The sequence below is a fragment of the Halogeometricum rufum genome (genome assembly GCF_900112175.1).
GTDB classification, from domain to species: Archaea; Halobacteriota; Halobacteria; order Halobacteriales; family Haloferacaceae; genus Halogeometricum; species Halogeometricum rufum.
Genome location: NZ_FOYT01000002.1, coordinates 877,406 through 990,393, shown reverse-complemented (window position 1 = coordinate 990,393; position 112,988 = coordinate 877,406). Strand labels below are relative to the sequence as shown.

The following is a 112,988-nucleotide window of genomic DNA, read 5'->3' as shown; positions in this document are numbered from 1 at the left end:
GACGCTCCCGACGTCTTCGTCCATCCGTCCTTCAAGTTTGTCCTGCAGGAGTCGCTTGACCCGTTGCGGGGTCACGTCAGCGAGATGCTCCGGCGGAACCTCCACTGTGTCTTTGAGTCGTACCCGTTTGTACATCGTAGTGCTAAGGCTCTGTTATGTCCAGTTTGTGGTGCCCCCTTATACCGATTACCCGTACGCCGCGTTCGAGCAGTCGGTCGCGAAGGGGTTTGTCGTTCGTAACGACGCAGTCGAAGCCGCGTTCGGCGAGTTCGACCACGGCGTCGTCCGCGTACGTCGCGTCGGTGTCGACGACACGGCACCGGTCGGCCGCGAGGTCCGACCCGACGCTCGCAGCGACGCCCTCGGTCCCGGCACCCGCGGAGAGTTTCTCTAACTCCCCGACGACGGGCGCCGGCACCACGAGGTCTACGTTCGCGGCGAGCAGTCGGTCGAGTTCGTCGAACAGGCGAACGTCGAGTTCGACGGGCATCATCAGCGCGTTGGTGTCGAGGACGACCGTCGTCGTCGCTGCGTCACCGCCCGCGTCAGCCTCGCTGTCCGTCCGGTGTCGTGTCTCTGTCGTCACTTCAGCGTCCCGATACCGATGAGTCGCCACCGCGCGCCGACGCGGCGGTTGATGGCTATCTTCGCACCGGCGGCGGCGCAGACGGGGCGCTTCAGCGAGACTTCGGCCTCGCCCGTGCGCGCACTCGTCACCGCGCCGACGGTGGTCGCCGTGCCCACGGTGAGCATCAGCGGTTCGCCCGTCGAAATCTCCTCGACGGTCTCCTCGTCCTCGCCGACCACGCGGTTGAGCAGTTCCACGTCCATCGTGAACTCCTCGCGCGTCGGCGGCAGCGACCCGGGTTCGCCCGCGACCTGACCGGCGAGGGCGTCACCCTTCGTCAGACTGGGGTCGAGACCGGTCCCGACGCCGCAGAGGCCGCCGGGGCGGACCTCGTCGCTCATCTGTCCGCCCGCCTGCAGCGACCGGATGTCGGTGGTGATGGGCTTCCACTCGGTCTGCCCGCCCTCTTCGACCTCTCGGCCGGGGCGGAGTTCGAGTTCCTCGCCCTTCGTCAGTTTCCCCTCGACGACGGACCCGCCGATGACGCCGCCGGAGAGGTCCTCCCACGTCGTCCCGGGGCGGTTGATGTCGAACGAGCGAGCGGTGAACATCCGCGCGGCCTTCGTCTCGTCGCGTTCGGGCGTCGGAATCTCGCGCTCGATGGCGTCGATGAGGAGGTCGATGTTCACCTCCTGCTGGGCGCTGATGGGGACGATGGGTGCGTCCTCGGCCACCGTGCCCTTCACGAACTCCTGAATCTGCTCGTAGTTCTCGACCGCGCGGTCGCGGTCCACGAGGTCGACCTTGTTCTGCGCGACCACGATGTTGTCGATGCCGATGATGTCCAGCGCCATCAGGTGCTCTTCGGTCTGCGCCTGCGGCACCTCCTCGGTCGCACTCACGACGAGGACGGCGCCGTCCATGATGGCCGCCCCGGACAACATCGTCGCCATCAGCGTCTCGTGACCGGGCGCGTCGACGAACGAGACGGTGCGCAGGACCTCCGTCTCGTTGCCGTCCTCGTCCGTCTCCTCGACGGTGTAGCACTCCGGCGGGTCGGCGCCGGGAATCTGTCGGAACGTCGCGTCGGCGTAGCCGAGGCGGATGGAGATGCCGCGTTTCATCTCCTCGGAGTGCTGGTCCGTCCACGAGCCCGATAACGCCTGCACGAGCGTCGTCTTGCCGTGGTCTACGTGACCGACCAGTCCGATGTTCACCTCCGGTTGTTGTGGGTTTTGTGTCACCATTGACCTCCTGAGAGTAATCTTGGGGAAGTTTCGCCCCGAACGACTGATAAAGTTGCTGTTCTCGCGACGCGGAGCGTGCGCTGTGTGGTCCCGCGACACGTCCGACCGCGCGAGACGGCGGAGTTCGACCCCGTCGCGCGGCGCTACTCGACGCGGCGCATCAGACCGAACAGTTCCTCGCGGTACGCCGCCGGCGTCAGGCCGAGGTCGATGTCGACGCTGAGTTCGATTGCCTCCGAGGGCGACTTCGTCACCGCGCGGGCGAAGTTCTCGGCGGGGAAAGCTCCGCCGGCGACGAGGACGGAGTCGTTCGCGATCCACGCCGCGAGGTGCCCCGAGACGGCTATCTCGCCGCCCTCGATGGTTATCTCCTCCTCGCCGACGCCGACGGAGAACCCCTCGAACGCGAACGTCGCCTCGTACTCGGTCAGGCGCGCCGACGCGCCGCCGGCCACGTCGAACGTCCCCGTGTCAACCCGTTCGACGGGTGCGAGTCCGGCCTCCTGCAGTCGGTTCCGGAACTGCGTCCGCGACTGCGACTCCACCTGGTCGAGCAGTTGCTGCCGCCCCGCGCCGGCGGGGAGACTCGTCAGGTCGGGGTCGAACGTCACGCGCGAGGCGAAGAACGTCGAGAACTGCGTGGCCGCCTGTCCGAGCGTCTTCTCCGCTATCGCCGCGCGGAGGGCGGCGTCCTCGTACAGGAGCGTCCGCGTGGCCGCCGTCACCGTCACCGGCCCGAACGACTCCTCGAACGCCGGGTCCCGTGTCACGTCGTCTACCTGTTCCCATCCCCCCTCGGCCAGCCGACTCTCCGGCACGCTCGGCGGCCGTCGCGCCGCGCTCACCGTCCCCGACGTGGTGCTACACCCGGCGAGCGTGGAGACGCCCGCGGCGGCCGTGAGGCCGAGGAACGCGCGTCTGCCGCGTCTGCGCCCGTCGCTGTCGGTTCGGTCGTTCCGGTCGGGTCTCTGCCCTTGCTCCCCATCCATGCGGGACGTTCTCGCCCACTCGTTCAAGTAGTTTTCCGTGAACTGACGGATAATTGAGTGTATTCGTGTCCCTTTTGTCCGCGCCACGCGCAGGTGGCGGTACGTGGCCGCAGGGACCGACCGTCCGCGCGAGTTCGCCTTCGAGGTAGCGCTCTGTTCGCACCTCGAACAGACCACGGAGTGGGTGCTCGGTCGGCAACTCGGCGCCGCCGTCGCCGCCCCGGGCCGCCGCATCGTCGACGTCTGCGGCGTCGTCCCCGGGCCGGCCTTCGAGGCTCGCGCGGCCGTCACCGAAGCGTCGATTCCCCATCGCGCCATCACCAGCGACGTGGGCGTCGGCGAGGCGGTGTTCTGGCGCGACGCGTTCGACTGCCACCGCGACGCCGCCAGAGACGCCGTCGACGGGGCCGTCGACGTCGGCTTCTTCGAGTCGGAGTGGCGCGGCGGGCGCGAGTACGTCCGCCGGACGACGCGCTACCCCGACGACTGGTTCGGCCGACTGGTCGGCGTCGAGAACAAACCGGACCTCGGCGACCCGGGCGATTTGGAGCGCCAACTCCGCACGGACGTCTCACTGGGCCTGTTCGACGAGGTGATTCTCGCCACGGAGAGCTACGTCACTCGCGCGCACCTGAACCGCATCCCTGCGGCCGTCGGCGTCTGGCGATTCGACCCCGCGACGGGCGACCGAACGGTCGTCCGGGAGCCGACGCCGCTCGATTCCGACGCCGCCGGCGTCGAACTCGCGGCCGAACGCCCCCTCCGGACCGACGTGTCCGTCGTCTCGGCGGCGGAGAAGCGACGGGCGCGACTGCGGGTCGCAGAGCGGACGTACGGCAAGGGCTGGCGGACGTACGACCTGCCGCCGTGCGCGAACGCGCGTGCGACCGACGACGGGCGTCCCTACTGCGCGGCGTTCGACTGCGTCGTCGAACCCGGCCGCGACTGCGGCGCGGACTGCCGGGCGTTCGAGTCGGGCGACCCGTCGGCGCTCGACGCCGCCGCACTCCGCGACGACCGGACGCCGTGGGTGCGCGACCCCGCGGGCGTCGCGCGGCGGCAGAGCGGCCTCGACCGGTTCCTGTGACACGCGTCGCTCGGTTCCGTCTCACTCCTCGCTCCGGTCGGCGTACACCAGTCCGACGGTGACGACGAACCCGAACACGAGCATGAACACCGCGCCGCCGACGAAGTCGACGCGGCCGTCCACCGCGTACGAGACGCCGGTGTAGACGACGCCCCCGACGAGGGCCATCGGAATCGCGGTCTGGAGGCGGCTGAGAACGTCGCTCATGACTGCCGGTGCGCGCGCGGCGGTCAAAACGTTCCGGTTCGCGCCGCCGCTACAGGTCGTACTGCTCGCCGTCCACGGCCAGCGGTTCCTCGAACGCCTCCTCGACGGGGTAGTAGTGCGCGGTGTGGACGAGGCGGGTTCGCGCGGCGTTCAGTTCCTCGGCGAGAGAGAGCGCCCCCTCCCGCGTCATGTGCTTCGTGCCGAACGTCCGCGGGACGCCGGCCTCGTCGTGGTGTTTCCCGCCGAGCGGGTGGTGTTTGCAGAGCGACGCCGGGACGATGCCGTCGGCGAGGAACAGGTCGGGGTCCGACAGCACGGCCTTCGAGTCCTCGGGGACGCCGTAACTCGTGTCGCCCGACAGCGACAGTTTCGCGCCGGTCTCTGGGTCCTCGACCGCGAGTCCGTAGCAGAGGAGGGGCGGGTGGTCAACCGGCACGAGCGTCACGTCCAGCCCGCAGGTTCGGAACGCCTCGAACGGCGCGTGCGCCTCGACGGAGATGCGGTCGAGGTAGTCGAACTTCGAGGCGACCGTCTCGGCGACGCTCTGGCCCGTCTTCGGGTCCGTCTCGTCGGCGGCGTGGACGGGCAGGTCCTCGAACACGCGGTAGGCGTTGCCGAGGCCGTCGATGTGGTCGAAGTGGATGTGCGTGACGAGGCCCGCGTCCGGGAGGGGCACGTCGTGCGTCAGAAACTGCTGGCGGAAGTCGGGGCTGAAGTCGACGAGCAACGACTCGCCCGTCCGGTCGTTCTCGACGTGGACGGAGAAGCGGGTGCGCTCCACGCCCCGGGCTTTCGCCTCCCGGCAGGTGTCGCAGTCGCACCCGACGGTCGGCGTCCCCGTCGTGTCGCCGGTGCCGAGGAGAGTGACGCGCATCGTCGGGTGTAGGGGACGGGTGAGTGATAAGCGTAGTCGAAGGGGAACGGCGGTGCCGGCGACCGCGCTCAGTCGTCGTGGTCGTGGTCGTGGTCGTGGTCGTGCGAGTGATCGTCGTCGCCCGCGCCGTCGCCCGCCATCAACTGCTCGCCGTCGGACATCATGTCCATGTTCTTCAGGTTGTCCCGCTCCTCGAAGTCCTCGACGGCGTCGACGATGTCCTCCTGCGTCAGCGCCATCCGCTCCTCGGTGAGGGCTTCGAGGACCGCCTCGCGGAGGACCATGCGCAGGTCCGACCCGGTGAGTCCCTCGGTCCGGTCGGCGATGTCGTCGGGGTCGAACTCCGTGACGTCCATCTGCTTCGTGATGATGCGGAGGATGTCCGAGCGCATCTGCCGGTCCGGCTTGGGGAAGTTGACGATCTCGTCGAAGCGCCGCCACGCCGCCGCGTCGAGTTGGTCGGGGTGGTTGGTCGCCCCGATGAGGATGACCTCGTCGCGGATGAGCGAGATGTCGTCGATGCTCTTCAGCAGGGTGTTCACCGCGCGCTTGAGGGCGGCGTGCTCGTCCGACCGGCGGGTCTTCGCCACCGAGTCGAACTCGTCGATGAAGAGGATGCACGGCGACAGTCGCTTGGCCACCTCGAACGTCTTCTCGACGTTCTTGGCCGTCTCGCCGAGGTACTGACTCGTTATCATCGAGAGTTTCACCTCGACGAACGGCAGGCCGAGTTCGTGCGCCAGCGCGCGGGAGACGGTGGTCTTCCCGGTCCCGGGCGGCCCGACGAACAGTATCTTGCCGATCTCTCTGAGGCCGATGTCCGCGAGGTACTCGCGGTGTTCGATGGCCTTCATCAGCTTGTGAATCTCGCCCTCCTGGTCGCTCGTCAGCACGAGGTCTTCGAGGGTCATCTCTATCTCCTCGGGCGCGCGGACCTGCACGAGGTCCAGCATCTCCGCGTCCTCCTCCTCGTCGAAGTACTGGTCGAGGAGGCTGTCTATCCAGACGCGGTCGGCCTGAATCGACCGGGTCTGCTCGCGCGCCTCGGCGTGGGTCACGTCCACGTCGTCGCGGTCCTCGACGGCGGCCGCGATAGTCGGGTTGGTCTCCAACTGCTCACGGTCGGCCCGTTCGAGGTACCAGTCGACGGCCATGTCGGGTTGCGTGAGGGAGATGCGTCCCGAGAAGTCCTCGCGCTGGGTGAACATGAGGTCGGAGATAGCTTCCCACGGCCGTTCGACGCCCGTGGCCTTCCGCGCGACGCTGTCGGTCACGACTAGGGGGCGTTCGATGCCGATGGGGGCCGTTTCGTCGTCTTCGTTCTCGTCGTCCGGCGGGTCCGTCCAGAAGACTCGGCGGTACCGCGGCGGGAGGTCGTTCTCGTCTAACTCACGGTTCTCGGAGTAGAGATTGGCCGTGAGGAGGAACTCGACCACCTCGAGAGCCGGGTCACTCATCCCCGCAACGTTGCCCGCCAGACGGCATAAGACCGTCGAAGGCCGCTCAGGCGGGCGAGTGTCGCCGCCGCCGTCCGCCGGGGACCCACCACGGAAGACGCTATCGGGTGTCCGATGTCCTCCGCGGACGTGCAACTCACCGCGTTCCGACTAGTTATCGGGAGAACGAGTGTAGATGTTCAACAACGGCCCCCGACTCGGCACCCGGACGGTCGGCGTCCGCGTCGTCACCGAACTTCGACGGCGTTCGAATCGACCGCCGCGTCCGTCGCGGCCCGGTTCGTCCGGGCGTCGCGGAAACCGCGAGTGCGTGAAACTCCGTGCCCGTCTCCGAGAGTTCTACCCCATTTATCACCACGGAAACCGGATGGGGGAACATGCCTCAACCAGTCATCGCGGCCGCGTACCGCACTCCGTTCGGGAAGGCCGGCGGCGTCTTCGAAGACGTGCGAAGCGAAGACCTCTCGGTCGCCCTCATCGACCACATCCTCGACGAATCAGACCTCGACGCCGAGGACGTGGACGACCTGATGTGGGGCGTCGCCCAGCAACGCGGCGAACAGGACAACAACGTCGCCCGCGTCATCGCCCTCCTCTCGGAACTCGGCGAGGGGACGCCCGCGACGAGCATCAACCGCTGGTGTGCCTCCTCGATGCAGGCCATCATCTCCGCCTCCGACGCCATCGCGGCGGGCAACCGCGACTGCATCGTCGCCGGCGGCGTCGAGAGCATGTCCCGCGTCCCGATGGACGGCGACTCCTACCAGCACCTCCACCCCGAACTCTCCGAGCAGTACAACGTGTTCCAACTCCAGATGGGGATGACCGCCGAGAAGGTGGCCGAGGAGTACGGCGTCTCCCGCGAGCAACAGGACGAGTACGCCGCGAAGAGTCACGAACGCGCCGCGGAGGCGACGGACTCCGGCCGCTTCGACGACGAAATCGTCCCCATCGAGACCGACGACGGCGTCGTCACCGAGGACGAGGGTATCCGCCGGGACACCTCCGTCGAGACGCTCGCCGGACTCGACCCGGCGTTCACGGGCGACGGGACGGTCACCGCCGGCAACTCCTCGCAGGTAACCGACGGCGCGGCGGCCGTCCTCGTCACCTCCCGCGAGTTCGCCGAGGCGAACGACCTCGACGTCCTCGCAGAGGTCGGCACGAACGCCGTCGCCGGCGTGGACCCGACGGTGATGGGCATCGGCCCCGTCCCGGCGACGCGCAATCTGCTGGAACGCAACGGCCGCGACGTCGAGGACTACGACCTCGTGGAACTCAACGAGGCGTTCGCCAGCCAGTGCGTCTACGCGCGCGACGAACTCGGCGTCGACCCCGAGCAGTACAACGTCAACGGCGGCGCAATCGCCATCGGCCACCCCCTCGGCGCGTCCGGGGCGCGCCTGCCCGTGACGCTCATCCACGAGATGACGAAGCGCGACGCCGAACGCGGACTGGCGACGCTCTGCGTCGGGTTCGGACAGGGAGCGGCCATCGAGTTCAACCGGTAGACGCGGTCGACCCCGCCCGCGGTGCGGTCGGAGCACGCCGACGCCCGACCGTTCTCGCCCCGTAAGAAGCGGCGGCGAAGTTCTTGACTCCATGACACGTATCGTCCACCATGAACCGACAGACTCGTCTCTCCGTCGCGGTGGGACTCCTCACGCTCGCCCTCGGCGCGCTGTTCGCCGTCACGCTCGAAGCCCAGCAGGCGGCGGGAACCGGCGCGTCGACGTGGCTCCCGTACGTCGCCGAGTCGCCGGCGGTGACGGTGATGGTGTACGACAACGCCGTCGCCGTCGTCGGCTTCGTCCTGTCGCCGGTGCTCCTGTTCGCCGTCGGGTTCGTCTTCGGCCGACGTCTCGACCTCCCCCGGGCGTACGGCGGCGTTCTCCGGGCGTTGCTCGTCGGCTGTGTCGCGGGGTACGGCGTCGGACGGGTGGCCGCCGTCCTCTGGACGTACGGCCTCGACCTGCCGGTCGCGGCGGTGTTCGGCATGGTCGTCCCGGCGGTGGTGTTCGTCGCCGCCCGCACCGTCCTCGTGGGCTTCGCCGGCGTCTCCGTCGGGTATCTCACCGCGGCCGGGACGGGGCGCGACGTTCGGGCCCCCGAGGAGGGGCAGTCGGCTCAGTGACGCGGCGCGGACGCGGCGGTTCGCCGGCGGTGGCTCGGTGGCGCGGCGTTTCACCGGCGTCGGCTCGGACGACGCGTCGCGGCGGCCACGACGCTTTTTGAACGCCCGTCCGACCATCTTGACGAACGATGACTGTCGAGCCTTCGAGCGACGCCGACGGCGAGGAGACGCTCAACCGACGTCGGTTTCTCGCGGGGGCCGCGTCTCTCGGTGCCGCGGCGGCGACGCCCGCGTTCGTGGGGACGGCCGCCGGCCAGTCCGAGTCTCAGCAGAACAAGACGACGCCCGTGGCGGTACAGAACACGGCGCCGACGTTCGAGAACGACGACTACGTCGGCCTGTTCGTGCAGGTGTCGGGGTACGACCGCGAGGCCTCTCAGCAGGGCGTCGGAAGCTGCGAGTTCGCCGGGAGTCAGGAGGACCTGACCGGCTACGACGTGGAGATGATAGACACCGCGAGCGAGGCGAACCGGTCGGAGCCCGCCACGATGTTCGCCGTCACGGAGGGGACGAACGTCCAGGTGGGGAAACTGTTCGTCGTCAACGAGCAGTCGGCCTGTTCCGGCGGGTACGTGACGCTCCAACTCGAAGAAGTGGGGAGCAGTAGCATCCAGACGCCGGGCGCCGCCGGCGGTTCGGAGACGGGGTCGTCGATTCCGGGGTTCGGCGTCCTCGCCGGCGCACTCGGCCTCGGCGCGGCGGGCGCGGCGGCCGCCGCGCGCTCCGACGACGACTGAGACCGGTCGGCGACGACGGAGACGGCCGTCGGACAGAAGGGAACTACCGCCGGCGGCCCGGACGGCCGATGGACCGCGTCACTCGTCGGGGTGGACGAACTGCATCGCCTGTCGGACGGCGTCGTGGCTGCCGATGACGGTGATTCGGTCGCCGTGCTGGACGGTGTAGTCCGCGCTCGGAACGGCCGTCTCGCCGTCTCGGGAGACGAGCGCGATGAGACAGCCGTCGGGCAGTTCCGGTCCGATGTCGCGGACCGTCTTGCCGACGATCTCCTGCGAGGTGACCTCTATCTCCTGCACGTCGCCCGAGCGACCGATTTCGCTCATCCAGTTCATCATCGCCGGCCGTTCGATGTAGTTGTCGATGGCCTGCGCCGTCGCCAGCACCGACGAGATGGTGCGGACGCCGAGTTCCTCGAACGCCTCCACGTTGTTCGGGTTGTTCGCCCGGGCGATGATGGTCTCTGGGTCGAACTTCGAGGACGCCAGTTGGGAGACGAGCAGGTTCACGTCGTCGTCGCCGGTGGCGGCGACCACGATTTTGGCGTTGGCCGCGCCCGCAGAGCGCAACACGTCCGTGTCGGTGCCGTCACCTTGGTGGACGGTGTGACCCTCGTTGCGGGCCGTCTCGATTATCTCCGCGTTCTGTTCGATGAGCACTACGTTCTCTCCGCGGTCTTCGAGGCGGTCGGCGAGCGAACGGCCCACCTTCCCGCCTCCGATGACGAGTACACGCATTGGTATGACGTCGAGGTATTCGGCTATCTGTCTCGCGAGGCCGCCCTCGAAGACGACGGTCACGAGGATGACGAGGAAGACGGTGCCGACGAGGGTGTCGGCGGCCTGCGTCAGGCCCTCCGCCCGCAGTTGGATGGCGAACAGCGTCGCGACGGACGCGGGGATGATGCCCCGCGGGCCGACGAGGCTCATGAACCACTTCTCGCCCGTGGTGAAGCGGTCGCCGCGGGCCGACAGGAACACGAGCGCCGGTCGGAGGACGAGGGCGACGACGGCGACGACACCCAGTCCGCCGAGGCCGAGTCGGAGCAGGGTGCCGAAGTCCAACAGCGCCGCCAGCGCGATGAAGACGAACGAGAGGACGATGAGCGTCACGTCGCCCTTGAACGACTCGATGTCGTGCTCGTACGGGACGTCGGCGTTGCCGAGCAGGATGCCGGCGGTGGCGACGGCGGCGATGCCCGCCTCGGTGGCGATGAAGTCGGCCGCGCCGTAGGCGACGAGCGCGCCCGCGAGGACGAGCAGTCGCGCGTTCTGCGGCGCGTTACCGGGCGAGAGGTCCACGTATCGGAGCGCGTAGAACAGCGTCGCGGCGACGAGGCTGCCGACGACGACGCCGACGCCGAGGCGTTCGGCGAACAGCGTCAGGAGCACGCTGGGCTCGGTGGCACCCACGATGATGGCCTCGAAGATGACGACGGCGAGGATGGCCGCCGTCACGTCGTTGACGATGCCCTCCGTCTCCAGCACCGCCTCGACGCGGTCACGCGCCGGGACGACCTCCAGAATCGGGGTGATGACCGTCGGCCCGGTGGCGACGAGAAGCGCGCCGATGAGAAACGACAGGGGCCACGACGCGCCGAGCAGGAAGTAGACGGCCGCGGCCGTTCCGACGAGCGCTATCGCCGCGCCGACGGTGACGAGCCTGATGGTCGCCGCGGGCGCCTCCCGCAGTTTCTCGATGCGGAGGTGGAACGCCCCCTCGAAGACGATGATTGCGACCGAGAGGCCGACGATGGCGGACAGGCCGCCGCCGAACGACTCCGGACTGACGACGCCGAGAACCTCCGGGCCGAGCAGTATGCCCGAGGCGATGAGAAACAGCACGCTCGGAACCTGAAACCGGTCCGAAAGCACCTGCGAGACGACGCCGATACCGATGATGGCGGCGACGATGTAGATGAGATTCGAGCCAGCCGCCACTATGACACCTCCATGTATTCCCGCCGATGTGACGAATGGACATAAAAGCACACATTCACGACGCTCTTTTCCGGGTGAAAATTGAACAATCGTGCGGAAATACCAAGCCGCTCCGAATATGCTCGAACGCGGCGACCGACAGCGGCCGCCGGTCGCCGGCGTGGGCCGCAGGCACCGTCTACGGCGGTGTGAGCCGTCAGTCTTCGTCGGTGTAGAGCATCTCTATCTGGTCGGCGTACCGGTCGAGGATGTTCCGACGCTTCTTCTTCATCGTCGGCGTCATCAGGTCGTTGTGCTCGGTGAACTCCTCGGGGACGAGGCGGAACTGCTTGATCTGCTCGTAGGACTCGAAGCCTTCGTTGGCGGCGTCGACCTCGGCCTGAATCCGCTCTCTCACCCGGTCGTCGCGGCAGACCGCCCGCACGCCGTCCGGCAGGTCGTACCCCTCGCGGGCGGCCCAGTCGCGGACGCCATCGAAGTTCGGGACGATGAGCGCCGAGACGAACTTCCGGCCGTCCCCCAGCACCATGCACTGCTCGACCACGTCGCTGGAGGCGAACGCGTCCTCGATGGGGCCCGGGGCGACGTTCTTCCCCGTCGAGAGGACGAGAATCTGCTTGGCGCGTTCGCGGAACGAGATGTAGCCGTCCGGTCGGAGTTCGACCACGTCGCCGGTCCGGAACCACCGCCCGGACGCTCCCGCCGCCTCGGACGCCCCGTCGGCGTCGCTCTCGGGGTCGTCGACGAACGCCTCCGCCGTCTCCTCCGGCCGGTTCCAGTACCCCTCGCTGACGTTCGGCCCCTTCACGAGGAGTTCGCCCACCTCGCCGCCGGCGTCGCCCGTCACGTCGCCGACGACGGTGTCGTCGAGTTTCACCTCGACGTCCACGACGGGCGCGCCGATGGTGCCTATCTTCGGTTCCTCGGGCGGGTTGACGGCGACGACGGGCGACGTCTCCGTCAGCCCGTAGCCCTCCAGAATCGGGAGCCCCATCCCGTGGTATAGCGCGCAGAGTTCCGCGGAGAGGCTGCCGCCGCCGCTGATGAAGAACTCGATGCGGCCGCCGAGGGCGTCGCGCACCTGCTCGAAGACGAGTCTGTCGGCGAGGGCGTGCTTCGCCGAGAGGACGGCCCCCGGCGCCGCGGACTCGTAGTACTCGCGGCCGACGTCGACGGCCCACTCGAAGATGCGCTTTTTCACCGGCGACTCCGAGGCCTGCGTCCGAATCGCGTCGTACAGTTTCTCGTACACGCGGGGGACGCTCGTCCCCGTCGTCGGCCGGACGAGTTGGAAGTCCTCGCGCAGGGTGTCGGGGTCCTCCGCGTAGGCGACGGTGGCGCCCGCCGCGAACATCATGAAGTGGCCGGCGAGTCGCTCGAACACGTGCGCGAGGGGGAGGAACGACAGCGTCACCGACCCGCGCGAGACGACCGGCACGTCGTCGGCCTTGTCGGGACGCGGGCCGAACCGCTTGTAACACTGGTTCACGTTCGACCGGAAGTTCCGGTGGCTGAGTTTGACGCCCTTCGGTTGGCCCGTCGTCCCGGAGGTGTAGATGAGCGACGCGAGGTCCGCGGGGTCCCGTTCGGCCAGCCACGACTCGTAGGCGTCCTCGTCGAACGCCTCCGCGCCCATCTCGTGGACGTCGCCGAGCGTGTAGATGTCGTCTCTGTCGCGGACGGCGCCACCCATCCCGCTCCCGTCCGCCGGGTCGTCGACGAGGACGACGAACTCGAGGTCCAACTCGTCCTCGACGGCGAGCACTCGCCCGAGGAGTTCGGCGTTCTCGACGACGACGCCCGACGCGTCGGGGTCCGAGAGCAGATACTGGACCTGCCGCTCCGAGGAGGAGGTGTAGACGGTGGTGACGGCGCCGCCCGCGGCGAGGATACCGAAGTCGCACTGCGCCCACTCCATCCGGGTGTGCGCGAGGATGCCGACGCGGGACCCCGCCTCGACCCCGAGTTCCCGGAACCCCGCCGCGAGGTTCCGGACGACGCCGCGCATCTCGTCGTACGTCAACTCGGCGTAGTCGCCGTCCGGCGCTTCGGGGACGACGCCGGCGCTGACGAGCGACCGGTCGTAGATGCCGCCTTTGTACCGCTGGGCGGGTTCGCCGGCGTTGCGCGCCGCGCTGTCTTCGAACATCCGTGCCAGCGTCGTGTCGCCGACGACGTCGTCCTCGAACGTCGCTTCGGAGTCCCGCCAGTCCATGCAACAGACATATTCGTTCACAATTTAAAAGAATATACCTTCCGAACCGGGCCGTTGTTCGCCGTTCAACGCGCCGCGTCGGACCGCGAGTTTCTCCGGCCCGACGCCCGCACAGGTGTGTCTGGTAGTGGCAACGTTTTCACGAACCGGTGGGGTTCCGCGGAGCGCCCGTTCGGGATAGCGGACGCGAAATATCCGAAACGCCGACAGTTCGCCGTCGAGACGGTTAGCCGGTGGGTTGAAAACAGTATGGTGCGTACTACCCATGACCGAGGTGGGCATTCACATGACCGAAGACGGGGACCCGACGGTGCCGCTATCCGAGTACGAGGGGTACGACTGGAACTGTCTCGACGGCGTCCCGTCGGCGGACGACCTGTTCTCCGTCCTCTCCCACGAGGAACGCCGGCGTCTGCTGTGGTTCCTCCTCGAACGCCCGGAGACGACAGTCGAGGAACTGGCCGACGTACTCGTCGGGTGGCGCCTCCGCGACGACGACTTCGTCGGCGAGGGCGAACGACGGAGCGTCCTCGTCTCGCTTCACCACCACCATCTCCCGATGCTCGCGAAGAGCGGTCTCGTCACGTACGACGCCGACTCCGGGTCGGTCGAGTTCTCGCCGCCGCCCGCCCCGATTCAGGTACTGATAAAGTTTAGTTACCAGTACGACAATGCCGTAGACGTTCCGGAGGCGTGACGCGCGCCGGCCATCGGGCGTCGTCACGACACGACCTCACCATGGGTATGGGAGCGATACTCGACGAGGCAGAACGGCACCGCAAGTCACTCGTCTACTACGCGCCGGACCCGGGCGACTTCCGGGAGCAGTTCGACACGCGCAACGTGGAGATAGCGTACCGAGAGCTACCGCAGTCCGCCCCCGAACCGTTCGTCGCGATTCGCGAGGACGGCCGCGTCCGCGGCGTGATAGCGGTCGAGACGATTCGGGAGTATCTCCGACGGCCGCGCCTAGACCGCCGCGACGCGGACGCGTACCGGGCGATAGTCGACCTGTTGGACGACACCGTGTTCGCGTCGCTGGACCGCCGCCAGTTGCTGTTGACCGCTCGCGAGTTCGAGGACAGGGCGTGGCGCGTCGGCACCGGAACGCTCCACGTCGGGTTCCAGTCCGCGGCCCGGTTCGCCGACCAGCGGTCGCTGTACCGCCGTCTGGCCGGCGAGACCGACCTCGACGTGCACGCCTACTTCGTCGTCGACGGCGACCCGCCGACGGTGCCGGGACTGACGGTACACACCGAACCCGCGTCCGAAATCGGCCGCCACTGGTTCATGGTGTTCGACGGCGGCGACCAACCCGACCAGCAGTTCGCCCTCGTGGCCGAGCAACGGGCCGAAGACGACTTCTACGGCGTGTGGACCTACGACCGGTCGCTCGTCCGCCGAGCGCTCGCCGAGGTGCCGTCGGCCGCGGCCGACCGCACCCGCGAGGGCGCGGGACCGGAAGACGGCGCGGAGGACAGAGCGTAGGGGGCGTCCGGCGCGCCCGCGCCCTCACTCCTGCTTGGCCTTCCAGTCCAGATAGCCGAGGACGCCGCGCGCGTTCAGTTTCTCCTCCTCGTGGGCCTTCTTGTCGCTCCACAGGTCGGTCATCTCCGTGTGCTCGGCGAAGTGCTGTTCGACGGCTTCGTCGTCGCCGAGTTCCTCCCGTTTCGCGCGGACGGCCTCGACCCACTCCACGAGCGTCCGCTTGTACGACTCCATCAGTTCCTCCTCGTAGTCGACCGGTCCGAAGTGACCGTAACAGAGCGTCTCGGGGGCAATCTCCTCGATGGTGCGCACGTCGTCCAGGGACTTCTCCAGGTCGAACTGCGACGGCGGCGTCGTCTGTCGGACCTCGTCCTTCTTCGGGACGTAGATGCCCGCCGCGTCGCCGGTGAACAGGATGTCGTCCTTCGAGTCGTGGAACATCGTCTGGTGGGGGGCGTGCCCCGGCGCGTGTATCACCGACAGCGTCCGGTCGCCGAGGTCGATTTCGTCGCCGTCGGTCAGCGGTTCGATGCGGTCCTCGGGCACCGGTTCGGGTTCGACGTAGTACTCCCACTGCTCGCCGACGGCCGCCTTCGTCCCCTCGACGAGTCGTTCGGGGTCGACGAGGTGCGGCACGCCTATCTCGTGGGTCAGCACCGTCGCGTTCGGGCACGCCTCGGCGAGGAAGCCCGCGCCGCCGGCGTGGTCGAGGTGGATGTGCGTCGGCAGGAGGTACTGCACGTCCTCGCGGGCGATGTCCAGTTCGTCCAGCGCGTCGAAGAGGTACTCGCGGTTCGTCCCGATGCCCGTGTCGACGAACGTCGGTCGCTCGGCGTCGATGATGTACACCGACCCGTACTGTTCTGAGTCGTACATCCCGGTGTCGACGTAGTGCACGTCGTCGGTTCCGGGGACCGTCGTCACGTCGCCGATAGCCATGCCGGATGCGCGACGCGCGGGAGGAAAAGCGTTCGGACGGCGGCGATGCGTCGGGAACTCCGACGACCGCCGAAGGTCCAGAAACTGCTGACTGTCAGGCCCGAACGTAGGAGTGCTCACCATTAATACCTGTTCCAGCGTTCGAACGTAAGCCCCTCGGGGCAGAGGTACACATGAGAGAGACACGACGCTCGATACTCAAGAAGAGCGTAATCGGTGGGGCGGTACTGCTGACCGGAACTGGAGTGGCGGCCGCCAAGCCGGGGAAAGGGAACAACGAGAAGTTCGACCCGCAGAAGGTCTCCGCCGTCAACGTGGCCGACGCAGACACGCCCACGCTCAGACTCGACAACGAGAACGGCGTGGCCGTGGAGGTCAAGATCTACTCGACCGGAGCCAGCGACGGCACCGTCTACACGGTCGGTGCCAACCAAGCCGGCTTCAAAGGCAAAGAAGACGGGAAGCCGAACGCGACCGGAAAGCTCGTCGACGCCGAGTGCGGAGAGGTCATCACCGACGTGAAGACGAAGCGTCCGAGCGGCGATACGTGGCTGGACAGCGGGTTCACGGGCACGGCGACTGTCGGCGGCGCCGGCTGTCCCTGACCCACGGCACCCCTCGAAATCCGGTTTTTTGACCCCGCCGGTCCCGCCGGTGTGGCCCGCGTCCCCCCCCGGCGAAGACGCGTCCGTCCTCGCACGACCCGAAGACTTTGGCGGACGCGTCCGTCTCCCCGCACGTGCCCGCTTTCGAGACCCGGCTCACCGACCGACTCGGTATCGACGCGCCGGTCGTACAGGCTCCCATCGGGAGCGCGACCTGTCCCGAACTCGCCGCCGCCGTCTCCGAGGCGGGCGGACTCGGGACGCTCGCCGTGACGTGGCGCGACCCGGCCGACGCCGCGAACGCGGTGCGCCGGACCCGCGACCTGACCGACTGCCCGTTCGGCGTCAACCTCGTCGTGGACCCGGCGGCGACGGAGTATCCCACCGAGGACCACGTCGAGGCCTGTCTGGACGCCGGCGCGCCCGTGTTCTCCTTCTCCTTCGGCGACGCCGCACGGCACGTCGAACGCGTCGACGACGCGGGCGCGACGACGCTGTGGACGGTCGGAAGCGCGGCTGAGGCGCGGGACGCGGTCGACGCGGGCGCAGACGCCGTCGTCGCGCAGGGGTGGGAGGCCGGCGGCCACGTGCAGAGCGAGGTGGCGACGATGCCTCTCGTCCCGCGCGTCGCGGACGCCGTCCCGGACACGCCCGTCGTCGCCGCGGGCGGTATCGCCGACGGTCGGGGCCTCGCCGCCGCCGCGACGCTCGGTGCCGACGGCGTCTGGGTCGGGACGCGGTTTCTCGCGACCGAAGAGGCGAACGTCCACCGAGCCTACCGGCGGCGGGTGGTCGAGGCCGCAGAGACGGAGACGCGGTACGGGACGCCGTTCTCGAAGGGGTGGCCCGACGCGCCCCACCGCGTCCTGCGAAACGAGACGACGGACCGCTGGGAGGCGGCCGGCCGCCCCGACTCGGACCGGCCCGGCGACGGCGAGACGGTGGCGCGCGGTCCGGACGGGCCGGTCGGCCGATACGAGGACTCGCTGGCGACGCCGGAGATGGACGGCGACGTGACCGAACTCCCCCTCTACGCGGGCCAGAGCGCGGGACTGACGGACGACGTCGTCCCCGCGGGCGACGTCGTCGACGCGTTCGTCTCGGAGGCGGCGACGGCCCTCCGCGCCGCGGACGGACGCGCGCGGACGGACCGCTGAGGCGGCCACGCCCTCGTACCGAGTGGCACGGATGCGACACGGTTTTGCCGCGCCCTGTCGAACCGTCGGACAATGATTAGCAGGCAGTTCCTCCGCGAGAACCCGGAGACGGTTCGGGAGGCGCTTCGCAACAAAGGGATGGACGACGTGGACCTCGACCACGTCCTCGAGGTGGACGACGAGTGGCGGTCGCTGAAGCAACGCGGCGACGAACTCCGCCACGAGCGCAACGAGACGTCGTCGAAGATAGGCGACCTGAAGGCCGAGGGAAAGGACGAGGAAGCCCAGGAGGCCATCGAACGGTCGCAGGAACTGAAGGCCGAGTTGGCCGACGTCGAGGACCGCGCGGACGAACTCGAGGCCGAGTTGGAGGAGCGACTGCTCGAACTCCCGCAGATTCCCCACGAGGACGTCCCCGTCGGCGAGGACGAGTCGGACAACGTCGAACGCCGCCGCGAGGGGTTCGAGGACCTGCGCGAGTTGCCCGACGAGGTGGTCCCGCACTACGACCTCGGCGAGGAACTGGACGTCCTCGACTTCGAACGCGGCGCGAAGGTCGCCGGCGGCGGCTTCTACTTCGCCAAGGGCGACGGGGCGCGCCTCGAACACGCCCTCGTCCAGTTCATGATGGACGTCCACCGCGAACAGGGCTACACCGACCTGTTCCCGCCCATCCCGGTGAACTCGCGGTCGATGGAGGGGACGGGCCAGTTCCCCAAGTTCACCGACGACGCCTACCGCCTCGGCGGGTCGAACGAGGAGGCGTACGACGACGACGACCTGTGGCTCTGCCCCACCGCCGAAGTGCCCGTCACGAACATGTACCGCGACGAGATTCTGCTCGACGACGACCTGCCTGTGAAGCACCAGGCGTACACGCCGAACTTCCGGCGCGAGGCGGGCGAACACGGCACCGAGACGCGGGGCATCGTCCGCGTCCACCAGTTCAACAAGGTGGAGATGGTCAACTTCGTCCGCCCCGAGGAGTCGTACGACCGCTTCGACGAACTTCTGGACGACGCCGAGGAGGTGCTTCGCCGCCTCGAACTCCCGTACCGCATCCTCGAGATGTGTACCGGTGACCTCGGCTTCACGCAGGCGAAGAAGTACGACATCGAGGTGTGGGCGCCGGGCGACGACATGGAGGACGGCCCCGAGGAGGGCGGCCGGTGGCTGGAGGTGTCGTCGGTGTCGAACTTCGAGGACTTCCAGGCCCGCCGCGCCGGCCTCCGCTACCGACCCGAACGCCACGAGTCGGCCGAGTACCTCCACACGCTGAACGGGTCGGGCCTCGCCGTCCCGCGCGTCGTCGTCGCCATCCTCGAGTACTACCAGAACGACGACGGCACCGTGACCGTCCCCGAAGCGCTCCGCCCGTACATGGGCGGCCTCGAGGTCATCGAGGGCCACGAACACGTCGGCGAGTCGGCCGTCGGCGCGGGTCGGAAGGACTGACCGCCGCGAACGGCGGACGCGCTCCCCCCGTTTAATCGGCCATTTAGCCCGAAATCGGACGAAATTCGGCTGGACTCGCGGTCACGGCCGACCCCCTACATTACCCCACAGTCCGACGGACGAGTATGAGCAACTCGACCCGACTCCCGGAATCGGGAGGTGTCGCAGCGTGATTCGTTCCATCGACGACACGCCGTGGCGGGCGGTCGGCAGGCACCGATTCGACTCGGCGGCCGAACTCGACGCGACGCTCACGACCACCCTCGGTTCGGAGGGCGGAACCGTGCCCCGTCTCCGCGGCGTCGACCCCGAGGAGGCGGAACGACTGCTCTCCTCGGCGCGCGAGGCGGACGTGGAACTCGAGGTCCACTTCTGCATCGAGGACCGACTGGTCAAGATAGACACCGAGGGCGTCGTCGCGGTCAGAGACGACCGCTGACGCTCGCTCCTGTCCCCGCTATCCGCGCCGCAGGTCGTCGCGCACGAACGTCTCGATGCGCCGGATGCCGTCGTCGCCGACGTCGAACACGTCCACGAAGTCGAAGCGTCCGCCCCCGTCCGCCCCGACCAGTCGGCCGCGGGCGACCCGGCCGCCGTCGTCGGCGCGGTACGTCGCCGTCACCTCGTGGCGCGTCTCCGTCTCGGGGCGACCGTCGCGCATGAACGAGACGAACGTCTCGCGTCCCGACAGCGTCCGGTCGGGCCTGTCGTGGACGACGTCGGGCGCAAGCACCGACGCGAGGCGGTCGTAGTCGCCGGCGTCGACGGCGTCGTAGTACGTCTCGACGAGTCCCCGTCCCGACGCGGCGGCGTCCGAGTCCATGCGTGCCAGTCGCGCTGCCGGCGACAAGACGCTGACGGGTCGTCCGCCGCGGGACCGCCGGCGACGGCGACGAGTGGTCCCTCGCCGTCCGCCGACGAACCGCTTTTATCCGTCCGTCGCCGACTGCCACCACCGTGTCCGACGCCTCGTCTCCGAGCCTGCACGTCCGCTACGAGGGCGACGACGACCCCGCGAAGTGTACGGCGCGGAAACTCTCGCGGTTCGACCTCGCCGAACTCCACCGGTCCGACCGCGCGACGCCGTACGGCGTCGTCCTCAATCCGCACGCCGAACGCGCCCTCTCGCCGGCGGACGCGGGCGCGACGACCCTCGTCGCCCTCGACTGCTCGTGGGAGTCGGCCGGCGAGGCGATGTTCTCGCTGCCGGGCGACCACCGCGCGCTCCCGTACCTCGTCGCGGCCAACCCGGTCAACTTCGGGCGGCCGATGCAACTCACCACGGTGGAGGCACTCGCCGCCGCCCTCTCCATCTTCGGTCACGCCGACCACGCCGAGCGAATCCTCTCGAAGTTCACGTGGGGGCACACGTTCCTCGAACTGAACGAGGAACCGCTCAGACGCTACGCCGACTGCGAGGACTCCTCGGCGGTGGTCGAGATTCAGCAGGAGTATCTGGAGCGCGGCGACTGACCGCTCCGACGGCGTCACCGAGCCTTCGCCCACGACCCGATAGCGCCCGCGATGGCGCTGTCGACGGCGAAGAGGACCGTCACCACCAGTCCCACGAGGAAGACGCCCGCGCCGCCGAGGAACGCCCCCAGCGGTCCACCGGCGAGTCCGAGGACGCTCCCCAACAGGGCGAGGACGAGGGTGAGGACGACGCCGGAGATGGACCCCGCGAGGAGCCCGTTCCACGCGCCGTCGCCGAGCGTTCCGCCCGCGAGGTAGCCCGCGGCGAACCCGCCGACGAGGCCGGCGCCTATCTGTCCGAGGAGGGGGAGCGAGAGTCCGACCGCCCCGACGACGAGTATCACGACGAAGCCGACGGCGACGGCACGCCAGTCCGTGTTCATGCGTCCGGGTACGCTCGTCCCGGAGAAAAGTCTCGTGCCCGTCGGCGCGTCGTCGCCGCACCGCCGCCGCGCCGTCCCGTGGAGTGTCACGTCCTGCCGCGCGACGGCCGAACGGACGCGCTTTTACCCCTCGGCCGAGTAGAGAGGGTATCATGATTTTCGAGTCCCTCCCGACGACGCCGCGGTCGGAGGAACTTCTCGACAAAGCCTTCTCGCGTGCCGCGCGGTCCGGTCGGGCGAAGTCGGGACTGGAGGCCCAGGAGTCGATGCTCCAGACGGCTTCGTCCATCCTCTCGGACAACCTGGAGAACGTCGTCACCGAGTGGCCCGACTTCGGGACGGTCGACCCGTTCTACTACGAACTCGCCGACGCCATCGTGGACGTCTCGGACCCGGGGTCGGACGACGACCCGGACCATCGCCCCGGCGGCGTCGACGAACTCAGACAGAGTCTCTCGGAGGTGACGTGGGCGAGTCGGCAGATAGCCGAGATTCGTCGCGAGTACCAGTCGAAGATGCGGAAGTCCGACCCGGAGACGGCCCGCAAACACCGCAAACAGGCGTTCGCCCGGATGGCCGACATCGTCGAGGAAGTCTCCGAGGACCTCCTGCGAATCGGCGAGGCCCGCGACGCCCTGAAGAACCTCCCCGACATCCGCCCCGACGAACCGGCCATCGTCGTCGCCGGCTACCCGAACGTCGGCAAGTCGTCGTTCGTCAACCACGTCACCCGCGCGTCCAACGAGATAGCGCGCTACCCGTTCACGACGAAGGGCGTCCAGATAGGCCACTTCGAGCGCGACCGGATTCGATACCAGATCATCGACACGCCCGGCCTCCTCGACAGGCCCGAGGCGGACCGCAACGACATCGAGAAGCAGGCCGTCAGCGCCCTCGAACACCTCGCGGACGCCGTCCTGTTCGTCGTCGACGCCAGCGGCGCGTGCGGCTACCCGCTCGACGCGCAGTTGGAACTGCGCGACGCCGTCGAACGCCGGTTCGCCGAACGCGACGTGCCGGTACTCACCGTCTGCAACAAGAGCGACCGCTCGACCGACGTGGCGGCGGACTACTACATGAGCGTCGAGACGGAGGAGGGCGTCGACGACGTGCTCGCCGCCGCCGTCGACGCCGTCGACTGGAGCCCCGACATCCCGCCGTCGCGGCAGGAGTAGGTCGGGACTCGACCTCACGACGCACGCGACGACCGGCTCTGGAACGGGTACGTATCGGTCTCGGACCGCCCTCGGGAGCTATTCTCGTTCTCCAGACGACCGAGACCCGGAATCGTTCATATCGTCCCTGGCGTGAATCTTGGCCTGTTCGCGAGCGCTGGGATTGACCGACTCCTTGAACGGAACCTTCGCGACCGTCGCATAGACGGGTTCGCCGGGCTCCTCGGCGTACTCGTCCGGGAGGTGGACTTCGAACTCCGCGTCGACGTCCGCGTCGTATATCGAGTCGTCGAGCGGAACGTCGGTCGCGGCCTGCAGTTTCGCCGCCGGCACGAATCCGAGGCCGATGTTGGTCTCCAGTTCCGGATTCCACCACGCCGACGTCAGATAGCCGCACTCGTCGCCGGTCTCGGGGTCCGAGACGAGCCAGAAGTCGGGAGCGTAGTCCCGGATCGGTTCGCCGGCCATCTTCAGGCCGACCAGTTTGTGCGTGAACGGGAAGTCGCCGTTCTCGATGGCGTCTCGCTGGCGTTCCAGTTCGGCTTTGCCGACGTAGTCCGCGTCCTTGTCGTCGGGCACCTGATAGCCGAGGTTGACCTGGAACGGCGACGTCTCGTCGTCCATGTCCTGCCCCAGCGACATGATTCCGGCTGCGATACGTCGTTGATGGGATATCCCCGTCGCGGTACCGCCGTGGGCCTCGACCGTTTCGAGTACCGGGTTCCACACCGCTTCGGCGTTCTTCGTCGCCTCACGGACGTATATCTCGAATCCCGCCTCTCCGGAGAAGCCGGTCTGACTCACCAGCACCGGGACGTCGTTGACCGTGGCTTCCATCAGTCCGTAGTACGGGATGTCTTCGACCACGTCTCCGACGAGCGACTCCATCACCGCAGGCGATTTCGGGCCTTGGACTTGCATCGGCGAGACGTCGATCTCGTCGATGTCGACCTCGAACTCGGAGTTGACCGTGACGCCTTGGAGCCACTGTTTCAGGTCGGCGTCCGCGATGGAGAACCAGAACTCGTCGTCGGCGAGTCGTAACAGGACGAAGTCGTTGAGGATGCCGCCGTCCTGATTGCAGCAGATGGCGTACTTCCCGCGCATCGGCTCGATGTCGGTCGCGTCTCGCGTGATGACGTAGTTGACGAACGCCTCGGCATCGGGCCCCTCGACGCGGATCTGGCGCTCGACGGCGACGTCCATCAGCGTCACCTCGTCGACCAGCAGGTCGTACTCGGCGTCCAACCCGCCCTCGTCGGGGTCGATGTACGCCCGCGGGTGGTACATGTGATTGTAGACCGTCGCCTGCCGACATCCCGCCTCGACGGAGAGATGCCAGAACGGTGACTGCCGAACTCGAGTCGATATCAGGAGGTCGACGTCCGCGTCGCCCGTCTGACGGAGATTTCTGGGGATGGTCCGATCCGATTGGTCGACGTCGGGGTGGTTCGGATGGTGTCGATTACTCGTCATTGTCGAACTATTCCGGTGCTCCGGCGCAACGGCCGAACAGCGATGTCCAGATACGTCCGAACCGACTGGCGTCGAATGCCGTGACGACCCCAGCGGTGAGGGAGACGTGTGATTCGGTAGCGCTGGCTCGGCCGCCGTCATTGTGTTCCCGTGCCATATCACCAGATAACACGCCCCCGACCGTATCCCTCTGTATGTTATACGTTTAACGTGTTTATACGGAGGGCGGAAGATTTCGTCCCCCTCCGAGCCTTCCGTCCGTCGCTCGAGTGGTGCGGTCGGAACGACGAGGGGGCAGTGATGGCGGACGACTACCGTCACTCCGACCGTCTCGAAGAATTCACCGGAGTCGGTCGCTTCTACTCGGCCTCGTACGTCACGCTGACCGTCGCGGTCACCGTCACCGGGCCGGGTTCGAAGGACGTGCTCGCGCCGCCGGCGTCCGCCGTCTCGTAGGCCACGCGGGTGCCGACGGGGTTGAAGCCACCGGACGTGGAGACGGAGTGGACGCCCGCGATGGAGAGGTTCGCCGCGTCGGCGAGGGTGTCGGCGTCGGTGCGGGCGGCGTCCATCGCGGCGCGCAGGGCCTCCTCGCGGAGGTCGGCGCGCGTCTCGTCCGTGAGCGTGAAGGTGACCTGCTGGACCTCGTCAGCGCCGTTGCCGACGGCCACGTCTATCACTTCGCCCGCGCGGTCGGGCGCGACTTCGATAGTGTACGCGTGGATCGCCTGGTAGCCGGTCACGTTCCGCTCCTTGCCGTCGTAGTTGTACTGCGGACCGACGCGGAAGTGCGCCGTGGTCACGGCGTCGTCCGGGACGCCGGCGTCACGGAGCGCCTGCCGCATCGTCTCGGATCGCTCTGCGACCTGCGCGCGGGCGTCGTCGGCCGAGGACGCCGTCGCCGTCACGGCGACGGTGAGGACGGCGAGGTCCGCCTCGGTGGACACTTCGCCGTCCCCGGAGACGGTGATGGTTCGGCCCGGCGCGTCCGACAGTTGCTGGGCGTTCGCGACTTGCTGTGCGCTGGCGTCGTCCGCGCCGCCGTCGGCCTGTAGCGGCGCGAGACACCCCGACAGGGCGAGGAGCGCTGCGAGGGTGACCGGGAGGACGACCGTTCTGAATCGACGTTGCATAGCCACGTATTCGTTGGCTCAGCGCTTCAAGCCGCCGTTGTCACAAAGAACTCTTTCAGTCACGCCGGCACCGCCCCGGAGCGACCCGCCACCGCGGCCGGGTCGCCGGCCAGCACCGACGCGTCGTCGGTCGCTCCCCCGACCCGTCTGGGCTGGTCGACGGGGACGTACCGCACTTCGACCGCCACGTCGCGGCTCCCCAGCGGACCGAGCGGTTTCGGCGCGAGTTCGTCGATGCGCGGGCGGACTTGCCCGCCGACGTCGGGCGGCGACGCGTCGGGCGGGTAGCCGACGGTGACGACGACGCGGGTCGGCGTCTGGAACGGGAAGCCGTCGTACTGCACGTCCATCGACAGGAGCGACGCCTCTTCGGGGAGTTCCGCGCTGACCGCGCTCTCCGCCTCCGTCTCGAACGTCGCGGTGCGGTAGGTGCCGTAGGTGACGCCGACGAGAACCGACGACAGGACGAGGAGAATCAGCCCGATGCTGGCGAGGCGCGAGACGGTCGCCGACTTGGCCTCCTCCTCGCGGAACCACAGTTGCGGCCGGTAGCCCATCTGCCAGAGGACGATGAGGGCGACGAAGTTTATCGACAGGATGTTGACGAGCACCAGCACGAATGGCCCCAGCATCGCCACCGGCTGTCCCCAGGCCAGGGCGACGCCGACGACGGCGATGGGCGGCACCAGCGCGGCCGCTATCATGACGCCGACGAGCGCGGCGGAGACGCCCGACGAGACGGCGGCCGCCCCCGCGGCACCGGCGCCGAGGGCGATGACGAGCGACAGTACGTCCGGCGCGAGCCGCTCGCGCACTTCGCTGATGGCGAACACCTCCTCGGCCGTCAGCGGGACGATACCGGACGCACGGAGGACGACGGCGAAGATGGCCGCGGCGGCGATGGCGATGGCGGTGCCGAGCACCTGCAGTTTGATGCCCTCGACCGCCATCTCCCGGTCGTCGATGACGGTTCCGACGCTCGTCGACATCGCGGGGCCGACGAGGGGGGCGATGACCATCGACCCGACGACGACGGCCGGCGAGTCGAGGAGGACGCCCGCGGTGGCGACCACCGCGCTCACGACGGTCATGAGGACGAACGACGGGAGCGGCGGGGCCAACTCGTCCGCGTTGGCGGCGAGTTCCTCTCGCGCGATTCGGTCGCTGTCCCCGTTCTCCTCCTCGTACCGCTCTTCCAGCGCCTCGAACCGCTCGGAGACGACGGTTTCGGCGTCGACGACGACGGTGTAGGCGTCGCGTTCGATACCCACCTCGCGCAACTTCTCCAGCACGGGTTCGACGGCGGCCGACGGCAGCGGAAAGGAGACGAGCGCGGTGTAGTCGCGACCGCTCGTCTCGTCGGAGACGGCGTAGTCTATCCCCTCCTCGTCCAGCAGTTCGAGGACCGTCTTTCGTTTCCCCGTCGGAATCATCACCTGTACGAGTCGCACGTCGGAACGTTCCGCGGGGGGAGCAAAAACCCGACGGCGTGCGGTCCGTCCGGCGTCGCCGCCGCCGGTTCGACGTATCCCTGCCGAGGGTTCGACGCGTCCGCTCGCCCGACGTGCCCGATTCCGAGACTGAACACTTTTTGCATCGCTGAGCGACTGTCGGGTAGGTGACTCGTTACCATGCCACGTGAACAGATATTCCCGGAAGCGGAGTACGAACGGCGGGTCGACCGGACGAAGGCGCGGATGCGCGAGGCGGAGTTGGACGCGCTCGTCGTCTCAGACCCGGCGAACATGAACTACCTGACGGGGTACGACGGCTGGTCGTTCTACGTCCATCAGGCCGTCGTCGTGACGCCCGGGCGCGACGAACCCGTCTGGGTCGGTCGGGAGATGGACGCGGGGGGCGCGCGAGCGACGACGCACCTCGACCGCGAGAGCATCCGCTCGTACAGCGACGACCACGTCCACTCGCCGTACGACCTCCACCCGATGGACTACGTCGCCGGCGTCCTCGAAGAACTGGGCGTCGACGACGGATCCGTCGGACTGGAGATGGACGCGTCGTACTTCACCGCGAAGTCGTACACGCGACTGCGGGAGAACCTCCCGGACGCCACCTTCGAGGACGCGACCCTGCTCGTGGGCTGGGTTCGCATCGTGAAGTCCGAGCGGGAACTCGACTACATGCGCGAGGCCGCCCGCATCTCCGAGAACGCGATGCGGGCGGGGTTAGACGCCATCGAGGAGGGCGTCCCGGAGTACGAGGCGGCGCGGGCCATCTACGACGCCCTCGTCCGCGGCACCGACGACTACGGCGGCGACTACCCCGCCATCGTCCCGTTGATGCCGTCGGGCGACCACACGGGGACGCCGCACCTGACGTGGACGGACCGCGAGTTCGAGGACGGCGACCCGGTCATCGTCGAACTGTCGGGCTGTCGGCACCGCTATCACTCCCCGCTCGCGCGGACGACGTTCGTCGGCGACCCCCCCGAGAAACTCGAACACACCGCCGACGTCGTCGTCGAGGGACTCGAAGCCGCCCTCGACGCCGTCGAACCGGGCGTCACCTGCGAGGCCGTCGAACGGGCGTGGCGGGAGACCATCGCGAAGTACGACATCGAGAAAGCCGACCGAATCGGCTACTCGATGGGGTTGGGCTACCCGCCGGACTGGGGCGAACACACGGCGAGCCTCCGTCCCGGAGACGAGACGGTGCTGGAGGAGGACATGACGTTCCACGCGATTCCCGGCATCTGGACGGACGAGGTGGGCGTCGAGATAAGCGAGACGTTCCGCGTCACCGCCTCCGGCGCGGAGACGCTCGCGGACTTCCCGCGGCGATTGTTCACGACCTGACCCGCCGCCGACCGTTCGGAGGGGTCGCCGTGGTCCGGCGCGATTCGGTACGGTCCGGGCCGATTCGGCGCGGCTCGGACCGAGTCGGTGCGGTCCGGACGCCCACGACGGCGTACACCTAAGCTACTGTGCTACGTTAGCTAGTCACATGGTAGAGTTACTCCGGGACCGTCTGGAGACGGTCCGTCGCGGCTTCCACCGCCACCCCGAACCGGCGTGGCGCGAGTTCTACACCACGGCTCGGCTGGTGGAGGAGATAGCGCGAATCGGCGTCGACGAACTGGCCGTCGGCGCCGACGCCTACGACCCCGCCGACCGGATGGCCGTCCCCGACGAGTCGGACCTGGAACCGTGGCTGAACCGCGCCCGGGAGTACGGCGCGGACGAGGACGTCCTCGGGAAGATGGCCGGCGGCAACACCGGCGCAGTCGCCGTCCTCGAACGCGGCGACGGGCCGTCGGTCGGACTCCGCGTCGACATCGACGGCCTGTTCGTCGAGGAGTCGACCGACGACGACCACCGCCCCGCGGCCGAGGGGTTCCGCTCGGAGAGAGACGGGACGATGCACGCCTGCGGGCACGACGCCCACATGACGTGGGGGTTGGCGACGCTCGAAGCGGTCGCGGCGAGCGACTTCGCGGGGCGACTCGTCGTCTTCTTCCAGCCGGCAGAAGAGCTGAGCGGCGGCGGCAGACCGATGGCCGAGAGCCGATTCGCGGAGGGGTTGGACTACCTGCTGGCCGTCCACGTCGGCCTCGACCACCCGACCGGCGAGGTGGTCGCGGGCATCGAGAAACCGCTCGCGATGTGCCACGTCGACGTGACCATCAGGGGAACGTCGGCCCACGCGGGCAAGGCCCCGAACGAGGGCGACAACGCCATTCAGGCGGCGGGCACCGTCATCCAGAACGCGTACGCCATCCCGCGCCACGGCGACGGGATGACCAGAGTGAACGTCGGCAGGGTCGAGGCGGGAACGTCGAGCAACGTCGTCGCCGAACGCGCCCACATGGAGGCCGAAGCGCGGGGGGAGACCACCGAACTGATGGAGTACGTGAAGTCGCGTCTGGAGCGTACGGTCGCGTCCGCGGCCGCCATGCACGGTTGCCGGGCCGAGTTCGACGTGGTGAGCGAGTCGCCGCGGGCGGACAGCGACCCCGAACTGCAGGCCCTCGTGGCCGAGGTGGCCGAGGGCGTCGAGGGCATCGACAGCGTCCTCCCGGCCGCCGACTTCGGCGCGAGCGAGGACGCGACGTTCCTGATGGACCGCGTGCAGCGAGACGGCGGGCTGGCGACGTACCTCATCGTCGGCACCGACCACCCGACGAGTCACCACACGTCGACGTTCGACGTCGACGAGCGGAGTCTGGGCCACGGCGTCGACGTGCTGGTCCGGACGATTCGGGAACTCGAACGGCGACATCCGGTCCCGCGTGCGACCGTCGGGGACGACGAGTGACCGGGGTCCGACGGTCCGGCTGACTCGACGGCCGCACGAGACGCCGGCGCGGGGATTACGCCGTCAGTCGTCGTCCGACTCGACCGGGTCGCCGGCACCGGGTGGGTCCGGCTCGCTCTTCCGGCTCGACCCCACGAGGACCGTCTCGTCCTGCAGGAGCACGCGGCCGTAGTTCGAGCCGAAGTCCTTCATCAGCGAGAGGAGGGCGAGGAAGCAGACGAACGCGAACGGCGTCCCGGTGATGATGGCCGCCTGCTGGAGCGTGTTCGCGCTCCCCGTCCCGCCGAGAATCATCAGTATCGCCGCGGTCAGTCCGAGGACGACGCCCCAGAAGATGCGGTTGATGGTCGACGGTCGGGCCTTGCCGCCGGTCGTCATCATCGAGACGGCCAGCGTCGAGGAGTCCGCCGAGGTGACGAAGAACGTCGTCACGAGTATCAGGAACATGTACATCAGGAGCGTCCCGACGGGGAGCGTCATCGATACCCCGCCGAGGTTCAGCGTGAACTGCAGCGCCTCGAAGAGGATGAAGCCGGACACCTCCGCGCCCGCCTCGCCGGCGATGACCGCGCCGAAGTCCGCGACGCCGTTGTGCTGGGCCCAGACGGCGGTGCCGCCGATGAACGTGAACCACGGAATCGTCGCCGCCGACGTCGCGACGATGCCGGTGAACGCGACTTCGCGGACGGTGCGGCCCTTCGAGATGCGGGCGATGAACAGGCCCGCGAACGGCGACCACGAGAGCGCCCACGCCCAGTAGAACACCGTCCACGCGTTCATCCAGTTCGTCGACTCCATGTTCCCCGCGCCCATCGGCCCCGCGCCGGTGAAGAGGCTCATCGCGACGAAGTCCGACACCATCCCGCCGAACGCCTGCGTGCCCAGCAGAAGCAAGAACAGCGTCGGGCCGACGAGGAACGTCGAGAGCATGAGCACGACGAACAGGACCATGTTGAAGTTCGAGAGTCGACGAATCCCCTTGTCGACGCCGAGTACCATCGACGTCGTGAACAGGAGCGTCATGAACGTCACCACGAGGAGGATGCCGACGTTCCCCATGCTGATTCCCCACTGGTAGTCCAGTCCGGTGACGAACTGGCTGCCGATGAAGCCCAGCGACGTCGCCACCCCGCCGATGGTCGCGAAGACGGCGAGGATGTCGACGACTTTCGCCACCGGGCCGTCGAGGTTGTCCGCGCCGATGATGGGCGTCAGCGCCGAGGAGACGCGCAGCGGGACGTTCTCGTAGTTGTACGCGAAGTAGCCGATGGCGATTCCCATGATGGTGAACACGGCCAGTTGGGGCAGCGCCCAGTGGAACATCGTCTGCTGGACGGCGATGGTCATCGCCTCGGCCGAACTCCCCTGTACGCCCTCGAACAACGGCGAGGGGTTCGCGTAGTAGAACAGCGCCTCGGTCGGCCCCCAGAACACCACGCCGGCCGCGAAGCCCGCGGAGTAGAGCATCGAGAAGAACGAGAGGAAGCTGTACTCGGGGGACTCGTCGCCGAGTTTGATGGCTCCCCACGGGCCGACGATGAGGAACAGCAGGAAGACGACGACGAGGAACACGATGAGCAGGAGCGCCCAGTTGAACATCCCGAGCATCGTCCCGTTCAGCGAGGAGATGCCGCTCTCAACGGCGTTCGGGCTGACGAAGAACGCGACGATGACGCCCACGGTCAGCAACGCCCCGAACAGGAAGACGGTCGGGTCGATCTCCTCGCGGAACTCGGCGACGAGTCCCTTCCCGTCGTCACTCATACCGTCTCACCTCCCCGAGCGACCCACGACGCCGTGTTCGACTGTCGCACCACGCACCGTAGGGGGTGGTATGTGAACGCATGCCAACTTGTCGACAGAGCGTCTGATAAGTGTTTTTCAGACAGACGAGTCATATACGATTTCTGTCTGGTCGCCGAACCGTCCCTGTCTACGGGCGCGTCACCGGGCGACGGCGAGGGTGCGTCTCGGTGCGAGGGTGGTCTACTCGCGGTCCAGTCGGTTCAGTATCGGAATCTCGTCGAGTCGCTCGTCGGCAACGCCGTTCCACGCGAGACCCTCCGGCTTCCCGCCCGACGCGTCCGTGCGAACGCTCCTTTCCGGCGTGAACACCCACTCTATCGGGACGTCGTGCGACGCAGTCGGAATCGCCTCGTCCACGAACTGTATCTCGTGGAGCGTCGTCACCGTCGTCGTCGCGTCGTCGACGAGTCCGAACTCCCGAAGGATGGCGAACTCCAGGTCGCTGTATCCTTCCCCCTTCCCGACGCGCGCTCCTATACCGTTCACAGCGACGCTTCCCGAGACGATCAGATCGATCGATTCCATCTCGTCTGGACCGACCGGGACACCGACCTCCGACGATCCGCCGATGGTCGTCGCGTGGTCGATATCCGCTATCTCGTCGGGGTCCAACCGGAGGAAACACTTCTCGTCCCGCAATCGCGGGACGGCCATGTAGAGCGTCTTTCCCGCTCGCAGCGCGGCCCGCCGCACGGGAAGTTGCGGGGAGTCGGGATTGGACTTGACGACCTCAGCCTCCTGCCACGCTTCGTTCGCTGCTAACCGTTCCGCCGCCTCGTCTGCACCGTCGAAATTGGGAATTCTGCCGTGCGGCGGATACGGAAACCGAGCCTCCCCGCTCTCCTCTAACTCGTCCCAGATGCGCTCTCGAAGCGCCTGTTTGTCCATGCTCGCAGTTACCGGGCCGAGTACTAGAACGTCCCTCACCTCGCGCCGGCGGGTGCCGCCGCGGCCGGCGGCCACGCGGGTCGGGCGCGCCCCGGTTCAGTCGTCGTCTCGCGACAGTTTGAGCGCGTCCACGAGCCTGTCGGTGACCACTCGCTCGACCATCGCGACCAGTTGCGCGGTGTCGTCGTACTCCGCGAACACGCCGAGGGGAACCTCGCCGCCCGCCATCTCGCGGTGGCCGCCGGCGCTCCCGACGCCCCCGAACGCCTCGCGGAGGACCGTCCCGACGTGGAGTCGCGCGTCTGTCGAGCGAGCGCTCAGGTGGATGGAGTCGTCGACGATGCCGTACACGACGGCCGTCTGAACGCCTTCGAGGGTGGCGAGGTAGTCGGCGGCCTGCGGGAGTGCGTCGCGTTCGCTGGTCCGACCGACGTGGGAGACGAGCACCGACCCCCGAACGTCTCGGTTCCGAATCGCGTCCGCGATGGCGTCCACGGTGGCGCCGCTGACCGACGGCGTCGCCAGTCTCCGGAGCAGGTCGCGGTCCGTCGGGCCGTGGAGGTGGCCGGCGGCGGCGTACTCGGCTTCGGTCGCGCCGCGGAGGAAGCCGAGCGTCTCCCGTCGGATGGCGAACAAGAGGGCGGTCGCGAGGGCGCTGTCGAGCGAGAGGTCGAGTTCGCGGACGTACTGCGTGAGGATGGTCGCCGTCGCGCCGATGGACTCCCGGTGGTCCACGAACCGGGCTTCCACGTCCTCGGCGGGGTGGTGGTCGATGACGATGTCGACGGGCGTCCCCTCCGGGACTTCGTTGTTCGCACCCGGGCGGGAGTGGTCGACGAACGCCACCAGCGAGTCGGCCGGTCGGTCCGTCACGGCAGCCGCGTCGAACGCCGTGAGGTCGATTTCGAGGAGGTTGATGAACGCGCGGTTCTGCTGGTGGGAGATGTCGCCGCTGTAGAGGATTCGACGCTCGTCTATCCCGGCGTCCGCGGCGATTCGGCCGAGCGCGAACGCGCTCGCGAGACAGTCCGGGTCGGGGTTGTTGTGACAGACGATGTTCAACTCCGCTGCGTCCGCGAGCAGCGACTGCAGTTCGGAGATGTCGCTCATCCCCGGCGTTCGGTGCGGGAACTACAAGGGTCTACTCCCGAGGGAGCGCGCGTCGGACGGCCGTCGGCGCGGGCGGTCGCCTCACTCGCCGACTCTGTCGGGCTCCTCGACGCTGTCGAGTATCTCGGCGGCGCACTCCAGCACCGTCTCGGGGTCGGCGTTCGCCGCGTCGGCGACCTGTCTGGCGTGGACGGCCAGCGGCGACAGGAGGTCGTACACCTTCGCGTCCAACTGGTCGTCGTTCGCGTCGGCGTGCGCGTGGACGTAGTCGGTGCCGCTCCCGTACTGCATGGCGAGGAAGAACGACTCCGGTCGCTCCACGTCGTCGGACAGGAGGGCGGTGGCGTCCCGGAGCGCCTGCTGGAACTCCTCGGGCGTCGCGCCGGACTCGGGGCCGTTCGGTCGTCGGTCGGTCGTCTCTGACATCGGTCTCTGTGCCTCCTGTTCACATCATCCGTAATAAGACTATGTCCGAAACGGGACTGTATCCGAACCGAGACGGTCTGCACCGATTCGGCCCGCAACGTCAGCGTTAACCGGCGGGACGGCCTCCAGTCGCACATGTTCGAAGACCGCCCGGACCGTCAGGAGGTCGTCCTCGTCGGGCGCTCTAACGTCGGGAAGTCGACGCTGATGCGGGAGTTGACCGGCCACTCGAAGTTCACGACGGGTAAGAAGCCGGGCGTGACCCGACAGCCGAACCACTTCGACTGGAGCGGCGAGCGCTTCATGTTCACCGACCTCCCCGGCTTCGGGTTCATGTCGGGCGTCGAGGAGGCCCGCCGCGAGGAGATAAAGACGGACATCGTCCGCTACCTCGAGTCGAACGCCGACGACATCCTCGCCGCCGTCCTCGTCGTGGACGGCAAGAGCGTCGTGGACATCATCGACCGGCACTCCGGCCCGGACGAGATTCCCCACGACGTGGAGATGTTCCACTTCCTCCGTGAACTCGGCGTCCCCACCGTCGTCGCGGTGAACAAGATGGACAAAGTCGACGACAGGGACGAACGACTGGACGAACTCTGTGACCGTCTCGGCCTGATGCCGCCGTGGAAACAGTGGTCGGACGTGATAGCGCCCGTCACCGCGAAGCGCGGGAGCATCGACGCGCTTCTGGAATCGCTGCAGACGTACTTCCACGAGCAGAAACGCGACGACCTGCTGAAGTTCGTCAGCTAGGGGTCTCGCTCAGGTAGACGCGGACCGAGACGCCCGCCCTCGACGAGAGACACGTCGCGCCGACGGCGCCCCCGTCGGGCAACGGGACCGAAACCGTCCTGGACCTGCCCGTCGCCCTCGTCTCGCCGACCGCCGTCGCCAGCGCCGAGTCGGCGTCCCACGGGAGGACGTCCCACGCCGGTCGACCGACGTGCGAGTCGTCGACGCCGAGTCGGTCACAGGCCCCTTTCACGTCGCCGAGCGTCCCGTCCGGGGCGACGGCGAACGTCGGGACGCCCAGACCGTCGAGGACGGCTTCGAGTTCGTGGATGCGGGCGCGGTTCGACCGGTCGCGCCCGACGCCGCAGACGCCGAACGGTCCGCCCGCCTCGTCTTCGAGGAGCGACCCGGTGAACTCGTACGGGCGCGACTTGCCGTCTTTCGTCCGGACCGTCGCCTCGATGGTCACGCTCTCGCCGTCGAGGACGGCCGCGATGGCCTCGGCGACGCGTTCGGCGTCGCCGTCGTCGAAGAACTCCGTCGGGTGCATCTCCGCTATCGCCTCGTCGGCGTACCCCGTCTGGTCGGCCAGCGCGTCGTTCCAGCGGAGGAACTGTCCCGACGCGTCGAACACGTAGAACACGTCCTCGACGGCGTCGAGAGCGGTGTCGAGCAGTTTCCGGTTCCGCGCCGCCTCCCGGGTGGCGCGCGACGCGGTGACGGCCTGTTCGATGCGCCGGGCGAGCACCTCGAACTGCTCGGTGCCCATCTCCTTCTTGAGGTAGTCGGTGGCGCCGGCGCGGAACGCCTCGCCGGCGACTTCCTCGGAGCCCTTGCCCGTGAAGAGGATGAACGGGAGGTTCGGATAGGCGTCCCTGACCGTTTCGAGGAGGTCGAGGCCCGTCTCGCGATGCATCTCGTAGTCGCTGACGACGCAGTCGACGGCGGACGCGTTCGACTCCAGAAACGCGCGGGCGTCGGCCGGTGACTCGGCGGTGTACGTGTGGGCGGACTGGAGGTGGCGGCCGACGAACGTCGCGGCGGCCTCGACGAATGCGGGGTCGTCGTCGACGAGCAGGATACCCACGTCGTCGTCCGCTGGGCGGTGCTCGTTCACGGTCTCTCTCGGACGCCCGACCCCCTTAACGTACACCGTCTTTCAACGCGAAATCAGGCGATTTTACCCCGTCCGCACGCGGTAAGCCGGTGCAAGTGACGGAAGAGCGCGAGGAGGCGATTCGCCCTCCGTCTCGCATCGTCGCCGCGAGACCGGTTCGACGGCGGTGGGAGTCGGGTCTAGACTCGTCGACCGGCGGCGGCCCGGTGCGGCTCTCCTCACCGGTCGAACACGTACGCCGCGCCGGCGTTGCCGTTGTCGTTGTCGTCCCCGTACGCACCCGCGACCACGGTATCGCCCTGCAGGGTGACGCTGTTCCCGAGGTAGTCGCCCGCGGCAGCGTCCGACGCGGTGTACTTCGCGACCTGTCGCCACCCCTGCCCCCGGCGGCGGAACCGGTAGACGGCCCCGGAGTCCGTACCGCCGTCGTCCGCCCGCCACGCACCCACGAGCACCTCGTTACCCGCCACGGCGACGCTGAAGCCGAACTCGTCGCCGTCGGCGGCGTCGTCCGCGTACAGCTTCGCCGCTTGCTCCCAGTCGTTGCCGGCGCGTTCGAACAGGTACACCGCCCCGGCGTCCGTCGCCTCGTCGTCGTCGCGGTACGCGCCGACGGCGACTCGGTTTCCGTCGATGGCGACGGCGCGCCCGAACTCGTCGCCGGGGTCGAGCGCGTCGTCTGGCGTCAGCTTCGCGGTCTGTCCCCAGCCCACTCTCCGTTCGAACACGTACGCCGCGCCGGTCCGATTCTGTTTCTGCGGCGCGCCGACGGCCGCAGTCGCTCCCGAGAGCGCGCCGCTGAAACCGAACCAGTCGTTCGACGCCGGGTCGTCGGGGAAGAGTTTGGCGATCTGTTCCCACTGGCCGTCGTCGCGTTCGTAGACGTAGGCGGACCCGGCGTCGAAGCCGTTGTCCTCTTCGTTCCGCGTCGTTACGAGTGCGGTGTCATCGGCGACGGAGACGGCGACTCCGACGAAGTCGTTTGTGTTGGTGTCCGGCGGCTGAAGCTTCTGTACCTGAGACCACGTTCCGGTATCGGTGTCGCGTTCGAAGACGTACGCCGCACCCCTGTTGAAGCCGCCCGTATCGACGAACGGCGCGCCGACGAACAGCGTGTCACCGCTCACGGAGACGGAGAAGCCGAACCCGTCGTCGAAGTTGCCGTCACCGGCAACGAGTTTCTGCGCTCGACTCCACCCCCCGCCCTCCCGCTCGAAGACGTACACCGCGCCGGCGTTCGGCCCCAAGTCGTCGTCGCCGTTCGCGCCGACGAACAGCGTTCCGCCCAAGACGGCGACGGAGCGACCGAACCCGTCACCGTTCCCGTTCGGGTCACCCACCAGCTTCAGCTCCGGCTCTTGCTGTGCGGCCGCAGCGCCCGAACCGAGGACGCCCACGGTCGTCGCACCGACGACGCCGCGCAGGAACGGGCGTCGTCCGAAGGCCCATCGTCCTCTTCGCCTTTCCGACGAGTTTGTCTGACGTGACATGCAAATTATGTTTTCATCTAAAATACATAAGTCCTATTCAGAATTTACGAACTCTCTTCACCGTCTGAAAAGTACGCCGGCTCCGAGGGGATTTCTCGATTAGAGCGTGCTCGGAATCACTCTGACTCAGTATAATATATCTGACACGGTATTGGGTGAGCGACACTACTGCCTCGGCGAACGTGCGGCCGTCTTCGAGCGGGATACCGTCGGCTCTCGCCGAGTCGTCACTCGTCGAAGTCGGTGCGTCCGGAGACGGTCAGAAGGGCGACTCGGGCGTTGAGTGCCTCGTCACACGGGGCTCGGTGGGGGTAACCCTCGTCACTGTCGCCCGTGGGACGGTAGCGGGCCGCCGCATTTCACCCTTACCCTCTGCGCGCCGTGTCGTCGCTCGCTAGGCGTCCCACGCGGCGTTCTCGGCGTGGGTCGCGGCCACCCGGCGCACGGCCGCCGCGTCGAGCAGGCCGGCCTCCGTGGCGAGTCCGTCCACCGACGCGGCGGGGACGCGTTCGAACGTCGGCGCGAACACCGTCACCTCGGCGTCGCCGTCGTACACCGCGCCGCGCGGCGACGCCTCGTCTTCCACCCGGTACTCACCCGCCGGCCGCACCTTGTCGCTGGCGGCGACGACGTAGACGGGCACCCCCGCCTCCCGCGCCGCGCCGGCGAGGACGCGCGTCCCCGTCTTGTTGACGACGCTCCCGTCCGGGCCGACGGCGTCGGCGCCGACGACGACGGCGTCGACGGCCGTCTCCGCGGCCGTCATCGCGGCCGGAAGCGCCGCTTCGGTGGTGAGCGTCACCGTCCCCGTCGTCGCCGCGGCCATCGACTCCGCGACGGCGACGCCCTCGCGTTCCGGTCGCGACTCCGCGACGAGGAGCGACGACGGGTCGAGTTCGCGGAGGACCGTCGCGACGGTGCCGGACCGCGACAGCGTCGCCACGGCCGTCGCCTCGGCGTCTCGAAGCCGCCCCACCGCGGTCCGCGCCGCCTCGTCGCCCGCGTCGAACGCCGCCCGGAGTTCCCGAATCGCCGTCGTCACCACGGCGTCGGGGGTTCGCTCGGCCGTCGCGAGGACGCGGTTCACGCGGTTGCCGACGGCGGCCATGCTCGGCCGCGCGTCGCGGAGTTCGCGGCCGACCGCGGCGACCGACTCCCAGTCGTCCGCCTCCGCGGCGGCGTCCCGGAGCGTTTCCAGCGCGCGCGCCGAAATCCACGCAGACCCGTGGGTCCGGTCCGTCCGCACGTCGTCGACGGTCGGACCGACGCGACGCCACGTCTCCCAGAGGCGCGGGACGGTCGGCCGGTCGCGTATCTCCGTCGGGTCCGTCCACTCCGTCTCGGCGAGTTCCTCGTTCGTCGTGACCGTCCGCGACGACGACTCGAACAGGAACGGGTGGACGACGAACGACCCCTCCTCGTCCGCGACGGTCACCGTCTCGCCCGCGGCGAGGAGGTCGAGGTCGGCCTCCGTCAGACCGGTCTCCTCGCGGAGTTCCCGCCACGCGTCCGCCGTCGCGTCGGTCGGGTCGCCCTCGACGTACCCGGAGACGCCCGCCCACCGACCGGCGTACGTCCCCGTCCGCTCGCTCCGTCGGGTGAGTAACACCGCCCCGCGGTTCCGGACGAAGCAGGTGACGACGTGTGCCATACCGCCCGTTGGGCGCGCGGGACAACGGTTTTTGCGGTGTCCGGCGTATTCTCCCGCATGTCCGTCGAACTCGCCGTCGTCAGCGACACGCACGTGCCGTCGCGGGAGGCGCGAATCCCCGACTGGGTCGCCGGGCGGATTCGCGCGGCCGACCACGTCGTCCACGCGGGGGACTTCGACTCCCCGGACGCCTACGACCGAGTGGTCGAACTCGCCGGCGGGGCGGGGAACCTCACCGCCGTCCTCGGCAACATCGACCCGCGGTCGTTCGACCTGCCGGAGGTGACGACGCTCTCGGTCGAAGACGCCCTGTTCGTCGTCACTCACGGTTCCGGCCCGCGGGAGGGCTACCGCGAACGCGTCGCCGGCGCGGTGCGGGAGTCGGGCGGTCCGGACGCCGTCGGCATCTCGGGGCACACCCACGAGGTGATGGACGAGGCGTTCGACGGCGTCAGACTCCTGAACCCCGGAAGCGCGACGGGCGCGAGTCCGGCGACGGAGGCGACGATGCTCACGGTCATCGTCGAGGGGTCGGACGTGTCGGCCACGCTCCACCGCGAGTGACCGAAACCGGCCGCACTCACCACCATCTCCCCGCTTTTTACCTGTCCGGTCCCGACCGACGGGTATGGAACTGTTCGCCGTCCCCGACGTGCCCGAGATTCGGCCGGGCGACGACCTCGCGGCCGTCGTCCGCGACCGGGTCGACCTCCGCGAGGACGACGTCGTCTGCGTCGCCTCGACGGTGGTCTCGAAGGCCGAAGGGCGACTGTTCGACCTCGAAGACTTCCCGGCGGGCCCCCGCGCCCGCGAAATCGCGTCGACCCTCGAAACCGCCACCGGCGAGGAGAAGGACCCGCGCTTCGCGCAGGCGGTCTTAGAGGAGAGCGTCGACCTCCTGATGGAGTCGCCGTTTCTCCTCACGGAGACGCGCTTCGGGCACGTCGGCGTCAACGCCGGCATCGACCGCTCGAACGTCCCCGACCACGACCTGTTGCTCCTGCCGAAACGCCCGTCCGAGAGCGCCGAGCGAATCCGCGCCGAACTCCCCGCCGACCGCGTCGTCGTCACCGACACCTGCGGGCGACCGTTCCGCCACGGGCAACGCGGCGTCGCCATCGGGTGGGCCGGGATGCACGCCTCGCGCGACTGGCGCGGCGAGACGGACCGCGACGGCCGCGAACTCGGCGTCACCGTCGAGAACGTCGTGGACGAACTCGCCGCGGCCGCCAACCTCCTCGCCGGCGAGGGCGCGGGGGGGACGCCCGTCGTCGTCGTCCGCGACTTCGAGTGGGGCGACCACGGCGGCAGCGACAACCACTTCCGCGAGATAGCGGGCGACTTCGTCCGGCAGGCCGTCCGGGGGTGGGAGCATGAGTGACGACCCGACGCTCGGCATCGAACTCACGCCCGAAGACCCCGTCCCCGAGACGGTCGCACGCGGCGTCCGCGCCGAGGAGGCCGGCTACGACGCGGCGTTCGTCTCCTGTCACTACAACAACCGCGACCCGTTCGCGGTCCTCTCCCGTCTGGCGGGCGAGACGGACCGGATTCGCCTCGGCCCGGGCGTCGCCAACCCCTACGAGATGCACCCGGTCACCCTCGCCGCGAAGACGGCCACCGTCGCGGAACTGTCGGCGGGCCGGGCCGTGTTCGGCATCGGCCCGGGCGACCCCTCGACGCTCTCGAACCTCGGCCTCGAAGACGAACGCGGCCTCCGCTCCGTGCTTGAGGCGTTCAAGGTCGCCCAGCGAGTGTGGGACGGCGAACGCGTCAGTCACGACGGGACGTTCGAGGCGGCCGACGCCGGTCTCAACTTCGACGTGCCGGGCGAGATTCCGGTGTACGTCGGCGGCGAGGGGCCGCACATGTGCCGGATGGCGGGCAAGCACGCCGACGGCCTCCTGTTCAACGGCTCCCACCCCGACGGCCTGTCGTGGGCCCGGGACCGCGTCGCGGAGGGTATCGAGGACCGACCCGACGACCGCGGCGACTTCGAACTCCTCGCGTACGCCAGCGTCAGCGTCGGTGCCGACCGCGAGGCGGCCCGCGAGGCCGCCCGGCCGCCGGTGGCGTTCATCGCCGCGGGGGCCGCCCCGCCGGTCCTCGACAGACACGGGATAGACCGGTCGCTGGCGAGTGACATCGGCGAGAAGATTTCGGCGGGCGAGTTCTCCGAGGCGTTCGGCCTCGTCACGCCCGCGATGATAGACGCGTTCTCCGTCGCCGGCACCGCGGACGAGGTGGCCGACCGCATCGCGGCCGTCCTCGACCACGCCGACGGCGTGGTGGTCGGGTCGCCTCTCGGCCCGGACCCGGACGAGGCGGTTACGCTCGCCGCCGAGGCGACGGCTCGCGCGCGCTCGAACCGAAGCCCGTGAGGGCGTTCACGAGGGCCCCGACCGTGAGGTAGCCGAAGACGGCGCTGGCGGCGAGGACGAACCCGGCGCCGAACAGGAACGCGACTGCGCTGAGGGGGTCCACACCGAGGAACACGTCGAAGACGAACGTGAGCACGAGGTTGACGACGCTCGTGAGCAACTCCACGACGAAGTCGATGACTGTGACCATACCCGCCGTTCGGAACGGCCGTACTTGTGTGTTGAGGATTCCCACCGCGGCGAGGAGTTTTCACCGTCCCCTCGGTATGCCGTAGCAGATGGACGACGAGAGTTCCGACGACGAGTCGATTCGTGAGGCCGTCGAACAGTCGCGAAGCGGTGCGCCGGCGTACGGGGGGACCGTCCGGGACCGGTTCGAGACGCACGAGGTGTTCCAGCGCATCATCGCCGTCGCCGACGAGGAGGCGACGCGGAAGACGCGTGAACTGTTCTTCAGCGCGCTGGCCGCCGGGTTCGCGATAACGGTCACGTTCCTGCTGTACGCGTCGATGACGGCGTCGACCGGCCGCGACCCGGTTCTCAGCGCGCTGCTGTACCCGCTCGGGTTCGTCTTCATCATCATCGGGGGCTACCAGCTCTACACCGAGAACACGCTGCCGCCCGTCGTCCTCCTGCTCGAACGACTGGTGAGCGTCCCCCACCTGCTGAAGATATGGGCCGTCGTCGTCGCCGGCAACTTCGTCGGCGGCGGCGTCGGCGCGTTCGTCCTCGCGCGCGCCGGCGTCTTCTCGTCGGAGACGGCGACGGCGGCCGCGTACCTCTCCCGGAAGGGCCTCGAGACGCCGTTCTGGGACCTGTTCTTCAAGGCCGTCTTCGCCGGGCTCATCGTCGCGGGCGTCGTCTGGCTGGTGTACACCGTCCGGGACAGCATCGCACGCGTCGTCATCGTCTACCTCGCGTTCCTCGCCGTCCCCTTCGGGAACCTCTTCCACGTCGTCGTCTCGTTCACGGAGGTGATGTACCTCGTGTTCACCGGGCAGGGACCGCTCGTCGGCGGCCTGTTCGGGTTCGTCCTGCCCGTCCTCCTCGGTAACACCGTCGGGGGCGTCCTCCTCGTGACCGTGGTCAACTACTTCCAGACGACCGAGGAGCGCCTCGACATCGCCCGGAAGGACGGGTCCGGCGAGAAACTCTCGCCCAGAGAGATGGCGTTCGGCAGGCGCGCCGGCCGGTCGTACGTCCCGGCCTTCGAAGACGACTGACGGCATCGGCCGGTCGTCGCCCCGGGTCGTTCGGCGAGGCGCGCCGACGACGCGTCCGCGACGGATCAGTCGCCCCCCTCGTCGCCGCGCCGAACGGCGAGGACGACGGCGACGACGGCGGCGAGGCCCGCCGGGACCGCGAGCAGGGTGAAGAGCGCGGCCGCGTCGGCGTACGTCAGCACGACGCCGGCGACGCTCGCCCCGAACGCGCCGACGCCGAACGTCCCGAGGTAGGTGTAGCCGAACGACAGGCCGTGGGCGTCCGACGGGGCGTGCGCGGCTATCGTCGACTGGTACATCGGCGCCACCGCGTAGGCGACGAATCCGAACAGCGCGCAGGCGACCAGCAGGGACGCGACGCTCCCGTTCAACGCGGGGACGAACGCCAGCGAGACGGCGACGAGAACGGCGAACGTGACCGCGAGTGCGCGCTCCGGCGCGACCCGGTCGCTCAGCTTCCCGCCGACGTACTGCCCCGCGCCGCCGACGGCCAGCAGTCCCGCGTACGCGTACTGGCTCGGCCGGAGCGTCACGCCCGCGAACGGAACGGGTTCGAAGAGCGGCACGTCGGCGAGGACGTCCGGCAGGAACGTGAACGCGCCCCGGTAGTACAGTCCGTACAGCATCGCGACGGCGAACGCGAGGGCGAAGCCCCCCGCGAACAGTCGCCTCGTCCGAGCGACCAGTTCGGCCGCGTCCGCCGGGGCATTCGCTCGCTCGTCCGGGTCGGCCGGGTCGGCCGCCCTCTCGTCGAACTCGATGCGTCGACCGACCGCGGCGGCGACGACGGCGGGGACGACGAGGACGACGGCGACGGCCCGCCAGTGGAGGAACGCGAGGAGGACGGCGCCGAGGAGCGGACCGACGGCGACGCCGACGTTCCCGGCCAGTCCGTGGTAGGCGAACGCCGTCCCGCGTTCGCTCGCGCCGCGACTGATGAGCGAGAGCCCCGCCGGGTGGTAGACGCTCGCGGCCGTCCCCCACAGCGCCAGTCCGACCCCGAGGACGGCGGCGTTCGGGGCGGCGCTCAGGACGACGAACCCGCCGCCCATGCCGAGCGCCGACCCGACGATGAGCCGTTTCGAGTCGTAGCGGTCGGCGAGGACGCCGGCGGGCAGCGCTCCGACGCCGACCAGCGCGAACCCCGCCCCGACGAGGATTCCCAGTTCGGCCGCCGCGACCGCGAACTCGTCCAGCCAGAGGGCGACGAACAGCGGGACGACGAGTTCGTACGTGTGGAACGTCGCGTGTCCGAGCATCGCGACGGCCGTCAGCGCCCTGTCGTTCGCGTCCACGGTCGGGCTTCGACCGTTCGCGCCAACTGCGTTCCGGTGTCGTCCGGAGCCGACACCGCTAAGACCGCCCGTTCGCATCGTCCGGACGTGACGGAGAACCGCTCGCTCGACGACTTTCTCGGCGGCGACGCCGCGACCGACGGGGAGTCGGACGGCGGAGACGAGTCGGCCGAGGACGCGGACGGACCGCCGGCCGACGACGGGGCCACGGCGGATGCAGCGGACGGACCCGCCGAGGACGCGGCGGAAGAGTCGTCCGAGGACGCAGGGAACGAACCCGCCGAGGACGCGGCGGACGAGTCCGTTGGAGACGCGGCGGAGGGCGAGGAGACGGGCGACGCGCCCGACGTGTCGCCCGCCGTCGCCACCTACCGCTGGGACCCCGCGGGCGTCGCCTGCCCCGCCTGCGGCGAGACGGTCGACAGGCTCTGGCTCGACGACGGCGAGCAGGTGTGCGCCGACTGCAAGGCGTGGTGAGCGACCCCGCCGGACTCAGCCCATCCGCGTCGAACGGCGCTCGAACCCGCGGACGAACGTCTCCTCCTCGATAGACAGCACCGTCGGCCGGCCGTGCGGGCAGGCGTACGGTTGGTCGCACGACCCGAGTCGCTCCACGAGTCGCGTCGCCGCCTCGACGCTCAGTTCGTCGCCCGCCTTCAGCGACGGGTGACACGCGAGGTCCTTCAGCAGGCGGTCGGCGGCGTCGGCTGGCGTCTCGCCGGCCCGGAGGGCGTCGAGAGCGTCGCGGAGGCTCGCCGGGTCGGCGGCCCGTCCCATCGGCGCGGGGACGCCCGCGACGCGGACGGTGCCGCCGCCGAACGGTTCGAGACGGTAGCCGAGGCGGGCGAGTTCCTCGCGCCACTCGTCGGCCGCGGCGGCCTGCGCGGGCGACAGCGACACCGCGGCGGGCGGGTCCACGTCGACGGACTCGACCGCCCGCCCGTCGTCGGACTCGCGGGCCGCCCGCAGGCGTTCGTAGTTCACGCGTTCGTGCGCGGCGTGCTGGTCGACGACGAGCAGGTCGTCGTCGGCCTCGCACAGGACGTAGAGGCCGCGGAACTGGCCGATGACGCGCACGTCGTCGAAGCGGCCGTCGGCGCCGTCCAGCGGTTCCAGCGTCGAATCGAGGTCCATCGCCACCTCCTCGCTGCGGCGCAGGTCGGCCGTCGAGAGGGCCTCGCGGACGGCGTCGCGGACCGCCTCCTCCACGGCGCGTTGCGCCCGGAGTCGCACCTCGCGCTTGGCCGGGTGGACGTTGTGGTCGCACCACGCCGGGGGAAGGGAGACGGCGACGACGGCGACGGGGGCGCGCCCGTCCGGGAGCAGGTCGCCGTACCCCGCGACGACGGCGCGGCGGAGCGTCTCCGAGGGGAACGCCCGGCCGTTCACGGCGGTGTAGACGTGGTCCCGGCGGGAGCGCGTGACAGACGGGTGCGCGAGGAGTCCCTCCACGCGGACGGTGACCGACTCGCCGTCGTCCGTCACTGTCCGTTCGCTCTCGAACGTCGTGCTCCGCCCGGCCACGTCGCGGTCGTAGACGCCGAGGACGGCGTCGGCGTAGTCGCCGCTCCCGGGGGTGGAGAACACCTCGCGGCCGCCGCGGCCGTCCGAGTCGCCGCCGCCGTCGTGGACGAGCGAGAACGCCACGTCCGGGCGGGCGAGGGCGTACCGCGAGACGGCGTCGGAGACGCGGGCGAACTCGGCGCGCGAGGAGGCCAGCGACTGCCGGCGCGCGGGCGTGTCCGCGAACAGGTCGCGGACTTCGACGGTGGTCCCTCGCGCCCGGCCGACGGGTTCGACGCGCTTGTCGCCGTCGCCCGCGACGACGCGGGTGCCCCGACTGCCGCCGTCGTTCGTCACGAGTTCCAGTCGCCCGGCGGCGGCGATGCTCGGCAGTGCCTCGCCCCGGAAGCCGAGCGTCTCGACGCGTCGCAGGTCCGCGGCGTCGCCGAGTTTGCTCGTCGCGTGTCGCTCGACGGCGAGGGCGGCGTCCGCCTCGGACATGCCGCGGCCGTCGTCGCGGACTCTGAGCAGGTCGGTGCCGTCGCCGACGACGGTCACCTCGACGCGCGCGGCGTCGGCGTCGAGGGCGTTCTCGACCAACTCCACCACCGCGTCCTCGGGGCGGGTTATCACCTCGCCGGCGGCGATGCTCGCCACCGTCTCGTCGTCCAGCGCGCGAACGCGTCTCTCGGGTTCTGTCGTCACGGTCTGTGTGGTCGCTCCGTCCTCGGGGGGCGTCACGGGCCGCCCGGACGCGCCGTCCTCACGCCTCGTCGTCGAGTCGGCGCTTCAGGCGGTCCAGCGCGTTCAGGGCCTCCAGCGGCGTCGTCCCGGCGACGTCCAGCGAGCGAATCTCGGCCAGCACGTCGTCCTCGGCGTCGGTGGTCGACCCGTCCTCGGCCGCCTCGATGCCGTCGACGTAGGCGGCGAGGGTGCCGTCTCGCGGGCCGTCTCCCGGTTCGTCCGTCGCGGGCGTCCCGTCCGCGCCGTCGTCGCTGTCGCCGTCGTCGCCGTCGGCACCGTCACCGCCGACACCGTCGCCGTCGGCCCGTCCGTTCGTCCGCGTTTGGGCCGCGACGGGGGTATCGCTTTCGCCGGACTGGCTGCGTTCGTCGTCCGTCTCGGTCGAATCGGCGTCGCGGACGTACTCGCGCGCGCGTTCGACCACCGTCGGCGGGACGCCCGCCAACTTCGCCACCTCGACGCCGTACGAGGAGGAGGAGGGGCCGTCGGCGACGCGGTGGAGGAACGTCACCTCGGGCTCCTGACCCTCGCGTTCGGTCTTCTCGACGGTGAAGTGGAGGTTGAACGCGTCCGGCAGGTCCTCGCCGAGGGCGGTCAGGTCGTGATAGTGCGTCGCGAACAGCGTCGTCGCCCCCACCTCGTCGTGGACGAACTCGGTCGTCGCGCGGGCGATGGCGAGTCCGTCCGTCGTGGACGTGCCGCGGCCCACCTCGTCGAGGAGGACGAGCGAATCCTCGGTGGCGTTGTGGAGGATGTCGGTCAACTCGGCCATCTCGCGCATGAACGTGGACTGTCCGCCCGCGATGTCGTCTGACGCGCCCACGCGAGTGAAGATGCGGTCCAGCACTGGAAGCCGCGCCGCCCGCGCCGGGACGAAGCTTCCGGCCTGCGCGAGGACGCATATCAGCGCCACCTGCCGCATGTACGTGGACTTCCCGCTCATGTTCGGACCCGTGACCACCGCGACGTGGCCGTCGGAGAAGTCCGCGGGGTTCGGGACGAACTCTCCCTGCGTGCGTTCGACCACGGGGTGGCGACCCGCCTCTATCTCCACCGCGTCGGCGCCCATCTCCGGACGGACGTAGTCGTTGCCGGCGGCGACGGCCGCGAACGTCGTCAACACGTCGAGCGTCGCCAGCGAGTCCGCCAGCGATTGCAGTCGCTCGACTTCCGCGGCGACGTCGGCGCGGACGCGAGTGAACGCGTCGTACTCCATCGCGTCGGCGCGTTCGGCGGCCGAGAGTATCTCGTCCTCGCGGCGCTTCAGTTCCGGCGTGTAGAACCGCTCCGAGTTCTTCAGCGTCTGGCGGCGGGTGTAGTCGTCGGGCACCCGGTCGAGGTTGGGGTTCGTCACCTCGATGTAGTAGCCGTGGACCTGATTGTAGCCCACCTCCAGAGAGTCGATGCCCGTCCGCTCCCGTTCTCGGGCTTCGAGGTTCGATACCCACTCGCGCCCCTCCCGTTCGGTGGCGCGCACCTCGTCCAACTCGGCGTCGAACCCCTCGCGAATCACGCCGCCCTCGGTTATCTCCTGCGGCGGGTCCGGCCGAATCGCCTCGCCGACGAGTTCGCGCACGTCCGCGAGTTCGTCCAGCGAGTCGCGCAGGTCACACAGCGAGTCGCATTCGACTTCGGAGAGCGCCCCTCTCACCTCGGGCACCGCGTCGAGCGTCGTCTTCAGCGCCCTCAGGTCGCGGGCGTTCGCCCGTTCGCGCGAGACGCGCGAGACGAGTCGTTCGAGGTCGTACACCTCCGAGAGGTGGTCGCGGACCGTCTCGCGGGCCATCGGCCGGTCCAGCAGTTCCGCGACGGCGTCGTGGCGGCGGCGAATCTCCGCCTCGTCAACCGAGGGGCGGCGGAGCCACGCCGCGAGACGGCGGCGGCCGAGGGCGCAGGCCGTCTCGTCCACCGCCTCGACCAGCGTGCCGCCGCCGCTCGGACTCCGCGACTCGAACAGTTCGAGGCTGCGTATCGCCGTCGCGTCCAGTTGGAGCGACTGCTCGGGGTCGTAGCGTCGGACGCGCGAGACGTACGACAGGGGGCCGTCGTCGCCCTGCGTGTACTCGGCGTAGTCGAGGAGGCCGCCGACGGCGCGCAGTTCCGACCCAGTCTCGACCACCGAGGCGGGCGCGGAGACGTACGCCGAGAGCGTCTCCCGCGCGGCGTCGGCGTCGAACGAGTCGGCGTCGGCGGCCGTGACCATCGTCTCGAACCCGAGTTCGAAGTCGGGCGCGTCGGGGGCGCAGAGCAGTTCCGCCGGGGCGAGGCGGTCCAGTTCCTCGCCGACTTCGTACTCGGACCCGCTGGTGACCTGACACTCGCCCGTCGAGACGTCCACCGTCGCCAGCGCGGTTTCCTCGCCGGACCCGGCGACGGCGCCGAGGTACGTCGCCGTCGCGCCGGCGAGCAGTTCGTCGTCCACGACGGTGCCGGGCGTGATGACCTGCGTCACCGCCCTGTCCACCAGTCCGGACGCCTCCTCGGCGTCCTCCACCTGGTCGGCGACTGCGACGCGGTAGCCCGCGCCGAGGAGGGCTTCGAGGTACGACGCGGCGTTGTCGACGGGGATGCCGGCCATCGGATACGTCCCCGTCGAGTCCTCGCGCTTCGTCAGCGTCACCTCGCAGACGCGCGCCACCTCCTCGGCCGCCTCGCAGAACGCCTCGTAGAAGTCGCCGACCTGAAACATGACGACGGCGTCGGGATGCGCCTCGCAGAGGTCGAGATACTGCGACAGCATCGGCGTGAGTTCCTCGCGGGCCGCCACCATCTTCGCCGGCGGCCCCTCGGGCCGGGGGGCGTCGTCCGTCGCCGCCTCCGCCGGGGCCGCCGTCCCGTCCGCGTGGTTCATGTGCGGTCAACGGCGGCGGACGGACAAAAACGAACGGGAACGACGCCGGTGCATCGCCCGAACAGTCTCGGCGCGCGACGGGACGCCGCCGACTCGGAGACGGCGGTACGGCGGCCGAACCGCGCACACCCAGCAAAGTTACGTGCGCGGGGCCCGTAGACGGCAGACGTGTGTGTGCGAACTGTTGACAGTCTCATCGAACGGCGGGCAGGAGTTCCGTCGCCGGTTCGCGCACGTTTTCAATCTGACACATGACCGACGCAGATGCCGTACCTGACTCGAAGCCCGAGGCACCAGCCGTCTCTCCGCTCCCGACCGAAGACGCCGCCGACCTCGCGACGCGCATCGCGGACAACGTCGAACGCGTCATCGTCGGCCACCGGGACGCCATCGAGAACATCCTCATCGCCGTCCTCGGCCGCGGACACCTCCTCTTGGAGGACGTGCCCGGCGTGGGGAAGACGATGCTCGCGCGCGCCGTCGCCATCTCGCTCGGCGGGTCGTTCAAGCGCGTGCAGTTCACGCCGGACCTCCTCCCGTCGGACGTGACGGGCGTGAACGTGTTCAACCAGCAGAGCCGCGAGTTCGAGTTCCAACCGGGACCGGTGTTCGGCAACGTCGTCCTCGGCGACGAGATTAACCGCGCGCCGCCGAAGACGCAGGCCGCCCTCCTCGAAGTGATGGAAGAAGAACAGGTGACCGTGGACGGCGAGACGCATCGCGTGCCGAACCCGTTCACCGTCATCGCCACCCAGAACGACGTCGAACCGAACCGCACGTACGAACTCCCCATCGCCGAGATAGACCGCTTCATGAAGAAACTCCGTCTCGGCTACCCCTCGGAGACGCAGGAGACCGAACTGCTCGGCCGGGTCGCGGGCGACCACCCCATCGACTCGCTGGAATCGGTCGCCTCCGTCGAGGACGTGTTGCAGGCGCGCCGGACCGTCTCGCAGGTGACCGTCCGCGAACCGGTCCGGTCGTACATCTCTCGTCTCGCACGTCACACGCGCGAACACGCGCAACTCGGCGTGAGTCCGCGCGGCGGCATCGCCCTCGTCCGCGCCTCGCAGGCCCGCGCCGTCTTCGAGGGCCGCGACTACGTCGTCCCCGACGACGTGCAGACGGAGGTACAGAGCGTCTGGGCGCACCGCATCCGAACAGACGGCGACGACACCGGGTCCGCGGTGGTCAGTCGCGCCCTCGACACGGTGGCAGTCGAGTGAGCCGATGCGGCTGACTCGACGCGGTTACGCGGTCTGTGCGGTGGCCGGACTCGCCGTCGTCCTCAGTGTCGTCTTCGGGCCGCGCGCACTCAACGCCGTCGTCCTCCCCGCCGTCGTCGCCCTCGCGGCGGCCGTCCTCCAGGTCCGCCGTGCCGACGCGCCGCGGGTCGAACGCTCGCTCCCGAACGACGACTTCCCCGACACCACGGGGACGGTCACGCTGTCGCTCGACGTCGACCGCTCGTACCCCGCGACGGTCCGCGACACCCTCCCCTACGGCGTCGAGGGCGACGCCGAGAGCGAGACGCTGGTCGGGGGCGACCCCGTCTCCTACGAGGTGACGTACCGCACGCGGGGCGAACACGAACTCGGACCGGTGTCCGTCGTCGCCACCGACGTCCTCGGACTGGCCGAACGCGAACTCGTCGCCCCCGGTACCGACTCGGTGCTGGTGTTCCCGCCGGTCAGACGCCTCTCGACGGGCGCGCGGCACGACCTCTGGTCGCTGTACGACGCCGCCGTCTCTCCGCGACGCGAGGAGTTCGACCGCCTCCGGGAGTACGTCAGGGGCGACTCGCTTCGCGACGTCCACTGGAAGTCCTCGGCCAAGCGCGAGGACCTCATCGTCAAGGAGTTCGTCGCCGAGACGGACGCCTCCAGCGTCCACGTCTCCGCCGGCGGGGCGCGACAGGCGGCCGACCGCATGGCGGAGGCGGCGGCCACGCTCTGTCTCACGTTCGTCACGTCCGGCATCCCGGTCACGCTCTCGACGCCCTCCGGCGTCGTCGAGTCCGCCGCCGGCGACGACCGACCGTTGCTCGAACACCTCGCGCGCGCCGACGGCGGCGCCGTCCCGGACGAGAGCGCCGACATCGTCGTCACGGCCAGTCAGGCGGCCACGCGCGTCCGGTTCGGCGACCGCGAGGCCGCGTTCGAGGACCTCGTCGAACGCGGCCGGCGGGGGGACCGCTCCGCCGGGACCGACGCCGGGACGCCCCGCGACGCCGGGGAGGTGGTCGCGTGAGCACCGAGACGGGCGGCCGGTTCGAGTCGCTCTCGACCGACTCGCTCTCGCCGTCCCGCGCCGTCGCTCTCGCCGGCGTCCTCGTCCTCACGTACTCGTACGTGAGCGTCCTCTACCACGTCACCGACGTCGTCGGCGGGAGTTCGCGACTCCTCCTCGTCGTCGCCGGCGCCCTCGCGTTCGCGTCGGTCGTGGGCTACTTCGTCGGCCTCCGGACCGCGGTGGGCGTCACCGCGGTCCTCGTCACCGGCGGCTTCGCCGCCTACGTCCTCGCACTCCCGCAGAGCCAACTCGAACTGCTGACGCCGACGCGCCTGGTCTCGGACACCGTCGCGCTCCTCACCGGACTCTCCATCCTGCGACTCACCGGCGCGGGCGTGTGGGCGATGGCCGTCGCCCCCGGCCCGGTGTTCCTCTCGTGGTACCTCGCAGTCCGCCGCCGGTACGTGCTGAGCGTCGGCGTCGGCGGCGTCGCACTCGGCCTGTTCGTCCTCACGGGCGACGCCGGGCAACTCGCGACGCTCGTCGGCGTCGTCGGCGCGACGGCGGCCGTCGCCGCCTCGACGTTCGACCGCTACGGCGCGGGCGTCGCCCAGTTGGACGTGATGGCGATGGTGCTGGCGACAATGATCGTCCTCGCGGCGACCATCTCCGTGGTTCCCGGCGCGCAGGGGTCGCCGCTCCTCCCGGACCGCGGGTCGCCCACCGTCGAGGGGAGCCTCGTGGACGCACAGGACCGACTCGACGTCGTCGGGAGCATCCGCCTCTCGCCGAAGGTGCGCTTCACCGTCCAGAGCCCGCGGTCGTCGTACTGGCAGACCGCCGCCTACGACCGCTACACCGGCGACGGCTGGGTCAGGACGGGCAACACGAACGAGTACGACGGGCGGTTGCGCGGGCCGCCGGGGTCCTCCCGGACGCTCGTACAGCAGGTGACGGCGGAGGGCACCATCAACATCCTCCCGGCGGCGTGGAAGCCGGTGGAGATACAGGGCCCCATCGCCACGCAGTCGCAGGTGACGATGCAGGGCGGCATCCGCCCCAACGTGGCGTTGCGCGAGGGCGAGTCCTACCGCGTCACCAGCGAAGTGCCGCTCTACACCACCGAACAACTGCGACGCTCGGGCACCGACTACCCCGACGACGTCGAGCAGGCGTACCTCCAACTGCCCGACAGCACGTCCGACCGCGTCCGCGCGCGCGCCGCCGACGTCGCCGGCGGAGAGGACAACCCCTACGACAAGGCCGTCGCCATCGAGCAGTATCTGGAGTCCGAGAAGCGCTACTCGCTGTCGGTGCCGCAACCGTCGGGCGACATCGCGGACAACTTCCTGTTCGAGATGGACGCCGGCTACTGCACCTACTACGCGACGTCGATGGTCGTCATGCTCCGCTCGCAGGGGGTCCCCGCCCGGTTCGTCACGGGCTACACGCCCGGCCAGCAGGTCTCGGAGGACGAGTACGTCGTCCGCGGACTCGACTCGCACGCGTGGGTCGAAGTCTACTTCGAGGACGTGGGCTGGGTCCGGTTCGACCCGACGCCGTCCGGCCCGCGACAGACGGCCGAGAACGCCCGCGTCGCCGAGGCGCGACAGAACGGAGAGTCGGGCGTGGACGTCGAGGGCTCGGCGACCACCGACACGGCGACGCCGACGCCGCCGTCGTCGGAGGCGACGAACGACTCCGCGAACGGCACGGTGACGCCGCCGGACGCACTCGCACCCAGCGGCGACGGTCTGAACTCGACGCCGCCGGCCGGCGCGGTGCCCGGCGTGACCGCCACGACGGCGGACGACGACGGACTGCCGGGACCGACGCTCCCGCCGCGGCGGACGTTCGCCGTCGGACTCGTCGCACTCGTCGGACTCGCCGCCGGCGCGCGGCGGACGGGGGTGACCGAACGCGCTTATCGAGCCCTGTGGCTCCGGTATCAGGGCGCGCGGCGCGCCCCCGACGAGGACGCCATTCGGGCGTATCGCCGCCTCGAGTACCTGCTCGAACGGCGGCACCGCCCCCGGCGGACGGGCGAGACGCCGCGGTCGTACCTCCGGTCGCTCTCGCGAGTCGGTCTCGCCGACGAGGCGATACGCGTCGGCGAGGCGTACGAACGCGCGAGGTACGGCGACGGCGTCTCCCGCGAGGCGGCCGACGAGAGCATCGCCGTCGTCGACCGACTGGTTCGGGAGTCCACGCCGGTCGTGGGGCGGTTCCTGAGACGCTGACGCGACGGGGCGGCCGCGGCGACGGTCGCGCCCGCGGTTCACTCACCGGCGAGTTACTCTCCGCGCGAGACCGTCCCCGTCGGCCGTTTCGTCGGCTGCGGCGGGTGTGTGGAACGCGCGGATTCCCGATACTGTTTAATATCCCCATCCTGTACGTTCAGATTGTAATGTCGGAAGTCTGCTCGACGTGCGGGCTCCCTGAGGAACTCTGCGTCTGCGAGGACGTGGCCAAGGAGTCTCAGGAGATCACCATCCGCATCGACGAGCGCCGCTACGGAAAAGAGGTAACGGTCATCGAAGGGTTCGATCCCAAGGACGTGGACATGGACAGCCTGTCCTCCGACCTGAAATCGAAGTTCGCCTGCGGCGGGACGGTTGAGGACGGCTCAATCGAACTCCAGGGCAATCACACCGGACGCGTGGAGGACTTCCTCCGCAACAAGGGTTTCAACGTCGCCTAACGACCGTCACCTCCCGGCCCCGAGCGGTTTCGTCTCACTCTTGCTCGCTCGCGACCGACCGGTTCGTCGGTTCCGACCCGGTCGTCGCCTCCGACCCATCCGTTTCCGACCGGCCCCCGTCAGAACGGCGCTTCGGGCCCCTCGTCGGGTTCGGCCGTCGCTTCTGTCTCGACCGGTCCGTCCCACGCCTCCAGTCCGCCGCGCATGCTCTCGACGCGCGCGTCCGCCGTCCCCTCGAACGACTTGATGAGGCGGGCGGCCTGGACGCTCGCCTGCCCGTGCGGGCAGACGGTGACGATTCGGTCCGCCCCCGAGAGCGACTCGACGCGATTCGGCAACTCGGCGAACGGCACGTTCTCGCTGCCGGGGATGTGTTCCCGGGCGAACGCGGCGGGCGATCGGATGTCGACGACGCGCGGCGGGTCCTCGCCCGCGAGCAACGACTCGACTTCCGAGGGGTCGATTTCGTCGTCCATGCCCGGGAGAAACGGACGACGAGAGATAAGCGTGCGGGTGCCGGTCAGAGCAGGCCGTCCTCGCGGGCGAGGAGGACGCCCTCGACGGTGGCGTCGTTCGTCGGGGCCGCCCGCGCGACGTCGACGACGTCCTCGACGGGGACGGTGCGCACCGAGAGGAACTCGTTGTCGTCCAAGTCGCGGCCGACCGGTTCGAGGCCCTCGGCGAAGACGAACGCGCGCCGGTGTCTGAGCACGCCCGTCGAGCACCAGAACTCCTGCAGGAGCGAACTGCTCGTCGCCTCGAACCCCGTCTCCTCGCGGAGTTCTCGTTCGGCGGCCTGCGTGTACGACTCCCCGCCCTCGACGATGCCGGCGGGCAGTTCGAGTTGCGTCTCCCGCACCGTGGGTCGGTACTGCTCGACGAACACCACCTGCCCGTCCTCGACGGCGACGACGACCACGGCGGTTGCCAACTCCGCCCAGTAGTAGCGCTTCGTGCTCCCGTTCGGTTGCTCGACGAGGTCGTACCCGCCGGTGAACCATCCGGTCTCGTACTCGACGGCCGACTCCAGTACGGGCCACTCGGGGTCCGGTAGCGTCTCGTGACGGCGTCCGTCTCCGTTCATCGTCTCCCGTTCGGGCCGCCCGACGCTTAACTCTCCCCGCGGGTCAGGCGTCGTCGCCGTCCGAACTCGCGTCGGTCGCCGCGTCGGCGGCCCCCGCGTTCGACGCCGCGCCGTCGGGCCTCTCCGCGTCTTCGACCGTCTCCGCGCCGTCGCTCTCGCCGTCCTCGAACCGCGGCCGGTAGAGTCGGCTGAACGCCTGCCTGCGGAGCGTTCCGACCGCCGCCTCGCGTTCGTTCTGGAACGTCGCGGCGACGACGGCGTCCGCGAACGGCGCGGCGTGCCAGACGACGCGGTCCACGTCGGGGCTGCCGAGTTCGGTCACCTCGTAGTCGGGGTGGTCCTCGCGCCACGCGTCGAACTCCTCGCGCGTGCCGACGCGGACGGCGAGGCGTTCGGCGAACAGCACGTTCCGGGCCGTCTCCACCACTTCGCCCGTCACGCGCTCTCGGTACTCCTCGCGGTCGAACGACATGGCCCGGGCCGCCTCCCGGACGACCTGTTGGGCCGTCGGTCCGGCGGCCTCGAACGCCTCTCGCGCCTCGCGTTCGCTCTCGGGTGCGAGCGTCCCCGCTGTCTCCATACGGCTACGTCGCCCGCGGGGGGACGAACGCCTTTCGGTCCTCGGCGGTCGGTCTCCCGTCCCGTCCCCGTCGCCACCGCTCACCGGTCGGGCGGCCGGAGCAGTCGTCCGCAAGAAGTCGTGGTCAGGCGTCGCCGTCGGCGTCCGCTTCGTCGTCGTCTGACTCGTCCGCGCCCGCGTCGTCGGCGTTCGAACGCCCGTCGTCCAGCATCTCGCGCGTCATCTCCCGCGCCTCCTCCACGATGGCGCGCGCCTCGTCGTCGAGCCGGCTCGCGCCGGCGCGCTGGCCGTCCGACCGGTCGAGCGTTCCGTCGTCGAAGGCGTGGTCGTGCGAGTGGTCGTGGACCGTGTCCTCGAACACCGTCTCGTACGTCGTCTCCTCGGCGTACTCGACCACGCGCGGGCCCAGGTCGTCCGGCCCGGACGACCCCCACCCGGGGACGTGTTCGTCGAGCCAGACTTCGTGTTCGCCGCCGTTGGTCATCGCCGTGAACGCGAGGTGGTTCGCGAGGTGCTCTCCGTCCTGTTGCGGCACGTCACAGACGGGACAGGCGTAGCCCATGCTCGCCCGTTGGCTGTCGCGACACAAGGGTCGTACGGTCGGCGCGACGAACGCGAACGTCGGCGTCCGGCGGTGGTGCCAGAAGAGAGATGCAGCGGTGGTGCCCGGAAGTGCTGCAGAGAGTGGTGCCCGGAAGTGCTGCAGAGAGTGGTGCCCGGAGAGGGGGTCCTACGGGGTGCCCGGAAGCGGCCGTAGACGCCCGTTTAGAGTTCGTCCAGCGACGAGGGGTCCTCGACGACGACGACGCCGTTCTCCGAGATGGAGACGTTGTACCCGACGTAGGTGAAGCGGACGCTGGAGGCCGGCTCCTGTTCCTCCGTCGGTTGGCCGCCGTCGGTCGCCGCACGGCCGCGGTTGCGCGACGGTGCGAACAGATTCTCTAGCGCGTCGGGGTCGACGACAGAACCGACCGGTGGGAGCGTCATGGCGTCGTCCGAGTCGCCCGTCCACGCCTCCGCGGCGGCGCGGGCGATGGTGACGGCCAGACAGTCCTCTCCGTCCCAGTCGTGTTGAACGACTACCTTCGATGCTTCCTGCGTGCTCAGCCCCTTCCCTTGCGTTGTTGCGTCGTCCATGATCTGTCGTCGGCCCCCACGCCGACGGATGTTCGGTAACTGTTCTGGGGTATTAGTCGTCGTCTCTATCATGGTAGACTGTTCCGCCGGTTGCACTCTATTCGAATAGTATGTCGTCTCGCCGTCACTCCAGCGTCAGTTCGACCAGCTTCCGCTCTGCCGCGCGGAGGTGGTACTGGAACGTCGGCGAGGAGACGCCGAACGCCTCCGCGAGCGTCGAGACGGACGTCTTGCGCGGCCAGTCGTACAGCCCCCCGTGGAGCGCCGCCGAGATGGCTTCCCGCTGTCGCTCGGTCCACGCCTCGTCGAGGCGCGCGCGGAACGTCCCCGCCGACTCCGACGGTTCGGCCTGCGTCCGCCGGGCGGTCAGCGTCGTCCCGTCGTACGCCGCGGCGAACGCCTCGACGACCGACCGGACGCTCACGTCCGAGGGAATCGTCAGCGTCACCGTACAGACGCCGCCTTCGGCCCGCATCTCCTGCAGGCGGCCGCGGCCGGCGTACAGCGTCTCGAACGGCTTCGTGTCGGCCGGCCGCACCTCGTAGAGGTGTTCGCCGTCGTCCGCGTCGGTGAGTTCGCGGACGACGGCTCCGGCGGGAAGCGCGTCGCGTGCCACGTCCTGCGTGGCGGTGGTTCGGACGAACGAGCGGTACGTCCCGTCCGTCGTCGGCACGACGCCGGTGACCGTCGCCGCCGCCCCCGTCGCCGCCGCGAGCCGGTTCAAGTAGTGGCTGTCGTCGCGAATCTCCAACTCGACTTCCGTCTGTTGCTCGCCGAGGATGGGCTGGGACCGGCCGAGTTGGTCGATGACCGCGCCCAGCGTCTCCCCGAGTTCGACGATGACGTCGCCGTCCTCGCCGACGAACGTGTCGGGACGCGTGCCGTGGACGACGAGCAGGCGGTCCTCGCCGGCGGGGACGACGGCGATGGACCGAAAGCCAAGCGTGAGGGCGTCCCGGCGGTGCGGTTCCCACGCCGGGTCGTCCAGCACGTCGTCCACGACGCCCCGCCGTCCCGAGGAGGCGACCCGCGCGAGCAACTCGGGGAACGGCGAGGTTTGCGCGACGGCCGGGAGGCGGGCCGCGTAGCCGTCCTCGACGCCCGCCGTCGTCGTCGGCGTCGCTCCCATCTCGCCGCCGTCGGCCGTCTCCTCCGCGTACTCGCAGAGCCACGCGAACTGGTAGGGCTCGGCTTCGACCAGCCGTTCGCACGCCCGCGCCATCGCTTCCTCCGTCGTCGCCGCGTGGACGACGGAGCGCGTCACCCCTCTGACCGTCCGGTTGATGCGGTTCAACTGCGTCAGGCGCTCGTTCTGCTGTTCGAGCTGTCGGTCTCTGTCCTGTAGCGCCGCCTTCGTGTCCACGCTCCCGAGCAACTCGCCCATCGTCACCGCCAGCAGGTCGAGAATCTCCGGGTCCGTCTCGCGCTCCGTCGCGTCCGACGGGCGTTCGACGGCGAGGACGCCGTACCGACCGACGGGCGCGAACTGGACGCGTTCGCCGTCCGCCTCGTCGACGACCGTTCGCTCCTCGGCGAAGGCGACCCAGCAGGGGTCCTCGCCCGGGGGGACCGACTCGTCGTCGCCGACGGCGTCGGACTCGGCGTGACGTTCGAGGGTTCGCGTCGCCGCGTCGTAGTCGAAGAAGGCCGCGCGGCAGGGGTCGAACAGTTCGTGACAGCCCGCGACGGTCCGCTCGACGACGGACTCGGCGTCGCCGGCCTGCGCCATCTCGCGCGTCCACTCGTTGAGTACCGTGAGCGACCGCTCGCGGTGCCGGCGTTCGGTCACGTCGCGGACGACGCCCACGGTGCCGACGAGTTGGTCCGCCTCCTCGTCGACGAGCGCCGAGAACTGGGACTCTATCCACACCTCCTCGCCGTTCGGGAGTTCGCTGGGGAACTCCTGCCGCCGCGACTCGCCCGTCCGTGCGGCTTCCTCGCGGAGGCGCGCGCTCTCGGCCACCACGTCGTCGTCGATGAGTTCCGACACGTGGCTCCCGATGAGGTCCGACTGCTCGCGGCCGAACATCTCCGCGAACGCCTCGTTGACCTGCAGGAAGCGCTGGTCGGCGTCCAGCGCGTAGACGCCGTCGTCCGCCGCCTCGACCATGCGTTCGTACCGCATCAGCTCCATCTCGCGCTCGGCTCGCTGGGTCACGTCGTCGAAGTAGACGGAGAGGCCGACCTGCGAGGGGTACGCCTCCACCTCGTACCAGCGGTCGTGCGGGGGGAAGTACGACTCGAACGACGCCTTCTCGCCGGTCTTCCGCGCCTCCTCGTACCGCTCGCGGAACGGTTCCACGTGGTCCTCGTCCCACACGTCCCAGATGTCCTCGCCGACGAGTTCGTCGGCGGACATGTCCAGCAGGCGCTCTGCCTCCGGGTTCACGTACGTCACCCGCCAGTTAGCGTCGAGGCCCAGCATCCCCTGGTCGACGCGGCTGAACACCTCTTCGAGCGTCGTCCGCAGCGTCTCGCGTTCGATGACGGCGCCGATGAGTGCGGCGACGTTCTCCGCGAACCGCGCGCCCGTCTCGTCGAAGGCGCCGGGGGCCGAACTGTGGACCGTCAGGACGCCCCACGGTTCGGTGGCCCCGCCCACGACGACGCTCAACTCGCTGCCCGCGTCGAGGTGTGCGGTCAGCGTCGTCGTCCGCCCGGAGAGGTCGTTCTGCACGACCGGTTCTCCGCCGGTGAGCGCCCGCCCCGGTCCGGAGTCGAGTCCGACGGCGACGCCGCCGACGTACGACTGCGGCCACCCGTCGGCGGCGACCATCGACAGGTCGCGGTCGTCCGACCGGTAGCGAAGGAGGGCGACTCGGTCGGCGTCGAGCGTCTCGGCGACGCAGTCCACCGTCTCGGCGAACACCTCCTCGCGGGCGGGGCCGGAGAGCGCGAACGCGCCGAGGTCCGAGAGCGCTCGCTGCTGTCTGTCGAGTTGGGCGCGCTCTCTGTCCGTCCGGTAGGAGTCCGCCGCCGCCTCGACGCGACGTGCCAGCCACGTCGCCTCCGCCGCCGACCCCTGCACGGCGAGGTAGTCGACGACGTCCGTCGAGAGGGCTATCTCGGCGATGTCGTCCGTCTCGTCGCCGACGAGCACCACGGGCGCGGCCACGCTCGCCGGGTCGAACCCGCCGTCGCTGACGGCAGTCGCGGTGGCGACGACGCAGTCGACGGCCGCGTGCGACGAGGGCGCGGCGTCCGGCGGAACGTTCCACCTGAGCGTCGTCCCGTCGAACGCCGCCTCGAATCTCGCGACGTCGAACCGTCCGGGGAGCGTGCCGACGACCGAGACGGTGTACGAGTCGGTCACTGGCGATAACTGTGGTCCCGAACGCTATCACCTTGTCGCAGGGCCACCCCTGCGTCAGTTTCGCCAGGCGTCCACGTCGAGGACCATCAGCAGGGCGTCCTCGCCGTCGGCGTAGTAGGCGGGGACCCGCCGCGCCGGTTCGAACCCCACGTCGCGGTACAGCGACAGCGCCGGTTCGTTGCCGACGCGGACCTCCAGTTTGACCACCGCCGCCCCCGACAGCGAGAGCGAGACCAGTCCGCGCTGGAGGAGGAGGCGACCGACGCCCATCCCCCGGGCGTCCGGCGCGACGGCGAGGTCCTTGATGTGGCCGATGTCCCGGCCGTGGTTCGGCATCACGTCCGAGACGACGTAGCCGACCACGTCGCCCTCGCGTTCGGCGACGAGAAAGCCCGGTTCGTCGAGGAACGACTCGAACGCCGTGTACGGCCACGGCTCCGTGAAGCAGGTCTTCTCGATTCGCAGCACGTCCAGCAGGTCGGCGCGCTCGACGCGCCGAACGGTCACGCCGGCCGGCGGGTCCGCCGTCCCGTCGTCCGCCGCCGTCTCGCCTCGGGTCGTCTCGCGCTCCGGCCCTGCGCCACCCTCAGTCACTCTCTGCTGGTACGTTCGGTGAGCGCAAAAGTCCGGTGGTCTCCCCCACGGCGTGGGTGCGACCGACGGCGTCGTCGCCGACGTGCTCGCGGCGCCGTCGCTCGGCGGTCCGCGTCCGAAAAAAACGTCGAGTGTGTGCGTCGCTCAGTCGTCGGCGGGCGTCGCGCCGCCACTGCCCTCTTGCTCGTACTGCTCCTTCGTGAGTCGGAGCTTGCCGCCGGCAGAGAGGATGCGGCGTTCGCGTTCGGAGGCGTTGAGCGTCGCCGTGGCCTCCCAGTCGTCGTTCACGCGGACGGTGAACTCGCTCTCGCCGGACTCGACGGCCTCGGAGACGTCGGTGACGACTTCGACGTCGTCGCCCTGTTCGAGCTTCTCGTACGTCTCCTCGTCGATGGCGAGGGGGAGGATACCGAAGTTGAACAGGTTCGCCTTGTGGATGCGGGCGAACGACTGCGCCAGCACGGCCTCGATGCCGAGGTACTGCGGGCACATGGCCGCGTGCTCGCGCGAGGAGCCCTGTCCGTAGTTCTCGCCGGCGACGAGGACGCCGCCGTCGGCGTCCATCGCACGCTGCGCGAACGTCTCGTCCACGCGGGAGAGCGTGAACTCCGAGAGCTTCTCGATGTTCGAGCGGAACTTGAGGATGTCCGACGTGGCCGGGATGATGTGGTCCGTGGTGATGTTGTCCTCCATCTTCAGGAGGGCCTCACCGCGGATGTCGGACTCCAGCGGTTCGCCGATGGGCGCGTTGCCGATGTTCGGTCCCTTGATGAGTTCGTCGTCGACGGCCTCGTCGGGCGAGATGAGGTCGGCCTTCGAGCCGTCGTACTTGTCGGGGAGTTCGACGCCGGGCGCTTCCAGGTCGCCGAGTTCGTCGGAGAGGTCACGCGGGTCGACGATTTCGCCCTTCAGCGCCGCGGCGGCGGCGACTTCGGGCGAGCAGAGGTAGACGTTGTCGTCCTCGATGCCGGAGCGACCCTCGAAGTTGCGGTTGAACGTCCGCAGGGAGACGGAGTCGGAGGCGGGGACGTGGCCGATGCCGATACAGGCACCGCACGTCGCCTCGGAGAAGTTGACACCGGCGGCCATCATCTCGGCGGTCCAGCCCTGACGCGCCAGAATCTCGGAGGCCTGCTTCGAACCGGGTGCGACGATCATCTCCGTCTTCTTGTTCACCTCGCGGTCTTCGAGCATCTTCGCGGCCGGGAGGATGTCCTCGTAGCCGCCGTTCGTACAGGAGCCGACGATGACCTGGTCGACGGACTCGCCCGCGACTTCGCGAACGGGAACGACCTTGTCGGGCATCGACGGGCAGGCGATGAGCGGTTCGAGGTCCGAGAGGTCGACCGTAATCTGGTCGGCGTACTCGGCGTCCTCGTCGGGGGCGAGTTCGACGTACTCGTCCTCACGACCCTGTCGCGCGAGGTAGTCCTTCGTCTTCTCGTCCGTGCCGAAGATGGACGAGGTGGCGCCGAGTTCCGTCCCCATGTTCGTGATGGTCGTTCGCTCGGGGACGGTGAGCGTATCCGCGCCGGGACCGGTGTACTCGAACACCTTGCCGACGCCGCCCTTCACGGAGAGTTCGCGGAGCAGGTGGAGGATGACGTCCTTCGCGGTGGCCCACTCGGGGAGTTCGCCCTCCAGACGGATGTTGACGACTTCCGGCATCTCGACGTAGTAGGCGCCGCCGCCCATGGCGACGGAGATGTCGAGGCCGCCCGCGCCGATGGCGAGTTGGCCGAGGCCGCCGGGCGTCGGCGTGTGCGAGTCCGAACCGAGGAGCGTCTTGCCGGGTGCGGCGAAGTTCTCCTTGTGGACGTTGTGACAGATACCGTTGCCGGGGCGAGAGAAGTGTGCCCCGTACGTCCCCGCGGCCGAGCGGAGGAAGCGGTGGTCGTCAGTGTTCTTGAAGTCGAACTGGTACGTCTGGTGGTCGCAGTACTGCGCCGCCAGCTCTGTCTGGACTTCGTCGAGTTCGAGCGCCTCGAACTGCAGCCAGACCATCGTCCCGGTCGTGTCCTGTGTGAGGACCTGATCGATCTCGATTCCGATCTCCTCTCCGGGTTCGAGTTCCCCTTCGACGAGGTGGTCGTCGAGAATTTTTTCGGTGAGCGTCTGTCCCATAACGTCCCGATTTCGACTGTCTACGATTATAAATCCCGCGTGTTTGAGGTCAGAGGTATGTTCATAATACGCATATTTGTTCTTCGATGGATAATAGTGAACGTGTGCGAGGGCGGCCGATTCGCCGGTTGGTAGTTCGCCCGTGAGGACGGCCGACGCCGGGTGCTACGTCGTGACTCTCGCGTGGCGATTGCACTCGTCGCGACACGTGCGGCCGGATTCGGTCCTCGGCGCATCTCCGTCCGTGCGAATCTCTCTCGTATCACACTTTCAAAATGACAGCCAAATGATTATAACACGGGTTCGTCCGTATCCTGGAGTCGGTGCTATCAGAAAGATGACAGACAAGCCGCTCGCGGGAGACGGGACCGAACCGACCGAAGATGACGCGGACGCCGACGAACCGCCGTTCGTCCGCGCGTCGCGGCGCGGCGTGCTGGCGACGCTTGGAGCGGTCGGGTTGTTGGGATACGTCGGGACGGACACCGCGTCGGGCGAGGTCCTCTCCGGTGTGAGAAACAACGCGCCCGAAGAAACGCAGGTTGTAGCTGGTGGTGAAGAAAACAGCGCAACAGGCAACTACGCCGCCATCACCGGCGGATTCCGAAACGAGGCGACGAACGACTACACGGCCATCGCCGGCGGGCAAGAGAACGTCGCGAGCGGACTCCAGTCGTTCGTCGGCAGCGGGTATCTCAATCAGGCGCTCGGCGACCAGTCGACGGTTAGTGGTGGGAACAACAACGCCGCTCAGGGGAAGGGGTCGACCGTCGCCGGTGGCGGACTCACGAACGACGGAGCGATACCGGACGCGGCCGGTGGAGGGACGCGACAAGGCGGGAACAGGGCGTGGGACGACTTCTGTACGGTCAGCGGCGGCGTACGTAACTGGGCGGGGAGTCCGGGGAACGACCGACAGAGTTCCGCGTCCGCGACCGTCGGTGGCGGCGAGGCCAACACGGCCTTCGGCGGCAAGTGGGTGACTATCGGTGGCGGCCGCGCAAACACCACTCGGGCGGCATACGCGACGATAGCCGGTGGGTGGCAGAATTACGCTAGCGGCGACGAGACGGCTATCGGCGGGGGTCGCGGGAACGTCGCGGGCGGACGGAACGCGACGGTCGGCGGCGGTCGGCGAAACGAGGCCGACGGTCAGGACGCGACTGTCGCCGGTGGTGATCGGAACGCGTCAACGGGACAGTACGCCACCGTTGGTGGTGGCGTTGAGAACGACGCGAGCACTAACGCGACCGTCGCCGGAGGAGTCGGAAACAGCGCCAGCGGGGAACACTCGACCGTCTCCGGCGGCGCTAACAACGTCGCCGACGTGCGGGGGACGACCGTCGCCGGTGGTGGAGGCGAGGGTGAAGGCCCTGTCGAAGTCGGTAACAACCGAACGAACGGGAACCGTGCTCTCGACAACTTCTGCACGGTGAGCGGCGGTCGCCGGAATCAGGCCGGGAGTCCGGGAGATGACCCCGAGAGCGCGCCTTTCGCGACGGTGAGTGGTGGCGAGGCCAACACAGCTTTCAAGCGCGCCACCGTCGGCGGGGGCTTCAACAACACCGCGAGCGGCGAGGAGTCGACCGTCGGTGGGGGCTTCAACCACACGGCTAGCGGTGCAGGGGCCACTATCGGCGGTGGAACGGGGAATACCGCGAGTGGTCCGGGTGCAACCGCTGCAGGCGGTGGCGGGAACGACGCTGACGGCGACTCAGCTACCGTCGGTGGTGGATTCTTGAATCGTGCTGCTGGCGAAGGCGCGACGGCCGCTGGGGGCATCGAAAACCGCGTCGAAGGCCAGACTGCGACGGTCGGTGGGGGATTCAATAACGCGGCGACTGGCGAGCGAGGCACAGTCGCCGGTGGCATCCTCAACGTGGCGAGTGGAGAGTTCGCTACTGTTGGTGGAGGCGGCGGGAACACAGCGACCGGCGTCCGTTCGACCGTTCCGGGTGGCTCCGAGAACGTGGCAAGCGGGCGATTTTCTTTCGCCGCCGGCCGTCTGGCGAAGACTGAATCGGACAACGGGACTGCACACGACGGCGCAGTCGTCTTCGCCGACGCGACCGACAGCGAGTTCCGCTCGCAGGGTCCCAACGAGTTCCGTTCGCAGATGCCGGTGTACGCGCCGTCGTTCAACAACACCAGCGCACGCGCGAAAAAGCAGTCCATCGCCCCCGTCTCGCCGGACGCGGTCCTCGACGGCGTCACCGAACTGGACGTGAGCACGTGGGAGTTCACGGACACCGACGACGGACGCCACATGGGGCCGATGGCGGGAGACTTCCACGACGCGTTCGAGTTGGGCGACGACGACGAGACCATCGCGAGCGTCGACGCGGACGGCGTCGCACTCGCCGCGATACAGGGCCTCGCGGATCGACTCGAACGGAAGAACGACCGTATCGACCGCCTGAGGGACCGCCTCGCCGCGAGGGAGGGCCGCGTCGAAGACCTCGAAGACGAGAACGAGGCGCTCCGAGAGCGGCAGGCGGAACTGGAAGACCGCCTCGATGCTCTCGAAGTGGCGGTGGCCGACGCCGAGTCGTCCTGAGCGGCGTCGACTCGTGTCACCGTTACGTTTCGATGTCACGAGACGGCGACCCCGGTACCGAAACGGTCTTCGTTGTCCTCTCACCACTCCCGACATGTTCAGAAGCGGCGCGTTCGTCGCGGACCACGTCGAACCGACCGACGAGTCGCAGGTACAGCCCAACGGCGTCGACCTGACGCTCGAATCGCTGTACGAACAGATTTCGCCCGGCCGACTCGACACCGAGGGGAAAGAGATCGGGGACAGAGAGGCCGTCTCGATAGACGAGAGCGTCGGCGCGTACGCCCTCCCACCCGGCGGGTACATCCTCCAGTACGCCGAGACGATTCACATTCCGGCGGGCCACGTCGGCTTCCTCTACCCGCGGTCGTCGCTCATGCGCAACTCCTGCATGCTCAACACCGCCGTCTGGGACGCCGGCTACGAGGGCCGGGGCGAGGGCCTGTTGCAGGTCCACTGCGACGTCGAACTCGAACCCGGTGCGCGCGTCGCGCAACTCGTCCTCGCCCGTGCGAACCACGACGGCGAGTACGACGGGAGCTATCAGGGCGAACGGGTCGACCGACCCGAAAGGTAGATTCGTGCCCGAATCCACCCTCCAGCCAGTTCACCCGAGGACTGTACCCACCCGATGACCTCGCCGCCACCGGAAATCTACCGGCTGATATTCCACGAGACGCCGAACCCGACCGTCGTGACGGACGACTCGTTCGCCATCGTCGACGTCAACCAGGCGTGTCTCGACTTCACGGGCTACGCGCGCGAGGAGATGTTGGGGTCGATGCCGACGTTCCTCGTGAACGACCCGAACACGTACGAGGAGATGATTCAGGCGCTCGACCGGGGCGACCCGTGGGAGGGCGAGTTGGAGGCCGTCACGAAGTCCGACGAGCGGGTCTTCGGTCGCGGCGCGACGTTTCCGCTCGTCACCGACGGCGAACGGGTCGGCTACGCGGGTATCTTCATCGACCTCTCCGAGCGTCGGCGGAGCGAACAGACGGTCAACGTGCTGAACCGCGTCCTCCGGCACAACATCCGCAACGACGCGAACGTCGTCGGCGGCGCCCTCTCGACGGTCCGCGACGCCATCTCGGGCGTCGAGCGCGAACTCGTCGACAGGGCCGTCGACCGGGTCGAACGACTCCTCGACAGGGCCGAGACGGCGCGTGACCTCCACGAACTCCTCGACCGGTCGCCGGCCGCCCTCTCGCCGACGGACCTCTGTGCGGTGGTCGAGACGACGGTTCCGCCCTTGGTCGGTGACGAGACGACGCTGCACCTCGACGTTCCCGGTGACCCGGTTCGGGTGCTCGCCGACGACGCCGTATCGCGCGCCGTCGCCGCCCTCGTGGAGAACGCCGTCGAGTACAACGACGCTTCAGACCCGGCTGTCTGGGTCGACGTCGAGACGACGCCGACGGAGGCGGTGGTGACCGTCGCGGACGACGGGTCGGGAATCGAACCCGAACGCGTCGACTACCTGTTCGGGCGGCGCGAGGACTCGCAACTCCGCCACGGACAGGGCCTCAGTCTCTTCTTCGTCGACCGGTTACTCGAGTTCTACGGCGGGTCGGTCGCCTACCGACCGCGCGACCCGACGGGGTGCGTCTTCGAGTTGCGGTTCCGCCGCGTCCCCGCCTCGAGTTGAACGGCCGCGGCGGCCCCCGTCCCCGGTCGGGACGACGGCGCTCGCCACCGCAGTGCGCCCGTTTCGGCGGTTCTCGACGCCGAGAGACGGTCACAAAGCGTCCGGGGTACCCAAAGGCACATTTACGCGCACCTCCAAGCCCCGGTAGCAGATGTCCAGAAGCCCTTCGCTTCCCGACCGTCCTCGGCTGGACCTCGACCCCGAGATGTCGGACGCCGAGCGCCTGTCTGCACTTCGGCAGCACTTCGAGCGTCTCACAGAGGTCAACCGAGAACTCGACGACCGTCTCACGGAGGCGACCGACCGTCGCGACGAACTGCAGTCGGAGGTCGACCAACTCAAGCGTCGCAACGAGACGCTGAAGACTTCGTCGCTCTACATCGCGACGGTCGAGGAGGTCACCGACGACGGCGTCGTCATCAAGCAACACGGCAACAACCAGGAGGTCCTCACGGACACCTCCCCCCACCTCGAATCGCAGGTCGAGGCCGGCGACCGGGTCGCCATCAACGACTCGTTCGCCATCCAGTCCGTCCTCGACGACGAGAAGGACGCCCGCGCGCAGGCGATGGAAGTCGACGCGTCGCCCGAGGTGACGTACGACGACATCGGCGGCATCGACGAGCAGGTGCGCGAGGTGCGCGAGGCGGTCGAGGACCCCCTCGCGAACCCCGAGATGTTCGAGAAGGTCGGCGTCGAACCGCCGTCCGGCGTCCTCCTGCACGGCCCGCCGGGCACGGGGAAGACGATGCTCGCGAAGGCCGTCGCCAACGAGACGGACGCCACGTTCATCAAGATGGCCGGCTCCGAACTCGTCCGCAAGTTCATCGGCGAGGGCTCCCGCCTCGTCCGCGACCTGTTCGAACTCGCGGCCGACCGCGAACCGGCGGTCATCTTCATCGACGAGATAGACGCCGTCGCCTCCAAGCGCACGGACTCGAAGACGTCCGGCGACGCCGAGGTTCAGCGGACGATGATGCAACTGCTCAGCGAGATGGACGGCTTCGACGACCGCGGCGAGATTCGCATCATGGCCGCGACGAACCGCTTCGACATGCTGGACGAGGCCATCCTCCGGCCGGGCCGGTTCGACCGCCTCATCGAGGTGCCGAACCCCGACTCCGAGGGCATCGTGAAGATTCTGGAGATTCACACGCGGGAGATGAACGTCGCCGACGACGTCGACTTCGAGGACCTCGCCGAGGAACTCGAGGGACAGTCCGGCGCGGACATCGCCTCCCTGACGACCGAGGCGGGCATGTACGCCATCCGCGACGACCGGACCGAGGTCCGCCGCGAGGACTTCGACGACGCTATCGAGAAGATGCGCGACGCCGAGGAGTCCGGGACGATTCCGGGGCACACGGACTACCAGTACTGAGCCGACTGGACATCGTGGCTCGTCTCCCTCCGACGGTCGATTCGTAACTCCTTATTCTCCGCGGCGACGTTCTCCGGTAATGAACACCATCTACGTCGTTCGCGGGGTGGGCACCGCGCCCACCGAGATGGCGTCCTACGACGCCGCACTCGCGGCCGCCAACGTCCACAACTACAACCTCGTCCCCGTCTCCTCGGTCGTCCCGGCCGACGCCACCGTCGAGGAGGTCGACATCGCGCCGGACCTCGGACCGGCGGGGAACCGCCTCACCGTCGTTCAGGCGCGCGCGACGACGGGCGGCGTCGGCACCGTCTCGGCCGGCCTCGGGTGGACGACGGGTCCCGGTCCGGGCCTGTTCTACGAGGCGGCGGGCGAGGACCCCGAGGGCGTCCGCCGGGCCGTCGAGGAGGGACTCGACGCCGGACGGGGACTCCGCGACTGGGAGTTCGACGACGAACGCGTCGCGGTCACGACGGCGGAGGCCGACGGCGAGGGGTACACCACCGCCGTCACCGTCGCCGCCTACGGCCGCAGCGAACCCATCCTCTGAGGCGGGAGCGGGACCGCGATGTTGAGGCTTCCGACGGGTTTAACTGCGGCGTTCCCGTAGGGTTGGTGACTCATCCTCATGAACGGAAACAACCCCTACGCGGGTGCGCCCGGTGTAGTAGATGCAGGTCGCCCGGCGGAGTCCGAACTCTCGACGGCGCAGGTTCGGCGACTTCGTGAGGCCGTCGCCGGCATCGTCTCGCGGACGCAGAACTACCTGCCGGAAGGCTACGCCGTGGGGTCGGAACTCTCCTACGGGTCCAACGGCCCGCAGGCGACGGTGGCCGTCCACCCGCCGGTCGGTCGGCCCATCAGCGCCGGTTTCACGCCGGACGAGGAGGACCTGGAGTCGGGGCTCACCGATTCGGACCGCGACGAGGTGGCGCAGGGACTCGCCGCCTCCGCCGCGTTCCAGGTGATGAACGCCGTCGGCGACGAACTGACGCCGACCGCTCGATAACCGTTCTCGGCCGCCGCCGTGCGGTCACGACGCTACCCCGAGAGCGGCGGGTCCACGAACAGCCCGTACGCCAACAGCGCGGCCGAGGAGAGGCCGCCGACGCCGACGCCGACGCCGAACGCGACCTGCACGTCGGCGAACGACGCCGCGAAGACGCCGAGCAACGACGGGAGCGGGAGGAGTGCCAACAACCAGTCGTATCGCGATTTCAACGCCGGGACGACAGTCTCGCCAGTGGGTCTCTTTCTGACACTCATCCGTACTCACCTCGGTCGTTCGTACTGGAGAGTTCGTACTAAATATTACTCCGAACCCGCCGACTCGTTCGGAGAAACCAGTCGATACGTTACGAGTACTTTCGCCGCGTAGGAGACGAGCGTATTCGCCGCGCCACGCGGTCCGTCACGACCGATCCGGGCTCACTCGCCGACGCCGTCGCGTTCGTCCACCTCTAGGACGTTCATCGCCTCGTCGTACGTCAGGCATAACTCGTCGCCCTCGAACTGCACGACGACTCGCGTTCGGACGGGGTCGGTCGAGAGGACCGTCTCCTCGTGCGTCGGTAGTTGCGTCATGACCGCTCTCGCGCGCTCGAACTCGTTGACTCCGAGAGCGAGTTCGAGGCCCCGGGCGCGATAGAAGGCGGACACGTCCGGCTGCATCACCATCCCCGCCGGGGAGTCCAGTTCCCAGTACTTGCAGACCGAACAGCTCCGACGTATCCTCACCGCCCACTTCGCGTCACACCGCGGGCAGACGCCGGCGGGCCCGGGTTCGTGTGACTCACAGACCCACGTCGAGGAGTCCAGGACGCCGAGACACCGCGGACAGACCCCGTTCATACGGAGCGTCTGCTGCTGGAGGAGTCGCGTCACGGCCGCGGCGTATATCTCCTCGGGCGTCCTGTCCGAGAGGATGGCCGCCGGGTACGGTTCGCCGAACAACAGACCGGCGGGGAACCGCTTGTCGACCTCTTGGTCGTCGATGACCGTCTCGCAGTCCGTACAGACGTGGTAGAGCCACGTGTCGCGGTAGGTGAGCACCGTCTCGCCCCCGCACCGCCAGCAGGCGACGTCTATCTCGACGGGGTCGAGCGTCGCCTCCCGACCGACGCCGGCGACGAGGCTCTGGACGAGTTCGAGGCCGGTCGGTCGCAGCGCGTATCCCGACCCGGTCTTCTCGACGAGTCGACCCACCAGTCTCTCGAGGTGATAGCCGAACTGTGCCCCCTGCGGGATGCCGACTCGGTCGCGCAACGCGGTGAACGACATCCCGTTCGCGGGGTCGAACGGGTCGAACGACTCCCAGAGCGCCAGCAGAATCGCCAACCGCGTCTCGTTACCGAGCAGTTCGAACAGTTCGACCACCGCCGGGTCCGCCGCGTCGGCGACCACCGCGAGCGGCGAGTCGTCGCTCTCTGACCCCACCATGCTATCAAACAACATGCGCGGGGAGAATAAGCGACTCGCACGCACTCGGACGCCGGCGACCGGTCGTCGAACCGCTCGTTCGGCGGCGCTGCTCGACGAATCCGTCCGAGCGGGCGGTGTCGGACCCGCCGCTCAGCTTCGACGGACGTCCACCGCCTCGACGACGATTTCTTCGGTCCCCCCGCCGCTACTCGTGACGCCGACGTAGAGGGCGGCGGCCGTCGCGCCGTCGACGCCTTCGACGTCGCCGCCTTTCAGGTCCTCCAGCGTCGCGGTCCGTTCGGTCCCGACGACGAAGAACTCGGTGTCGGCGTCGACGGTCAACTCCCCGTCCGCCGCCGCCGCCGACACCCCTTCCTCGTCGTCTCCCAACCCGACCCAGTCGTCCGTCGGCCCGTCGGCGTCCTCCCACAGGAAGAACTCCCCGTCCCGGTCGACGTCGAGGAACAGTCCGACGAACATCGTCGCGGGCCCCGTCGTCCGTTGCGTTTCGACGGTCTGCGAGACTACGGTCACCTCCGCGACGTCGCCGAGCGCCCCCAGGTGGACGTCGAACCCCGCGTTCCGATCTGCGGGCAGGTCCTCGACGCGACACCGGATGGCGCCGCCGTCCGTCGGTTGCGCCGCCCACCTCGACTCTCCGTCGCCGTCGTCGAACGGCGCGGTCGACCGCCCCCAACTGTCGGGGCCGTGAGGGAACCAGGCGTAGTGACCGTGCCGTTCGACGGCCGACACGAGGGTCCCGCCGCTCTGGTCCGGGGCGGTGCCGGTCTCCGGCCAGACGCCTCGAAGTCCGACGCCACCGAGGACGACACCTCCGACCGCGAACGTCCCCGCTCTCAGTACTCCTCGCCGCGATACCTCCTCTCTCGCCGGTCTCTTCTCCATGTGTTCCACCTCTCGACGCGCGTTCCACGACCGGACGCGCTAGTCGTTGTCAGAACCCAGCGGCCGAAAAGTGTTCTCTGAAGAACATTTTAGACGGCGTGTTGTCTCAACCGCGGTTCAGAAACGGGACCGATACGAATCGACTCCGTCGCGTTCGCCCCGACGGCGACGACGGACCGTGCCTCACTTCCCCCAGAACGGGTCGCGCTGGCGGTGTTTGTCCAGATAGCCGGTCAGCGCTTCGAGTTCGTCCGCCGGAATCTCGTCGGAGAGTTCCTGTTCGAGAATCTTCGCGTGCTTCTCGGGCAACTCGGTCCACAGTTCGTCGCCCTCGTCTATCTGCCGGCCGACGGTGGGGCCGTCGATGGCGACGGAGACGCGGTTGCCCGCGCGAACCTCGGAGACGTCCTCGCCCTGCTCTTGGATGCCGGAGAGTTGGCCGACGCGTTTCGGTTCGTTGCCCTCCCACTTCACGACGTGCGCGTTGTTCTTCAGCGTCCCCGACAGCACCTCGACGCCGACGACGGCGGGACTCGACTGCCGGAACACGTGGTCTTCGAGGATGCGGAACCGACACGGACGCTTGATCTTGTCCAGCACCGTCTCCTGTTGGGCGCGCTTGCGTTCGGCGACGAACTCCTCGTACTCCTCGACGAGTTGGTAGATGACGTCGTCCTCGAACAGGCGCACGTCGCCCGTCTTCTCCAGTTCGTCCTCGGCGTTCGAGAGGACGTCCACGTTGAAGCCGAGGATGACCTTGTGGTCGTCCTCGCGGGCCGTCGAGGCGACGGCCACGTCCCGCGGAGCGACGTCGCCGACTTCGGCGCGGAGGATGGGCACCTCCGCCTCTCGCAGGGCGTTGGCCATCGCCTCCAGACTGCCGAGGGTGTCGGCCTTGACGACGACGCCCTCCTCCTCGGTGTCGACCTCTATCTCGGCGAGTTCGGACTCGACGTCCTCGATGACGGCCTCGACGCTCCGGTCGCGGACGACGCGAATCGGCGCGCCCGCCATCGCGTCGTCGAGGTCCGGCGCGGCGATTTTGATACCGGCCGCGGCGGCGACTTCCTCCACCTTGTCGAACCGCTTTTCGGTCCGTATCTCGGCGTTCGGACGCGGTTGCAGGAGGGCGCGAACCTCGGTGACGATGGGGCCGTTGACGCCGCCGACGACGATGGTGTCGTCCTCGCGGACGCTGCCGTCGTAGAGGACGACGTCCACCGTCGCGCCGAACCCGCGTTCCTCCTTCACTTCGAGCACGGTGCCCGCCCCGGGGCCGGCCACGTCCACGGCCATCTCCTCTTTCATGTAGCGCTGGGAGAGGCCCATGAGGACCGCGAGGAGGTCCGGGATGCCCTCGCCGGTCATCGCCGAGAGGGGGACGACGCCGACGTTCTTCTGGAAGTTCTGGACGCGCCAGTAGAGGTCCGCGGAGAAGCCCTCGTCGGAGAGGTTGCCGATTATCTCGTAGAGGTTCTGGTCGAGACGCTGACGGGCGTTGTCCGACTGGTCCTCGTACGTCCCCTGGATGGGCGACCCCTCGTTGGGGTTCCACCCGGGCGTCGTGTCTATCTTGTTGGCGGCGACGACGAACGGCGTCCCCGTCCGCTTGAGGATGTCGAGCGCTTCGATGGTCTGCGGCTGGAAGCCGTCGTTCACGTCCACGACGACGATGGCGATGTCGGCGAGTGCGCCGCCGCGGGAGCGAAGCGTGGAGAACGAGTGGTGGCCGGGCGTGTCGATGAACAGGAGGCCCGGCAGGTCGAAGTCCTCCGGCTTGACGAGACTGCCGGCCATCTGCGAGACGGTCTCTAGCGGGACCGCCGTGGCGCCGATGTGCTGCGTGATGGCGCCCGCTTCGCCTTCCGAGACCGCAGAGCCGCGTATCTTGTCGAGCAGCGTCGTCTTGCCGTGGTCGACGTGCCCGAGAACTGCGACGATGGGGGTTCGGAGTGCGTTCGATTCGGTCGTGGGAGGAGCGTCGGCGTCGGTGTCAGACATGAAAAATCACTCCGAGAAGTGTTCTGTACCGATACGCGGGCGGCGCCGAAGTTAAGTCCATCGTCACGCCGTGGCGCGTACGCGCGAGACGCGAGGACGCCGCCGATTTCGACCAGTCCGACGGACGGTCTCGGCCGCCGACGCGTTCGGTTCTCCCGGTTCGGCCGTCCGCGGCCCATCTCGTCGGTGCGTTCGTCTCGTCGTCGCGGCCGGCCTCCCCCGCGCCAGCGCCGTCGGACGGTCGTCGGACGGTCCCCGTGGCACTTATGTTACCGTGGCCGAATACCTCTCGTCATGGCCGACGTACTCGCCGAGAACCTCTCCGGAAAGGCCGTCATGGGCTCCGACGGGACGGAACTCGGAATGCTGTACAACATCACGATGAATCTCAAGACGGGAACGCTCCACGACTTGCTCGTCTCGCCGCACGAGGAGGTCCGCCCGGGCCAGTTCGCCTTCGAGCAGGACGAGCAGGGCCGGTTTCAGGTCCCCGTCTCACGCGTCCAAGCCGTAAAAGACTATATCGTCGTTCAGAGATAGACAGGGACAAACTGCCGATGCAGGTTCTCGACTCTTCCGCGTTCATCCACGAGTATCACACCGACGACCAGACGGCCTCGATTCCCCTCGTCAGCGAGGAACTGGAGGACGAGGCATCCTTCCGCTTCGACGCGATGGAAGGGGCGGGGATGCACATCCACATCCCCGCGTCGGGCACCGTCGAGAAGATTCGCCGCGCCGCCGAGGAGACGGGCGACCGGGAGACGCTCTCGGACACCGACATCCGCCTCCTGGCGGCCGCCTTCGAACTCGACGCCACCCTCGTCACCGACGACTACGCGATGCAGAACGTCGCCGAACGCGTCAGCGTACAGGTGAAGGTCATCGCACAGGACGGCATCGAGGAACAGCGTAACTGGCGGTTCCAGTGTCAGGGCTGCGGGCGCGAGTTCGACGAACACAAGGAGCGGTGCCCCATCTGCGGGATGGAACTCGCGCGGAAGAACCCGGCGTAACGGTCACGAACCGGCGTTCTACCGACCGACGGGCCCGGCTCCGCGACGGCGGTCCGTCGTCTCCGGGGCGACGCGCCGTCCGCCGCGTTCTCGAATCGACTCTCTCTCGCCGAACGGACAGCGGAGCGACTCCGCCGGGTCGTCGCGGCGTCGCGACCGGTCACCCGAGTGCGCCCACGGCCGCGGCGTACGTCATCGCGAACTGGACGACGTTGTAGAGGCCGTGGGCGACGACGGGCACGAGGAGGTTCTCGCTCCGTTCGTAGACGACTCCGAGGACGGCGCCGAGGACGAGGACGACGGTCAGCGAGACCAGAGCGCCCTCGCCGGTGAACGAGGCGAAGTGGATGGACGCGAACGTCGCGCTCGACCCCGCGACGGCGAACGGGACGCCGTACTCCCGGCGCAGGAGCCCCTGCACGGCGCCGCGGAACACGAGTTCTTCCGTCGGCGCGACGAGGAGCAGCGTCACGGGAATGTAGTAGAGCCCCAGCACGGGCTGGTCCAGAATCTGCTGTTCGAGGACGCTCTGTCCGCTGTCGATACCCAGCGCGGTGATGCCGACGCTGATGACGAGGTAGAAGGCGAGGAGGACGCCGAACCCGGCGGCGGTCCACCCGAGGTCACGCCGCGTCGGGCGGCCGCGGTGTATCAGGTCCCACTGGTCGGTGGCCGTCAGGTACCCCGCGCCGGCGACGCCGAACCCGACGAACTGCGAGGCGCTCCGCAGGGCGGTGTAGAGTGCAGTCCCGCGTTCGATGCCGACGCTCCGGAAGAGCGCGTCACCGAGCGAGAGGAAGATGGAAGCGCAGACGAGCGCGAGGACGACGACGACGGCGGCGCCGCCGAACGCCCGGACGGGGGCCGGCAGGCCGTCGGACGGAGACGAGGACACGTCGGAGGCCATGTCGATGCCGGCGGTACGGCGCGACGGCGGATAGGAATGCCGGTCCCGCTACCGGATTCGACTCCGACTGCGGAGCCTCGACGCGGAGCGCGGCGACTACTCCACGACGAGACGCGTCTTCTCCGACACCGCGTCGGCCTCCTCGAAGTCGCCGCCGCCGAGCAGTCCGCGCGCGGCGCGCTTGCCCCACTCGACGGCCGGTTGCGTGAACGTGGAGACGCCGGCGAGTTCGCCGTACAGGACGCACGCGGCCTCCATCCCGTACAGCAGTTCGCCCAGTCCGCGTTCGTCCACCGCGTCTATCTCGACGCGTACGTTCGGCACGCCCACGGCGGCCAGACTCGCCTCCGTCGCCTCGAACTCGGCGTCGAGGAGTTCCCCGAGAGACGACCCGCCGAGATAGCTGAGACCCTCCAGGTCGGTCTCGGGGATGTCCCTGTCGGCTCGCTCCGTGGGGCGGACGAGCGTCACGAGTTTGTCGCGCGGTCCCGCGCGGTAGAGTTGGAGCTGCGAGTGCTGGTCCGTCGCGCCGAGGGCGCGGGCGGGCGTCTGGCCCAGTCCGTCCTTCCCGAGGCTCTCGGCCCACAACTGCGCGAACCACTCGGCGAAGTACTCGAGGTCCTCGCTGTACGGCATCATCGCGTTCGTCAGCGCGCCGCGGTTGGCGAGGGCGTACGACGCCGCCCCGTAGGCGTACGCGGGCGACTCGAACAGCGACCCCGAGAGGCGACTCGCCTCGTCGCGCGCGCCGGCGAGCAACGCGTCTAGGTCGTGGCCCTGAATCGCCGCGACGGCGAGCCCCACCGTCGAGAGGGCGGAGAACCGGCCGGGGACGCCGTCGGGAACCGAGAGCGACGGCAGGTCGTGCTTCTCGGCCAGTCCGCGGAGGTTGCCCGACTCGCCCGTCGTGACGAACGTGCGCTCGGTCCAGTCGACGCCGGCGTCGGTCATCGCGTCGCGGACGACGAGGAAGTTCGCCAGCGTCTCGGCCGTCGTGCCGGAGCGCGAGACGACGTTGACGACGGTGTCCGACAGCGAGAGGGTGTCGAGGAGGCGCGTCACGTGCTCGGGGTCCACGTTGTCGAGGTAGTAGGCCTCGGGGTCGTCCGGTTCCGAGAGCCCGGCCGAGAGCGTCGCCGCCCCGAGTGCGCTCCCGCCGATGCCGACGGTGACGACGGCGTCGGGCGAGTCGAACGGTTCGACGGCGGCCCGAATCGCGTCGGGGTCGGCGGTGTCCGGGAGGTTCAGCGCCGCGTACCCGTGTTCGGCGTCGGCGCGGCCCGCTTCGATGGTCTCGTGCGCCGCGGCGACCTGTTCGTCCAGCCGTTCGAGCGACGCCTCCGAGACGCCGGGCGTCGTCGAGAGTGCGTTGCCGAGGTCAACTCGCATGCCTGAACGGGCGACGGCGGCGGTGAAAAAGGTGGGTACTCGGTGGGGCGGCCGCCGCCGTTCCCGCCCTCACGCCGACGGACGGCCCTTCGAGCAGAGACCGGTTCGCTCAAGAGTCACCCGCCCCAACCTCCGACGATGGCATCGGGTTACAACGGCGTCTTCGGGGCGTTCCCGTACGCCTTCCGCCGCAGTCGGTCGCTCCTGTTCAAGTCGTACGTCGTGTGTAGCGGGCTCGCCGTCGCGCTCATCTCCATTTTCGTCGTCATCGCCCTCGTCGTCCTCATCGGACAGACGGCGTCGGTGCAGGGCGGGTCGCTGACGCTCTCGCGGGCGTTCTACATCGTCGTCGGTCTGCTCGTCGTCCTCCCGGCGGTGGCGCCGACGCTCGCGGTGGCCCGGCGGCACCGCCGCGGCATCGAGTCGTCGCCGCGCTACGAACCCGCCCTCGCCGTCGCGGGCTACCTGTTCCTCCTGTCGCTGTATCTCGGGGTGGTCGCGTCGATGCCCGAGACGTTCGTCCTCGACGGCGAGACGGTGACGCGGCCGGCGGCGTCCGGTCCGTTCGCGCCCCTGATATCGCTGCTGTACGCGATTCCGCAGGCGCTGTCGTGGACGGTTCCGCTGGCGGGTGCGCTCCTCGTCGCCGCCGCGCACAGATTGTTCGGCTGAGCGCGGTCAGCCGGCGTCGTCCGCCACCGACCCCGCCGAGCCGAACCGGTCGCGAGCGACGTAGACGGCCGCGGAGAGGAGGGCGACGGCGGCGAGAGCGCCGAGAGCCGTCGTCGTCCGTCCCGCGGCGACCCCGTCGCCGACGAGGGCGACGAGGACGAAGGTGGGGAGGCGGCCGACGGCGACGAGGGCGACGAACGTCCGGAAGCGGAGCGTCGTCAGTCCCGCCAGCGCGCAGATGGCGTCGTCCGGGAACGTCGGGAGCAGGAAGACGACGAACAGGCCGACGACGCCGTGGTCGGCCGCGAAGGAGTCGAACCGGTCGAGGGCGTCGGCGGCCACGACGCGTTCGACGAACGGCCGTCCGTACCGCCGCGCGAGGAGGAAGACGGCGGCGCTCCCGAGGAGGACGCCGAGCATGCTGTACGCCGTCCCGGCGACGACGCCGAACAGGTAGCCGCCGACGACGCCGAGCGTCTGCCCCGGAATCGGCGCGACTATCACCTGCGCCGCCTGCACGAGGACGAACGCGGGGGCGGCGTACGGGCCGAGTCCGCCCACCGTCGCGCGAACCCACGCGGGGTCGAGGACGAACGGCGCGTACGCGCGGACGGCGACGCCGCCGAGGAGGAGACAGAGCGCGAGGAGTCCGAGTCCACGGAGGGCGCTCCGCCGCGCCGCCGCGGACGCGAACAGTCTCATACGACGCCGAACTCGATGGCGAGACAGAGCGCGACGGTGACGGCGCCGCCGAGAGCGACGAGGAGGTGGGCGTCGTCGGTCTTCGGCGCCCTGTACTCGGAGGTCATCAGCGGGCAGACGGCGACGATGGAGAGGCCGGCGAGCCAGCCGTTCCACGGCGGAACGAACTGCAGTACGAAGTAGTTCGCGAGGACGACGAGGTGGGTGTGGACCACCGTCGTCCCGTGGTAGTATCTCGTGTCGCCGTCGCCGACGAAGCCCTCGTCGTTGTGGCGAATCAGGCGCAGACCGCCGAACATGAGGACGACGAAGCCGACGACGGCGCTCGCGACCCAGTGCGGGCGCATGACGACGTGGTAGAGGAGGGCGGCGGAGACGAGGTAGGTGAAGATGTCGATGAAGGAGTCTATCTGCCGGCCGAACGCCGACGGCGTCCCGTGTTCGCGGGCGTAGTAGCCGTCGAGTTTGTCGAAGACGAACCCGACGAGGACGGCGACGATGCCCCAGTTCACCTCGCCCTGGACGAACAGCACCGCGCCGACCCACGCCCAGAACAGGGCGGCGAGACTCAGCCAGTCGGCGACGGTGAGTCGCCGAACCATGTTGTCGCCGGTCGACGACGCCACCACCCGCCGCGCCCGCCTGTCGAGTCGTTCGGTCCACCCGCCGCGCGCTGACCGGCCTTCGTTTGACATCGTGGCTCTACCCGCACCACTCGGCCGAAGAAGTATAAAATTACGCTCCAAAGTATATAATAAAAACAAATCTATATACACACCGAGCGCTCCCCATCGCTCTATTCGGGTTCCAACCGCTCTATCGACCGGTGGGTGAGACCGAACAGCCGGTAGTAGACGTGTTCGTGGCGGGGTTCGAAGCCGTTGGCCTCGAACGTCCACCGAGAGGGCCGGTTGTCGAGGGCGACGAGGGCGTGGACGGCGTCGGCGTCGCGTTCCCGCGCCCACTCCCGCGCCCGCGACACCAACGCGGTGGCGATGCCGCGGTTGCGGTGGTCCGGGTGGACGAACACCCGGCGGACGTAGCCGCCGTCGAATCGGACCGTCTCCTCCAGGGGGTGGAGGTGGTGGCGGGCGTCCAGACTCACGAACAGGTAGCCGACGATTCGGCCCTCGGAGACGGCGCACAGCACCCGTTCGTCCGGCAGGAGTTCCGCGAACGCCTCGTACTCGCCGTCCACCTCCTCGCGCGTCCGCGTCTCGAAGGTGACGCCGTCGACGTCGGCGTCGGCCCCGGCGTCGTCGCGCGGGTCCGCGACGTACTGGTACATCCGCGTCCCCGTGACGCCGACGCGCTTCAGCGCCTCGTACAGTCGTCGGGCGCCGTCCGTTCGGGTCAGTCGCCACAGCGCGGGCATGTCGGAGGCGTCCACGTCGCTCCCATTAACTGCTCGGGACGGGGACGAAACCGGCAAGAGGGCCCGCGGCGTACTCGCCGGCGATGACCGAGGACGAACGCGTCGAAGGGACGTTTCTCGTGACCGCCGCCGACGAGGACTCGGCGGTGCTGAAGAACGTCGAGAGCGGGCAGGTGCACACGCTGTCGTCGAACCCCGGCGTCGAACGTCACGACGCCGTGCGGGGCGTCGTCGCCCCCGACCCGCCGATGGACGTGACGTACCGACTGGTCGACATCGAGTCGCGGTGGGGCGTCACCGTCGAACTGTCCGACGAGTCGCCGACGGCCGACTCCCGCGACATCGCCGCCGACCAACCCGTCGGCGAGTTGACGCGGCGAGAGCGCGCGGGGACGGGCGAGATTCACGTCATCACCGTCCCCGAGGAGGAGACGGAACAGGCCGTCGCCGACGTGGCCGACGACGAGGAGAACACGCTGTCGCGGGCCGCCCGCCTCGGCGTGAACCGCGTCGAGATTCGGGCCGCCCCCGGCGTTGTCGCCGTCCGGTACATGCCCTGAGACGTTCTCTCTCCTCGCTACTCGACCACGCGCACGTCGAACTTGCTCGGCCAGCGGTAGCGTCGCCCGCCCCAGACGAAGGTGCGGCGGGCCAACCCGTACGCGAACAGCGGTACCTGCAGCATCATCGCGGGGTACGCCAGGAGGACGGTCCACCGGCCCACGCCGAAGTACGCGTAGACGAACGCCGTCAGCAGCGTCGCGAGGACGGCCACCGGTCCCGGAAAAAGCGCGCCGGCGAGCGTCAGCGCCGCGCCGACGGCGAGCAGGACCGCCATGTCGCGCGGTTCGTGCCGGTACACTATCTTCGAGAAGCGGACGTGCCGCTCCAGCGACTCCCGGACGCTCCCGCCCACCGGGACGCGCCGCGTCCGCCGGAGCGACGTGGCGTCGAGGTGTTCGGAGAGCAGGCCGTCGTCGCTCACCGTCAGGCGGAGTTCCGACAGGAAGGCGTCCGCGTCCAAATCGTCGCGCTCGAACAGCGCCGCGCCGGCCCACGCCTTGTCGCCCGCGTGGGTGCCGAGCGTCCCGCCGAGGGCGTACAGCGGTTCCACCAGCACCGAGAGCGGGTCGCGGCCGACGAAGAACGGCACCTCGCTCACCGGGCCGTGGCGTTCGTAGTCGGCGTGGAGGGTCGACAGCCAGTCCGGCGGGTGGTGGAAGTCGTCGTCGGTCCAGACGATTCGGTCGTTGGATGCGGCGTCCATCCCGGCCGCGACGGCGTTGGCCTTGCCCGAACAGCGCTCGGGGTCGCCCGCGCGGACCAGTCTGACGCCGTCCGGGAGTTCGTCCGCGCGGGCGGCCACCGGGTCGTCGTCGCCGTCGCAGACCACGAGCAGTTCGTCCTCGGGGCGGAGTTGCGCCGCCACGTCGTCGCAGGCGTCCGTCCACCGAACCGTGGGGAGGAGGACGCTCGTCGGCGGAGGGCGACTCATACGCGGACGGTCTCTGGCCGATACTGTAAACGAATCGACTCGTTAACGACCCCGCTGCCGTCCGTGGTCACCGCTCCGTCTGCCTCGTCGTCCTCGTCTCGTCGGACCCTCCCGCTGCTATCGTCTCGTCGCTCCCGTTCTCGCTACTCGTCCCGCGCCTTTCCGGTGGTCGCGTTCGGCCCCGCCTCGCTCTGTACCTGCCACCCGCCGGCCATCTCGCCGTCCTCCGTCTCCCGGGACGCGTACTCGATTTCGGTGTCCGGGCCCATGCGCTCGGGGCCGTCGACGGACTCGATGCGGAGGGGGACGTCCAGCGAGCGTCCGCAACAACCCACGTCCACGAACTCCTCCCACGTGTGGCCGGGCGTCAGGTCGTCCAGCACCCGTCGGAGGTAGATGCGGAACCGCTCCGTCTCCAGTTGGTCGCGCGCCCACGCGCTGAGTTCGTCGGGGTGGGAGACGACGACGCGCCGGGCCAGTTCGTCGCTCGCTGCCGCCGCCGCGTCGGTCTGCGAGTCTGTCATACGCGTCGGTAGGGGTTCCAGCGACAAAAGCGTCTCACGGTCCACGACTCTCGGTGACGCGTCTCGACCCCTCGCAGCGTCTCGTGAGGCCGTTTGACATCCTCCCCGCGCTAAAGGGCGAGGATTCCCGACCGCGTTGGGATATTACGGTTCGCGGTTCACGACCTGTTCTCGTGGAGCGAAACGACCCTCACTACGGTCGAACAGGTGAACCGCTGGCTGTGCCAACCAGCCGTTATCCCTATCGCCGCCATCCGTGGCGAGACTCGGGAGTACCTTTTGTCGAATGTTCTCCGCGCCGTTCACGTCCGCGTTCGCAACCGTGTCGCACTTCTCACACACGTACAACCCGCGTTCAACTCGCTGATTGTCGTCGGTGCGACCACACGACGAACACGACTTCGACGTGTTGCGTTCCGAAACCGATTCCACGTCGATGCCTTCCGATTCAGCCTTGTAGTCGAGTAGCGTCGTGAATCGGTCGAACGCCCACCCATGCAAGTCGAGATTGCCGTGGTCGCCCCAATTCCGAGCTTCGCCGTTCTCGTCATCATCTCGGATGCCGCCGAGGTCGCCAACGACAAGCGTCCCGACACCTCGTTCGACGCACTCCTCTACGATTGCTTTCGAGAGTGCGTGCAAGAAGTGCGTCCGGCGACCCGTCCGCTTCCGGTCAAGCCGAATCGCCTCTCGGGACGAAGAATCATCGCACTTAGCCTTCTTCTTCGTGAAGTAGTATTCGTCCTCTTTGAGTGCGCCGCCGGGATACAATACCGATTCGCCACCGAACGAGACGGCGGCGAAGTTGCAAATCCCGAGGTCAACACCAGCGACCCCATTGCCCGGCGGTTCCGGGTCGATGGTGGTGCGACAGACGAACTGGAGTCGCCACTCGTCTCGTTTGTAGACGGCACGAACCTGTTGAATATCCCACTCGGTCAGGTCAACATCCGGGCGAGTCTGGTACTCGCACAGAATGAAGTCCGAACGGTGTTCTTTGAGGTTGCGACCTTTTGAGAGACGAACACGGGTGAACTGTGCATCGTGCTTGAAGCCAGCCGCTTTGAACGACACAGTTGAACGCGGGTGGGAGTCTCCGTTTTTGCGGTAGCCGGGCGGTCGGGCACGGTCGTCGCCGTTCCGACGCTTGCCGTACCAACCGTTGAACGCTTCAGCGAGTTCTTCGAGAACGCGCTGACTGGACTGAGAATGTAAGTCCGTATAGCGTTCGTGGCTTTTGAGTTCGGCTTTGAGTTTCCCGTCATCGGGAATCTCGCCCGTTTCGTCCCACTGTTCTTGTGCGTAGTAGCGACTGACGTTCCAGAGTTTTGAGGCGGCCCATCCGAGTTGGTCGAGGTCGTCACGAACCTGTCGCTGGTTCGTAATCGTGGCCTCGAAGGTTCGGATGGTCCGACTCATTTTTTGGCTTCATAACCGGTTATGCGTGCTTTTTTCTTAACTGAATCGAGGCACTAAGCCCCCCTCCTCAAGGAGCAACGCAGGGAGCAAAGCAACCGAGTAGCGCAGTAGGGAGGGGATACAGTGCCGCACAGTTCTCAAACACGTTCGCCACCCGGCCCACAGGCCCACGCGACCGAGGTTTTGTACGTGTAACGTGCATAACGTGCATTACAGTGAAGCGGAAGACAATCACCATCCGAGAGGACCAAGACGAGTGGATAGAGGACCACCACCTTAACCTCTCGTCGTTCATCCGTGAGCAACTGGACGAACTAATCGAGGAGCGGGAGTAACGGATGTACTACGCCTACAAGTACCGTCTCAAGCCGTCCGACTCCCACCGCAAGGAGTTGGACCGCCACCGAGACATTTGTAGGCAACTCTACAACCACACGCTCTACCGCCTCAACGAGTACCAAGACGAACACGGCAAACTGCCGTCCATGACCACCCTGCGGTCGGAACTGCCCGACCTCAAACAGTGGTGGGACGACCTCTCCGACGTGTACTCGAAAGTTCTCCAAACCGTCGTTGAACGACTGTTCGACAACCTCAAAGGACTCTCCAAACTCAAGGAGAACGGCTACGGCGTCGGCCAACTCAAGTGGAAGCCACCACGGGAGTTCCGCAGTTTCACGTATAGTCAGTCTGGCTTCAAGCTCGACAAGAAGGGCGGTCAGACTGTCCTATCACTCTCGAAACTCGGAGATATACCGATTCGTCTCCACCGCGCCATCCCTGACGACGCGACACTCAAGCAGGTCACGCTCAAGAAGGAACCGACGAGTGAGTGGTTCGCCACGTTCGGCGTCGAAATGGACCGCGAACCACCCGCGAAGCCCGAAAACCCCGAGAAGTGCGTCGGCATCGACGTGGGGATTCTCAAGTACGCTCACGACACCGACGGCACGGCGGTCGGGTCGCTCGACCTCTCTGACGAGCGCGAACGGCTCGAAAGCGAACAGCGCGACCTCTCGCGGAAGGAACACGGCTCCGCGAATTGGGAGAAACAACGGCAGGTCGTGGCTGAACGCCACTCCACCCTCAAGCGAAAGCGCCGCGACTTCTTGCACAAACTCTCGAACTACTACGCTCGGGAGTACGACCTCGTAGCGGTAGAAGGCCTGAACGTAAAGGGAATGATGGAGTCGCCGTCGAATAGCCGCAACACGGCATCTGCCGCGTGGCGGACGTTCCTCTCGTTGCTCGAATACAAGTGCAAACGTGAGGGAACGCACTTTGTCGCGGTCAACCCGAGCGGCACGACCAAGGAGTGCGCGTCGTGCGGCGTCTCGACGGAGAAACCGTTGTGGGTGCGTGAACACTCCTGTCCTGCCTGCGGGTTCGAGGCGGACAGAGATGCGAACGCGGCGTGGAACATCCTTTCTCGCGGCCTCGAAGACGTAGGAGTGGGATACTCCGAATCAACGCCTGTGGAGACTGCGCTCCCTGTGGATACCGATTCGGTATCTGCAAAGCGCGTCATAGAAGCAGGAAGCCCTACCCTCAAGGAGCGAACCGCGTCAGCGGTGAGCGAGTAGGGTAGGGTAGTTCACATGACTCTGAAAGATAGACACTACAATAGTACTCAATGCCCTCTTTCTGATCTGATTTCCACAAGTAGTTATTTAAGCGTCTCAGACTCAATAACGTTCAGAGAGACGAGTGAGAGGCATCCACACGTAGTATCCGTACTTAGGAAGGCTTATTCGGGAGCTATGACCAACGCCACGCATGGTCGAGTTCACCGTACCGGAAGTCGATTACACCCGGTACACGAATCGCCAACTCGCGGCGGTCCCCCTCGCTGTGTTGGCGGTCGCACTTCTCGTCGTCGCGGGGTGGTACGTCGCGACTGGCGCCCCGGTGAATCAAGGCATCGAGTTCACCGGCGGCACCGAGATACAGGTCGTCGTCGACGGGGCGAACCCCCAGCAACAGATTCAGGAGGCGTTCTCCGCCGAACCCGAGTCGATTCAGTCGGTCCCGGCGGAGAGCGGCCTCTACATCGTCACCTTCCAGTCGGCGGAGGGGTCGACCGGACCCGGCACTAACGCGCTGGAGCAACAGGCCGAGAACGCTGGCTTCGAGATTCGCTCCATCTCCTCCGTGTCGGCCAGTTTCGGCGGTGACACGCAACTGCTGGCCCTCGGCGGCGTCGCGGCTGCGTTCGTCGGAATGAGCATCCTCGTGTTCGCGATGTTCCGCACGTTCGTCCCCTCCGTCGCCGTCGTCATCTCGGCGTTCTCCGACATCATCATCCCCGTCGCCCTCATGAACGTCCTCGGCATCGAACTGTCGCTGGGGACGGTGGCGGCCCTCCTGATGCTCATCGGGTACTCGGTGGACTCGGACATCCTCCTGAACAACCACATCCTCCGACGTTCCGGTGACTTCTACGAGTCCACCTACCGCGCGATGCGCACCGGCGTGACGATGACGCTCACCTCCATCTCGGCGATGATCGTGATGACCATCACCGCCACGCTGTTCGGCATCCAACTGCTCGCGGCCATTGGTACCGTCCTCGTGTTCGGTCTCGCGGCCGACCTGATGAACACCTACATGCTCAACCTCAGCCTGCTTCGCTGGTACAAGTTCGAGGGGGTGGGTCGCTGATGGCGAGTCTCCGAGACAACTGGCGGGTCGTCCTCCTCGTCGTGTTCCTCCTCGTCTCGACGTTCGCGCTGTTCTCGCCGACGTTGGCGGGCGGCGCGGGCGGCGGTGCCGCGCCGGGCAACGCCGCCGACGGCCCGACGAACCTCAAGTTCGGGCTCGAACTCTCCGGCGGGACGCGCATCCGCGCGCCCCTCGTCGGACTGACGGCCGAGGGCGTGCAGTTCGACGACGACAGCACGCGCGTGGTCGAACAGAAGGTCGCCGGGAACCTCTCGGCCGCCTCCTCCGCCGACGTCATCGCGCGGCAGACGGCCAACGCCAGCACGGTCGAAGTGACGGCCGAGAACGTCACCCGAGAGGAGTTCGGCAGCGCACTCCAGCAGTCGGGCTACGAGTTCGAGACGGTCCGCGACGGCGTCACCGAGTCGACGCGCGCCGAAGTCGTCCGCATCCTCTCGGACAAGATCAATCAGGCGGGCCTGTCCGGCGGGTCGGTCCAGCAGGTGACGACGGCGACGGGCGAGCACTTCATCCGCGTCGAGGTGCCGAACCGCGACACCGGCGAGGTCCGCCAACTCGTCTCCGAACGCGGGACCGTCGTCGTCGAGGCGTACTACCCCGTCCAACAGAACGGCAGTACGACGTACCAGTCCGACGTGGTCCTCGAACAGGACGACTTCCAGCGCATCGGCACCGCACAGGAACAGAGTTCGGGTCCCTCGGTCCCGGTCACCATCAAGTCCTCCGTCGCGCCCGCCTTCCAGGAGTCGATGGTCCAGACGGGCGTCGCCCAACCCGGCGGCACCCGGTGTACGTACGACCGGAACCCCAACGGCACCGAACCGTGTCTCCTCCTCGTCGTGGACGGCGAGGTGGTCAACGCCTTCGGGATGGACGGCGGCCTCGCCAGCGACATGCGGAGTGGGTCGTGGGCGAACAACCCGCAGTTCGTGCTGACCGCCCGGAACGTGTCCGAGGCGCAGCAGGTCGCCATCAACCTCCGCGCGGGTGCGCTCCCGGCGGAACTCGACCTCACCGGCGCGGACGGCGGCACCACGTCCTACGTCTCGCCCAGTCAGGGTGAGAGCTTCAAGATAGACTCGCTCATCACCGGCATCGTCGCCGTCTTCGCCGTCAGCGGCGTCGTGTTCGTCCGCTACAACGACGTGAAGGTGGCCGCGCCGATGATCGTGACCGCCCTCTCGGAAGTCCTCATCCTGTTGGGCTTCGCGGCTGGCATCGGCTATCCGCTGGACCTCTCGGTCATCGCCGGCTTCATCGCCGTCATCGGGACGGGGGTGGACGACCTCATCATCATCGCCGACGAGGTGATGGCCGAGGGCGACGTCACCTCCCGGCGCGTCTTCCAGTCGCGCTTCCGGAAGGCGTTCTGGGTCATCGGCGCCGCCGCCGCGACGACCATCATCGCCATGTCGCCGCTGGCGGTACTGTCGCTGGGCGACCTGCAGGGCTTCGCCATCTTCACCATCCTCGGCGTCCTCGTCGGCGTCCTCGTCACCCGGCCGGCGTACGGCGACATCCTGCGCGCCCTGACCACCGTCGACCGCTGAGGACGCCCGCCCGTCTCGACTTCGTCGGGCTTTTTCCGCTCCGCGGACGACCTAACCGTGTAGGGGTTCGTTTCTCGTCGGTGAGACCCGAACCCCTAGGTGTCGAGTGAACGACCGAGTTGCCCGCCCCGCGCGGGAGACGACGCAGACGACGAATCTACACCATGTCCGTTGATGTCCCCCTGACTGGTGACGCAGACGACGCCCCGCTTTCCGAACTCCCGACCGAGACGCTGGTCGGCACCGTCGTCGAGTACGACGACGCCCCCGACGAGTGTACGGTCTACCCCCTCCACGCAGACGAGGACGAGCGACTCACGACGTGGATATCGGCGAAAGACGACTCGTTCGTCGAGTTGGACGAGATGCGCTGACGACGCCACGTCCGCGGTCCGTTTCACCGCGCCTCGTCTTCGAAAATGTGAAACTATTTTTGTCGAACGAGAACCAACGTTCGCGTGGATTCGAGAGGTGACGAGCGTTGCTTCCGGACCGGCCGGCAAACTCCTGGACACAGGGTCTCGACTTCCCGAGCCAACTGTTCGCGACCGGTAGTAACGACTACGAACTGTACGAGGAGGACGACGAGTTCGTCCTGAGCGTCGAGATGCCGGGGTTCGACCCCGAGGAGATTACGGTCACGTGGGACGACTCCATCCTCGACGTCGCGGCCGAACGCGAGGACGAGACGCGCGGCCGACGGAAGACGTACCACCGTCGGTTCCGGTTCCCGAAGAGCGTCGAGGACGAGGACATCACCGCGACGTACAACAACGGCATCCTGCAGGTGACGCTGCCCGTCGTGACCGGCACACCGACGACCGGGAAGGAGATACCGATTCAGTCCTGACGCGGGTCTCGACCCCGCGTCGCCGCGATTCGCGGTCGCTTTTTTCGGTCAGAACTCCGCCAGCGACGACTGCGCGGCGGCGGCGAGGACGTCGTCGCACGTCGACCACGACGCCCGCGCGCAGTCGGGTAACTCGCCCGTCTCGTCGACGTAGGTGCGGAGGAACTCTCGCGTGGTCGGGTCGCTCGGGTATCCGCTCCCGACCGGACCGTACGCCGCGTAGTCGTCGCCGATGGCGGCCATCCGCGCGTCCCGTTCCACCTTGGCGACGATGCTCGCCGCGCCGACGTGCGGGTACGTCTCGTCGGCGCCGTGTTCGGAGACGACCGACACCTCGGTTCCGGAGTCGGCCACGCCGCGGCGGACACGGCGGCCGAACCGGGCCTCGTCCACGTCGCCGGCGTCGGTCACCACCTCGTCGCCGTCCCGCGCGACGGCGGCGACGGCGGCGACGTGCGCCGCGACGGTCAACGAGTTCATGTCCGTCTCGGGGTCGTCGATGCGCGCCGGTTCGACGAGAGCGACGCCCACGGACACGTCGTCGCGGGCTTCGAGGGTCTCGGCGATGGTCTCCCGGCGCGACGGCGCGAGTCGCTTCGAGTCGTCGATGCCGTCGGGGAGGGCGTCGTCGGTCGCCCGCACCGCCGCGGCGACCATCGGCCCGAGGACGGGCCCCTTGCCCGCCTCGTCGCTGCCGACGCGTGCGGACGACTGGTCGTGCATGCCTCTGGGCGCGGCCGGCGAGAACTAAGCGGTTGTGATGTCGGCGAGGAGCGGTCGCGGGGACGACGGGGCGGGCGGCGCGTCGCTCGAACGGTGGCGACGCGCGCGGCCGACGGTGCCGACTGGTGCGGGTCGGTCAGTCGTCCGCGACGTGTGGTTCGACCGGGTCGGGTGACTCCTCCTCGGACTGCACGTCAGGTTCGGTCTCCGCGTCCGGTTGTTCGGTCTCGGTGCGCAGTTCCTTCTCGACCAGTGCTTCCCACTCGGGACTGGACTCGCGGTGGTGACACATGGTAGCCCCTCTCAGAGGTGGATTGGTCCGGAACGTAGTAAACGTTGGGTGCAGACGGCAGCGAGACAGTCAGTCGCGGAAGAACTCCTCGTCTTCGAACTCCTCGTCGACGCCGTAGACGCCCGTCACGTCGAGGGCCGTCACCTCGGCGCCGACGCCGAGGACGCCGGCGAGACTCGGGTTCGTCCGCCCCTCGTCGCCGGAGACGAGTTCCTTGATGTAGAGGCCGCCCGCGCCGTGAATCTCGACGGTTGCGTGGCGTTCGTCCTGCCACTCGCCCGTCGCCTCGAACACATCGCGAGTTCGCGTCAGGGCCGCGCGCCGGTGGTCCACGCGATTCGGCGTGTACTGCTCGATGGTGGCTCCGTCGAGTTCCGCGAGGGCGTCGGCGAGTTCGCTCTCGGACACGTCGTCGCCGAACGCCACCTCGGCGCGGTAGCGCTTCGAGGCGTTCAGTTCCTTCACGCGTTCGACCATGTCGTACTCGGCGAGGCGGAGTCCCTCCACCTCGACTTTCCCCTCGGCGAACGCGTTGACGTCGCCCTCCAACCGTTCGACGTCGACGTGCCGTCGGCGGGGTTCCATCACCTCGACGACGAACGGTCGACCCGTCCCCAGCATGCGCGCGTCCACGTCCTCGCGGCCCGCGCCGTGGAACTTCGCGTCCGTCCCGTCCATCACGTCCGTGACGACGGGAGCGGTCAGGCCCTCGACGCTCTCCTGGTACATGTAGCCCGTCCCGTCACACTTGTCGCAGGGCTGTTTCCCGAGGTAGCCGCTCCCGTGACACTTGTTACAGGGCCACTCGGTCTGCGGGATGTCGCGTTCGAGTTTGCGGTAGCGCCCGTAGACGAACGCCGAGTTCACCTCGACTTCCACCTCGTCGGCGTCGATGTCGAGGAGGAACTGCACGTCGGGGCGGCCGAACTCCACCGTCGTCTCGGTCAGGCGGCCGAACCGCTTGCCGACTTCGCGGTTGAACTCGGATTTGAACAGTTCGCCCGCGTCCTCGGGCAGTCCGGCACCCTCGCGCAGGAGAATCTCGTTCTCCTCGACGAGGGGCGGCGCGCGCGTGCCGACCTGGTAGGTGTCGAACTCCACGTCCTCGACGGCCGCGGCGCAGCGTTCCGCCCACTCGTCGAAACGGGCGCACTCGCCCTCGCACACCCAGCAGTCCTCGCGGGCGACGTCCTCGGGTTCCTCGTCGTCCTCGAGGGCGGCGGCGACCCGGAGGCTCCGGCCGCGTTCGGCGTTCGTCAGGCCGTGACTCCGGTCGGCGAACACCCGGCCGAGACAGGGGTCGCAGAGGGGCCCCTGCGCCGCGAGTTCGCGCGCGTCCTCCAAGATACTCATACCGAGTGATGCGGTGGGGCGTGTTTCTGTCTTCCCCTTTTCGGCCGCGACTCAGACGACGCCGGCGGCGGTCAGGAGCCACCACGAGGCGGCGACGGCCGCCGCGCCGAGGGCGACGAGGAGGACGAACAGGAGGACGCCGGCGACGGCGACGACGCGCCCGTCGCGGGTCGCGCCCGCGGGGTCGGTCCGGCGGGCCTCCAGCAGGCGAACGTTCCGCTGGTTCGCCTTCCACACCGCGTCGAAGGCGTCGCCGACGAGGGGAACCGACCCGACGACGGCGTCGACGACGAGGTTGAGGACCATCCGCGCCACCGTCTCCCGCGGTGCGCCGAGTGCGGCGGCTTCGGCGACGATGTACGCCGAGACGGCCGCCGTGGGCACGTCGCCCGCGACGGGGAGGAGGCCGACGATCGGGTCCAGACCGACTCTGAAGTTCGTCCCCGGAATCTCGACGGCGCTGTCGAGGTAGTGACTCAGCCGGCGGAGTCGCGCGAGGGCCTCGGCTTCGGGGTCCGCCGCGTCGGTGACGGCGTCGTAGACGACGACGGGCGCGTCGTCTCCCGGCGTCGCGTCGTCGGTCGCGGCGTCTGATGGACTCACGACCGACACGTCGCGCTCGGCGGACTTGAGCGTTCTCGCGTGGGGGAGGGCCGAAACGGCGGGCGATCGAACGAGGGGACGTGAGAGAGCCGACGTGGCGGGTCGTGGCTCGGACGGGAGGGCGGTGAGGGGGAGGGCGAAGTGCGGTGCGGGGGCGGCGGACGCCGTCGAGACGGCGGCCTACGTCCTCGCCACCTCGCGCACCGCCTTCACGCCGAAGCCGGCTTCGAGGGCGTCGGCGATGCTCGCCTCCTCGGGCGGACCGCTGACGCGGAGGTCCGCGTCCACCTCGACGCGCAGGTCGTTCAACGCGGGTCGTAAGCCGCTCACGTCCGCGCGGTCCACGGCGACGACGCAGTCGACGGCGGCGAGGCGGGCGCGGACGCCCTCCTGTAAGTCGCCGTCGGCGTCGCGCGTGACGAGGACCGTCAGCGAGGCGCGAACCGAGTGGTGGTCTGCCTGTGCGGACTGGCTGGGTCGGGAGATTGCCATGAGGCTCCCGGCGCGAGTCGAACGCGCCTCTCGCGTCGTCGGCGACGACGGAGACTGCCGACACGGGAGCGGTCCGGTGTGGATGCTCCGCGCTCGGGGCGTATCGGCCGCGCGAGAAAGGGACGGGGACGGTTCGTCTCGGTCGTGAGTCACACGCGAGAACGAAGCCGGATTCCCCGGACCCCGCCCGCGCGGCGCGTGGTTACGCGCCGAGCGCGGACCGGACGCAGAGGGGTGCGGCCTCCCCGTTTCCGGAGAAGCCTCCGATAATCCAGACGGCTCCCTCGCCGAGGGCGGCGGCCGCAGTCGCGGCTACCGCGTGGGGCGGACGGCGAGTGGTGGCTGTCCGGGTCATCGGTCTCTCTGCCCGCAGGGTCGCGGGACTCGTCTCGGCAGATGCGGTGGAATAACTTAACGTTTGTTCAGGCGTGTGAAAAGTTAGCAAGAATCGTGACACGGCGTGCGAGCGACGGAACGCCGGCCGCGCGAGGAGATTCGCAGCGCAGGGGCCGCGCCGTCCGCCCCGACCGACGGACGGGCGACGCGCCGGTGACCTCCCTCACGGTACGGCGGCCGCCGGCGCGAGTCGGTTCGGCCGTTCAGTCGTCGCTCTCGATGGGCGTGCTCTCCTCCTCGGAGAAGCCCTCGGAGTTCTCGATGCGGTCGCGCGCCTCGCGGTCGAACTGCATCTCGGTCTCCTGGTAGTCGGAGACGAAGGCCATCTCGTGGTGCGACTCGGTCGGGTGGCCGAGGTAGCGTTCCTCCAGGTCGAACTGCGCCTCCTCGTCCGTCTCGGCCAGCGAGCGGAAGTCCTCGTAGACGCTGTGGGCGCCCGAGTGCAGGCCGAACAGGGTGATGAAGATGTACTCGTAGCCCAGGTCGCCGAGTTCCTCGAACGTGAGCGGGTCCTCCTCCTCGGACCACGCGAACGACGAGGAGTAGTTGAACGCCAGCTTCAGGTCCGGATGCGTCTCGTGGATGGTCTCGGCGTACTGGACGGCGTCCTCGCGGGACGGGTCCGGCATCTCGGGCCACACCATGTCGACGCCGGCGTCGGCGTAGATGCGGCCGCGTTCGAGGTGTTCCTCCCAGTCGCCGTTCGACGACCCGTAGGCGTCCGTCCGGGCGATGATGAACGTGTCCTCGGACTGCTTGGCGTCGACGGCCGCCTCGAATCGCGCGCGGGCCTTGTCCCGAGAGACGATCTGCTTGCCGGCGATGTGACCGCACCGCTTCGGCGTCGTCTGGTCCTCGATGTGGACGGCGGCCACGCCGGCCTTCTCGTACTCGCGGACGGCGCGGCGGACGTTGTGGACGCCGCCGTAGCCGGTGTCGCAGTCGGCGACGACCGGCAGGTTCGTCGCCTCGACGATGCGCTTTGCGTTCTCGACCATCTCGGTCATCGTCACCATCTCCAGGTCGGGGAACCCGAACTGACCGAGGACGGTGGAGTAGCCGCTCATGTAGGCGGCGTCGAGGCCGGCGAGTTCGGCCAGACGCGCGTCGAGGGCGTGGTAGATGCCCGGCGCGAAGACGAAGTTCTGCTCGTCCAGCATCCGCCGGAACTCGCGGGCCGAGGCGTTGTCCACGTCGCGGGTGTGGACGTCCGCGCCCGTCGTTCGCTCGTAGGGGTCCTCGCTCGTCGTCATCGGTCCTCCTCCATGCGCGTCTCGATGCGGTCCAGTTGGGCGGCGAGGGCGGCGATGTCGCGCCGGAGGTCGGTAATCTCGTCGTCGGGCGTCTGCTCTGTCGGGTCGGTGATGAAGGGGACCAACGGGGCGTCCATGTTCTCCTCGTTGTTCGGGTAGTTTCGGGTCATCGGTCGGGTGGTACGTCGGGTCGTCTCTCGGGTCGTGGGTGTCGTCATCTGGGTCGTCTGGGTGGGTCGGGGCGGTCTGTCGAGCGATTCGGCGTGCGGAACGTGTGTCGATGGGCGCGTACTGCGCCGGATACTGCCATCGGCGTTCACCTCGTCTGCCGCAAGGACCATCTGGTAGTTAAACATAATGATTGATAGTGATAATATTCTTTAATGCAGTTTACCGCCTTATATCGATATGTGTGGGACTAACCAGCACACGTCTGTGCGCCCGGCCGCCGCCGCCGCCGTCTCGGACCCGTGGCAGGCTATCGCACATCGTTCCGCGGTCGGTGCGCTTAATCCGTCCAGTCGCCGACCTACGGACATCTGATGGCTTCTGCGATAACGATACGCGACTTACGCAAGTCGTACGGCGACGTGCAGGCGTTGGACGGCGTGGACCTCGACGTTCCCGAGGGGTCGTTCTTCGGCCTCCTCGGCCCGAACGGCGCGGGGAAGACCACGTTCATCAACGTCCTGGTCGGCCTCGTCCGCAAGTCCGGCGGCCGGGCCGAGGTGTTCGGCCACGACGTGGAGGACGACTACCGCGAGGCGCGGGACAGAATCGGCCTCGCGCCGCAGGAGTTCAACGTCGACCGGTTCTTCCCGATTCGCGAAGTCCTCGTGACGAAAGCGGGCTACCACGGCGTCCCCGCCGACGAGGCGCGCGAACGGGCCGACGAAGTGCTCAAGCGCGTCGGCATCTACGACAAGCGCGACACGCGGTTCGACTGGCTCTCCGGCGGGATGAAGCGCCGGTTCGTCCTCGCGCGCGCCCTCATCACGGACCCGGACCTCCTCATCCTCGACGAACCCACGGCGGGCGTGGACGTGCAACTCCGGCACGAACTGTGGGAGACCATCACCGAACTGAACGATAGCGGGACGACCATCCTCCTGACGACGCACTACATCGAGGAGGCCGAACGCCTCTGCGACGAGGTGGCCATCCTCGACTCCGGCCGCGTCCTCGAGGTGGCGAGTCCGGACGAACTGATGGACCGCGGCACCGACGACATCGTGGTCACCCTCCGCGACGCGCCCACCGCAGTCCCCGACTTCGCCGCCGAGGACGACAGGGTCGAGGCGGTGGAACTCGACGGCACCCGCCTCGTCGTCACCGCCCGCGAGGGCGGACTGGTCGCTCCCGACGTGGTCCGGCGTCTCGACGCCGCGGGCCACGAACTCGTGGACCTCGAAATCTCCCGCACCTCGCTCGAAGAGGTGTTCGTCGAGATGACCCGGGCCGAGGAGGAGGGCCGCGCGACGATGGAGGTGGGCCAGTGAGCGTCGAACGCACGGGCTTCTTCGCCCTCCTCAAGCGCGAGGTCCTGCGGTTCGTCCGCCGCCCGCGCAACACGTTCGTCCCGCCGTTCATCACGAACGTGCTCTACTTCTCCGTCTTCGGCGTCATCCTCGGCGAACGCATCAACGAGATCGCGGGCGTCCCCTACATCCTCTTCATCCTCCCCGGCCTCATCGTCCTCGGCGCGGTGTCGAACGCGTTCGAGAACGCCTCCTTCTCCATCTTCCACGGCCGGTGGAACCGCTACATCGAGGAGGTGCTGACCTCGCCGCTCTCCTACCGGTCGATGGTCGGCGCGTACGTCCTCTCCTCGGCGACGCGCGGCGTCGTCGTCGGCGCTCTCGTCGCCGTCATCGGCGCGTTCTTCACCACCGTCGGCCTCGCTCGACCACTCTACCTCGCCGCGTTCATGGCCGTCATCACCCTGCTGTTCGCCAGTCTCGGCGTCGTCGGCGGCCTGTGGGCCGAGGACTTCGACGACCTGACGATGATGAACCAGTTCATCCTGCGACCGCTGGTGTTCTTCGGCGGCGTCTTCTACTCCCTGAACGAACTGCCGACGACGCTCCAGCAGGTGTCGCTCCTGAACCCCATGATATACATGGTCAACGGCGTCCGCTACGGCTTCCTCGGCGTCAGCGAAGTGGACCCCAACGCCTCGCTGGCCGTCCTCGTCGCCCTCACCGTCGCCGTCACCGCCCTCAACGTCGCCCTGTTCCGTCGCGGCTACGGGCTGACGGACTGACCGGGCGTCACTCGCCGACGCTCACGTCGCTCCGTCGCCGCTCCCCCGCCGCGCCTGCCGTCGCCCGCTCACCCCCTTCGCAGTCATCGAAACGCTCAATCGCCTCGGCCGGACAGTCCCGCCAATGTCCGAATCGCTCCGCGTCCTCGTCACCGGGGGCGCGTCCGGCATCGGCCGCGCGACGGTGCGCCGCCTCCGCGCCCGCGGCCACGACGTGGTCGTCCTCGACAGCGACGCTGCCGCCCTCGAACGCCTCCCCGACGACGTGGCGACGCACGTCTGCGACGTGACCGACGACGAGACGGTGCGCGAACGCGTCGCCGCCGTCGCCGTCGACGGTATCGACGCCCTCGTCCCCTGCGCGGGCGTCTACGAACTCGGCGCCGTCGAGGACGTGCCGGCGGCGACGGTGGAACGCCAGTTCGACGTGAACGTCTTCGGCGTCCTCTCCGTCGTCCGCGCCGCCCTGCCCGCCCTCCGCGAGTCGGGCGGCCGCATCGTCACCGTCGCCTCCGTCCTCGGCCGGGTGACGCTCCCGTACCACGGCGTCTACGGCGCGACCAAACACGCGATTGAGGCGCTCTCGGACGCCCTTCGCGTCGAACTCGAACCGCACGGCGTGCGCGTCGCGATAGTCGAACCCGGCCCGGTGCGGACCGGGTTCAACGAACGCGCGAAGGCGGGACTCGACCGCTACGACGAGACGCCGTACGCGGCGACGTACCGCGACGTGCGAGCGGGGTTCGACCCCGGCGGCGTCGCCCCCGAACGCGTGGCGGACACCGTCGTCACCGCCGTCGAGGCGGCTGACCCGAAGGCGCGCTACCCGGTGACGTGGCAGGCGCGTCTGCTCCCTCTCCTGCGGACCCTCCTCCCGACGTGGGCGTTCGACCGACTGGTGCGGACCGAAGTCGAACGCGCCGGCCTCGTGGGGACGGTCCGCGGACTGCTCGGCCGGTGACGCCGCGGGGCGGTAGAGACACCGAACCACCGCGGACCCCGATAGCCGCGTTACGCGTCCTCAGCGTCGTTTTCGTCGCTCGCGTCGTTTTCGTCGCTCGCGTCGTTTTCGTCGGTTGCGTCGGACTCGGTCACGTCGGGTTCGACAGCGCCGGACTCGGTAGCGTCGTCCCCGACGGCCGCGACTTCGTCCGCCTCCGCGTCGCCACCGACGAGCGACTCCCCTTCGGCCTCCCGTAGCGGTTCGCCGGCCCGGAGGAACTCGTAGGCCAGAATCGCCATCCCGACGATGCTGAACGGCGGTATCAGCAGGACGACGCCGAGAATCAACCGCCACCGAGGGACGTACCGGAGTCGCGCTTCGACCTCCTCTATCAGGTTTCGTTGGCTCATCTCTCGCCCCGAGTTGACGGCCGAGCGCCTCGAAACTTGCGGGGGCCGCCGTCGCCGCCGTCACCGGCGGGTACGCCCCGCCCATCTACCCACCCTGCCGTGCCCCTTGAGGTGGACTTTTTCTCCCTCGTTCGAAACCGGTGCGCATGGACATCGACGGAAACGCGGACTTAGACCGGTTCACGTCCCGACGCTCGACGGTGTACGGACAGCGCGGCGTCGTCGCCACCAGCCAACCGCTCGCCGCGGAGGCGGGCATCCAACTGCTCCGGGAGGGTGGCAACGCCTTCGACGCCGCCGTGGCGACGGCGGCGGCGCTGAACGTCGTCGAACCCACCTCCACGGGCCTCGGCGGCGACGTGTTCGCCCTCTACCGCACCGCCGACGGCGAGGTGGGGGCGATGCGCGCCTGCGGCGGCGCGCCGGCCGACGCGACCATCGAGAACGTCCGCGCCGCCGTCGCCGAGGAGGAGGGCGTCGCGCCCGAGGACGCCGAGATGCCCGACACCGGCGCGCACGCCGTCACCGTCCCCGGCACGGCCCGCGGGTGGGAGGCGACCAGCGAGGAGTTCGGCGAACTGACGCTCGCGGACGCCCTCGGGCCCGCCATCCGCTACGCCACCGAGGGCTACCCGGTCAGCGAGATAATCGCCGACGCGTGGACGCACGGCGAGGAGTTGTTCCAGACCGACAACGCCCGCGACGCGTTCCTGTTCGACGGCGAGGCCCCCGACGTGGGGCAGACGGTGACGCTCCCGAAACTCGGCGCGACGATGGAGCGCATCGCCGACGAGGGGGCGGACGTGGTGTACGAGGGCGAAATCGCCGAGCAGATAGCCGCGGAGGTGCAGTCGCAGGGCGGGTTCATGACCGTCGAGGACCTCGCCGACTTCGAGGTGGAGTACCCCGACCCCGTCTCCACGACGTACAACGGCGTCGAGGTGTACGAACTCCCGCCGAACAATCAGGGGCTCATCGCGCTGGAGGCGCTGAACATCGCCGAGGCCGTCGGCGCGGGCGAGTACGACCTCGACTCCCCCGAACGCGTCCACTACTTCGGCGAGGCGATGAAGCTCGCGTTCCACGACGGCCACCGCTACATCACCGACCCCGAGTACGAGGAGATTCCGCCGCTGGCCTCGAAGGAGTGGGCCGAACGCCGCGCCGCCGAAATCGGCCCGGAGGCGAACGACGACGTGTCGTTCGGCGTCCCCGACGCGAACGCGGAGGATTCCGACACCGTCCTCCTCACCGTCGCCGACGACGAGGGCAACGTCGTCTCCTACATCAACTCTCGGTTCGCCGGGTTCGGTTCGGGCCTCGTCGCGGGCGACACCGGCATCGCCCTGCAGAACCGCGGCAGTTCGTTCTCGCTGGACCCCGACCACCCGAACCGCATCGAACCCGGCAAGCGCCCGTTCCACACGCTCATCCCCGGCCTGCTCAGGTTCGACGAGGACGACTGGGCGGCGTTCGGCGTCATGGGCGGCTACATGCAACCGCAGGGGCACGTGCAGGTGGTCTCCAACGTCGTCGACCACGGGATGCCCCTGCAGGCGGCGCTGGACTACCCGCGCTGGCGCTACCGCGAGGACGGGTCGCTCGCCATCGAGGAACGGACGAGCGACAGCCTCGGGACGAAACTCACCCGCCGAGGCCACGACGTGCGACTCCTCTACCCCAGTCTGTTCGGCGGCGCGCAGATAGCCCGGAACGACGGCGGGACGCTCTCGGCGGCGACGGAACCCCGGAAGGACGGGAACGCGCAGGGCTACTGACCAGGGAGCGCCCGCCTTCGTGGCGGCGGGCAGAATCATGTTCCGCCACACAGTTCGGGAAACGGTCAAGTTAGTCCGACCAGAACACACGCTCGATGAGGAGACTCGGACGCCGCGGATTCCTCGCCAGTCTCGGCGCGGGGGCGGCGACGCTCGCCGCCGCCCCCGGCGTCGCCGACGCCCGCGAGGACGAGGGGTTCTCGCCCGCGACGCACGGGTTCGGATTCCGGAACTGGCGCGGGAACGAACCGGCGTACCCCGCCCACGACCACCGCGCCGTCGCGAAGTCAGAGGTGCGCGAGTGCGTCGAGGAAGACTGGAAAGGCCCGTTCTCCGACCTGTTCGGCACGCCCGTCGCGAGACTCCCCGACGCCCTCGTCGGACTGCTCTCCTCGCAGATTCGCGTCGCCGCCGCGCAGTTGTCCTCGACGGACGGCCACTGCTACGGCATGACGTTCTCCGCGCAGGAGTTCTTCGAGAACCCGTCGCTGCTCCCCGCCGACGTCGACGACGCGGCGTCGCTCCGGACGCCCGAAGTCCCCCGCGAGTCCGGGGAGACCATCGGCGTGCACATCGACGAGTACCAGTCGACGCAACTGCTCGACGTCCACTCGTGGCTGGGTCGCCACCGGATGCTCCGCCCGCACCGAATCGACTTCGAGGCGGAACTGGCGGCGCTGACCGCCGCCGTCGACGCGTTCGGGACGGCGGGGGTCACCCTCGTGGACACCGCCACCCGCCGGTCGCATCAGGTGCTGGTGTACGACTACGAAGCGGACGGCGCGAAGACGCGGCTCCGCGTCTACGACCCGAACGTGCCCGCCCGGGCGTACCAGCGCGGCTACCGGCGGCGACTGACGGTCCGACCGACCCGGACGCCGCCGCTCACCGGCCACCCCGACTTCGACAGTCTGGTCTTCAACCGCTGGGACCGGGCCATCCGCGCGGACGCCGACGTCCAGACGCCGCAGCGAACCGCCGAGAGCGACGGCGACGACTTCTCGCACCTCCTCGAACGCGCGGTGCGGTTCTCCGTCACCTCGCCGAACGTGTCGCTGTCCGTCGTCGCGCCCGACGGGCGGACGGTCGGTCGGAACGTGGCGGCGAAGATGGACCGCAGTCGGACCGACGTGTACGCGATGCGCTACCGCTACGACGCTCCGCCCGGTGACTACCGCGTCTCCGTCGTCGGCCAACGGGACGCGACGTACGAGTTGACCGCGGAGGCGGCCGGACTCGACGGCTCGTACCTCGAACGCTCCGTGACGGCGACGGTCCGTCCGGGCGAGGTCCGCGAGTACGTCGTCACCGTCCCCGAGTCGCCCGACGCGGAGGCGACGCTCCGCGAACGCGAGGCGTACCCGTTCTCGACTGTCGTGCGCGGACTCGACGTGCCCAGTCTCGCCGCCGGTGCGGCCGCCGGGGCGGCCGTGTCGGCGTACGTCCTGCGGCGCGACGACTGACCGTGCGACCGACGGAGGTAAACGCCGCGCGGGCCTACCGACGGGTCGAGCAATGCCACCCGCGAACGGCCCCGTCGGGAACCGGGAGGACCGCTACGGCTTCGACGACACCAAGAGTCCGATAGCCGACGCCCTCGGGAAGTTCGTCCCGCAAGCGGTCGTCAGACGCGCCCTCTCGCTGTCGGTCCGGACGGACCGGGAGACGTACGCCCCCGGCGACCCGGTCGAACTGACGGTCGAAGTCGAGAACCAGTTGCCCCTGCCCGTCGCCGTCGAGACGCCGACGCGACGGCTCTGGGGGTGGACCGTGGACGGCGAACTGGAGGCCAGCGACGAGCGAATCTACCTCCCGGAGCGCCCCGCGAAACTCACCTTCCGGGCGGGCGAACGCAAGGTCTTCACGCAGACGTGGAACGGCCTGTTCAAGCGCGTCGGGGACGGCGACGCGCCGACGCGGTGGGTCGAACCGACGCGCGGCGTCCACGAGATCGGCGCGTACCTCGCACTCGACGGCGACCGGCCCGAGGACACCACCGAGATACGAATCGGCGGCTGACGCCGTCGCTCGCGGTTCGAGCGTACGCGGAAGACGAGATGTGAGTTCGAGCGCGCGTTCGAGACGAGTGAGAGCGAACCGGACGGGCCGGTCAGTCGGCGTTCGCGCTGCCCTCGATGTCGTCGCGGTGGAGGTGACAGGCGGCGAAGTGGACGTCCGTCCCGTGTTCGGGCTCGACCTCGTAGGAGGGAACCTCCTTCGCGCAGATGCTCTGCTCCGCGAACGACTCTCGCAGTCGGTCCTCGGCGGCGTCCCAGTCGTCGTTCAGCACGTCGTCGATGCTCGTCTCGACGAGCGAGCCCGCCTCTCCGTCGGGCGTCCCGTTCGGGAAGAACTCCTCGCGGATGGACGCCTCGCCCTCCGGTTCGAAGGTACGACGCTCCGTCTCGCGCATGAACGCCTTCACGTCGTCCCACTCCTCCAGCGTCAGGTCGTACTGGTCGGGCGCGATGAGTCGCGGACATCGCGTCCGGAACCGACAGCCCGACGGCGGGTCGATGGGCGACGGCACGTCGCCCTCGAGGACGCCGCGCTGACCGCCGTGCCGTGGGTCGGGCACCGGAATCGACTGCAGGAGGGCGTTCGTGTACGGATGCTGGGGGTTCTCGAACAGCTCTTCGGTGTCCGAGAGTTCGACCAACTGTCCGAGGTACATCACGGCCACGCGGTCGGAGATGTGCCGGATGACGGAGAGGTCGTGGCTGATGAACAGGTAGGTGAGACCGAACTCGTCCTGGAGGTCCCGCATCGTGTTCAGCACCTGCGCCTGGATGGAGGCGTCGAGCGCCGACGTGGGTTCGTCGCAGACGATGAAGTCCGGGTTGACGGCGAGCGCCCGCGCGAGGTTCACGCGCTGGCGCTGTCCGCCGGAGAACTGGTGCGGGTAGCGGTTGTAGTGCTGGGGGTCGAGGCCGACCTTCTCCAGCAGCATCCGCGCCCGTTCCTCGCGTTCGCCCTTGTAGAGGCCGTGGGCCTTCATCGGCTCCTCGACGATTGGACCGACCTTCATCCGGGGGTCCAGCGAGGACTGCGGGTCCTGGAAGATCATCTGCATGTCCTCGCGCATCGAGCGGAGTTGCTCGCCGCTCATCTCCGCGAGGTTGTCGCCCTTGAACCACACCGCGCCGTCGGTCGGCTCCAGGAGACGGAGGACGGTCCGTGCGAGCGTGGACTTGCCACACCCGGACTCGCCGACGAGTCCGAGCGTCTCGCCCTTCGCGATGTCGAACGTCACGTCGTCGACGGCTTTCACCTCCTCGTCGTTGAACAGGCTCGCGATGAGGCCGCTGCCCTGACTGAAGTACTTGGTCAACCCTTCGACTTTGAGGAGCGTCTCCCCGAAGCCGACTCCGTCCGAACTCTCCGTCACCATTCCTTTGCTCATTCTCCGTCACCTCGTGCTTCGACGAGTCCACCGCTGAACGCGCCGGTGGCCTCGGTCTCGAGCGGTTCGGCGTCGTCGTAGCCGACGTTCTCGTACTTCACGCACGAGACCATGTGCGAGGAGTCGCCGGGGTCGCTCACGTCCTGATACGCCGGTCGGACCTCCTTGCAGATGGTCCGGGCCTCGGGACAGCGCGTGTGGAACCGACAGCCCGACGGCGGATTGATCGCCTCGGGCATGACGCCCTTTATCGGGTTGAGTTCCTCGACGCTCTGGTCGGGTCGCGGGATGGAGTCCAAGAGCGCCTCCGTGTACGGGTGACGCGTCTTGTGGAACAGGTCGTCCACGTCCGCCTGTTCGATGATCTCGCCGAGGTACATCACGTTCACGCGGTCGCAGATCTCCGCGACCACGCCCAGGTCGTGCGTGACCCAGACGAACGACGTGTTGTACTTCTGCTGGAGGTCCTCGACGAGGTCCAGAATCTGACCCTCGACGGTCACGTCCAGCGCCGTCGTCGGTTCGTCGGCGATGATGAGGTCCGGTTCGCAGGCGAGCGCCATCGCGATGATGACGCGCTGGCGCATCCCGCCGGAGAACTGGTGCGGGTAGCTCTCGTACCGCTTCTCGGGCTCGGGAATTCCGACCTCCCGGAGCATGTCGACTGCTATCTCCTTCGCCTGCTTGCTCGTCACGTCGCGGTTCAGCTCGATGAACTCGCGGAGCTGTCCCCCGATCTTGAACACCGGGTTCAGCGCCTCCATCGGGTCCTGGAAGATGATCGCTATCTCCTTGCCCCGAATCTGCTTGCGCATCTGCTCGTTGGAGAGCATCTCCGAGGACTGCCGGAGTTCGCCGTCCGGCCCCTCCTCGAAGTCGATGAGCTTCTTGCCCTTGTACGTCACCGTCCCGCCGACGATTTCGCCGGGTTCCTCGACGAGTCGCATTATCGAACTCGTCGCGACGGACTTTCCGGCGCCGGACTCGCCCACGAGGCCGACGAGTTCCCCTTCGTTCACCTCGAAGGAGATGCCGTCCACCGCGCGGACGGTCCCCTCCTCGGTGAAGAACTGCGTCTTCAGGTTCTCGACTTTGAGTAGTGGTTCGCTCATCAGTTGTTTATCCGTGGGTCGAGTGCGTCTCGGAGGCCGTCACCGATGAGGTTGAAACCGACGACGGTGATCAGGATGGCGATGCCGGGCCAGATACTGAACCACGGGTTGGGCAGCATGTACTGCCGGGAGTTCGAGAGCATCTGTCCCCACGACGGCGTCGGCGGTTGCGCACCGTAGCCGAGGAACGACAGGCCGGCGATGATGAGGATGTTCACGCCGACCTGCAGCGTCGCCTGCACCAGCACGGGCGCGAAACTGTTCGGGATGACGTGCCGGAGGATGATGTCGCGGTCGCGGACCCCCGCCGCCCGCGCCGCCTCGATGTAGTCCTCCTCGCGCACCGACAGCACGCGGGAGCGGATGAGGCGGGCGAACGTCGGGATGGTGGCGATACCGACACCGATCATCGCGTAGGTCAGGTTGCGACCGAACGCGGTCATGAACGCGATGACCAGCACGAGGAACGGGATGGCGTACAGCGTCTCCGACCCGCGCATCAGCGCGTCGTCGATCCAGCCGCCGTAGTAGCCGGCGATGGCGCCGACGAGCATCCCGAGGATCATCGCGATGCCCGTCGAGACGATGCCGACGGTGATGGCGATGCGCGTCCCGTAGAACAGGCGCGCGAAGACGTCGCGGCCGCGGTGGTCGGTCCCCAGCGGGTGCGCCCACGTTCCGGGGTCGTTCGGGTAGAGCTGGTTCGTCAGGTAGACCGGCGGGCGCAGAATCTGCGCGTTGGCCGGGTCGTTCACCGGGTTCACCCAGACCGTCTCCGCCAGCACGTACTGGTGGATGCCCATGTTCGCGAACGTCTCGAAGTCGCCGAGGATGTCGAAGACGATGCCGTCGACGAACGCGATGAGCGCGACGGTCGTCATGACGGCGATGACGCCCAGACCGGCGAGCGCCGTCGGGTCGCGCTTCACCTGCGAGAGGGTGTAGCGCAAGCCGACACGGGCTTCTGGCTGTTCGGGACCGCTCTCGTCTGCGTCAGTTCTGCTCGTTGCGTTCGACATTATTCTTCACCCTCGAACGAGACTCGTGGATCCACGTAGGCGTACGAGAGGTCCGTCAGGATGACGCCGATGACGAACACCAGTCCGAACACCAGCGTCGTCCCCATCACGAGCTGGAAGTCCTGATTCTGGATGGCCGTGATGATGAGGCGACCCATCCCGTTGATGGAGAAGACCGTCTCGGTCAGTACTGCGCCGCCCAGCGCGCTGGTCAGCTGGAGGCCGACGATCGTGATGAGGGGAAGCTGCGCGTTCCGGAAAGCGTGCTTGCGCACGATCGTCGTCTCGCTGACGCCGTAGGCGCGGGCCAGTTTGACGTACTCTTCGCCGAGCACTTCGAGCATCGAGGAGCGCTCGATGCGAGTGAACGCCGCCATCTGCAGCGTTCCGAGCGTGATGGTCGGCAAGATGAGGTGGTGGATGGATTTGAATATCACGTCCAGCTGGTTGCTGGCTCCGTCGACGCTCGCGGGCGCGACCCACGGGAGGATGATGTTCGTCGCCGGGAACCAGTCCAGCCAGAACGAGAAGACGATGATGAGCATCAGCCCGATCCAGAAGGAGGGCGTGCTGACGCCGAAGAGGGCCACGACGCGGGAGACGTGGTCCGTCGGCTCGTTGCGTCGCTTCGCGGAGATGATGCCGAGCGGAACGGCGGTCACCAGCGCGAACGTGAAGGCCGACAGCAGCAGGTAGAGCGTCACCGGCAGGCGCTCTGCGATCTTCTGGGTGACGGGAACCTGGTAGTAGATGCTCGTGCCGAGGTCCAGTTGGATGACGTCGAATAGGTAGCTGAAGTACCGAACGTGGAGCGGTCGGTCGAGTCCGAACTTCGCACGGATTGCTGCGGCTTGTTGCGCACTCGGCGACGGGCCGAGCATGATCTGTACCGGGTCCCCCGGGATGGCGTCGGTGAGGAAGAACGTGATGGTAATCACGCCGACGATCACCGGAATCGCCTGGAGGAGTCGGCTGATTGTGTAGCGAAGGCGTCCCATTGTTAGACCACTACTGGTTTTCGTCCATGTATGTCTCTAAGCGTCGTTTAGCGGCTGGTTTGTACATAAATATGGCGTCTCAGCCTCTGTCTGAAAGTGTATTACTTGTTGACAGAGACGTTGTTGTGCGACGTGGACAGCGTGAAGCTGAGCACGGGGTGTGAGCTGAAGTCGTTGACGTAGTCCTTCACGCCGAAACTGTTCTTCAGGTTGTAGGCGGGCAGGTGCGCGCGGTCCTCGAGCGCCATCGTGATGCCCTCGGTGTAGAGCTGTTTGCGCTCCTCACGCTCGGGCGTCTCGCGGGCCTCGATGAACTTCTGGCTCACCGTCTTGCCGTTCTCGCTGTTGTTGCCGTAGAACGTCCCGTTCGTCACGCCGAGGGTGTTCTCGTCGCGACCGAACATGTAGTACGTGAACGCGTCGGGGTCGGGGGTTCCGGACCAGCCGAGCGTGTAGATGTTGTAGTCGTCCTCCTTCCCGGAGACGTACTTGTCGAGGAACGCACCCCAGTCGAGACGCTGGACGGACGCGTCCCAACCGGCCTCCTTGATCCCGTTAGAGATCGTGATGCCGATCTGTTCACGCTTGTCGTCCGGCGGGACGATGATCTTGAACGAGTAGTCGTCCGGCACGCCGGCCTCGTCGAACAGCGCCTTCGTCTGGTCGATGTCCTTGTCGTGCGGAATCTGCTTCCACTCGTCGAGCGGGAAGCCCCACTCCTCGGCGATGGACTTCGGCAGCGGGCTGTACTGTCGGATGCCCGTCGGCTCCACGTAGGAGCTGACCGCCTGGTCCATGCTGAACGCGTAGTCGATGGCCTCGCGGACCTTCTTGTCCGTCGTCGGGCCCTCGTTGCAGTTGAACGCCGCGTAGAAGTACCCGATGCCGGGCACCTCGTCGACGCTGGCGTCGGAGATGCTGCGGACCGTCGGGTACTGCTTCGGCGGAATCTCCTCGATGATGTCGTTCTCGCCGTTCTTGAGCGTCGTCACGCGCGTCGTCGCCTCTTCGACGGGCACGAACTCGACTTCGCCGAGCTTCGGCTTGGGCTCGCCCCAGTAGTCCTCGTTGGCCGTGATGCGCGCGAAGTTACCTTCCTGCCACTCGTCGAACACGAACGGACCGGAACCGACGAGGTTACCGCCCGTGTTGAACGCGTCCTTGTCCTCCTCGCGGACGGACTCGGGCACGACGTACCACGTCAGCGTGTTCATGAAGGGCGCGAACGGGTACTTGAGGTCGAACTGAACGGTCTTCTCGTCCACCGCGGTGATGGAGTCGACCATGTTCAGTTCGGAGGCGTTCTCGGTCTCCTCTTTGACCGGTGCCTCGAAGGAGTACTTCACGTCTGACGCGGTGACGGGGTCGCCGTTGGAGAACGTCGCGCCGTCCTGGATGCTGACCGTGTAGCGCGTACCGTCGTTCTCGACGGTCGGCTCGCCGTCGGCGAGGACGGGCACGATACCCGTCGACTCGTTGTAGGTGTAGAGTCCTTCGACGATGCGGTCGACGACCTGCGACGACGGAACGTCGTTCAGGACGATGGGGTCGAACTCGATGGGGCTCTTGACGAGCGCCATCTTGAGCTTCCCGCCGGCGGTGCCGCTGTCGCCACCGCTCGTGGTTTCTGTCCCGGTGGACCCGGAGCCACCTTCGGTGGCCGTACTCCCGCCGTCCGTCTCGTTACCGGAGCCGCCAGCGCAGCCGGCGAGACCTGCGATACCTGCGCCACCGAGGCCCTGAAGGACACGGCGACGGTTCAGTCGACTGTGAAACGTCTTGGGTTTATCTGACATGGGTTACTGCACCTTATGTTGAGGGATACCGAGAATCAGCCGCTGGTTGGATAAATACCTAACGAATGTTCTCCGGTATCGGCAAATCTTGTTTTTGCGCCGTTCCTCTCGCCGTACTCGGCTTTTTCCGCTTCTATTCTACAAGGAATTAAGCATGTTGGTAAACTTTCATTCACGTCGAAGTTTTCGCTAGATGAAATACGATTTTCACCTAATGCCTTCCGTTCGTCGTGTTGTGTCGTAAAATTCCAATCGTTTGTTTTATTCGGTACCGGATGATAGTTCGTTATGCTTAGCACGTGGTGAATGCTAGCAGTCGTAAGCTTTTCGGCTGAGTCGAAGGACAGACCCTTGTTCTGGGGGCGACACCGGCCCGTATGCGACAGTTCGTCATCACCGGTCACGACGTTCCGACGACGCCCGACTTCTCGCTCGACGACTTGGCCGGGGGGGCCGGTCGGTTGGACGTGCTCTGCCGGTGCGTCAACTCCGCGTTCTTTCTCTCGCACGCGATTCGGGAGTCCGTCCGCGTCCACCTCGTCCTCGGCGACGAGTACACCGTCCGGTTCGAGGGGTCGGAGTTGCGGCGGCTCAACCCGGACGAACGCAGTACGGCCGCGTTGATTCGCGGCGCGTTGGAGGTACGCGAGGAGGCCATCGGGCACATGCCCGCGGAGGCGAGTCCCGGCGTCAGCATCCGTCGGATGGACTTCGAGGCGACGCTGGACGCCGTCGCCGACGGAACCGTGGTCGAACTCCACGAGGACGGCGACCCGGTTGTGGACGTCGAACCGCCCGTCGACCCGGTGTTCGTCCTCTCGGACCACCACGACTTCACCGACGACGAGGCGGACGCCCTCGCTGCCGCCGCGGACGAACGGGTCCGCCTCGGTCCGGAGGTGCTGCACGCCGACCACTCCATCACCGTCGCCCACAACTACCTCGATACCGACGGTTTCACGACGTACTGACTCCCTCGGGCGAACACCGCGAATCACAACTGTTAAACGCGGCGCCGGACTCAGTTCGAGGTGCGGGCCGGTGGGGTAGCTTGGTATCCTTCGGCCTTCGGGTGGCCGTAACCGCAGTTCGAATCTGCGCCGGCCCATTTTCACCCCACTTCGCAACGACGAACGAGAGCGGGGCGTCCGTCGTGAGCGGCCGTCCCGGAGTTCGAATCTGCGCCGTGGCCGCGAGCGACGTGCGCGGCGACCCGCGACGGTAGTCACGCCGGTCACTTCTCGCGCGTTTCGTCTCTTCGAGCGACTTCTGCCGCGCTCTCTCGACGAGCGACGCGAAGCGATCACGAGCCCTGTATGTCTGGTGACGACGAGAGAGTTCGGAGAGATAATTTCACACCTCGCGACTCCGGACGAATTTGGGTGAGAGTTCGGAAAATCCTCATTTATCCGACAATCGGAGTCGTAGGTGCGCTTCGACGCGCACACTCCAATGACAGATCACGACCAGTCGACAGACGAGACGCCCTTCGATTCGGCAGTACGGGCAGTACAGGACGCAGTCACCTCGCGACGCCAGTTCCTCGCGGGTTCGACCGCCGCGGGACTCGGTGCGCTCGCGTTCGGGACGTCGAGCGTCGCGGCCGACGAGCACGCGGACGGCGCGAGCGACGAGACGACTGACGTGGACGTGCTGAACTACGCGCTCACGCTCGAACACCTCGAAGACGCGTTCTACGCGCACAACCTGAAGTCGCTCGGCGGCTACTACAGCAAAGAGACCATCGTCACGGCCGACATGTTCGACCACCTCCCGTGGGGCGCTCGCGAGCCCATCTACGGGAACCTCACCGACATCGGCGAACACGAGGCCGCGCACGTGGAGACGCTGGAGGCGGTCATCGAGGACCTCGGCGGGACGCCCGTCGAGAAGGCCGAGTACGAGTTCGGCACGATGCAGGCGAACAACCCGACGGCGTTCTTCGAGACGGCCATGGCGCTCGAGAACACCGGCGTCGCTGCATACGCGGGCGCTGCGCCGAGCATCAGCAACGACGACCTGCTCTCGGCGGCGCTCAGCGTCCACAGCGTCGAAGCCCGGCACGCGGCGTACCTCAACCGCCTGAACGGTGCTGACCCGTTCCCGAACGCCTTCGACGAGGCGAAGTCGATGGACGAGGTGCTGGAGGTGGCCAGCCAGTTCATCGCGGACTGAGGCCCCGACACCGCCCTCCGACTCGAACGTCTCACCACTCCTTCTCGCCCTCGCTTCGCCCGGCTTCAGAGGCGTTATGCCCGCCGACCCCCACCACCGACACGAATGAACGAGGGCATCGACTTCGACTTCGCGGACACCGAGGACGTCGCCGCCAGACGCGACGAGGTGGTCGCGGCCGTCGAGTCGCACGCGGGACGGATTGCGCGCGAACTCGCCCTCCTGCAGGGGGGCGACTACGGCCAGCGAGCGTTCACCACCTCGCGGGGGACGTGGACGGTCAAGTACGAGGGCGGTGCGCTGCAGTACCTCCGGTACGAGGGAAAGGGCGGGGCGGAGACGTACGTCGTCTCGACGAAGCGGCAACCCGACCCCGCGGACCTGGCGACGGCGATGCGCGACTACGAGGCGTTCGTCGAGTCGTACAACGACCACGTCGAGTCGCTGTCGGGCGTCCTCGACGACGTGTCGACCGACTTCCCGGCGCCACGGGAGACGGCCGACGTGGTCGCCGAACGGGACCGGGTCGTCGACCGGATCCGCGAGGTGTGCGACGAGATGGCCGTCCAGTTGCACCGCTACGACGGGACCGACTACGGCACGTTCGGCACCACCGTCTCCGGCACGCGGTGGGAACTGAAGCGTGACCGCGACCGGGCCTCGTACCTCCGCGTCGGCGGCGAGGGGGGAATCTACCTCCTCTCGCAGTACGAACCGCCGGCCGCGCCTGACGTGCGCCGACTGGTCGGCGACTTCCCGGGGTTCGTCGAGTCGTACAACGACCACGTCGAGGAACTGGAGTCCGACCTCGACGGCGTCACGCTCTGACGCTCCGTCCCGGGCGATTCTCCGCGACGAGGTTCCGTTCTACGCGACGAGGTAGGTGACGAGGTAGGCGAGGCCCGCGACGGTCAGCGTCGCCAGTCCGGTGGCGAGGCCGCGAATCGCGCGGTCCGTCCGCGGCCCGACGCCGCCCTCGAACGCCGTCGCGCCGACGACGACGGCCAGTGGAACGACGGTGAATCCGAGGTAGTGAGCGTCCACCATCGTCGGCCGGGGCAGGACGAACGCGGCGGACGCGTAGCCGACGCCGACGACGGCCCGGCCGGCGAAGGCGTCGCGGAGGCGGCGGTCGGTGACGTGGAGGTAGGTCAGCAGGCCGGCCCAGACGGTGGCCACCTCCGCGAACAGGACGGCGAGGAGGTTCACCGTGTCGTCGGGGGAGAACACCACGCGGTCGGTCAGCGGTGAGGCGGCGAACGGCGCGAGAAGCGGCGGCGGCGCGGCCATGAGCACGTCCCCGAACGGGTGCGTCAGGAAGCCGACGCCGGCGGCGAACGCGAGGAGGGCGCTCCCCGCGCGCAAGCGACGAGCGACGACTGCGCCGGCGACGCCGACGGCGCCGAGGTAGGTGACGGCGACGACGACGGCGGACCCGTCTCCCGCGTTGGCCATCGTCGAGACGACGGTACCGGCGACGACCAGAGCGACGGTGGCGAGAGCCACCACGACGAGGGTGGTGACGGCGTCGGCCGACGCGCCTTCCGCGCGCCCCCGTCGAATCGATTCGAGACCGCCGGCCGCAGAGGCGGGCGCACCGCGGGCGGGCGGTCCGGCGACCCGACGAGTCACCGCGACGGCCGACGCGAAACAGAGCGTCGCCGCGACGCCGACGGGGAGCGGGTGAGTGACGACCCGGTGGACGCCGTTGGCGACGCCCCAGAAGGCGTCCCACGAGAGCGCGACGCCGTCGCTCACGGCGAGGAGGTAGACGCCGAGGCCGTAGGCGACGTCGAGGTCCGGGAGCAACGCGCAGAGTGCGGCCACGCCGCCCGCGAGGAGCGCGGACCGCGCGTCGCGCCCGGCGAGTCGGGCCGCGGACCCCGCGAGGGCGAACGCGAGGAACTCGTGCCCGACGAACATCTACGGTGCGGCGGGGCGTGCGGGAGTCGGGTCGTCGGCGTCCGCGACGGGCGGGCACCGAGCGTCGAGCGACGGGCGGCGATTCATATCGGATTTACAGACAGAACTGCGAGCGAGGATATAACCTTTCTGTCCGCTCTCGACGGCGCTAGTTCGACGGCGTCGACGTCGCGGTTCCCTGCTGGGCCTGCGACTTCGCCTGCTGGAAGGTGGTCTGCGGGAGCAGGGCGTTCACCGCGCCCGACGAGAGCGTCGCGAGGAGTGCGGCCGGCGACCCGCCGACGAGGAGGAGGCCGAACCGGTCGAGCGAGTCGGCGACGGTGAGGTCCGGGTTCGACTCGGCGCGCTCTGCGAACGACGCCACGGCGTCCGAGCGGAGGTCCTCCTGCGCGGACCGGTACTCCGCCTGCGCCTCGCTTCGAGAGATGTTTCCGGAACTGAGCGCGGACTGTATCTCCTGCTGTCGCCGCTGCAAGGCCTGCTGGTCGGCCTGGACCGCGACCGCGACCCGTTGGTCGCCGTCTCCGCCGGTTCCGGTGCCCGTTCCGGCGTCTTCCTGCGAGCCGAGCGTGTCCCGGAGGCCGCTACAGCCGGCGAGGGAGGCGGCGGTTCCGGTTCCGGCGAGTTCCAAGAAGCGTCGTCGGTCTGCGTCGAAGTCCATCGGGTAGGCGTTCGGTCTCCCGCGGAAAACGGTGCCGAAACGGGATTCGTCGGGTCCCGAGACGGTGCCCCGGACCGACGGGTTCGCGGGACGGCGACGACGGCAGCGACGGACCCCCCAACATACGTGTCTCCGGGCCGTCCCGTCCCCATGGACGTCACCGAGATAGACCACGTGAACCTCCACGTTCCCGCGGACGGCGTGGAGACGGCCGTCGAGTTCTACCGGGACCGGTTGGGGCTGGCGATAGAGAACGAGGAGAAGTACGCGTCGGGCGACAAACCGTTCGTCTCCGTCCGCCTCGCGCCGGGTGCGGTGATGCACGTGCAACCGGACGAGGACTTCGAGGCGCCCGACGACGCCACCTTCGACCACGTCGCCCTCCGCGTCGACGCCGACATCGAGTCGCTGAAGGCGGAGCTAGCGGACGCTGGCGTCGCCGTGGACCGCGAACTCGAACCGCTCGGCGCGACGGGCGTCGCCCCCGCCGTCTACGTCACGGACCCGTTCGGCTACACGCTCGAACTGAAGGCGGAGCGGTCGTGACGGTCCCACTCGCCCCGTCCGCGACCGGTCGCTTCGCCGCCGCCGACGCGGACCGAACGCTTTTCGTCGCCGTGGGCTCAGTCTCACGTAACCGATGACCGGAGTACGCCCGAACGCGACGCGACGGACGGGGGCGGCGCTCGCCACCCTCGGCGTCGTCCTGTTGGTCTCCTCGCTCCTCGTCAGCGCAGCCCTCGCACCGACCGTCGGCACCGCGGACGACGACGGCGCGCGACAGACGCTCGTCGGGTCGCAAGGCGGCGGTCCCGGCCTCCACGAGGCCGGGTCCGTCTACCTCCTCGACGGGAAGGAGACGCAGTGGAAGGCGGGAGGAACGGACAGTTACTTCGACGTGACGATGCTGGACAACGGGAGCGTCCTCGCGGGGTTCATGGACTCCGGTTACGAGGACTGCGGCCCGTACGACGCGCCGTGTACCCACACCGGCTTCCGCGTCCTCGAACCGAACGAGAGCGGCGGCGCCGACATCGTCTCCGAGTACTCCTTCCCGGTTCGCACTCGCGCGAACAGCGAAGTCCACGACGTCGAACTGCTCCCGTCGGGCGAGTTCCTCGTCACCGACATGGAACACGAACGCGTGTACACCGTGAAGGGCGGCGAGGTGACGTGGCAGTGGAACGCGAGTTCGCGATACGAGGCGCCGCCGGACCCGACGAAGGCCGACTGGCTCCACATCAACGACGTGGACGTCATCTCCGAGGACAGATACCTCGTCTCCGTCCGCAACGCCCACCAACTCGTCGTCGTCGAACGCGGCGAGGGCGTCGTCGAGGTGATAAACGAGGACGAGGACGACGACGGCGACAACTTCGGCGACCCCGAACTGCTGAACCAACAGCACAACCCGCAGTGGTTGGGCGAGGGGTCGGTGCTCGTCGCCGACAGCCACAACGACCGCATCGTCGAACTCCACCGCAACGAGTCGACGGGCGACTGGGACGTCGCGTGGGCCCTGTACGAGGCCGAGGGCGTCTCGTTCAGTTGGCCGCGGGACGCGGACCGACTGGAGAACGGGAACACGCTCGTCACCGACTCGCTGAACCAGCGCGTCGTCGAGGTGAACGAGTCCGGCGCGACGGTGTGGAGTTACAAGACGCCGCTGGTCCCCTACGAGGCCGAGCGTCTCCCCGAGGGGGAGACGGTGGGCGCCACCCGCTACGCCGCCGAGGACGACGCACGGGTGAACCCCGACCAGAAGGTTCCCGTCCTGTCGTTCCTCCTCGTCGTCCTCCAGACCGGCCTGCAGGTGCCGTTCTGGTTCACCGAACTCCACGTCGGCATCACGCTCGTGTCGCTGACGATGGTGCTCGGCGGGGCCGTCGTCGCGATCCGCGAC

The 112,988-nt window shown here is 68.4% G+C and carries 109 protein-coding genes, 1 tRNA gene and 2 pseudogenes (2 of these 112 running past the window's edge); 51 read left to right on the top strand and 61 right to left on the bottom strand.

The window, feature by feature from the left end; all coding sequences use genetic code 11:
- The 4 genes from BM310_RS14750 to BM310_RS14735 form a co-directional block, all read right to left on the bottom strand.
- Positions 1-135, bottom strand: the 5' end (the start) of a protein-coding gene (locus tag BM310_RS14750) for a DNA-directed RNA polymerase (RefSeq protein WP_089808985.1). Its footprint begins 444 nt before the window's first position; only the first 135 of its 579 coding nucleotides appear in the window; it begins with the start codon at positions 133-135; its stop codon lies off the left edge, out of view.
- Positions 136-142: 7 nt separating this feature from the next.
- Positions 143-586, bottom strand: coding sequence for a PIN domain-containing protein (locus BM310_RS14745; protein ID WP_089808983.1), 444 nt, complete (start codon positions 584-586; stop codon positions 143-145).
- Positions 583-1,812, bottom strand: a complete 1,230-nt coding sequence (locus tag BM310_RS14740; protein WP_177232657.1) for a translation initiation factor IF-2 subunit gamma — start codon at positions 1,810-1,812, stop codon at positions 583-585. The genes BM310_RS14745 and BM310_RS14740 overlap by 4 nt, the downstream gene beginning before the upstream one ends.
- Positions 1,813-1,958: 146 nt before the next feature.
- Positions 1,959-2,804, bottom strand: coding sequence for a DUF6517 family protein (locus BM310_RS14735; protein ID WP_089808980.1), 846 nt, complete (start codon positions 2,802-2,804; stop codon positions 1,959-1,961).
- Positions 2,805-2,907: 103 nt separating this feature from the next.
- Between BM310_RS14735 and BM310_RS14730 the strand changes: the two genes are divergently transcribed.
- Complete coding sequence (locus BM310_RS14730) at positions 2,908-3,891, top strand: DUF5787 family protein (protein ID WP_089808978.1); 984 nt, start codon at positions 2,908-2,910, stop codon at positions 3,889-3,891.
- A 21-nt stretch (positions 3,892-3,912) separates the two neighbouring features.
- On the opposite strand, the gene BM310_RS14725 is transcribed toward BM310_RS14730, so the two are convergent.
- The 3 genes from BM310_RS14725 to BM310_RS14715 form a co-directional block, all read right to left on the bottom strand.
- A complete protein-coding gene (locus tag BM310_RS14725; protein WP_089808976.1) occupies positions 3,913-4,098 on the bottom strand; it encodes a hypothetical protein in 186 nt (61 codons plus the stop codon).
- A 49-nt stretch (positions 4,099-4,147) separates the two neighbouring features.
- A complete protein-coding gene (locus tag BM310_RS14720; RefSeq protein ID WP_089808974.1) occupies positions 4,148-4,972 on the bottom strand; it encodes an MBL fold metallo-hydrolase in 825 nt (274 codons plus the stop codon).
- A gap of 68 nt (positions 4,973-5,040) precedes the next feature.
- Positions 5,041-6,429, bottom strand: coding sequence for an ATP-binding protein (locus BM310_RS14715; protein WP_089808972.1), 1,389 nt, complete (start codon positions 6,427-6,429; stop codon positions 5,041-5,043).
- A 377-nt stretch (positions 6,430-6,806) separates the two neighbouring features.
- Between BM310_RS14715 and BM310_RS14710 the strand changes: the two genes are divergently transcribed.
- The 3 genes from BM310_RS14710 to BM310_RS14700 all read left to right on the top strand — a co-directional run bounded on the left by BM310_RS14710 (position 6,807) and on the right by BM310_RS14700 (position 9,300).
- Entirely contained in the window at positions 6,807-7,940 is a 1,134-nt protein-coding gene (locus BM310_RS14710; protein WP_089808970.1) for a thiolase family protein, read from the top strand.
- Positions 7,941-8,050: 110 nt separating this feature from the next.
- The gene (locus BM310_RS14705; protein ID WP_089808968.1) at positions 8,051-8,563 is read left to right on the top strand and encodes a hypothetical protein; all 513 of its coding nucleotides are present in this window, start codon (positions 8,051-8,053) and stop codon (positions 8,561-8,563) included.
- A gap of 128 nt (positions 8,564-8,691) precedes the next feature.
- The gene (locus tag BM310_RS14700; protein WP_089808966.1) at positions 8,692-9,300 is read left to right on the top strand and encodes a hypothetical protein; all 609 of its coding nucleotides are present in this window, start codon (positions 8,692-8,694) and stop codon (positions 9,298-9,300) included.
- Positions 9,301-9,378: 78 nt separating this feature from the next.
- Here the strand turns inward: BM310_RS14700 and BM310_RS14695 are convergent, their stop codons facing one another.
- Both BM310_RS14695 and BM310_RS14690 read right to left on the bottom strand, forming a co-directional pair.
- Positions 9,379-11,241: a cation:proton antiporter domain-containing protein gene (locus BM310_RS14695; protein ID WP_089808965.1), complete on the bottom strand. Its 1,863-nt coding sequence runs from the start codon at positions 11,239-11,241 to the stop codon at positions 9,379-9,381.
- Between the two features lie 196 nt (positions 11,242-11,437).
- Entirely contained in the window at positions 11,438-13,456 is a 2,019-nt protein-coding gene (locus BM310_RS14690; RefSeq protein WP_089808963.1) for an AMP-dependent synthetase/ligase, read from the bottom strand.
- Positions 13,457-13,742: 286 nt separating this feature from the next.
- On the opposite strand from BM310_RS14690, the gene BM310_RS14685 reads away from it, so the two are divergent.
- Positions 13,743-14,153: an ArsR/SmtB family transcription factor gene (locus BM310_RS14685; protein ID WP_143105173.1), complete on the top strand. Its 411-nt coding sequence runs from the start codon at positions 13,743-13,745 to the stop codon at positions 14,151-14,153.
- A gap of 47 nt (positions 14,154-14,200) precedes the next feature.
- Positions 14,201-14,944, top strand: coding sequence for a DICT sensory domain-containing protein (locus tag BM310_RS14680; protein WP_177232641.1), 744 nt, complete (start codon positions 14,201-14,203; stop codon positions 14,942-14,944).
- A 24-nt stretch (positions 14,945-14,968) separates the two neighbouring features.
- Here BM310_RS14680 and BM310_RS14675 read toward each other — a convergent pair whose 3' ends face one another.
- Positions 14,969-15,883, bottom strand: coding sequence for an MBL fold metallo-hydrolase (locus BM310_RS14675; RefSeq protein ID WP_089808957.1), 915 nt, complete (start codon positions 15,881-15,883; stop codon positions 14,969-14,971).
- A 173-nt stretch (positions 15,884-16,056) separates the two neighbouring features.
- Here BM310_RS14675 and BM310_RS14670 point away from each other — a divergent pair, with 173 nt between their 5' ends.
- From BM310_RS14670 to BM310_RS14655, 4 genes and pseudogenes are all read left to right on the top strand, one after another.
- Complete coding sequence (locus tag BM310_RS14670) at positions 16,057-16,488, top strand: hypothetical protein (protein WP_089808956.1); 432 nt, start codon at positions 16,057-16,059, stop codon at positions 16,486-16,488.
- Positions 16,489-16,532: 44 nt separating this feature from the next.
- A pseudogene (locus BM310_RS14665) lies at positions 16,533-17,645 on the top strand (NAD(P)H-dependent flavin oxidoreductase); the annotation flags it as partial.
- 72 nt (positions 17,646-17,717) lie between these two features.
- The gene (gene serS / locus BM310_RS14660) at positions 17,718-19,100 is read left to right on the top strand and encodes a serine--tRNA ligase (RefSeq protein WP_089808953.1); all 1,383 of its coding nucleotides are present in this window, start codon (positions 17,718-17,720) and stop codon (positions 19,098-19,100) included.
- A gap of 169 nt (positions 19,101-19,269) precedes the next feature.
- Positions 19,270-19,539: a hypothetical protein gene (locus tag BM310_RS14655; RefSeq protein WP_089808951.1), complete on the top strand. Its 270-nt coding sequence runs from the start codon at positions 19,270-19,272 to the stop codon at positions 19,537-19,539.
- An 18-nt stretch (positions 19,540-19,557) separates the two neighbouring features.
- Here the strand turns inward: BM310_RS14655 and BM310_RS14650 are convergent, their stop codons facing one another.
- Positions 19,558-19,923, bottom strand: coding sequence for a nuclear transport factor 2 family protein (locus BM310_RS14650; RefSeq protein ID WP_089808949.1), 366 nt, complete (start codon positions 19,921-19,923; stop codon positions 19,558-19,560).
- A gap of 134 nt (positions 19,924-20,057) precedes the next feature.
- Here BM310_RS14650 and BM310_RS14645 point away from each other — a divergent pair, with 134 nt between their 5' ends.
- Positions 20,058-20,573, top strand: coding sequence for a DUF367 family protein (locus BM310_RS14645; protein WP_089808947.1), 516 nt, complete (start codon positions 20,058-20,060; stop codon positions 20,571-20,573).
- A gap of 14 nt (positions 20,574-20,587) precedes the next feature.
- Here BM310_RS14645 and BM310_RS14640 read toward each other — a convergent pair whose 3' ends face one another.
- Entirely contained in the window at positions 20,588-20,956 is a 369-nt protein-coding gene (locus tag BM310_RS14640) for a DUF5518 domain-containing protein (RefSeq protein WP_089808945.1), read from the bottom strand.
- A 152-nt stretch (positions 20,957-21,108) separates the two neighbouring features.
- Between BM310_RS14640 and BM310_RS14635 the strand changes: the two genes are divergently transcribed.
- Positions 21,109-22,131, top strand: coding sequence for an NOG1 family protein (locus BM310_RS14635; RefSeq protein WP_089808943.1), 1,023 nt, complete (start codon positions 21,109-21,111; stop codon positions 22,129-22,131).
- A 78-nt stretch (positions 22,132-22,209) separates the two neighbouring features.
- Here BM310_RS14635 and BM310_RS14630 read toward each other — a convergent pair whose 3' ends face one another.
- The 3 genes from BM310_RS14630 to BM310_RS14620 form a co-directional block, all read right to left on the bottom strand.
- Positions 22,210-23,607, bottom strand: a complete 1,398-nt coding sequence (locus tag BM310_RS14630; protein WP_177232640.1) for an aminomethyltransferase family protein — start codon at positions 23,605-23,607, stop codon at positions 22,210-22,212.
- Positions 23,608-23,966: 359 nt separating this feature from the next.
- Positions 23,967-24,740: an SIMPL domain-containing protein gene (locus BM310_RS14625; RefSeq protein ID WP_089808942.1), complete on the bottom strand. Its 774-nt coding sequence runs from the start codon at positions 24,738-24,740 to the stop codon at positions 23,967-23,969.
- A 59-nt stretch (positions 24,741-24,799) separates the two neighbouring features.
- A complete protein-coding gene (locus tag BM310_RS14620; protein WP_245778503.1) occupies positions 24,800-26,191 on the bottom strand; it encodes a TIGR00341 family protein in 1,392 nt (463 codons plus the stop codon).
- A gap of 180 nt (positions 26,192-26,371) precedes the next feature.
- On the opposite strand from BM310_RS14620, the gene BM310_RS14615 reads away from it, so the two are divergent.
- Both BM310_RS14615 and BM310_RS14610 read left to right on the top strand, forming a co-directional pair.
- Positions 26,372-27,553, top strand: coding sequence for a M24 family metallopeptidase (locus BM310_RS14615; RefSeq protein ID WP_089808940.1), 1,182 nt, complete (start codon positions 26,372-26,374; stop codon positions 27,551-27,553).
- Between the two features lie 148 nt (positions 27,554-27,701).
- Positions 27,702-29,012 (top strand): amidohydrolase, encoded by a 1,311-nt coding sequence (locus tag BM310_RS14610; RefSeq protein WP_089808938.1) that lies wholly within the window; start codon positions 27,702-27,704, stop codon positions 29,010-29,012.
- Between the two features lie 63 nt (positions 29,013-29,075).
- On the opposite strand, the gene BM310_RS14605 is transcribed toward BM310_RS14610, so the two are convergent.
- From BM310_RS14605 to BM310_RS14590, 4 genes are all read right to left on the bottom strand, one after another.
- Entirely contained in the window at positions 29,076-30,776 is a 1,701-nt protein-coding gene (locus BM310_RS14605; RefSeq protein WP_089808936.1) for a BCCT family transporter, read from the bottom strand.
- A 222-nt stretch (positions 30,777-30,998) separates the two neighbouring features.
- Positions 30,999-31,706: a 5-formyltetrahydrofolate cyclo-ligase gene (locus tag BM310_RS14600; protein WP_089808934.1), complete on the bottom strand. Its 708-nt coding sequence runs from the start codon at positions 31,704-31,706 to the stop codon at positions 30,999-31,001.
- Positions 31,707-31,802: 96 nt separating this feature from the next.
- Positions 31,803-32,816, bottom strand: a complete 1,014-nt coding sequence (locus BM310_RS14595) for a DHH family phosphoesterase (RefSeq protein WP_089808932.1) — start codon at positions 32,814-32,816, stop codon at positions 31,803-31,805.
- A gap of 81 nt (positions 32,817-32,897) precedes the next feature.
- Positions 32,898-33,242, bottom strand: coding sequence for a hypothetical protein (locus BM310_RS14590; RefSeq protein WP_089808930.1), 345 nt, complete (start codon positions 33,240-33,242; stop codon positions 32,898-32,900).
- Between the two features lie 135 nt (positions 33,243-33,377).
- On the opposite strand from BM310_RS14590, the gene engB reads away from it, so the two are divergent.
- Entirely contained in the window at positions 33,378-33,998 is a 621-nt protein-coding gene (engB, locus tag BM310_RS14585; protein ID WP_089808928.1) for a GTP-binding protein EngB, read from the top strand.
- Here engB and BM310_RS14580 read toward each other — a convergent pair.
- The 3 genes from BM310_RS14580 to BM310_RS14570 all read right to left on the bottom strand — a co-directional run bounded on the left by BM310_RS14580 (position 33,991) and on the right by BM310_RS14570 (position 38,235).
- Positions 33,991-35,094, bottom strand: coding sequence for a PAS domain-containing response regulator (locus BM310_RS14580; protein WP_177232639.1), 1,104 nt, complete (start codon positions 35,092-35,094; stop codon positions 33,991-33,993). The two genes, engB and BM310_RS14580, sit on opposite strands and share 8 nt — an antisense overlap.
- A gap of 218 nt (positions 35,095-35,312) precedes the next feature.
- Complete coding sequence (locus BM310_RS14575) at positions 35,313-36,434, bottom strand: FG-GAP repeat protein (RefSeq protein ID WP_177232638.1); 1,122 nt, start codon at positions 36,432-36,434, stop codon at positions 35,313-35,315.
- A 544-nt stretch (positions 36,435-36,978) separates the two neighbouring features.
- The gene (locus BM310_RS14570; RefSeq protein WP_089808922.1) at positions 36,979-38,235 is read right to left on the bottom strand and encodes an NUDIX domain-containing protein; all 1,257 of its coding nucleotides are present in this window, start codon (positions 38,233-38,235) and stop codon (positions 36,979-36,981) included.
- 57 nt (positions 38,236-38,292) lie between these two features.
- On the opposite strand from BM310_RS14570, the gene BM310_RS14565 reads away from it, so the two are divergent.
- The 3 genes from BM310_RS14565 (at position 38,293) to BM310_RS14555 (ending at position 40,616) form a co-directional block, all read left to right on the top strand.
- Positions 38,293-38,799: a metallophosphoesterase family protein gene (locus BM310_RS14565; RefSeq protein ID WP_089808921.1), complete on the top strand. Its 507-nt coding sequence runs from the start codon at positions 38,293-38,295 to the stop codon at positions 38,797-38,799.
- Positions 38,800-38,863: 64 nt separating this feature from the next.
- Complete coding sequence (locus BM310_RS14560) at positions 38,864-39,616, top strand: coenzyme F420-0:L-glutamate ligase (RefSeq protein WP_089808919.1); 753 nt, start codon at positions 38,864-38,866, stop codon at positions 39,614-39,616.
- The gene (locus BM310_RS14555; protein WP_089808917.1) at positions 39,609-40,616 is read left to right on the top strand and encodes a 5,10-methylenetetrahydromethanopterin reductase; all 1,008 of its coding nucleotides are present in this window, start codon (positions 39,609-39,611) and stop codon (positions 40,614-40,616) included. The genes BM310_RS14560 and BM310_RS14555 overlap by 8 nt, the downstream gene beginning before the upstream one ends.
- Here the strand turns inward: BM310_RS14555 and BM310_RS14550 are convergent.
- Positions 40,564-40,806 carry a hypothetical protein gene (locus BM310_RS14550; RefSeq protein WP_089808914.1) on the bottom strand — a complete coding sequence of 81 codons (243 nt, stop codon included), beginning with the start codon at positions 40,804-40,806 and terminating at the stop codon, positions 40,564-40,566. The genes BM310_RS14555 and BM310_RS14550 overlap by 53 nt on opposite strands.
- Positions 40,807-40,894: 88 nt before the next feature.
- Here BM310_RS14550 and BM310_RS14545 point away from each other — a divergent pair.
- Positions 40,895-41,830: pseudogene (locus BM310_RS14545) on the top strand (formate/nitrite transporter family protein); the annotation flags it as partial.
- 74 nt (positions 41,831-41,904) lie between these two features.
- On the opposite strand, the gene BM310_RS14540 reads toward BM310_RS14545, so the two are convergent.
- Complete coding sequence (locus tag BM310_RS14540; RefSeq protein ID WP_089808910.1) at positions 41,905-43,134, bottom strand: MFS transporter; 1,230 nt, start codon at positions 43,132-43,134, stop codon at positions 41,905-41,907.
- An 87-nt stretch (positions 43,135-43,221) separates the two neighbouring features.
- Between BM310_RS14540 and BM310_RS14535 the strand changes: the two genes are divergently transcribed.
- Complete coding sequence (locus tag BM310_RS14535; RefSeq protein ID WP_089809279.1) at positions 43,222-43,611, top strand: DUF7573 domain-containing protein; 390 nt, start codon at positions 43,222-43,224, stop codon at positions 43,609-43,611.
- Positions 43,612-43,626: 15 nt separating this feature from the next.
- Here the strand turns inward: BM310_RS14535 and mutL are convergent, their stop codons facing one another.
- Entirely contained in the window at positions 43,627-45,342 is a 1,716-nt protein-coding gene (gene mutL / locus BM310_RS14530; RefSeq protein WP_089809277.1) for a DNA mismatch repair endonuclease MutL, read from the bottom strand.
- A 58-nt stretch (positions 45,343-45,400) separates the two neighbouring features.
- Positions 45,401-48,232, bottom strand: coding sequence for a DNA mismatch repair protein MutS (mutS, locus tag BM310_RS14525; RefSeq protein ID WP_089808907.1), 2,832 nt, complete (start codon positions 48,230-48,232; stop codon positions 45,401-45,403).
- Positions 48,233-48,483: 251 nt separating this feature from the next.
- Between mutS and BM310_RS14520 the strand changes: the two genes are divergently transcribed.
- From BM310_RS14520 to yciH, 4 genes are all read left to right on the top strand, one after another.
- Positions 48,484-49,458, top strand: coding sequence for an AAA family ATPase (locus BM310_RS14520; protein WP_089808905.1), 975 nt, complete (start codon positions 48,484-48,486; stop codon positions 49,456-49,458).
- A 4-nt stretch (positions 49,459-49,462) separates the two neighbouring features.
- Complete coding sequence (locus BM310_RS14515; protein WP_089808904.1) at positions 49,463-50,482, top strand: DUF58 domain-containing protein; 1,020 nt, start codon at positions 49,463-49,465, stop codon at positions 50,480-50,482.
- On the top strand, positions 50,479-52,704 hold the full coding sequence (locus BM310_RS14510; protein WP_089808902.1) for a transglutaminase TgpA family protein: 2,226 nt from the start codon (positions 50,479-50,481) through the stop codon (positions 52,702-52,704). The genes BM310_RS14515 and BM310_RS14510 overlap by 4 nt, the downstream gene beginning before the upstream one ends.
- A 167-nt stretch (positions 52,705-52,871) precedes the next feature.
- A complete protein-coding gene (gene yciH, locus BM310_RS14505; protein ID WP_006055292.1) occupies positions 52,872-53,165 on the top strand; it encodes a stress response translation initiation inhibitor YciH in 294 nt (97 codons plus the stop codon).
- A gap of 119 nt (positions 53,166-53,284) precedes the next feature.
- Here the strand turns inward: yciH and BM310_RS14500 are convergent, their stop codons facing one another.
- From BM310_RS14500 to BM310_RS14465, 8 genes are all read right to left on the bottom strand, one after another.
- Complete coding sequence (locus BM310_RS14500; protein ID WP_089808900.1) at positions 53,285-53,641, bottom strand: rhodanese-like domain-containing protein; 357 nt, start codon at positions 53,639-53,641, stop codon at positions 53,285-53,287.
- 44 nt (positions 53,642-53,685) lie between these two features.
- Positions 53,686-54,249: an NUDIX hydrolase gene (locus tag BM310_RS14495; RefSeq protein ID WP_089808899.1), complete on the bottom strand. Its 564-nt coding sequence runs from the start codon at positions 54,247-54,249 to the stop codon at positions 53,686-53,688.
- A 43-nt stretch (positions 54,250-54,292) separates the two neighbouring features.
- On the bottom strand, positions 54,293-54,829 hold the full coding sequence (locus tag BM310_RS14490; RefSeq protein ID WP_089808896.1) for a DUF5809 family protein: 537 nt from the start codon (positions 54,827-54,829) through the stop codon (positions 54,293-54,295).
- A gap of 124 nt (positions 54,830-54,953) precedes the next feature.
- Positions 54,954-55,391, bottom strand: a complete 438-nt coding sequence (locus tag BM310_RS14485) for a DUF5810 domain-containing protein (protein ID WP_089808894.1) — start codon at positions 55,389-55,391, stop codon at positions 54,954-54,956.
- Positions 55,392-55,594: 203 nt separating this feature from the next.
- On the bottom strand, positions 55,595-55,966 hold the full coding sequence (locus BM310_RS14480; protein WP_089808892.1) for a HalOD1 output domain-containing protein: 372 nt from the start codon (positions 55,964-55,966) through the stop codon (positions 55,595-55,597).
- Positions 55,967-56,090: 124 nt separating this feature from the next.
- Positions 56,091-59,279 (bottom strand): bacterio-opsin activator domain-containing protein, encoded by a 3,189-nt coding sequence (locus BM310_RS14475; RefSeq protein WP_089808891.1) that lies wholly within the window; start codon positions 59,277-59,279, stop codon positions 56,091-56,093.
- A gap of 54 nt (positions 59,280-59,333) precedes the next feature.
- A complete protein-coding gene (gene rimI, locus BM310_RS14470; protein ID WP_089808889.1) occupies positions 59,334-59,873 on the bottom strand; it encodes a ribosomal protein S18-alanine N-acetyltransferase in 540 nt (179 codons plus the stop codon).
- Positions 59,874-60,017: 144 nt separating this feature from the next.
- Complete coding sequence (locus BM310_RS14465; RefSeq protein WP_089808887.1) at positions 60,018-61,997, bottom strand: aconitate hydratase; 1,980 nt, start codon at positions 61,995-61,997, stop codon at positions 60,018-60,020.
- A gap of 337 nt (positions 61,998-62,334) precedes the next feature.
- Here BM310_RS14465 and BM310_RS14460 point away from each other — a divergent pair, with 337 nt between their 5' ends.
- From BM310_RS14460 to BM310_RS14435, 6 genes are all read left to right on the top strand, one after another.
- On the top strand, positions 62,335-64,554 hold the full coding sequence (locus BM310_RS14460) for a tail fiber domain-containing protein (protein WP_089808885.1): 2,220 nt from the start codon (positions 62,335-62,337) through the stop codon (positions 64,552-64,554).
- Positions 64,555-64,648: 94 nt separating this feature from the next.
- Complete coding sequence (locus BM310_RS14455; protein ID WP_089808882.1) at positions 64,649-65,131, top strand: deoxyuridine 5'-triphosphate nucleotidohydrolase; 483 nt, start codon at positions 64,649-64,651, stop codon at positions 65,129-65,131.
- A gap of 54 nt (positions 65,132-65,185) precedes the next feature.
- On the top strand, positions 65,186-66,202 hold the full coding sequence (locus BM310_RS14450; RefSeq protein ID WP_089808880.1) for a PAS domain-containing sensor histidine kinase: 1,017 nt from the start codon (positions 65,186-65,188) through the stop codon (positions 66,200-66,202).
- Between the two features lie 151 nt (positions 66,203-66,353).
- A complete protein-coding gene (pan2, locus tag BM310_RS14445; RefSeq protein ID WP_089808878.1) occupies positions 66,354-67,583 on the top strand; it encodes a proteasome-activating nucleotidase Pan2 in 1,230 nt (409 codons plus the stop codon).
- Between the two features lie 79 nt (positions 67,584-67,662).
- On the top strand, positions 67,663-68,133 hold the full coding sequence (locus BM310_RS14440; RefSeq protein WP_089808876.1) for a pyruvoyl-dependent arginine decarboxylase: 471 nt from the start codon (positions 67,663-67,665) through the stop codon (positions 68,131-68,133).
- A 78-nt stretch (positions 68,134-68,211) separates the two neighbouring features.
- Positions 68,212-68,592: a DUF5811 family protein gene (locus BM310_RS14435; protein ID WP_089808874.1), complete on the top strand. Its 381-nt coding sequence runs from the start codon at positions 68,212-68,214 to the stop codon at positions 68,590-68,592.
- A gap of 32 nt (positions 68,593-68,624) precedes the next feature.
- Here BM310_RS14435 and BM310_RS14430 read toward each other — a convergent pair whose 3' ends face one another.
- From BM310_RS14430 to infB, 4 genes are all read right to left on the bottom strand, one after another.
- A complete protein-coding gene (locus tag BM310_RS14430) occupies positions 68,625-68,849 on the bottom strand; it encodes a hypothetical protein (RefSeq protein WP_089808873.1) in 225 nt (74 codons plus the stop codon).
- 162 nt (positions 68,850-69,011) lie between these two features.
- On the bottom strand, positions 69,012-70,022 hold the full coding sequence (locus BM310_RS14425; protein WP_089808870.1) for a winged helix-turn-helix domain-containing protein: 1,011 nt from the start codon (positions 70,020-70,022) through the stop codon (positions 69,012-69,014).
- A 132-nt stretch (positions 70,023-70,154) separates the two neighbouring features.
- Positions 70,155-70,910 (bottom strand): hypothetical protein, encoded by a 756-nt coding sequence (locus BM310_RS14420; RefSeq protein WP_089808867.1) that lies wholly within the window; start codon positions 70,908-70,910, stop codon positions 70,155-70,157.
- A 183-nt stretch (positions 70,911-71,093) separates the two neighbouring features.
- On the bottom strand, positions 71,094-72,911 hold the full coding sequence (infB, locus tag BM310_RS14415; protein ID WP_089808866.1) for a translation initiation factor IF-2: 1,818 nt from the start codon (positions 72,909-72,911) through the stop codon (positions 71,094-71,096).
- 294 nt (positions 72,912-73,205) lie between these two features.
- Here infB and BM310_RS14410 point away from each other — a divergent pair, with 294 nt between their 5' ends.
- Positions 73,206-73,451: a PRC-barrel domain-containing protein gene (locus BM310_RS14410; RefSeq protein WP_089808864.1), complete on the top strand. Its 246-nt coding sequence runs from the start codon at positions 73,206-73,208 to the stop codon at positions 73,449-73,451.
- A 17-nt stretch (positions 73,452-73,468) separates the two neighbouring features.
- On the top strand, positions 73,469-73,927 hold the full coding sequence (locus tag BM310_RS14405; protein WP_089808862.1) for an NOB1 family endonuclease: 459 nt from the start codon (positions 73,469-73,471) through the stop codon (positions 73,925-73,927).
- A gap of 160 nt (positions 73,928-74,087) precedes the next feature.
- Here the strand turns inward: BM310_RS14405 and BM310_RS14400 are convergent, their stop codons facing one another.
- A complete protein-coding gene (locus BM310_RS14400; RefSeq protein WP_089808861.1) occupies positions 74,088-74,834 on the bottom strand; it encodes a CPBP family intramembrane glutamic endopeptidase in 747 nt (248 codons plus the stop codon).
- Between the two features lie 96 nt (positions 74,835-74,930).
- Positions 74,931-76,223 carry a glucose-6-phosphate isomerase gene (locus BM310_RS14395; RefSeq protein ID WP_089808859.1) on the bottom strand — a complete coding sequence of 431 codons (1,293 nt, stop codon included), beginning with the start codon at positions 76,221-76,223 and terminating at the stop codon, positions 74,931-74,933.
- Between the two features lie 138 nt (positions 76,224-76,361).
- Between BM310_RS14395 and BM310_RS14390 the strand changes: the two genes are divergently transcribed.
- Positions 76,362-76,895: a hypothetical protein gene (locus BM310_RS14390; protein ID WP_089808856.1), complete on the top strand. Its 534-nt coding sequence runs from the start codon at positions 76,362-76,364 to the stop codon at positions 76,893-76,895.
- A 6-nt stretch (positions 76,896-76,901) separates the two neighbouring features.
- Here BM310_RS14390 and BM310_RS14385 read toward each other — a convergent pair whose 3' ends face one another.
- The 3 genes from BM310_RS14385 to BM310_RS14375 all read right to left on the bottom strand — a co-directional run bounded on the left by BM310_RS14385 (position 76,902) and on the right by BM310_RS14375 (position 78,972).
- Positions 76,902-77,597, bottom strand: a complete 696-nt coding sequence (locus BM310_RS14385; protein ID WP_089808855.1) for a TVP38/TMEM64 family protein — start codon at positions 77,595-77,597, stop codon at positions 76,902-76,904.
- Positions 77,594-78,292 carry a CDP-alcohol phosphatidyltransferase family protein gene (locus BM310_RS14380; RefSeq protein WP_089808853.1) on the bottom strand — a complete coding sequence of 233 codons (699 nt, stop codon included), beginning with the start codon at positions 78,290-78,292 and terminating at the stop codon, positions 77,594-77,596. The genes BM310_RS14385 and BM310_RS14380 overlap by 4 nt, the downstream gene beginning before the upstream one ends.
- A 101-nt stretch (positions 78,293-78,393) precedes the next feature.
- Entirely contained in the window at positions 78,394-78,972 is a 579-nt protein-coding gene (locus BM310_RS14375; protein WP_089808851.1) for a GNAT family N-acetyltransferase, read from the bottom strand.
- Between the two features lie 83 nt (positions 78,973-79,055).
- On the opposite strand from BM310_RS14375, the gene BM310_RS14370 reads away from it, so the two are divergent.
- Entirely contained in the window at positions 79,056-79,532 is a 477-nt protein-coding gene (locus BM310_RS14370; RefSeq protein WP_089808849.1) for a DUF5812 family protein, read from the top strand.
- A gap of 17 nt (positions 79,533-79,549) precedes the next feature.
- Here the strand turns inward: BM310_RS14370 and BM310_RS14365 are convergent, their stop codons facing one another.
- From BM310_RS14365 to BM310_RS14355, 3 genes are all read right to left on the bottom strand, one after another.
- Positions 79,550-80,467, bottom strand: coding sequence for a glycosyltransferase (locus tag BM310_RS14365; protein ID WP_089808847.1), 918 nt, complete (start codon positions 80,465-80,467; stop codon positions 79,550-79,552).
- A gap of 143 nt (positions 80,468-80,610) precedes the next feature.
- Positions 80,611-80,991, bottom strand: a complete 381-nt coding sequence (locus BM310_RS14360) for a hypothetical protein (RefSeq protein WP_089808845.1) — start codon at positions 80,989-80,991, stop codon at positions 80,611-80,613.
- Between the two features lie 144 nt (positions 80,992-81,135).
- On the bottom strand, positions 81,136-82,410 hold the full coding sequence (locus tag BM310_RS14355; protein WP_089808843.1) for an RNA-guided endonuclease InsQ/TnpB family protein: 1,275 nt from the start codon (positions 82,408-82,410) through the stop codon (positions 81,136-81,138).
- A gap of 338 nt (positions 82,411-82,748) precedes the next feature.
- On the opposite strand from BM310_RS14355, the gene BM310_RS14350 reads away from it, so the two are divergent.
- The 5 genes from BM310_RS14350 to BM310_RS14330 all read left to right on the top strand — a co-directional run bounded on the left by BM310_RS14350 (position 82,749) and on the right by BM310_RS14330 (position 87,492).
- Positions 82,749-83,993, top strand: coding sequence for an RNA-guided endonuclease InsQ/TnpB family protein (locus tag BM310_RS14350; RefSeq protein WP_089808841.1), 1,245 nt, complete (start codon positions 82,749-82,751; stop codon positions 83,991-83,993).
- A gap of 193 nt (positions 83,994-84,186) precedes the next feature.
- Positions 84,187-85,071, top strand: a complete 885-nt coding sequence (gene secF / locus BM310_RS14345; protein WP_089808839.1) for a protein translocase subunit SecF — start codon at positions 84,187-84,189, stop codon at positions 85,069-85,071.
- Positions 85,071-86,642, top strand: coding sequence for a preprotein translocase subunit SecD (locus BM310_RS14340; protein ID WP_089808837.1), 1,572 nt, complete (start codon positions 85,071-85,073; stop codon positions 86,640-86,642). The genes secF and BM310_RS14340 overlap by 1 nt, the downstream gene beginning before the upstream one ends.
- A gap of 164 nt (positions 86,643-86,806) precedes the next feature.
- Positions 86,807-87,016: a DUF7511 domain-containing protein gene (locus tag BM310_RS14335; protein WP_089808835.1), complete on the top strand. Its 210-nt coding sequence runs from the start codon at positions 86,807-86,809 to the stop codon at positions 87,014-87,016.
- A gap of 107 nt (positions 87,017-87,123) precedes the next feature.
- Positions 87,124-87,492: an Hsp20/alpha crystallin family protein gene (locus BM310_RS14330; RefSeq protein ID WP_089808834.1), complete on the top strand. Its 369-nt coding sequence runs from the start codon at positions 87,124-87,126 to the stop codon at positions 87,490-87,492.
- A gap of 48 nt (positions 87,493-87,540) precedes the next feature.
- Here the strand turns inward: BM310_RS14330 and rnhB are convergent, their stop codons facing one another.
- The 7 genes from rnhB to BM310_RS21455 form a co-directional block, all read right to left on the bottom strand.
- Positions 87,541-88,215 (bottom strand): ribonuclease HII, encoded by a 675-nt coding sequence (rnhB, locus tag BM310_RS14325; RefSeq protein ID WP_089808832.1) that lies wholly within the window; start codon positions 88,213-88,215, stop codon positions 87,541-87,543.
- Between the two features lie 136 nt (positions 88,216-88,351).
- Entirely contained in the window at positions 88,352-88,507 is a 156-nt protein-coding gene (locus tag BM310_RS21460; RefSeq protein WP_177232637.1) for a hypothetical protein, read from the bottom strand.
- A 69-nt stretch (positions 88,508-88,576) separates the two neighbouring features.
- Positions 88,577-89,860 carry a tRNA pseudouridine(54/55) synthase Pus10 gene (locus BM310_RS14320; protein WP_089808830.1) on the bottom strand — a complete coding sequence of 428 codons (1,284 nt, stop codon included), beginning with the start codon at positions 89,858-89,860 and terminating at the stop codon, positions 88,577-88,579.
- A 51-nt stretch (positions 89,861-89,911) separates the two neighbouring features.
- Positions 89,912-90,463, bottom strand: coding sequence for a DUF4112 domain-containing protein (locus BM310_RS14315; RefSeq protein WP_177232636.1), 552 nt, complete (start codon positions 90,461-90,463; stop codon positions 89,912-89,914).
- Positions 90,464-90,643: 180 nt separating this feature from the next.
- Complete coding sequence (locus BM310_RS14310) at positions 90,644-90,955, bottom strand: hypothetical protein (RefSeq protein WP_089808826.1); 312 nt, start codon at positions 90,953-90,955, stop codon at positions 90,644-90,646.
- A 599-nt stretch (positions 90,956-91,554) separates the two neighbouring features.
- A complete protein-coding gene (gene aceA / locus BM310_RS14305) occupies positions 91,555-92,604 on the bottom strand; it encodes an isocitrate lyase (RefSeq protein WP_089808825.1) in 1,050 nt (349 codons plus the stop codon).
- The gene (locus BM310_RS21455; protein ID WP_231751625.1) at positions 92,601-92,774 is read right to left on the bottom strand and encodes a hypothetical protein; all 174 of its coding nucleotides are present in this window, start codon (positions 92,772-92,774) and stop codon (positions 92,601-92,603) included. Before BM310_RS21455 ends, aceA begins: the two co-directional genes overlap by 4 nt.
- A gap of 372 nt (positions 92,775-93,146) precedes the next feature.
- Here BM310_RS21455 and BM310_RS14295 point away from each other — a divergent pair, with 372 nt between their 5' ends.
- The 3 genes from BM310_RS14295 to BM310_RS14285 all read left to right on the top strand — a co-directional run bounded on the left by BM310_RS14295 (position 93,147) and on the right by BM310_RS14285 (position 95,828).
- Positions 93,147-94,103 carry an ABC transporter ATP-binding protein gene (locus BM310_RS14295; RefSeq protein ID WP_089808821.1) on the top strand — a complete coding sequence of 319 codons (957 nt, stop codon included), beginning with the start codon at positions 93,147-93,149 and terminating at the stop codon, positions 94,101-94,103.
- A complete protein-coding gene (locus BM310_RS14290) occupies positions 94,100-94,867 on the top strand; it encodes an ABC transporter permease (RefSeq protein ID WP_089808818.1) in 768 nt (255 codons plus the stop codon). The genes BM310_RS14295 and BM310_RS14290 overlap by 4 nt, the downstream gene beginning before the upstream one ends.
- A 124-nt stretch (positions 94,868-94,991) precedes the next feature.
- On the top strand, positions 94,992-95,828 hold the full coding sequence (locus tag BM310_RS14285) for an SDR family NAD(P)-dependent oxidoreductase (protein WP_089808816.1): 837 nt from the start codon (positions 94,992-94,994) through the stop codon (positions 95,826-95,828).
- 50 nt (positions 95,829-95,878) lie between these two features.
- Here the strand turns inward: BM310_RS14285 and BM310_RS21450 are convergent, their stop codons facing one another.
- Complete coding sequence (locus tag BM310_RS21450; protein WP_089808814.1) at positions 95,879-96,220, bottom strand: hypothetical protein; 342 nt, start codon at positions 96,218-96,220, stop codon at positions 95,879-95,881.
- Between the two features lie 146 nt (positions 96,221-96,366).
- On the opposite strand from BM310_RS21450, the gene ggt reads away from it, so the two are divergent.
- The 3 genes from ggt to BM310_RS14265 all read left to right on the top strand — a co-directional run bounded on the left by ggt (position 96,367) and on the right by BM310_RS14265 (position 100,017).
- Positions 96,367-97,998 carry a gamma-glutamyltransferase gene (ggt, locus tag BM310_RS14275; RefSeq protein WP_089808812.1) on the top strand — a complete coding sequence of 544 codons (1,632 nt, stop codon included), beginning with the start codon at positions 96,367-96,369 and terminating at the stop codon, positions 97,996-97,998.
- A gap of 95 nt (positions 97,999-98,093) precedes the next feature.
- On the top strand, positions 98,094-99,461 hold the full coding sequence (locus BM310_RS14270; protein ID WP_089808810.1) for a hypothetical protein: 1,368 nt from the start codon (positions 98,094-98,096) through the stop codon (positions 99,459-99,461).
- A 52-nt stretch (positions 99,462-99,513) separates the two neighbouring features.
- A complete protein-coding gene (locus BM310_RS14265) occupies positions 99,514-100,017 on the top strand; it encodes a hypothetical protein (RefSeq protein ID WP_089808808.1) in 504 nt (167 codons plus the stop codon).
- A gap of 91 nt (positions 100,018-100,108) precedes the next feature.
- Here BM310_RS14265 and BM310_RS14260 read toward each other — a convergent pair whose 3' ends face one another.
- The 5 genes from BM310_RS14260 to BM310_RS14240 form a co-directional block, all read right to left on the bottom strand.
- A complete protein-coding gene (locus BM310_RS14260) occupies positions 100,109-101,401 on the bottom strand; it encodes an ABC transporter ATP-binding protein (protein WP_089808806.1) in 1,293 nt (430 codons plus the stop codon).
- Entirely contained in the window at positions 101,398-102,513 is a 1,116-nt protein-coding gene (locus BM310_RS14255) for an ABC transporter ATP-binding protein (protein WP_089808804.1), read from the bottom strand. The genes BM310_RS14260 and BM310_RS14255 overlap by 4 nt, the downstream gene beginning before the upstream one ends.
- Positions 102,513-103,532, bottom strand: a complete 1,020-nt coding sequence (locus BM310_RS14250; RefSeq protein ID WP_089808802.1) for an ABC transporter permease — start codon at positions 103,530-103,532, stop codon at positions 102,513-102,515. The genes BM310_RS14255 and BM310_RS14250 overlap by 1 nt, the downstream gene beginning before the upstream one ends.
- A complete protein-coding gene (locus BM310_RS14245; protein ID WP_089808800.1) occupies positions 103,532-104,530 on the bottom strand; it encodes an ABC transporter permease in 999 nt (332 codons plus the stop codon). The genes BM310_RS14250 and BM310_RS14245 overlap by 1 nt, the downstream gene beginning before the upstream one ends.
- Positions 104,531-104,631: 101 nt before the next feature.
- Positions 104,632-106,326, bottom strand: coding sequence for an ABC transporter substrate-binding protein (locus BM310_RS14240; protein ID WP_089808798.1), 1,695 nt, complete (start codon positions 106,324-106,326; stop codon positions 104,632-104,634).
- A gap of 377 nt (positions 106,327-106,703) precedes the next feature.
- On the opposite strand from BM310_RS14240, the gene trmY reads away from it, so the two are divergent.
- The 4 genes from trmY (at position 106,704) to BM310_RS14220 (ending at position 109,329) form a co-directional block, all read left to right on the top strand.
- The gene (gene trmY / locus BM310_RS14235) at positions 106,704-107,297 is read left to right on the top strand and encodes a tRNA (pseudouridine(54)-N(1))-methyltransferase TrmY (RefSeq protein WP_089808796.1); all 594 of its coding nucleotides are present in this window, start codon (positions 106,704-106,706) and stop codon (positions 107,295-107,297) included.
- A 64-nt stretch (positions 107,298-107,361) separates the two neighbouring features.
- A tRNA-Pro gene (locus tag BM310_RS14230) sits at positions 107,362-107,434 on the top strand.
- 344 nt (positions 107,435-107,778) lie between these two features.
- Positions 107,779-108,501 (top strand): ferritin-like domain-containing protein, encoded by a 723-nt coding sequence (locus tag BM310_RS14225; RefSeq protein ID WP_089808794.1) that lies wholly within the window; start codon positions 107,779-107,781, stop codon positions 108,499-108,501.
- 105 nt (positions 108,502-108,606) lie between these two features.
- Positions 108,607-109,329 carry a hypothetical protein gene (locus BM310_RS14220; RefSeq protein ID WP_089808792.1) on the top strand — a complete coding sequence of 241 codons (723 nt, stop codon included), beginning with the start codon at positions 108,607-108,609 and terminating at the stop codon, positions 109,327-109,329.
- Positions 109,330-109,368: 39 nt separating this feature from the next.
- Here BM310_RS14220 and BM310_RS14215 read toward each other — a convergent pair whose 3' ends face one another.
- Positions 109,369-110,424, bottom strand: a complete 1,056-nt coding sequence (locus BM310_RS14215) for a metal-dependent hydrolase (protein ID WP_089808788.1) — start codon at positions 110,422-110,424, stop codon at positions 109,369-109,371.
- A 148-nt stretch (positions 110,425-110,572) separates the two neighbouring features.
- A complete protein-coding gene (locus tag BM310_RS14210) occupies positions 110,573-111,085 on the bottom strand; it encodes a hypothetical protein (protein WP_177232634.1) in 513 nt (170 codons plus the stop codon).
- A 150-nt stretch (positions 111,086-111,235) separates the two neighbouring features.
- On the opposite strand from BM310_RS14210, the gene BM310_RS14205 reads away from it, so the two are divergent.
- Positions 111,236-111,631, top strand: a complete 396-nt coding sequence (locus BM310_RS14205) for a VOC family protein (RefSeq protein WP_089808786.1) — start codon at positions 111,236-111,238, stop codon at positions 111,629-111,631.
- Between the two features lie 94 nt (positions 111,632-111,725).
- A protein-coding gene (locus tag BM310_RS14200) for a hypothetical protein (RefSeq protein WP_089808784.1) crosses the window boundary here: on the top strand, positions 111,726-112,988 show its 5' portion. 6 nt of this gene lie beyond the right edge of the window; 1,263 of the gene's 1,269 nt are visible here — the first part of the coding sequence; the start codon lies at positions 111,726-111,728; its stop codon lies off the right edge, out of view.

Coding starts and splice junctions, on each gene's coding strand:
- BM310_RS14495 (WP_089808899.1), bottom strand. CDS start 54,249: ATGAACGGAGACGGACGCCGTCACGAGACGCTACCGGACCCCGAGTGG.
- BM310_RS14720 (WP_089808974.1), bottom strand. CDS start 4,972: ATGCGCGTCACTCTCCTCGGCACCGGCGACACGACGGGGACGCCGACC.
- BM310_RS14685 (WP_143105173.1), top strand. CDS start 13,743: ATGACCGAAGACGGGGACCCGACGGTGCCGCTATCCGAGTACGAGGGG.
- BM310_RS14705 (WP_089808968.1), top strand. CDS start 8,051: ATGAACCGACAGACTCGTCTCTCCGTCGCGGTGGGACTCCTCACGCTC.
- rnhB (WP_089808832.1), bottom strand. CDS start 88,215: ATGCACGACCAGTCGTCCGCACGCGTCGGCAGCGACGAGGCGGGCAAG.
- BM310_RS14320 (WP_089808830.1), bottom strand. CDS start 89,860: ATGAGTATCTTGGAGGACGCGCGCGAACTCGCGGCGCAGGGGCCCCTC.
- BM310_RS14630 (WP_177232640.1), bottom strand. CDS start 23,607: ATGACGAGTAATCGACACCATCCGAACCACCCCGACGTCGACCAATCG.
- BM310_RS14715 (WP_089808972.1), bottom strand. CDS start 6,429: ATGAGTGACCCGGCTCTCGAGGTGGTCGAGTTCCTCCTCACGGCCAAT.
- BM310_RS14285 (WP_089808816.1), top strand. CDS start 94,992: ATGTCCGAATCGCTCCGCGTCCTCGTCACCGGGGGCGCGTCCGGCATC.
- BM310_RS14635 (WP_089808943.1), top strand. CDS start 21,109: ATGATTTTCGAGTCCCTCCCGACGACGCCGCGGTCGGAGGAACTTCTC.
- trmY (WP_089808796.1), top strand. CDS start 106,704: ATGCGACAGTTCGTCATCACCGGTCACGACGTTCCGACGACGCCCGAC.
- BM310_RS14295 (WP_089808821.1), top strand. CDS start 93,147: ATGGCTTCTGCGATAACGATACGCGACTTACGCAAGTCGTACGGCGAC.
- BM310_RS14700 (WP_089808966.1), top strand. CDS start 8,692: ATGACTGTCGAGCCTTCGAGCGACGCCGACGGCGAGGAGACGCTCAAC.
- BM310_RS14500 (WP_089808900.1), bottom strand. CDS start 53,641: ATGGACGACGAAATCGACCCCTCGGAAGTCGAGTCGTTGCTCGCGGGC.
- yciH (WP_006055292.1), top strand. CDS start 52,872: ATGTCGGAAGTCTGCTCGACGTGCGGGCTCCCTGAGGAACTCTGCGTC.
- BM310_RS14370 (WP_089808849.1), top strand. CDS start 79,056: ATGACCGAGGACGAACGCGTCGAAGGGACGTTTCTCGTGACCGCCGCC.
- BM310_RS14255 (WP_089808804.1), bottom strand. CDS start 102,513: ATGAGCGAACCACTACTCAAAGTCGAGAACCTGAAGACGCAGTTCTTC.
- BM310_RS14670 (WP_089808956.1), top strand. CDS start 16,057: ATGAGAGAGACACGACGCTCGATACTCAAGAAGAGCGTAATCGGTGGG.
- ggt (WP_089808812.1), top strand. CDS start 96,367: ATGGACATCGACGGAAACGCGGACTTAGACCGGTTCACGTCCCGACGC.
- BM310_RS14405 (WP_089808862.1), top strand. CDS start 73,469: ATGCAGGTTCTCGACTCTTCCGCGTTCATCCACGAGTATCACACCGAC.
- BM310_RS14610 (WP_089808938.1), top strand. CDS start 27,702: ATGGTAGAGTTACTCCGGGACCGTCTGGAGACGGTCCGTCGCGGCTTC.
- BM310_RS14440 (WP_089808876.1), top strand. CDS start 67,663: ATGAACACCATCTACGTCGTTCGCGGGGTGGGCACCGCGCCCACCGAG.
- BM310_RS14395 (WP_089808859.1), bottom strand. CDS start 76,223: ATGCGAGTTGACCTCGGCAACGCACTCTCGACGACGCCCGGCGTCTCG.
- BM310_RS14460 (WP_089808885.1), top strand. CDS start 62,335: ATGACAGACAAGCCGCTCGCGGGAGACGGGACCGAACCGACCGAAGAT.
- BM310_RS14725 (WP_089808976.1), bottom strand. CDS start 4,098: ATGAGCGACGTTCTCAGCCGCCTCCAGACCGCGATTCCGATGGCCCTC.
- BM310_RS14225 (WP_089808794.1), top strand. CDS start 107,779: ATGACAGATCACGACCAGTCGACAGACGAGACGCCCTTCGATTCGGCA.
- BM310_RS14245 (WP_089808800.1), bottom strand. CDS start 104,530: ATGGGACGCCTTCGCTACACAATCAGCCGACTCCTCCAGGCGATTCCG.
- infB (WP_089808866.1), bottom strand. CDS start 72,911: ATGTCTGACACCGACGCCGACGCTCCTCCCACGACCGAATCGAACGCA.
- BM310_RS14710 (WP_089808970.1), top strand. CDS start 6,807: ATGCCTCAACCAGTCATCGCGGCCGCGTACCGCACTCCGTTCGGGAAG.
- BM310_RS14435 (WP_089808874.1), top strand. CDS start 68,212: ATGAACGGAAACAACCCCTACGCGGGTGCGCCCGGTGTAGTAGATGCA.
- BM310_RS14355 (WP_089808843.1), bottom strand. CDS start 82,410: ATGAGTCGGACCATCCGAACCTTCGAGGCCACGATTACGAACCAGCGA.
- BM310_RS14520 (WP_089808905.1), top strand. CDS start 48,484: ATGACCGACGCAGATGCCGTACCTGACTCGAAGCCCGAGGCACCAGCC.
- aceA (WP_089808825.1), bottom strand. CDS start 92,604: ATGACGACGAGCGAGGACCCCTACGAGCGAACGACGGGCGCGGACGTC.
- BM310_RS14570 (WP_089808922.1), bottom strand. CDS start 38,235: ATGGCACACGTCGTCACCTGCTTCGTCCGGAACCGCGGGGCGGTGTTA.
- BM310_RS14410 (WP_089808864.1), top strand. CDS start 73,206: ATGGCCGACGTACTCGCCGAGAACCTCTCCGGAAAGGCCGTCATGGGC.
- BM310_RS14595 (WP_089808932.1), bottom strand. CDS start 32,816: ATGAGCGACATCTCCGAACTGCAGTCGCTGCTCGCGGACGCAGCGGAG.
- BM310_RS14380 (WP_089808853.1), bottom strand. CDS start 78,292: ATGTCAAACGAAGGCCGGTCAGCGCGCGGCGGGTGGACCGAACGACTC.
- BM310_RS14465 (WP_089808887.1), bottom strand. CDS start 61,997: ATGGGACAGACGCTCACCGAAAAAATTCTCGACGACCACCTCGTCGAA.
- BM310_RS14735 (WP_089808980.1), bottom strand. CDS start 2,804: ATGGATGGGGAGCAAGGGCAGAGACCCGACCGGAACGACCGAACCGAC.
- BM310_RS14240 (WP_089808798.1), bottom strand. CDS start 106,326: ATGTCAGATAAACCCAAGACGTTTCACAGTCGACTGAACCGTCGCCGT.
- BM310_RS14365 (WP_089808847.1), bottom strand. CDS start 80,467: ATGAGTCGCCCTCCGCCGACGAGCGTCCTCCTCCCCACGGTTCGGTGG.
- BM310_RS14590 (WP_089808930.1), bottom strand. CDS start 33,242: ATGTCAGAGACGACCGACCGACGACCGAACGGCCCCGAGTCCGGCGCG.
- BM310_RS14515 (WP_089808904.1), top strand. CDS start 49,463: ATGCGGCTGACTCGACGCGGTTACGCGGTCTGTGCGGTGGCCGGACTC.
- BM310_RS14485 (WP_089808894.1), bottom strand. CDS start 55,391: ATGGGCTACGCCTGTCCCGTCTGTGACGTGCCGCAACAGGACGGAGAG.
- BM310_RS14400 (WP_089808861.1), bottom strand. CDS start 74,834: ATGGCCTCCGACGTGTCCTCGTCTCCGTCCGACGGCCTGCCGGCCCCC.
- BM310_RS14310 (WP_089808826.1), bottom strand. CDS start 90,955: ATGGCAATCTCCCGACCCAGCCAGTCCGCACAGGCAGACCACCACTCG.
- mutS (WP_089808907.1), bottom strand. CDS start 48,232: ATGAACCACGCGGACGGGACGGCGGCCCCGGCGGAGGCGGCGACGGAC.
- BM310_RS14260 (WP_089808806.1), bottom strand. CDS start 101,401: ATGAGCAAAGGAATGGTGACGGAGAGTTCGGACGGAGTCGGCTTCGGG.
- BM310_RS14375 (WP_089808851.1), bottom strand. CDS start 78,972: ATGCCCGCGCTGTGGCGACTGACCCGAACGGACGGCGCCCGACGACTG.
- BM310_RS14490 (WP_089808896.1), bottom strand. CDS start 54,829: ATGGAGACAGCGGGGACGCTCGCACCCGAGAGCGAACGCGAGGCGCGA.
- BM310_RS14480 (WP_089808892.1), bottom strand. CDS start 55,966: ATGGACGACGCAACAACGCAAGGGAAGGGGCTGAGCACGCAGGAAGCA.
- BM310_RS14210 (WP_177232634.1), bottom strand. CDS start 111,085: ATGGACTTCGACGCAGACCGACGACGCTTCTTGGAACTCGCCGGAACC.
- pan2 (WP_089808878.1), top strand. CDS start 66,354: ATGTCCAGAAGCCCTTCGCTTCCCGACCGTCCTCGGCTGGACCTCGAC.
- BM310_RS14565 (WP_089808921.1), top strand. CDS start 38,293: ATGTCCGTCGAACTCGCCGTCGTCAGCGACACGCACGTGCCGTCGCGG.
- BM310_RS14340 (WP_089808837.1), top strand. CDS start 85,071: ATGGCGAGTCTCCGAGACAACTGGCGGGTCGTCCTCCTCGTCGTGTTC.
- BM310_RS14640 (WP_089808945.1), bottom strand. CDS start 20,956: ATGAACACGGACTGGCGTGCCGTCGCCGTCGGCTTCGTCGTGATACTC.
- BM310_RS14335 (WP_089808835.1), top strand. CDS start 86,807: ATGTCCGTTGATGTCCCCCTGACTGGTGACGCAGACGACGCCCCGCTT.
- BM310_RS14675 (WP_089808957.1), bottom strand. CDS start 15,883: ATGGCTATCGGCGACGTGACGACGGTCCCCGGAACCGACGACGTGCAC.
- BM310_RS14430 (WP_089808873.1), bottom strand. CDS start 68,849: ATGAGTGTCAGAAAGAGACCCACTGGCGAGACTGTCGTCCCGGCGTTG.
- BM310_RS14270 (WP_089808810.1), top strand. CDS start 98,094: ATGAGGAGACTCGGACGCCGCGGATTCCTCGCCAGTCTCGGCGCGGGG.
- BM310_RS14680 (WP_177232641.1), top strand. CDS start 14,201: ATGGGAGCGATACTCGACGAGGCAGAACGGCACCGCAAGTCACTCGTC.
- BM310_RS14350 (WP_089808841.1), top strand. CDS start 82,749: ATGTACTACGCCTACAAGTACCGTCTCAAGCCGTCCGACTCCCACCGC.
- BM310_RS14205 (WP_089808786.1), top strand. CDS start 111,236: ATGGACGTCACCGAGATAGACCACGTGAACCTCCACGTTCCCGCGGAC.
- serS (WP_089808953.1), top strand. CDS start 17,718: ATGATTAGCAGGCAGTTCCTCCGCGAGAACCCGGAGACGGTTCGGGAG.
- BM310_RS14385 (WP_089808855.1), bottom strand. CDS start 77,597: ATGAGACTGTTCGCGTCCGCGGCGGCGCGGCGGAGCGCCCTCCGTGGA.
- BM310_RS14625 (WP_089808942.1), bottom strand. CDS start 24,740: ATGCAACGTCGATTCAGAACGGTCGTCCTCCCGGTCACCCTCGCAGCG.
- BM310_RS14250 (WP_089808802.1), bottom strand. CDS start 103,532: ATGTCGAACGCAACGAGCAGAACTGACGCAGACGAGAGCGGTCCCGAA.
- BM310_RS14360 (WP_089808845.1), bottom strand. CDS start 80,991: ATGACAGACTCGCAGACCGACGCGGCGGCGGCAGCGAGCGACGAACTG.
- BM310_RS14215 (WP_089808788.1), bottom strand. CDS start 110,424: ATGTTCGTCGGGCACGAGTTCCTCGCGTTCGCCCTCGCGGGGTCCGCG.
- BM310_RS21455 (WP_231751625.1), bottom strand. CDS start 92,774: ATGACCCGAAACTACCCGAACAACGAGGAGAACATGGACGCCCCGTTG.
- BM310_RS14615 (WP_089808940.1), top strand. CDS start 26,372: ATGCCACGTGAACAGATATTCCCGGAAGCGGAGTACGAACGGCGGGTC.
- BM310_RS14220 (WP_089808792.1), top strand. CDS start 108,607: ATGAACGAGGGCATCGACTTCGACTTCGCGGACACCGAGGACGTCGCC.
- BM310_RS14690 (WP_089808963.1), bottom strand. CDS start 13,456: ATGGACTGGCGGGACTCCGAAGCGACGTTCGAGGACGACGTCGTCGGC.
- BM310_RS14420 (WP_089808867.1), bottom strand. CDS start 70,910: ATGGAGAAGAGACCGGCGAGAGAGGAGGTATCGCGGCGAGGAGTACTG.
- engB (WP_089808928.1), top strand. CDS start 33,378: ATGTTCGAAGACCGCCCGGACCGTCAGGAGGTCGTCCTCGTCGGGCGC.
- BM310_RS14455 (WP_089808882.1), top strand. CDS start 64,649: ATGTTCAGAAGCGGCGCGTTCGTCGCGGACCACGTCGAACCGACCGAC.
- BM310_RS14265 (WP_089808808.1), top strand. CDS start 99,514: ATGCCACCCGCGAACGGCCCCGTCGGGAACCGGGAGGACCGCTACGGC.
- BM310_RS21450 (WP_089808814.1), bottom strand. CDS start 96,220: ATGAGCCAACGAAACCTGATAGAGGAGGTCGAAGCGCGACTCCGGTAC.
- BM310_RS14390 (WP_089808856.1), top strand. CDS start 76,362: ATGGCATCGGGTTACAACGGCGTCTTCGGGGCGTTCCCGTACGCCTTC.
- BM310_RS14555 (WP_089808917.1), top strand. CDS start 39,609: ATGAGTGACGACCCGACGCTCGGCATCGAACTCACGCCCGAAGACCCC.
- BM310_RS14605 (WP_089808936.1), bottom strand. CDS start 30,776: ATGAGTGACGACGGGAAGGGACTCGTCGCCGAGTTCCGCGAGGAGATC.
- BM310_RS14425 (WP_089808870.1), bottom strand. CDS start 70,022: ATGGTGGGGTCAGAGAGCGACGACTCGCCGCTCGCGGTGGTCGCCGAC.
- BM310_RS14550 (WP_089808914.1), bottom strand. CDS start 40,806: ATGGTCACAGTCATCGACTTCGTCGTGGAGTTGCTCACGAGCGTCGTC.
- BM310_RS14450 (WP_089808880.1), top strand. CDS start 65,186: ATGACCTCGCCGCCACCGGAAATCTACCGGCTGATATTCCACGAGACG.
- BM310_RS14560 (WP_089808919.1), top strand. CDS start 38,864: ATGGAACTGTTCGCCGTCCCCGACGTGCCCGAGATTCGGCCGGGCGAC.
- secF (WP_089808839.1), top strand. CDS start 84,187: ATGGTCGAGTTCACCGTACCGGAAGTCGATTACACCCGGTACACGAAT.
- BM310_RS21460 (WP_177232637.1), bottom strand. CDS start 88,507: ATGTGTCACCACCGCGAGTCCAGTCCCGAGTGGGAAGCACTGGTCGAG.
- BM310_RS14650 (WP_089808949.1), bottom strand. CDS start 19,923: ATGGACTCGGACGCCGCCGCGTCGGGACGGGGACTCGTCGAGACGTAC.
- BM310_RS14600 (WP_089808934.1), bottom strand. CDS start 31,706: ATGGACAAACAGGCGCTTCGAGAGCGCATCTGGGACGAGTTAGAGGAG.